Below are 114,038 nucleotides of genomic sequence, written 5' to 3'. Positions count from 1 at the left end.
TCCGGCACGCGTGCCGCCTGCAGGATCGCCACGGGCGCGGGCTTCAGATGCCAGTTGAGCGCCTCGGACAGACGGAACGGGTCCCAATCGCGGTCCAGATCCGCATGGGCCACCTGTCCGGTGGCGTGGACGCCCGCATCGGTGCGCCCTGCGGCGGCGATGCGGCGGGTGGCAAAGCCGGGATCCAGCCGCGACAGTGCGGTCTCTATCGCGCCCTGGACGCTTGGCTGATCGGCCTGCGCCTGCCAGCCGGCAAAAGGCGCGCCGTCATATTCAATCTGCAGGGCAAAGCGGGGCATCAGTCGCGCGGAACCTTTTGCCCGTGATCCGGCATGCGCAGCAGGTCGTCCAGCGTCTGCGCCTCGGCGCTTTGCAGGGCGGGGCGTTCGGCGGGATCGACACGGGTCGCGGCACCGGTCAGACCCTCTCGGGCCAGACGGTCGCGCAGGACGGACATCTCAATGTCCAGCGCATCGCGGTCGCCGTCCAGCAGCCGGTCGGCACGCGCCACGAAATCCTTTTCCAGATCGTCCAGAAACACCTCATAGTCACGCCGCGCCTTCTGGTCCTGCGTCAGCGCATACAGGTCCGCAAAGCGCATCGTCGCATCGCGCGCGCCCATCAGATAGACGCCCAAATAGCGCCGCGCCGAGGCCAGCCCGGCGGGATTGTCGCGCACCCGGTCGAACAGGTGCCGCACGGATGCGTCGAACATCGCGACCCGCGCGACCAGCCGCCTGTCGCCGCTGCGGGCGATGGCGTCGCGCATCTGGTCCAGATGGCCCTCGGCCTCGTCGATCATGCGCTGTGCGCGATCCTGCTGGAAACTGTCGACGCCAGCGGCGGTCTTGTCGCGCCACGGGTCAAGGCCAAAGGACAGCTGGTGCAGGGCCAGACCGGCCATGCCGATCAGCCCGGCCTCGGCCCAGACCCCCGGTTCGGCGGCCCCCAGACCCAGACCGATCCCGGCCAGCACACCGCCGAACAGCTTGCGCGGAATGGCGGGACGCTTGGCCACGCGGCGTGCGGCAAAGGTCGCCTGGGCGACCAGCCCCTCGCGCGTCAGGACCATGCCGCTGGCAACAAGTCCGAATGCCGCAAGGTCGGTGACCATTCCCGTGGCCCCCTGAAAGAACGCACCCAGCAGAAAGGGCGTCGCCGCCAGGGTGATCCATTTCGGCCGCCCTTCGTGCGGGTGGCGAGGGGTGGGGGGCAGGACGGCGCCCGGACGTGTTCCCGGCTGCGTGTCGGGCGAAAAGCGCCCGCCGAAACGTTGCGACATGATGCCCCCTCAGCCCGCGCCGGCCATGGCCGCGTACAGCGTCAGCAGCAGCAGCAGGTAGAAACTCAACCGGCTCTTGGCAGTGGGCGACATGGTGATCCTTTCGGGCATCGTTCGCCCTTATATCGGCATCGCAGGCGCGATTTCAAACAGCCGGTCCAGCGCGGCGGTCAGCGGCGCGTCGTCGGACAGGGCCAGCCGCACGGGCAGCGCCATCACCTTGGGGCGGAAATGACGGGGCAGGCGGGCCGCGTCCTTTTCGGTGGTGACCAGCTGGGCGCCGACCATGCGGGCCTCTGTCTCCAGCCGGGTCAGCAGGGCGGGAGTAAAGGGCTGATGGTCGTCCAGCCCCTCGGCCCGGACGATGTCCGCACCAAGGCCCGCCAGGGTGGCGAAGAATTTCTCGGGGTGACCGATGCCCGCGAATGCCAGCACACGGTGGCCGCGCCAGTCGAACCCCATCTGCAACGGTGCCAACCGCCCGCGCAGATGCACGGGCGCGCCGGGCGGTGCGGCAAAGCCCGCCTGCGCCGCGTCCGTCCCGATGGACACCAGCAGGTCGGCCCGGGCCAGCCCGGTCGTCACCGGCTCGCGCAGCGGACCGGCCGGGATGCACAGCCCATTGCCGAACCCCTTGGCCGCGTCCACCACGACGATGCCCAGGTCATGGGCCAGCGCCGGATCCTGAAACCCGTCGTCCAGAATGATCGCCTGCGCGCCGTCGGCCACCGCCGCGCGCGCGCCCGCCTTGCGGTCGCCCGCCACCCAGACCGGGCCGAAGGCGGCCATCAACAGCGGCTCGTCCCCGGTCAGGGCGGCATCGTGATGCCGTTCGTCCACGCGCAGCGGCCCGGTGGCCGACCCGCCATACCCACGGGAGACGACATGCGCCGCCACCCCGCGCGCGGCCAGCGCCATCTGCAGGTGGATCACCGTGGGCGTCTTGCCGGTGCCGCCCGCGTTCAGGTTGCCCACGCAGATCACCGGCACGCCGACCCGCGCGCGTGCGCCTTGGGCCAGACGGCGGGCGGTGGCGCGGGCATAGGCCGCCCCCAGGGGCATCAGCAGACGGGCCGTCGCCGTGGGCGGAGTGCGGAACCAAAAGGCAGGGGCGCGGGTCATGGGGCGGGACTTTCGGCAGGGTCCAGAGCGGCGATCACCCGGTCGGCGATGCGGATCGCGACATCGGCGCCGCCGGTGCTGACCATCCAGGCATTGCTGGCCAGCGTGGCGATGGTTTCGGGTTGGGTCAGTTCGGTCACGGCCTGGGCCAGATCGTCGTCGGTCCGAACCAGACGCGCGGCATGCGCACCGGCCAGCTGTTGCCATTCGGTCGCGTGGGGCCCCGCCTGCGGCCCGTGCACGATGGCCGATCCCAGGGCCGCGGGTTCGAACGGATGGCGCATGGCGCCTGCCTCTCCGGACAGGGTGCCGCCCATGAAGCTGACGGGGGCCAGCCGGTACCACAGCCCCATCTCGGTCGGGCCGTCGGTCAACAGGACCTGGATCTCGTCGCCGAAATCCTCGTCCTCGCTGCGGCGGGCGACGGTCAGGCCGCAGGATTCGATGTCGCGGGCCAGCCCGTCGATGCGCGCCGGATCATTCGGCGCGATGATCAGCAGAGCGCGGTGGGACCGGCGCAACGCGGCCTGATGCGCCGACAGGATCGCCTGTTCCTCTGCCTGGGGCAGGCTGGCAGCGAACCAGGCATGGCGCCCGTTCATCTGTTGGGCCATCGACGCGCGTTCGGTTTCCGAACAGCGCAGTGGCTCGCGGATTTCCGATACCGGGCCGGTCATCGACAGGTCGCCCGGACGCAGGCCCATGCGCCGTGCCAGATCAAGGCTGGTCGCGTCGCTGACCATGACCGCCCCGATCTGTGACAGCAGCTGGCGGCGCATGCGCGTCCGCAGGCCCCAGCCAAGGTCTGCCCCTTCCAAACGGAATTCGGCCAGAATCACCGGGATGTGGCGCGCTGAGGCGGCGGCGATCAGCGCCGGTGGCAGGTCGGTGCCCAACACCAGAATCGCGCGGGGCCGCCCCCGGTCCAGCACCTGCGACACCAGAACCGGGTCGTCGCCCGGATCATCGGACCCCTGCGCCGACAGCCGGATCAGGCGCAGGCCGGGGCGGGCGCGCGACAGGCTGGCCAGGATCTGGGGCTCGGCGCGCGACGCGCTCTCACTGGTGTGGATCACCAGCGCGGGACCCGGACCGGCGGGGATGGCGGGCAGGGCGGGACCGTCACCGCGGCGGCCGCGCAGATGCAGCCACAGCCCCAGTTGGCCCAGCCCGGACCCCGCCGTCGACATCAGTCGCCCAGTTCCTCGGTCGCGCTGACGGCGCGTTCCTCATCGCGCAGGCGATGCAGGTGGGCGATGAAATAGCGGGTATGCGCGCTGTCCACGGTCCGCTGCGCCTCTGATTTCCAGGCGGCAAAGGCGCTGTCGTAATCGGGAAAGATGCCGACCATGTGGATCTGCGAGGGGTCGCGGAACTTGGTGCTGGACGGGTCGACCAGCTCTCCTCCAAAGACAAGGTGCAGACGTTGGGACATGGTACCTCCAAGGGAATGTGCGGGGGATCGGAACGGCCCCGACCCTAGCGCGCGACCGCCCCGGATTGAAGCGTAAACGCGTAAAACTGGACGCGTTCGGCATGTGTCACCCGCCCCGCGACGTCTTTCAGGATCCCCCTGAGGGCAGAGGCCCGGAACCATGCGGGGACGGTGTTTGCCCGCGACGGGGCCGCGGCCCGGTGCCTTGGCAGGCCGGTCGCGGGCCGCAACCGTCAGCCCTGATCGCCCGATAGTTCCAGGATCACCGCCCATTCCGCGTCGCTGACCGGCTGGACCGACAGGCGCGAATTGTTGACCAGCACCATGTCGCGCAGGCGGGGTTCGGCCTTGGCCTCGTCCAGGCTGATCGCGCGGGGCAGCTTGCGCACTGCGCGGATGTCCACGCATTCCCATTTCGGGTCGGGCGCGGTGGTGTCGGGATGGGCCAGGGCGATCACCTCGACGATGCCCACGGCCTCCTTGCCGATGTTGGAATGGTAGAACAGGCCCTGTTCGCCCACCTGCATGGCGCGCATGTTGTTGCGTGCCTGATAATTGCGCACCCCGTCCCATTGTTCGCCCGCATCGCCCTTGGCGACAAGGTTGTCCCAGCCAAACACATCGGGTTCGGATTTGAACAGCCAATGCGCCATCAGCCGATGACCTTGTTCCAGGCGATCACCTCGACGGATGCGAACAGCCCCGCCGCCTTGTAGGGATCGGCCGCAGCCCAGGCCTGTGCGGCGGCCAGGTCGTCTGTGTCCAGCACGATCAGCGATCCGCACATCTGGCCGTCCTCGATCAGCGGGCCGGCCATGGCCACGATGCCGCTGTCGCGCAGGTGGGTCAGATGGGCGTCGCGGGTGTCCAGGCGGACTTGCAGCGCGCCGGGCTTGTCCCGGCAGATTACGGCGAACAGGGGCATCATTCCTCCTTCAGGGGTCGGCTCAGCAGATGGTCCATGGCCTTTTCCACCGAAACGCCGCCTTCGGCAAGCCGGGCGACCATCGCGGCGATGGGCAGGTCCAGCCCGTCGCGTGCCGCCATGCGGGCCAGCGCGCGGGCGGTGGCGGCGCCTTCGACGGTGGTGGCGCTGTCCCAGACCGACCCCGATCCGATCGCGCAGCCAAAGCGGAAATTGCGCGACCCGGCGGATGTGCAGGTCAACGTCAGGTCTCCCAGACCCGACAGCCCGGTCAGCGTTTCCGGACGCGCGCCCAGATGGATCGCCAGCCGCGTCATCTCGGCAAAGCCGCGGGTGATGATTGCGGCGCGCGCACTGTCGCCCAGACCCGCGCCGATCACCGTGCCCGCGGCAATGGCGATCACGTTCTTCAGCGCGCCGCCCAGTTCTGCGCCGGTCACGTCGGTGGTGCGGTACAGCCGCAGGACCGGCGTCGACAGTCGGTCCTGCAGCGCCTGCGCGGCCGCCCCGTCCGCACAGGCCAGCGTCAGCGCCGTGGGCAGCCCGCGCGCGATGTCGGCGGCGAATGACGGACCCGTCAGCACCGCGACCACCGCATCGGGCGCGGCCTGCGCGATCAGTGCCGAGGGTCCGGTCAGATGCTGCAGGTCGATGCCCTTGGCGGTGCTGACCAATGCCTTGCCCGCCAGACGTGCGCCGTGATCGGCCAGAAACCCGCCCAGGGCCTGCGCGGGCAGCGCCAGCAGGATCGTGTCACAGGCCAGTGCGGCCTCCAGATCCTGCGTCACGGTTACCGCATCGTGAATGGCAACGCCGGGCAGGCGCGGGTTTTCGCCGCGCCAGTCGATGTGACGGCCCCACAGGGTCACTGGCCCGTTGGCGGTCAGCGCCACCGCCAGGGCGGTGCCGAATGCGCCCGCGCCCAGAATGCCGATCATGCCTTGGCCCCCCGCTTGCCGCTGCCCAGCATCGGCGCAGCGCCCTGATCCAACGGCCAGCGCGGGCGCGCCGACAGCGTCATGTCATCGCGATGGCCCATGCGGAACCGTTCGATCCCGGCCCACGCGATCATCGCGCCGTTGTCGGTGCACAGACGCAGGGGCGGTGCCAGGAACCGTGCGCCCGCCCGCGCCGCAACCTGTTCCAGCGCCGCGCGGATCGGGCCGTTGGCGGCCACGCCCCCCGCCACTGCCAGCACCGGCACCGGCGACAGCGCCAGCGCGCGGCGTGATTTCTCTGCCAATACGTCGGCCACGGCCGCCTGAAACGCCGCGCACAGGTCGCGCCGGTCCGCGGCGCGCAGGCCGCCCTGATCCGCGATCAGCGTGTCGCGCGCGCGCAGCACCGCGGTCTTGAGCCCCGAAAAGCTCATGTCACAGCCGGGGCGGTCCAGCAGCGGGCGTGGCAGCGGAATGCGATGGGCATCGCCGTCCGCCGCCTGCAATTCGACATGCGGGCCGCCGGGCTGGGGCAGGGCCAGCAGCTTGGCGACCTTGTCGAAGGCCTCTCCGGGCGCGTCATCAATGGTGCCGCCAAGGCGGGTAAAGGCGTCTGGCCCGTCCACGCGCAGGAACTGGCAATGCCCGCCTGACACCAGCAGCATCAGATAGGGATAGTCGATCCCGTCGGTCAGCCGCGGCGTCAGCGCGTGCCCCGCCAGGTGGTTCACCCCCACCAGCGGCAGGCCGGTGCCCGCGGCGATACCCTTGGCGCACATGACGCCCGCCATGACGCCGCCGATCAGCCCCGGCCCGGCGGTGACCGCGATGCCCGTCAGCGCATCAAGGCCCAGACCCGCCTCGCGCAGCGCCTGTTCGACGACCAGATCCAGCCGCTCGGCATGGGCGCGGGCGGCGATTTCCGGCACGACGCCGCCGAAATCTGCATGCAGGTCGGCCTGCGCGCTGACCACGCTGGACAGGATGCGCCGGTCGCCGGTGACCACGGCGGCGGCGGTGTCGTCGCAGCTGCTCTCGATGCCCAGAAAGATCGTCTCGGTCATGGCTCTTGCCCGGATGAGGGGGGACGCGTACCCAAAGGGGCGTAACACCCGCCCGACAGGATGCCAATGCCGCCCGCACCCCGCCCGATCCTGCTGATGACCCGCCCGGGCGACGATTCGGAACGCACCGCCGCGCGGATCGGGGCGGATGTGATCGTCGCGCCGATCCTGCGGATCGTGCCGGTGGACCATGACGGCGCGGCGCTGGCGCGCGCGCCGGGGCTGGTTTTCACATCTGCCCATGCGGTGGCGGCGGCGGGGCCGGGGCAGGGGCGTCCCGCCATCTGCGTCGGCGGCCGTACCGCCCAGGTGGCGCGCGACGCTGGATTCGCAGTGACGCAGGGGGCGGGCACGGCCGACAGCCTGTCGCCCCTGATCGCGTCCAGCCCGGTGCCGCTGGTCCATCCGCACGGGCGGCACCTGGCGCAGCGGCTGGCCGTGCCGGGGGTCGTGGTCTATGACCAGCGCCCCCAGCCCCTGACGGCGCGCGCGCGTGCGGCGCTGATGGGTGCGCGGCCGGTCGTGGTGCCGGTCTATTCGCCGCGATCCGCCCGACTGCTGGCGGGCATGGCGGCAGGCGCGCGTGCGCCCTTGTGGCTGGTGGCGATCAGCGATGCTGCGGCAGAGGCGTGGACCGCGCCCGCCGCGCGCCGGGCGGTCGCGGACCAGCCCTCGGGGCGGGCGATGGATGCGGCAATCCGCGCGATGCTTGCGGCGGAACAAAGCTGAGATGGGCGGGTTGAGCGTTCAGCCCGTGATGATTAGGCTGCCATCGGCGCATGTGTCGCGCGACGGGCACACACAAGGGCACAAGACGGGGACAGGGACGTGAAGACACCGAAAGACAGCACCAGCGGGGACAAATCCACCGCCAGCAAAACCGGACCCGAGATTCGCAAGATCCCCGCGCATGTGGGTGTGGTCGACCACACCGCTGTCGGTGCAGGCAAACCCGCGCAGGCAGGGCAGCCCGGAGAGGTTCGTCCTGCATCATCAGTCCTTGTCGGTGATGGCAGCGATCCCATGCCTGCGGCGGACAAAAAGCCCAAACCCGGCGACCGTGCCAAGGCGGCGCCAAACGAAAGCCCCTTTGGCCAGAAGCCCGATCAGACCGTGACCGAAAGCGCGACGCCGCGACCGGCACCCGCAAAGGCCGCAGCACCCGTGCGCAAGACGGGATTCTGGCCCGTCGTCCTTGGCGGCGTGGTTGCAGCGGGGCTGGGCGCTGGCGCGACGATCTATGCGCTGCCGCATCTGCCCGCAGGGTGGTTGCCCGCCGGGCCGGTGGCGCAGCAAGGCGACGATCAGGCGATGATCGACGCCGCATCACAGGCCGGACGCGAGGCCGCCGAACAGGCGATTGCGGACGCCCCTGCCGCTGTCGGGATGCCTGACGATCTGGTGCCCCGGATAGAGGCGCTTGAGGACCGCATCGCCTCTTTTGAACAGCCCGCGGATGCCGAAACAGATGTCCCGCAGGCTGATGCCCCTGCCGAACCCCCCGTCATTGGCGCAGATGAGATCACGGCGCTGCGCGATCGCCTGAACGAGCAGCAGGCCCGGCTGGACGAACTGGCAGCCCGCCCGACATTTGACCCAGAAGCTGCGATCGCCCTGCAGCAGCAGATCGAGACGACCGCTGCCGAGGCAAGGTCCAGCCTGGACGAAGCCCGCGCCCAAGCCGAAGAGTTGCAGACCGCCGCATCCGAAGGCACCCGCCGCGCCGAGGCGGTGGCTGCCATTGCCGCGCTGCAGACCGCGCTGGATGCCGGTGTGACGCCTGATCAGGCACGCGAGGCTTTGGAGGGCGCGGGTCTGGAGACTCCTGCGGCCCTGCAGGCCGAGGTTCCCAGCCTGTCCCAGTTGCAGACCGATTTCCCCGAGGCCGCCCGTGCGGCGCTTCGTGCCAGCCTGCGCGATACCAGCGCCAGCGGCGAGGGGAACCTGGTGACCAATTTTCTGCGTGCCCAGACCGGCGCCCGGTCGGTGGAACCGCGCGATGGCGACGACCCCGATGCGGTCCTGTCGCGCGCCGATGCCGATGTTCAGGCGGGTCGGATCGACGACGCGCTGACGCAGATGCAGACCCTGCCGGAACCCGCCACGGCAGCTCCCGCCATGGCCGACTGGCTGTCCCGCGCAACCGTCTATTCCCAGGCACGGGCGGCATTGTCCGACCTGTCCTCGGGCACGAACTGAGGGCCGCCCGATGCTGTTGTCTCTGCTGAAAATCCTGTTCTTTTTCGCCGTCGTGCTGGCTCTGGCCCTGGGGGCGGTTCAGCTGTCCGAAACCGGGCAGGTGCTGCGTGTGGAATATGGCGGCATGGAATATGCCCTGTCGCCGCTCAAGGCGCTGATGGCGTTGTTCGTGCTGATGATCGCGGCCTGGCTGATCTTCAAGCTGTTGGGTCTTGCGCTGGCCGTTCTGCGGTTTCTGGTCGGCGACGAGACCGCCATCAATCGCCACTTTGCGCGCTCGCGCGAGCGCAAGGGGTATGCCGCCTTTGGCGAGGGCATGCTGGCCGTCGCGTCCGGAGAGGGCAAGCTTGCGCAGGACAAAGCCGCAAAGGCCGCGAAATATCTTAATCAGCCGCACCTGACCAACCTGCTGGCCGCACAAGCGGCAGAGACGTCGGGCGACACAGGCCGTGCCATTGGCATATACCGGACGCTGCTGGACGATGACCGTACCCGGTTCGTCGGCATCCGCGGCCTGATGCGGCAGAAGTTGGCCGAGGGCGACACCGGCAAGGCGTTGTTGTTGGCGCAAAAGGCCTATGCCCTCAAGCCGCGTCACAAGGAGGTTCAGGACACGTTGCTGGATCTGCAAACGCGCGAACGTGATTGGAAGGGCGCCCGTCAGACGCTCAAGGACAAGCGGACGCAGGGCGACCTGCCCAAGGACGTCGCGCTGCGCCGCGACGCCGTTCTGGCCCTGCAGGAGGCCAGCGACGTTCTGGCCCACGGCAGCTCTATCAGCGCGCGCGAGGCGGCGATATCGGCTGCCAAGGCGTCGCCTGACCTGGTCCCTGCTGCGGTGCTGGCTGCGCGCAGTTATGTCGCGCAAAAGGATTACCGGAACGCCTCGCGCATTCTGGAGAAAACCTGGTCGGTGCGCCCGCACCCCGACATCGCCGCGGCCTATGCCGAGATCGTTCCGGACGAAACGCCGGCGGCGCGTCTGCGCCGGTTCGATGCGCTGATCAAGAAGAACGTCGATCACGAGGAAACCCGCCTGCTCAAGGCCGAACTGCTGCTGGCTGCCGAGGACTTTCCAAATGCGCGCCGCGCCTTGGGCGATCTGGCGGAAAAGCATCCGACGGTGCGGACGCTGTCCATCATGGCTGCCGTCGAACGCGGCGAGGGCGCAGATGACAGCGTCGTGCGCGGTTGGTTGACGCGTGCTCTGTCGGCATCGCGGGGGCCGCAGTGGTGTTGCGACAAATGTCACAACGTCATGCAAGCCTGGTCGCCGGTCTGCGACAGTTGCGGTGGTTTCGACACTCTGACGTGGAGAGAGCCGGAAACCCGGCATAGGACCACATCCGCCACTGGCGCCGAAATGCTGCCGTTGCTGGTCGGTGCGCCAAAGCCCGCTGACGACGTCCCCGACCTGAGCGAGCCGGTCCAGCCCCATCCGCCCGGACCTGCAGAGCCCGAGGGCAACCCCACCCTGCGCAGGATCGAACAGCCCACAGTGACCCCCGGAATGGTCCCACGGGAAAGCGATTATCGCGTTGTGGATGCGCCGTCCTCGACGGTGACCACGCCCGAGCCGGCTGTGGTTCAGGGCCCCGACATGCCGCCCCAGGACCCCACGGCCCAGCCCGTGTCCGAACCAGAGCAGCCACAGCCGACAGCCACGGTGGCAGAGCCGATCATGGTACGGCCCGATGTCGAACCAACGGATGATGCCGGTTGGACAAAGCCCGGTACGGGGCGATAAGCGGATGATCCGCATTTTTCGCAGCTGACCCCTTTTCGTCATGGCGCGAAGGTGCTATCCGCGCGCCATGACCAGACGCCGCAGTAGCTCAGCTGGTAGAGCACATCATTCGTAATGATGGGGTCGGGGGTTCGAGTCCCTTCTGCGGCACCATGGTCCTATACACAAAGGCCGCCCCCCGGGGCGGCCTTTGTCGTTCTACAGGGGCAATGGCGGGGTGCGTCCGCTGTCCTCCAGGTCCCAGACAGCCTGCCACGCACCCCTGCGCCGTTCCAGCACCAGAAAATTGCGCTGCGCGACATAGCGGTGTCGCTGGCCGGGCAAAGGCCGGATGCGGATCGGGTGTTCCGGTAACGGATCCTCTCCTAGCCAGGCCAGCGCGCCGAGGAACCTGGCCCACCCCTTTGGCGGTGCACGATGCGCGATGCCCGATGCGACCAGCTGATGCAGGTGCAGGCCGCCGCCCAGGTCCATTTCGGCACGCGTGGCCAGATGGATTTCGCCCGACAGGGCGGTCAGATCATGTCCGTCGCGGCGCGCCATGTCGCGTACCAGTCGCAGGATGCGGCGCCATTCCTCACGATGGGTGCGGCTTTGCCACTGGTCGCGCAGGTCATCCTCGTATTTCTGCATGCGCGGAATGGCCACCATCAGCGATTCGAGAATCGACATGCGTGGCCCCAGCAAAGGCACGCTGGACATCAGCATGGTGTGACCCTGCGCGTGGCGGCGGCCTTCGGCATCCATCATGGTCCAGCCGCCCGGCCCGATGATGTCATGGCGGGTCCGTTCGGACCGCATGTCGGGGGCCAGGATCCGCAGGCCGGGGACGGTGATGACCCAGCCCAGGTGCATGCCCTGCGGATCGGCAAATCGCGCGGGCAGGTCGCCCGCCACGGTGCCATGCTGGAACAGCAGAAAGCTGTCGCGGGCCGTGGCGAACAGTGCCTGCCCCACCGCCGATTCCGTGCGCGATCGGGGCAGTGACCCCCAGCCGTCGCAGATGTCGTGGTCGTCCCATTGCATCAGCGACGGCACCCGCGCCGCCAGCCAGGCCAGTTCAGGCGCGCCGTACAGCGCCGCATAGCGGTCAAAGAACCGCTGGCGCAGATGCGCGCGCAGGCTCTCCAGAGCGTCGGGGCGAGGGTTGTCTGGAACGCGGTCGGGCCAATCGTCGCTGAGGGGATGGCCCCGCGTCACTTCGTCCGCATAAACCTGATCGCCGCCATGCAGCATCACCGCAAACGGGGCACGGCGGTGGTCGTCGCGCAGGCGCGCCCACATGGCGTTGCGTTCGGACCCCTCACGGTCCATGTCACCAACCTCTTCGCCGTTGCACGACACATAGGCCAGCCGCAGATCCCCTGTCAGGTCGCCCGCGACCTGGTATTGCTGGCCGTTCCACGCATAGTGCGAAGCCCTGTCCGCAGGCAGCGCAAACCGCGCCCGCCAGACGGTCGCCCCGTCGAACAGGGCCAGTGCCACGGGGACCACCGTGCCTGTTGGCGCAATGATCGGGGGCGGCTGTTGACCGCCCGGCATGATGAACAGCGCCGACAGTGACATCTGCCCCATGGCGACATCGTCAAGCAGCAGGATCGGGCCGATGGGATGGGTGATGTGGATGGACATTCCGATCTGCTAAGGCCGAACCTTGGCCCTTGCAATTCGCGATCGTGCCGCAGGCGTTCACATCAGGCGGCGTCCTGACGGGGTGCGGCGCGACACAGCATGCCGAACAGGTCGCGCGGATCGTCTGGGTCGGCGATCATGTCCAGGTTCCGGAACAGCCCGGTGCCCTGCAGACGCTTGTGGATGTGGCGCAGGGCGCTGAAATCCTCGATGGCGAACCCGACGCTGTCGAACAGCGTGACCTGGTCGGCGCTTGTCCGGCCGGGGGCATTGCCTGCGATGACCTGCCACAGTTCGGTCACCGGGTGGTCGGGGTCCAGTTGCTGGATCTCTCCCTCGACGCGGGTCTGGGGTGGGTATTCCACAAAAATGCCCGCCCGCATCAGGATGTCGCGGTGCAGTTCGGTCTTGCCCGGGCCGTCGCCGCCGACCGCGTTCAGGTGCACGCCCGCGCCCACCATATTGTCCGACAGGATGGTGGCGTACTGCTTGTCCGCGGTACAGGTCGTCACGATTTGCGCGCCCAGTATTGCCTCTTCGGCGCTGGCACAGCTGACCACGTGCAGGCCGCGCCCGGTCAGGTTCGCCACGCATTTCGCAGTGGCGGCAGGGTCGATGTCGTACAGCCGCACCTCGGTGATGCCGCAGATCGCCTTGAAGGCCAAGGCCTGGAATTCTGCCTGGGCGCCGTTGCCGATCATCGCCATGACGCGCGAACCGCGTGGGGCCAGCCATCGCGCGGCCATGGCGCTGGTTGCCGCCGTGCGCAGCGCGGTCAGGATGGTCATTTCGGACAGCAGCAGCGGATATCCGGTAGCGACGCCGGCCAGCACGCCAAAGGCCGTGACCGTCTGCAGGCCCTGACGCATGTTGCCGGGATGTCCGTTCACGTATTTGAACCCGTAATGCTGCCCGTCGGATGTCGGCATCAGTTCGATCACGCCGATGTCGGAATGGCTGGCAACGCGCGGGGTCTTGTCGAAATCAGGCCAGCGGCGGAAATCGGCCTCGATCGCGTCGGCCAATTCGATCAGCAGCGGTTCCAGGCCGATGTGATGGACCAGCTGCATCATGTGATCGACGCTGACAAAAGGAACAAGCGCCTGGCGCGAGGGCGGGGTCATCGGTCTTCTCCTGAAGGGTTGCCTCCATGATGCTGCGCGATATGGGACGGTTGCAACTGGACAGGCGGCGCGAATGGACGGATCATTGCCCAAATTGGCGGGCAAGGGTGCCACAATGGACGATCTGGATCAGGCGCTGATCGCACAGCTGCGCCGCGACGGGCGGGCATCGGTGCTGCATCTGGCGGACAGGCTGGGCGTCAGCCGCGCCACGGTCCGCCTGCGTCTGGCACGCCTATTGGAGCGACAGGAGATCCTGGGCTTTACCGCCATCACCCGCGCAGACGCGCAGGACGCGCCGGTGCGCGGCCTGATGATGATCGGGATCGAAGGGCGGGGCACCGACCGCATCATGGCCCGCCTGACCGCGATGGCGCAGGTGACTGCGGTGCATTCGACGAACGGGCGGTGGGATGTGATCGTTGATCTGGCGGCGGGTTCGCTGTCGGAACTGGACGATGTGCTGCGCCGCATCCGTGACCTGGACGGCGTCATGACATCCGAGACGAACCTGATCCTGTCCACCCGTCGCGCCGGCACCCGCTAGGGGCCGACCAATCCGCGATACAGGTCCAGCATTCGAGACAGTGCCGCATCGAACCCGTCCGCATCGGGGGCGCCCGCATCCCAGATGCGCGACAGCACGCACCCCGCCTGATAACCCTGCGGCAAGGCAGCATCCGACCCCAAGGTGATGGGCCCCGTGTCAAAGCCATGTCCCGGCAGGCCGTCCCGCGTGGCCGCCGCCCTGTCGCGCAGATGGCGCAGACCCGCATCATGGCCCCATTCGCGCAGCGCATCCGCTGCGCCATGCTGCAGCGACAGGACGATGCGTTCGTCGGGCGCGTTCACGAAACAGGCGACATAGACGCCGTGGCGCATGCTGCGCGTCACATGCGGTGCGAACCACGCGACCCAAGGCACCGCCGCCCAGCCCGGCGCACCGGTGCTGGCCCGCACCAGCAGGCGTTCGGGTCGCCCTGCCACCGCAGCGCGGGCCAGCGCCGCAACGTCACGGCGAAAAAACCCCGCCAACGGATGCCCGGCCACCGGTTCGACCCGCGCAAACGTATACCGCCGCGCCGTCAGGGACAGCGCGGCGGCAAGCCGGTCGGGAACATCCGGGGTGGGCAGGGGGGCGGTCAGACCAGCCGCCCTTCCTCCATCGCCGCGCGGACAAAACCTGCGAACAGCGGTGCGGGTTCAAAGGGTTTGGACTTCAGCTCAGGGTGCGCCTGCACGCCGATGAACCACGGGTGGTCGGCGTATTCGACGACCTCGGGCAGCTTGCCGTCGGGCGACATGCCCGAAAAGCGCAGGCCCGCCTGCTCCAGCTGCGCCCGATAGGTCGCGTCGACCTCATAGCGGTGGCGGTGGCGGTCCTCGATCTGGGTCGCGCCGCCATAGATGCCGGAAATCCGCGATCCTTCGTCAAGCACGGCGGTATAGGAGCCCAGGCGCATCGTGCCGCCCTTGTCGTCACCGACCTTGCGGCTGACGGTATAGTTGCCCTGCACCCATTCCTTGAGGTGATACACGACCGGGGTGAACCGGGTCTGACCAGCCTCATGGTCGAATTCCTCGGATCCGGCGTTGGGCATGTCGGCCAGGTTGCGGGCAGCCTCGATCACGGCCATCTGCATGCCAAGGCAAATACCCAGATAGGGCACCTTTTTCTCACGCGCATAGCGTGCAGCGGCGACCATGCCCTCGGTCCCGCGTTCGCCAAAGCCGCCGGGCACGATGATGCCATGATACCCGTCCAGCAGATGCGCGCCTTCGCCTTCCAGCTTTTCGCTGTCGACCCAGTCTGCCTTGACGCGGACGCGGTTGGCCATGCCGCCATGTGTCAGTGCCTCGGAGATGGATTTGTAGGCGTCTTCCAGCTGGGTGTATTTGCCGACGATGGCGATGTTCACCTGACCTTCGGCATGTTCCAGACGGTCCATCACGTCTTCCCACCGCGACAGGTCGGGGCGGGGCGCGGGGCTGATCTGGAAGGCGTCCAGAACGGCCCGGTCCAATCCCGCACGGTGATAGGCCAGCGGTGCCTGATAGATCGTTTTCAGGTCATAGGCCGGGATCACGCTGTCAGGGCGCACGTTGCAGAACAACGCGATTTTGGCGCGTTCTTTTTCGGGGATCGGATGTTCCGAGCGGCAGACCAGCACGTCCGGGGCAAGGCCGATGGATTGCAGTTCCTTGACGCTGTGCTGGGTCGGCTTGGTCTTCAACTCACGGCTGGCGGCCAGATAGGGCAGCAGCGTCAGGTGCATCAGGATGCATTCGCCGCGCGGACGCTCGTGGATGAACTGACGGATGGCTTCGAAGAAGGGCAGGCCTTCGATGTCGCCGACAGTGCCGCCGATCTCGCACAGCATGAAGTCGACCTCGTCGTCGCCGATCGACAGGAAGTCCTTGATCTCGTTGGTGACGTGCGGAATCACCTGAATGGTCTTGCCCAGGTATTCGCCGCGACGTTCCTTTTCCAGGACGTTGGAATAGACCCGCCCGCTGCTGATGCTGTCGGTGCGGCGGGCGGCCACCCCGGTAAAGCGTTCGTAATGGCCCAGGTCCAGGTCGGTCTCGGCGCCGTCATCGGTGACAAAGACCTCGCCATGTTCGAACGGGCTCATCGTGCCGGGATCGACGTTCAGGTATGGGTCCAGCTTGCGCAGGCGGACCGTGAACCCCCGCGCCTGCAGCAGCGCCCCCAACGCCGCCGAGGCCAGTCCCTTGCCAAGCGAGGATACGACGCCGCCGGTGATGAAGATGTATCGCGCCATGAGGCCCCCATGATGTGCAGTTCGGTCTGAGCGGGCCGTCAGAATGACGACGATCACGGGGCCCACGAAATAACCGATTCGGCCCGTGGCCGCAACGGACCGCAAGTGAATGGGGGCGACTGTCGCCCCCTTGCAGTGGTGTCTGTTGTCAGTTCGCCGGTGCGGGCGCGGTCTCAGGCGCGGTTTCCGGCGTGGCGGTGGGTGCGGTTTCCACAGGTGCCTCGGCCTCGGGCGGCGTCAGCGTATCGGCCGGGGTTTCAGCCGCCGGGGCCGGGGGCACCGGGACGTCCGCCGCAGGTGCCGGGGTCGCCGTGGCGTCGGCGCCCGCATCGGGGCTGGGCGGGGTCAGCGGGTTGCCTGCCGTCGACGGCGGCGGGGTATAGGCCGGAAGACCCGGAAGACCGGTTGCCGGAGCCTCGGCCGGGGTCTGACCGCCGAACTGATCCATGATAGAGCTGTTGTTGGCCTGACGCGCCGCCAGAATCGTCAGCGCGATCGAGGTCGCAAAGATCGCCACGCCCAGGATCCACGTCATCCGGGTCAGCACGTTGGCCGCCTGGCGGCCCGACATGACGCCGCCGCCGGCACCACCACCGCCGCCCATGCCCAGCCCGCCCCCTTCGGAACGCTGCAGCAGGACGACCCCGGCCAGCATCACTGCCAGGATCAGATGGACGGTCAGAATGACGTTTTCCACGGCTTTCGGCCTTTCATTTGCGGACGCGCCTATCTAGTCACCTGTCAGGGTGATGGCAAGCAAGAGTGTCCGATGGTTGCGGTGATGATCCAGGGCACTGGCTCCAATGTCGGCAAGTCGATGTTGGTGGCGGGCCTGTGCCGTGCCGCGACGCGGCGTGGCCTGTCGGTCGCGCCCTTCAAGCCGCAGAACATGTCCAACAACGCCGCCGTCACCGCCGACGGCGGAGAGATCGGCCGCGCCCAGGCCCTGCAGGCCCGCGCCTGTGGTCTGGACCCGCATACCGACATGAACCCCGTCCTGCTGAAGCCGGAAACCGATCGCGGCGCGCAGGTGATCCTGCAGGGCCGCGCCATCGGTCGGGCCGAGGCGCGCGATTATCAGGGCCTCAAGCCCCGCCTGCTGGGCGGCGTGCTGGAGAGCTTCGCCCGCCTGTCGGCCGCCCATGACCTGATCATCGTCGAGGGTGCGGGCAGCCCGGCCGAGGTCAACCTGCGCCCCCGCGACATCGCAAACATGGGCTTTGCCCGCGCTGCCGGCGTCCCCGTCGTGCTGGCGGGCGACATCGACCGCGGCGGGGTGATCGCCCAGATCGTCGGCACCCAGGCGGTGATCGACGCGGATGACGCCGCGATGGTCCGCGGGTTCCTGATCAACAAATTCCGCGGCGACCCACGCCTGTTCGACGACGGATACCGGATGATCGAGGCGCGCACCGGCTGGCGCGGCTTTGGCGTCGTGCCGTGGTTCGCGGATGCGCACCGCCTGCCGGCGGAGGACGCGGTCGATCTGCGCGCCAGCCGCGGGGCGGGGCTGCATGTCGTCTGCCTGACGTTGTCGCGCATTGCCAACTTTGACGATCTGGACCCGCTGGCGGCGGAACCCGGCGTGCGCCTGACCATGCTGGCGCCGGGGCAGGCGATCCCCGGCGACGCGGGATTGGTGATCGTGCCGGGCACGAAATCGACCCTGGGCGATCTGGCCTTTCTGCGGGCGCAGGGCTGGGACATCGATCTGGCCGCGCATCACCGGCGCGGCGGGCATGTGCTGGGCATCTGCGGTGGCTATCAGATGCTGGGCCGGGTGATCGACGATCCGTCGGGCGCGGACGGTGTGGCGGGGCAGGTGGCCGGGCTGGGCCTTTTGGACGTGACCACCGTCATGGCCCCCGACAAACGCCTTACCCGCGTGACCGGCATCGCCCTGGGCCGGTCCGTATCAGGATACGAGATCCACATGGGCCGCACCACCGGTCCCGATTGCGCGCGCCCCTTTGCCCATGTCCCCGACCCCGACGGCGCCATCAGCCCGGATGGCCGCGTGACGGGCAGCTATCTGCACGGGCTGTTTTCCGACGATGCGTTCCGGGCCGCGTTCCTGGCCCGGTTGGGCGCGGCCTCGCAGCCGGGGTTCGAGGCGGGCGTGGACGCCGCGCTGGACGATCTGGCCGATCATCTGGAGGCGCATCTGGACGTGGCAGCCCTGTTGGCAGTCGCGCGCTGATCGTCGTTGCGTTCGGCGTGCTGTCCGACAGATGTGACCGCGTGGCGCTGGACGAAACCGGGTCGGCACGCTACCTGAGGGGTATGGAACAGATCAAAGCCCCCCTGACCCTGTATCTGGCCGCCCCGCGCGGTTTCTGCGCAGGCGTCGACCGCGCCATCAAGATCGTGGAACTCGCGTTGGAGAAATGGGGGGCGCCCGTTTTTGTCCGCCACGAGATCGTGCACAACAAGTACGTCGTGGACACCCTGCGCGACAAGGGCGCCGTCTTTGTCGAGGAACTGGACGAATGCCCGGCCGACCGTCCGGTGATCTTTTCCGCGCATGGCGTCCCCAAGGCCGTCCCGGCCGAGGCGCAGCGCCGCGAGATGGTCTATGTCGACGCGACCTGCCCGCTGGTCAGCAAGGTCCATATCGAGGCCGAACGCCATCACGCCGCGGGCCTGCAGATGGTCATGATCGGCCATCGGGGCCACCCCGAGGTGCTGGGCACGATGGGCCAGCTGCCAGAGGGAGAGGTGATCCTGGTCGAGGACGTGGCCGACGTTGCCACGATCGCCGTGCGCGACCCCGCGCGGCTGGCCTTCATCACCCAGACGACCCTGTCGGTCGACGATACCGCCGCCGTGGTCGCCGCCCTGCACGACCGGTTCCCCGCGATCATTGGCCCGGCCAAGGAAGACATCTGTTATGCCACCACCAACCGCCAGGCGGCGGTCAAGGCGGTGGCGCCGCATGTCGATGCGCTGCTGGTGATCGGGGCCGAGAACTCCAGCAACTCCAAGCGGCTGGTCGAGGTCGGTCGCGCGGCCGGATGCGGCTATGCCCAGCTGGTGATGCGGGCTGCGGAAATCGACTGGCGTGCGCTGGACGGCATTCGCAGCATCGGCGTGACCGCCGGCGCCAGCGCCCCCGAGGTGCTGATCAACGAGGTCGTCGACGCGTTCCACGCCCGCTATGACGTGACCATCGAGATCGTCGAGACCGCGGTCGAGCGGGTCGAGTTCAAGGTTCCCCGCGTCCTGCGCGAAACGGCCTGATCCAACCAGTCTCTTGCCGGATCGCCCGCCCTGGTCCTATCCTTTGGCCACAGGTTGGAGGACCCCACATGACTGTTTATCTGATTGCCGAAGTCACCGTCACCGACGACGCCTGGATCGCCCCCTATGCGGCGGCGGTCCACGACATTGCCGCCCGCCATCAGGGTCGATATCTGTCCCGGTCCGGCCAGATCGAGACGCTGGAGGGCGAGGCCCGCGACGTCACCCTGATCGCCCTGATCGAGTTTCCGACCCGCGATGATGCGATGGGGTTCGTGAACGATCCCGACTATGCGCCCCATGCCACGGCCCGCAAGGGCGGTTCGGTCAGTCATTTCCGGCTGATCGACGACAGCGATGTGGCTGGCAGCATCCCCTATCTGCCCGCGCCTGCCTGAGGCCCGCTGGCCTGCCGCGCGGATCGCGGCTATAGCGGCGCGGACATGGCAGAAAGGCACAGCATGCGGCTCTATTCGATGCCCTCATCGGGCAACAGCTACAAGGTCAGGTTGCTGGCGGCGCTGACCGGCCAGTCGGTGGACCGCGTCGATTGCGAATACGGATCGGCCGCCCTGCAGCAGGCCAAGGATCTGGGCGCGTTGCCCTTTGGCAAGCTGCCGGCGCTGCGGCTGGATGACGGGACAACGCTGGCGGAATCGAACGCGATCCTGTGCTATCTGGGCGAGGGCACGGCCTATTGGCCCGCCAACCGGACACTGCGCGCGCAGATGCTGGCTTGGATGTTCTGGGAACAGTACAACCACGAACCGGTCATCGCGGTGCGCCAGGCGCTGGTCAGCTATCCCCATCGCGCGGCGGATGCGACACCCGACCGGCTGGCCGACCTGCTGGATCGTGGCCATGCATTGCTGTCCGTGATGGAGGATCACCTGGCAACGCAGGCATGGCTGGTAGGCGATGCGGCCAGCCTGGCCGACATCTGCCTCTATGCCTATACCCACAGCGCGGGTGCGCGCGGCGGGTTCGACATGGACCGCTTTCCGGCGCTGCGCGGGTGGCTGGCGCGCATGGCGGCCCTGCCGGGGCATGTGACCATCGATGGCTAAGCTGTTCGCCTGGACCGACGGCGCCTGCAGCGGCAATCCCGGCCCGGGGGGATGGGGCGTGTTGATGCGCGCGCTGGACGGCGACAGCGTCGTCAAGGAACGCGAGTTGCAGGGCGGAGAGGCCGCCACCACCAACAACCGGATGGAACTGATGGCCGCCATCAGCGCGCTGGAGACGCTGACCCGGCCCAGTACCATCGTGATCGTGACCGACAGCAATTACGTCAAGAACGGCGTGACCCAGTGGATTCACGGCTGGAAGCGTAACGGCTGGAAGACCGCCGACCGCAAGCCGGTCAAGAATGTCGAACTGTGGCAGCGGCTTGATGAGGCGCAGGCCAAGCACAGCGTCGAATGGCGCTGGATCAAGGGTCATGCCGGCCATGCCGAAAACGAACGCGCGGACGAACTGGCCCGCGCGGGCATGGCGCCGTTCAAGCCGTGACGGGACAGGTAATCGCGGGCCTGCCCACGCTGGTCTGGGTGCTGGACTATGCCTCGGTGCTGGTCTTTGCGCTGACCGGGGCGCTGGTGGCCAGCCGGGCACAGCTGGACCCGGTGGGGTTCGTCTTCATGGCCGCGATGACGGCGGTGGGCGGCGGCACGCTGCGCGACCTGATCCTGGGTCGGGACGTCGTGTTCTGGGTCGCCCGGCCATCGCTGGTCGTGGTGGCGGCGGTGGCGGCGATGGTCGTGTTCTGGACCGCGCACCGGTTCGAAAGCCGTTATCGCCTGCTGCTGTGGCTGGACGCCTTTGCCCTGTCGGTGGCGGTCCCCGCAGGCGTCGCCGTGGCGCTGGCGGGCGGGTTCAGCCCGGTCATCGTGGTGATCATGGGCGTGGTCACCGGCACCTTCGGCGGGCTGATGCGCGACGTGGTCGGCAACGAGGTGCCGCTGGTCCTGAAACAGGGCGAACTGTACCTGACGGCGGCGTTTGGCGGGGCGTTGGCGGCAGTGCTGCTGGTCGGGATCGGACTGGGGCGGGTCGAGGCGCTGATCGCCTGCGGCGTGGTCACGTTCGTTCTGCGCGCGGGTAGTATGGTGCGGGGATGGAAGCTGCCTGTCTATCGCCCCCGCCCGCCGCGCACGCGCGGCTAGGGCAGGACGGGCGGCTAGCGCAGGACCGGGGGACCGGCGCGGCCCGCGTCGATGTTCTGCACCCCGGCGCGCAGGCCCTGGCCGATGCGATGCGCCATCTGCGACCAGGCACGGGCCGACCACGGTGGCAGGGTGCGGCGCAGCGCCTCGTCGAACAGGGACAGCCAGATCTCGAAATGCTCGGGGCGGAGGTTGCCCGCGGACAGGTGCGCGCGCATCGGGCTGCCGTTATAGCCCGCCTTGTGCAGGATCGCGCCCTTCCAGAAGGCCGCGATGCGATCCTCGTGCGCGGACCAGTCGCCGACATGTTCAGCAAAGATCGGGGCCAGCACTTCGTGCCGCCGCACAGCGCCGTAAAAGACGGCGACGGTGCGGGCGATCTCGTCTTCGGTGATGTCGAAACGCGGGTCCATCCGCCGCATCTGGGGCAGGGGCTGCGCGGTTGCAAGGGGTCGCGTGCCGCCGTAAGGGAGGCCACCCGGTCGCAGCCCACCCGGACAAAACAGGAGCGAGCCATGAGCCACTATACCGACGCGCTGACCCAATTGGGCAGCGCCACCCCCCTGCCACAGCATCCCGACCAGGCCGTGCTGGAGCGTGTGCCCAACCCCCAGCCCGGCCAGACCTATGCCGTGCGGTTCACCCAGCCCGAATTCACCAGCCTGTGCCCGCTGACCGGCCAGCCCGATTTCGCGCATCTGGTGATCGATTACGTGCCTGGCGACTGGCTGGTGGAATCGAAATCGCTCAAGCTGTTTCTGGGCAGTTTCCGCAATCACTGCGCGTTCCACGAGGATTGCACCGTCGGCATCGGGCGACGCATCGCCGACCTGCTGGACCCGGCCTGGCTGCGCATCGGCGGCTATTGGTATCCGCGCGGTGGCATGCCGATCGACGTGTTCTGGCAGACGAGCGCGCCGCCCGCGGGCCTGTGGCTGCCCGATCAGGGTGTGCCGACCTATCGCGGTCGCGGCTAGGCGCGAACCCTCAGCCGCGCCATGATCGCAGCGCGATCAACGCGGTGTCGATCACGTCGCCCAGACGCGCCAACAGATGTTCGGGTTCGGGCGCGGTGTCGTCGGTGTCCGCATCCAGCTGCGCCATCAGCCGTGACAGGCGGCGCCGGTGGATGCCGGTCCACAGCTGGACCGGGTCCGCGATCAGCCCCGCGAAGGTGGTGACCAGCGACCCGGCCACGGCCAGCGCCACCCCCGTGGCGATGACCGTCAGGGGCGAAATATCCACCGGAAACGCCCAGTACCAGGCCCGGCCCAACGTGTCGCCCAAGGCGAAATCGCGCACCGCCGCGCCATGCGCGCGCATCTGTGCCATCGGCCCGGCGAGGGAAATCATACCCGGCGTGGCGCGGTGAAACAGCACGATGCCCACGGTCAGCACGATCAGCGATGTGGTGATCTCGGCCACGGCATTGCGGGTGTCGGCATGGCTGCGGATGGCGCGGGCGATGCGGTCGGGGGATGCGTCCGGGCCCAGACCCTGTTGACGCAGATCGGCGATCAGCGCCGTCAGGTCGCGCTGGATCACCGTCGAGACGTCGGACCCCAGAAACACCCGCCGCGTGCGCAGCCAGCCGCCCGCCCGCGTGGCCCCCACCCGCGTCAGCACCCAGCCCACGCCCAGCAACAGCAGGGCCACGGGGGCCAGCATCACGTTCAGGGGCGCGCGCAGCAGGTCCGCGCCGACCGCGTGCCGGTGCAGCGCCAGCGTGCCGCGCGGCCCGTATCGCGCCATGGCAAAGCGGCGCAGCGCGGCGTCGCGTCGGGTCAGGCGGCTGCGCAGGGGGGCAGGGTGCATCGGAACCTCAGAGCCGCGGTGGCTGCAGTCTAGCCGGGGTGGGGGCCGCGCGCTAGGTTCGGCGCTTGCAGCGCCAAGCGGTGCTTTCTATAGAGGGCGGATGAAATTTCCGGCGTTCGGATCTCGAATTAGCAGCCCGGTGGCGTGAGGTTTCACGCCGCCGGGTCAGTCTTGTCCGAACATCTCTCAAAGGAACGCCCCGATGGCCGACGCCACGCAGCCCGATTACCGCGATACCGTCTTTCTGCCCCAGACTGACTTTCCGATGCGTGCGGGCCTGCCCGCCCGCGAACCCGAATGGCTGGAGCGTTGGGCCCGCATCGGCGTCTATGACCGCCTGCGGTCCACGGCGGCGGGGCGCAAGCCGTTCGTGCTGCATGACGGCCCGCCCTATGCGAACGGGCATCTGCATATCGGCCACGCGCTGAACAAGACCATCAAGGACATCGTTGTGCGCAGCCACCAGATGATGGGGTTCGATGCGCGCTATGTGCCGGGCTGGGACTGTCACGGCCTGCCGATCGAATGGAAGATCGAGGAAAAGTACCGCAAGGAGGGCCGCGACAAGGACGCGGTCGACATGGTCGAGTTCCGTCAGGAATGCCGCCGCTTTGCCGACGAATGGGTGGACATCCAGCGCGACGAGTTCAAGCGTCTGGGCATCACCGGGGCATGGGACCGGCCCTATCTGACGATGGATTTCCATGCCGAGGCCGTCATCGCGGCCGAGTTCATGAAGCTGGTGATGAACGGGTCGCTGTATCAGGGGTCCAAGCCCGTGATGTGGTCGCCCGTGGAAAAGACCGCCCTGGCCGAGGCCGAGGTCGAATATCACGACCACACCAGCCACACGATCTGGGTGCGGTTCGGCGTCGTCAGCGGATCGGGTCTTTTTGCGCGTGAGACGGAGGCCAAGGTGGTCATCTGGACCACGACGCCCTGGACCATCCCCCAGAACCGCGCCGTCGCGTTCAACCCCGCGATCGCCTATGGCCTGTATCAGGTCCAAGCAGTGGGCGAAGGGGCGACGGCAGTGGCTGGAGAGCGTCTGGTCCTAGCAGATGCGCTGGCGCAGGGCGTCATGACGCAGGCCAAGGTGACCGGGTTCGACCGGGTGGCCGACGTGACCGCCGCCGATCTGGACGGGCTGATCCTGTCCCACCCCCTGCGCGGGGTCGAGGGCGGTGCGGCCGAGTGGGACTATGATGTGCCCATGCTGCCCGGCGATCACGTCACCGACGAGGCGGGCACGGGGTTCGTGCATACCGCGCCCAGCCATGGCGACGACGACTATCAGCTGGGCCTGCGGTTCAAGCTGCCGATGACCTACAATGTCGAACCCGACGGCAGCTATCGCAAGGATCTGCCGATCTTTGGGGGAGAGGCGATCGTGGCGCCCGACGGCAAGGACGGCCCCGCCAATGTCAGCGTGATCAAGCAGTTGGCCTGGGCCGGCGGGCTGCTGGCCAAGGGCAAGATCAAGCACAGCTATCCGCACAGCTGGCGGTCCAAGGCGCCGCTGATCTATCGCAACACGCCGCAATGGTTCGCGGCCATCGACAAGCCGCTGGACGACGGCATGGGCACGCATGGCGACACGATCCGGGCGCGGGCGCTGACCTCGATCGACCAGCTGGTCAAGTGGTGGCCCAAGACCGGGCGCAACCGCATCCATTCGATGGTCGAGAACCGCCCCGACTGGGTCCTGTCGCGCCAGCGGGCCTGGGGCGTGCCGCTGACCTGTTTCGTGCGGCGCGGGGCCAAGCCCACGGATGACGACTTTCTGCTGCGCGATTCGCGGCTGAACGACCGCATCGTCGCGGCATTCGAGGTGGATGGCGCGGATGTCTGGTATAGTGCGGGGTTCAAGGCCCGGATGCTGGACGGAATCGCGGACCCTGAGGCCTATGATCAGGTCATGGATGTGCTGGACGTGTGGTTCGATTCGGGCTCGACCCACAGCTTTGTTCTGCGCGACCGCGAGGACGGCGCACCGGACGGCATCGCCGACGTCTATCTGGAGGGCACCGACCAGCATCGCGGGTGGTTCCAGTCGTCGCTGCTGCAGGCATCGGCGACCAAGGGCCGTGCGCCTTATCGTAACGTGGTCACGCATGGTTTCACGCTGGACGAAAAGGGCATGAAGATGTCCAAGTCGCTTGGCAACACGATCGTGCCCGCCAAGGTGATCGAACAGTACGGCGCCGACATCCTGCGTCTTTGGGTGGCGCAGGCCGATTACACCGCCGACCAGCGGATTGGCCCCGAGATCCTGAAGGGGACCGCCGACAGCTATCGTCGGCTGCGCAACACGCTGCGGTTCCTGCTGGGAGCGTTGGCGGGGTTCGATGAGGCCGAACGTGTCCAGCCCGCGCAGATGCCCGAGCTGGAACAGTGGATGCTGCACCGGCTGGCGCAGCTGGATCACCAGGTCCGCCAAGGCTATGCGAATTTCGATTTCCAGGGCGTGTTCCAGACGCTGTTCCAGTTCTGCACGGTCGACCTGTCGGCGTTCTATTTCGACGTCAGGAAGGATGCGCTGTATTGCGACGCGGCGGACAGCGACCGCAGACGCGCGTCGCGGACGGTGCTGGACCTGCTGTTCCATCGGCTGGTGACCTGGCTGGCGCCGATCCTGCCCTTCACGATGGAGGATGTCTGGCTGTCGCGGTTCCCGTCCGACGACGACAGCGTGCACCTGCACGATTTCGCGGCGACGCCGGCCGACTGGCTGAACGAGCCGTTGGCGGCACGGTGGGACCATGTCCGTCGTGCCCGCCGCGTGGTCACCGCGGCGCTGGAGGTCAAGCGGACCGACAAGACCATCGGGGCCAGCCTGGAGGCCGCGCCCGTGGTCCATGTCGAGGATGCCCAGATGCTGGATGCGCTGAAATCGGTGGCATTCGCCGACATGTGCATCACGTCGGACCTGTCGCTGACCGCCGATCCGGCCCCGACCGAGGCGTTCCGCATGACTGAGACCCCCGGCATCGGCGTCGTGTTCGAAACTGCGGACGGCGAGAAATGCCAACGTTGCTGGAAGATCCTGCCCGACGTGGGCACGCACGCCCATCCCGGCGTCTGTGCGCGCTGCGACGCGGTTCTGGGATGACTGACGACGACCTGCGCGGGGCCATCCTTGCGCAGGTCGCCCGGCTGCGTCCGGGCACGACCTGCTGTCCCAGCAGAATCGCCCGCGATCTGACGACGGACTGGCGACCGCTGATGGACCCGCTGCGGCGGCTGGCGTTGCAGATGGCGGCGAACGGGGACATTGCCGTTCTGCAGAACGGGCACCCTGCGGGCCCCAACCCTCACGGCCCGATCCGGTTGGGGCGGCTGGGCTAGACCAGCCACCACCCCCGTGCCTTGAGCTGGTTGCGAATCATGCGTTCGGGGGCGGGGGTCGGCCTGTCGGCAAAGATCGGGCGTACCTTCTGGCGGCCCTTGTCCTGATAGATCAGCTTGCGCGCAGGTTCCCATTCGCGCAGCACACGCTTGACCTCTTTGGTGCCGACGGCATGTTCCAGTGCGACGATCGCGGCCTCGGGGTCGCGGGCGTACAGCAAAGGCAGCCTGCGGTAGTGACACGTCACATCGCCGTCCAGCCCGTCCAGTGCCGGTCCGGGGCGTCCGCCGCCAAGGCTGTGGATGACCAGCGGCAGCACCGCCTGATCCAGCCACGGGTCCATCACCTGACAGGCCAGTTCGTCATGCGGATCGTCGCGCAGCGCCAGCGCCCAGGTCAGGAACCGCTGTCCGAATTCCACCGGGTCCGCGCCAAAGAACCAGCCCGCGTTGAAATACAGATAGCGTTCCCAATGCTCGTCGGGTTGCGACAGGTCCAGCGTGGGCGCGAAACTCAGGCCAAACCGGTCGTACAGCGATTGCCAGATGGCGTGAAAGCCCGGCCCGTAAAGCGGCGGCTTGGGCCATGTCCCTTCGCGGCGCATCGACGCCGACGGGCGCGCGAAATCGAACCGGACCCGGTCCAGCGGTCCGGTGATCAGCGTGTCGGTGTCAAGGAACAGAAACGGTTTGCCCTTGGGCAGGACCGACAGCGCCTCGATCTTGTTGCCCTGCGGATAGGTCGCGCCGAAATGGCTGGCGGTGAACGGCACGATCGTCGCGCCGAAATCGGTCAGCATCTGGCGGCACGGGTCGGAGATCGCCGTGTCATGCCCGAGCCAGGCGCCGTCGGGTGTGGGTTCGGCGATGAACACCGTGCCGGTGAAGTCTGGCGCGTGCGCGCGCAGACTGGCCATGAAAATCACGGCCTCGAACTCCAGCCGACCGGATTGCGCGACGATCAGCAGATTGGGCTGCTTTTGTTTCTTGGCGGGCACCCTGAATCCTTTGCCAAAGCGTGATCGCGTTCAGCCTAGCGGTTGTAGGGGGACAGCAAAAGCCCTTTGCAGGAATGAACCTGCCACCACTTGATCATCCGGAATGTCGGGAAAGTGGTGGGCGACCCTGGAATCGAACCAGGCGTGGGTCTCCCCGGCGGAGTTACAGTCCGCTGCCGCACCTTGCAGCACGTCGCCCGCCGATCGCTTTCGGCGTGCGGGGTGATTAGCTGCCCCGTCGGGGGCCGTCAAGCGGATTTCCGGGGCTTGCGCGATGCGCGCCCTGCGCGCAGAGAAGGGTCCACAAGGAAAGGAGGCCGCGCATGTCCGACAAAAGCGGAAACGCCAAGAAGCCCACATGGGTCATCGACAAGGAACGCGCCCGCCGCGCCGCCGCCGCCGAGACGGTCTGGCTGTTCGGCCTGCACGCCGTGCGCGACGCGCTGGCCAACCCGGTACGCGAAAAGCTGCGTCTGGTGGTCACCCAGAACGCGGTCACCCGGCTGGGCGACCTGCACGGGATGGAGCCCGAGATCACCGATCCGCGGGTCTTTGACAAAACCGTGGGTCTGGCCGCCGAAAGCGTCCATCAGGGCGCCGCGCTGGAGGTCAAGCCGTTGAAATGGGGCAGCCTGTCCGAGGTCGCCCTGCGCGAGGCGCCGGGAGAGACGCGCCCGCTGTTGGTGGCGCTGGACCGGGTGACCGACCCGCACAATGTCGGCGCGATCCTGCGGTCGGCCGAGGTGTTCGGCGCGCGGGCGGTCATTGCCCCGTCCCGCCATTCCGCGCCAGAGACGGGGGCCTTGGCCAAGACCGCGTCGGGCGCGCTGGAACGCCAGCCCTATCTGCGGGTGCCGAACCTGGCCGAGGCGCTGACCCAGCTGAAGAACATGGGATTTATTCTGGTGGGCCTGGATGGCACCGGGACCGAATCGCTGCCCGACCTGATGTCGGATCTGTCGGGCCGTGCCGTTTGTCTGGTTCTGGGTGCCGAAGGGCCGGGCATGCGCGAGCTGACCATGAAGACCTGCGACCATGTCGCGCGCATCCCGTTCGCGGCCGATTTCGGATCGCTGAACGTCTCGAACGCCGCAGCCGTGGCGCTGTATTCCGCGGGGCGTGCCTGAATATCACATCCCTGCGACGTTTATGCCACGCGCGTTGAGATTTGGTCCGGCTGCTGTCAAAAAGACCGGACCGCAACAGTCGAGTCGTCATGAAAGCCCGTGTCCTGTCCCTGCTGATCAGCCTTGCGATCGCCCTTCCGGCGGCGGCGCAGGACTGGGCCGTGGGCGGGTTCGATCCCGTGGGATACGTTCAGGCGGGGCGGCCGATTCCCGGACGCAGCGATATCGCGACGATGTGGAAGGGCCAGCTGTGGCATTTCGCATCCGAAGAGAACCGTGCCCGGTTCGAGGCCAACCCGCGATCATTCGCCCCGGCACTGGGCGGAATGTGCCCGGTCTCGATCATCGACGGGCGTCCGCAGATGGGCGACCCGCGCCATTTCGCGGTGGTGGCCGGCCGGTTGTATCTGCTGGAATCGGGGGTCGCTGAACGCCGCCTGACCAGCGATCCGGCACGGATCGTGGACGAAGCGCGCGGAATGTTCCGCAAGCGCTGATGGTCTGATAATCACGAATGCGCGATTTGTCTGGAACTTTTCCGGCTGATGCCCATTTACATCTCATGGCATGACCCCGGAACGGTCGTGTCCAGATCACTGTCCCTCGTTCCGCGACTTGCGCCCGGCCACAACATGGACCGGGCGCTTTTTCTATGAGAGGCTGCAACCTGTGGGTGCGCCGCAAGGGAGAGACGATCATGGCCATTCTTGCAGACGAAGACCACGATATCGCGCGTATCGCCCGCCAGACCAAGGTCGTGGCGATGGTGGGCCTGTCGCCCAACGAAGCACGGCCCAGTTGGGGTGTCGCCAGATATCTTCAGTCCCAGGGCATCCGTGTCATTCCCGTCAATCCCGGACATGATGGCCAGACCATCCTGGGTGAGCGGGTTTACGCCTCTCTGGCGGATATTCCGGATGCGGAAGGGGTGCAGCTGGTCGACATCTTTCGCCGTTCCGACGCGGTGGGGCAGGTCGTCGACGACGCGCTGGCGCATCTGCCCGACCTGCGGGTGATCTGGACCCAACTGGGCGTGCGCGATGATGTGGCCGCAGAGCGGGCACGGGCGCGTGGCATTGCTGTCATTCAGGACCGCTGCCCGAAGATCGAGTTTCCGCGGTTTCTGTAGCTGCTGGTTATCTGCTTGACGGGCAGGCGGGCTGGCACTAATCAGACCCGACCTCAGGGGTATAGCTCAGTTGGTAGAGCATCGGTCTCCAAAACCGAGGGTCGTGGGTTCGAGTCCCCCTGCCCCTGCCAGGTCCTTTCGCCAGACCTGCGACCTGACCGCGATCAGGGTTGAATTGCCGGAACTGCCCGGCTAGACCCGCGAACGCATTTGCTCAAGGAGCCGCCCGTGGCCAATCCCGTCCAGTTCATCAACCAGGTCCGCGCCGAAGCTGCCAAGATCGCATGGCCGACGCGCCGTGAGGTGATCACGACGACCATCATGGTCCTGATCTTCGCATCCATCACCAGCCTGTTCTTTTTCTTGGTCGACCTGACGATCCGTACCGGTCTGACGCAGGGGCTGCGCCTGATCAGCGGCTGATCGGGGCTTGCAATTGCGGGCAGGGGGCGGTATTTGCCCCCGACTGTCCGGGACACGGCGTGCATCGAATGCGCATGCGCGCCGATTTACATATTTCCGGACATTATGGAATTCAAAGGGTTGGCGCGGTAGCCGCGTGATTCCCGAAAGATGAGCAGGGATCGGTCGAGACATGGCAAAACGGTGGTATTCGGTCAGCGTCCTGTCGAACTTCGAAAAGAAGGTCGCCGAGGCGATTCGACAGTCCGTCACCGAGAAGGGCCTGGACGACCAGATCGATGAGGTTCTGGTCCCCACCGAAGAGGTGATCGAGATCCGTCGCGGCAAGAAGGTGACGTCCGAGCGTCGCTTCATGCCCGGCTATGTGCTGGTGCACATGGAGATGTCGGACCGGACCTATCATCTGGTTAACTCGATCAACCGCGTCACGGGCTTTCTGGGCGCGCAGGGCAAGCCGATGCCGATGCGTGACGACGAAGTGAACATGATGCTGCACCGTTCGGACGACGGCGCACCTGTCGCGCCGCGCAACCTGATCCGTTTCGATGTGGGCGAGAAGGTCAGCGTGACCGATGGCCCGTTCGAAGGGTTCTCGGGGATGGTCGAGGAAATCGACGAGATTTCATCGCGCATCAAGGTGACGGTGTCGATCTTTGGCCGGCCCACGCCGGTCGAACTGGAATTCACGCAGGTTTCCAAATCTTCGTGATTGGCTGCGGGAGGCTGTGAGGCCGCACCGCTAAATCGGCCCCCTTTCGGGGCTTGATGACAAAGGAGAAGGCCACATGGCCAAGAAAGTTGTTGGCAGCCTGAAGCTGCAGATCAAGGCGGGCCAAGCGAACCCGTCGCCCCCCGTCGGCCCGGCTCTCGGTCAGCGCGGCATCAATATCATGGCGTTCTGCAAAGAGTTCAACGCCAAGACCCAGGAGATGGAGCCGGGCTCGCCCGTGCCCGTCGTCATCACCTATTACGCCGACAAGTCGTTCACGTTCGCGACCAAGACGGCACCGGCGTCGTTCCTGCTGAAAAAAGCCGCAGGGCTGAAGCCGGTTGGCAAGCGCAACCGCGCCAAGGGTTCGGACAAGCCGGGTCGCTCGACCGCAGGCACCGTCACGGTCAAGCAGATCCGCGAGATCGCCGAAGCCAAGATGGCCGATCTGTCCGCGAATGATGTGGACGCCGCGATGAAGATCATCGTGGGTTCGGCCCGTTCGATCGGTATCGAGGTGAGGGGCTGATCATGGCACATTCGAAGAAGAAAACCGCTGCGCGCGCCGCCTTTGAAGGCAAGATGAACCTGACCGTCGAAGACGCGGTCAAGCTGGTCAAGACGCAGGCTTCCGCCAAGTTCGACGAGACCGTCGAGATCGCGCTGAACCTGGGCGTCGACCCGCGTCACGCCGACCAGATGGTCCGTGGCGTTGTCACGCTGCCCGCAGGCACCGGCAAGGACGTCCGCGTCGCCGTGTTCGCCCGTGGCCCCAAGGCTGACGAAGCCAAGGCCGCCGGTGCGGATATCGTCGGCGCCGAGGACCTGATGGAAACCATCCAGTCCGGCAAGATCGAGTTCGACCGTTGCATCGCGACGCCGGACATGATGCCGCTGGTCGGTCGTCTGGGCAAGATCCTGGGCCCGCGCAACCTGATGCCGAACCCCAAGGTCGGCACCGTGACGATGGACGTGAAATCGGCCGTCGAAGCAGCCAAGGGTGGCGAAGTCCAGTTCAAGGCCGAGAAGGCCGGCGTGGTCCATGCCGGCATCGGCAAGGTTTCGTTCGACGAGGACAAGCTGGCTCAGAACCTGCGCGCCTTTGTGGACGCGGTCAGCCGTGCCAAGCCGACGGGTGCCAAGGGCACCTACATGAAAAAGGTCTCGATCAGCTCGACCATGGGTCCGGGCGTGTCGATCGACGTGGTTTCCGCAACCGCGAGCTGACCAAAGGAATTTCCCTGCCGGACAAGGGCAGGGAATGGCGGGGCCGCACGCGGCCCTGTCCTGTCCGAGACGGAGGGTGCGGGGGAAACCTTGCTTAATTGCCTTCCTGAGATGGGGAAGCGTTTTTCCGAAGGCACAGTCCTTCGGGTGATCTTGCCCTTACGGACCCGACCCGGTCCCGTTCGAGACCGGGAAAAGTGAGAGCGGGGGGAAACCCCCAACTTGGAGTGAAACCGTGGATAGAGCACAGAAAGAACAGCTGGTCGACGAACTCGGCCAGATCTTTGAAAGCTCTGGCGTCGTGGTGGTTGCCCACTACGAGGGGATGACGGTTGCACATATGCAGGATCTCCGCTCGCGCATGCGCGAAGTCGGTGGTTCGGTTCGCGTTGCCAAGAACAAGCTCGCCAAGATCGCCCTGGAAGGTAAGCCTTGCGCAAGCATCGCCGACTATCTGACGGGCATGACCGTGATCACCTATTCGGAGGATCCGACCGCTGCTGCGCGGATCGCCGACAAGTACGCCAAGGATAACGAACGTTTCGTGATCCTGGGTGGTGCGATGGGTGACTCGGCTCTGGATCCGGCCGGTGTGAAAGCCGTCGCCTCGATGCCGTCGCGTGATGAGCTGATTGCTCAGATCGCGTCGTGCCTTGGTGCGCCTGCTTCGAACATCGCCGGTGCCATTGGCGCGCCTGCTTCGAACATCGCGAGCATTCTTACGACCCTTGAGGAACGTGAGGCTGCGTAAGCAACCTATTCCCGACTGGTGGTTGAACACCCGACGTTGGAACATTAACTGGAAAGAACGGAAAAATGGCTGATCTGAAGAAACTTGCCGAAGAAATCGTGGGCCTGACGCTGCTGGAAGCACAGGAACTGAAGACCATCCTGAAGGATGAGTATGGCATCGAGCCCGCTGCTGGCGGCGCTGTGATGATGGCTGGCCCGGCTGCTGCTGGCGAAGCTGCGGAAGAGAAGACCGAATTCGACGTCGTCCTGGTCGAAGCCGGCGCCAACAAGATCAACGTGATCAAAGAAGTTCGCGGCATCACCGGTCTGGGCCTGAAAGAAGCCAAGGACCTGGTCGAAGCTGGCGGCAAGGTCAAAGAAGGCGCTTCCAAGGCTGACGCCGAAGAAGTGAAGAAAAAGCTGGAAGCAGCCGGCGCCAAAGTCGAGCTGAAGTAATCGATCCTTTGATCGGTTGAAGACAGGCAGGGTCCGGGGTTTCCCGGTCCCTGCCGAACCTGTCTTGAAGGGCGGTCCGGCTGGCGGACATTCCTTCAGGGCATGTTCGAGGTTCGGGAGCCGCGCGGTGGGACGCGTGGCACGAATGGAACCTCACCCCTGCATTCGTAGGTGCGTTCCGGGGGCCCCGACCCGGACGCGCGCGAAGACGAAAGGTGACAAGACCCCATGGCGCAAGCTTATGTCGGCCAAAAGCGGATCCGCCGCTATTATGGCAACATCCGTGAAGTTCTGGAGATGCCGAACCTGATCGAGGTTCAGAAATCCTCCTATGACCTGTTCCTGAACTCGGGCGAGGGCAGCGGTCATAACGATGGTGACGGTATCCAGGGCGTGTTCCAGTCGGTGTTCCCGATCAAGGACTTCAACGAGACGGCGACGCTGGAATTCGTGAAGTACGAGCTGGAAAAGCCGAAATACGACGTGGACGAGTGCCAGCAGCGCGACATGACCTATGCCGCGCCGCTGAAGGTCACCCTGCGTCTGATCGTGTTTGATGTCGACGAAAACACCGGGGCGAAATCCGTCAAGGACATCAAGGAACAGGACGTCTTCATGGGTGACATGCCCCTGATGACGACGAACGGCACGTTCATTGTGAACGGCACCGAGCGTGTGGTCGTGTCCCAGATGCACCGCAGCCCGGGCGTGTTCTTTGACCATGACCGCGGCAAGACGCACAGCTCGGGCAAGCTGCTGTTCGCCTGCCGCATCATTCCCTATCGCGGATCCTGGCTGGACTTTGAATTCGACGCCAAGGATCTGGTGTTCGCGCGCATCGACCGCCGCCGCAAACTGCCGGTGACGACGCTGCTCTATGCCCTGGGCATGGATCAGGAAGCGATCATGGATGCGTTCTATCAAACCGTGTCCTATACCCTGCGCCGCGAGGGCCGCGAGCAGGGCTGGGTCACCCGGTTCTTCCCGGAGCGGATGCGCGGCACGCGCCCGATCTTTGATCTGGTCAACGCCGATACGGGCGAGGTCATCGCCAAGGCTGGCGAGAAGGTCACGCCCCGTCTGGTCAAGAAGCTGCTGGAAGCCGAGGAACAGCTGAACCTGTTCGTCCCGTTCGAACGCATCGTCGGCCGCTTTGTCTCCAAGGACATCGTCAACGACCAGACCGGCTTCATCTATGCCGAAGCTGGCGACGAGATCACCGCGGAATACGACAAGCAGGGCGAGATGACCGGCGGCCTGCTCAAGGTGCTGCTGGACAACGACATTACCGATGTTCCGGTGCTGGATATCGACCACGTCAACGTCGGTCCGTATATCCGCAACACCATGGCTGCCGACAAGAACATGGGCCGCGAAGGCGCGCTGATGGACATCTATCGCGTCATGCGCCCGGGCGAGCCGCCCACCGTCGAGGCCGCATCGAACCTGTTCAACTCGCTGTTCTTTGACAGCGAGCGCTATGACCTGTCCGCAGTGGGCCGGGTCAAGATGAACATGCGTCTGAACCTGGATGCGCCTGACACCCAACGCACGCTGCGCCACGAGGATATCGTGCATTGCATCAGCGGCCTGGTCGAATTGCGCGACGGCAAGGGCGAGATCGACGACATCGACCACCTCGGCAACCGCCGGGTGCGTTCGGTCGGCGAGCTGATGGAGAACCAGTACCGCGTCGGCCTGCTGCGCATGGAGCGTGCCATCCGCGAGCGCATGTCCGGGGTCGAGATCGACACCGTCATGCCACAGGACCTGATCAACGCGAAACCCGCAGCGGCGGCGGTGCGTGAATTCTTTGGCTCCAGCCAGCTGTCGCAGTTCATGGACCAGACCAACCCGCTGTCCGAAGTGACGCACAAGCGTCGCCTGTCGGCCCTTGGGCCGGGCGGTCTGACGCGCGAACGCGCAGGCTTTGAGGTTCGCGACGTTCACCCGACCCACTATGGCCGGATGTGTCCCATCGAGACACCGGAAGGTCAGAACATCGGCCTGATCAACAGCCTTGCGACATTCGCACGGGTGAACAAGTACGGCTTTATCGAGACGCCTTATCGCAAGGTGGTCGACGGTCATGTGACCGACGACGTTGTCTACATGTCCGCGACCGAGGAAATGCGTCACACCGTGGCGCAGGCCAACGCGACCCTAGACGAGAACGGCGACTTTACCGACGAGCTGATCTCGACCCGCCAGTCGGGCGACTTCATGCTGAACCCGGTCGATGCCGTCGATCTGATCGACGTGTCGCCCAAGCAGCTGGTCTCGGTTGCTGCGGCGCTGATCCCGTTCCTTGAGAACGACGACGCCAACCGCGCGCTGATGGGCTCGAACATGCAGCGTCAGGCCGTGCCTTTGCTGCGTGCGGAGGCGCCGTTCGTCGGCACCGGCATGGAAGCCACAGTGGCCCGCGATTCGGGCGCCGCGATCATGGCGCGCCGCAGCGGCATCATCGACCAGGTCGATGCGCAGCGGATCGTGGTCCGGGCGACCGAGGACATGGGTGCGGGCGACGCGGGCGTGGACATCTATCGTCTGCGCAAGTTCAAGCGCTCGAACCAGTCCTCGACCATCAACCAGCGTCCGTTGGTGAAGGTGGGCGAGAAGGTCGTGGCCAACCAGGTCATCGCGGACGGTCCCTCGACCGACCAGGGCGAGCTGGCGATCGGTCGGAACGTGGTCGTCGCGTTCATGCCGTGGAACGGCTACAACTACGAGGACTCGATCCTGATCAGCGAGCGGATTCACCGCGACGACGTGTTCACCTCGATCCATATCGATGAATACGAGGTTGCGGCCCGCGACACCAAGCTGGGGCCGGAAGAGATCACCCGCGACATCCCGAACGTGGGCGAAGAAGCCCTGCGTAATCTGGACGAAGCCGGCATCGTCTATATCGGCGCCGAATGCGGACCGGGCGACATCCTGGTGGGCAAGATCACCCCCAAGGGCGAGAGCCCGATGACGCCGGAAGAAAAGCTGCTGCGCGCCATCTTTGGTGAAAAGGCGTCCGACGTCCGCGATACGTCGCTGCGTCTGCCGCCCGGCGCCTATGGCACGATCGTCGAGGTCCGGGTGTTCAACCGCCACGGCGTCGACAAGGACGAGCGTGCCCTGCAGATCGAGCGCGAGGAAGTCGAGCGTCTGGCGCGCGACCGTGACGACGAACAGGGCATTCTGGACCGCAACATCTATGCGCGCCTGAAGACCCTGATCATGGGCAAGACCGCCCTGAAGGGCCCGAAAGGCATCAGGTCGGGGACCGAGATCACCGATGAGCTGCTGGGCACCATGTCCCGCGGTCAGTGGTGGCAGCTGGCCATCGGCGAGGAGGACATCGCCAAGGATGTCGAGGCGCTGAACGGTCAGTACGACATCCAGAAGAAGCTGCTGGAAGCCCGCTTCGAGGACAAGGTCGAGAAAGTCCGTCAGGGCGACGACCTGCCGCCGGGCGTGATGAAGATGGTCAAGGTGTTCGTCGCCGTGAAGCGCAAGCTGCAGGCGGGGGACAAGATGGCCGGTCGTCACGGCAACAAGGGCGTCGTGTCCAAGGTCGTCCCGATGGAGGACATGCCGTTTCTGGCGGATGGTACCCCCGTCGACCTGGTTCTGAACCCCCTGGGCGTTCCGTCGCGCATGAACGTGGGTCAGATCCTGGAAACCCACATGGGTTGGGCCAGCCGTGCCCTGGGCCTCAAGATCGACGAGGCGCTGGAGGATTATCGCCGCAATGGCGACATGACCCCGGTCCGCGAGGCGATGCGCATCGGTTACGGTGACGATCTGTACGCCGACACGTTCGAGGGCATGGAGGACGAACAGCTGCGCGAGCACGCCGACACGGTGCGCACGGGTGTTCCGATCGCCACGCCGGTCTTTGACGGTGCCAAGGAAGCCGACGTCAACGACGCGCTGACCCGTGCAGGGTTCGACACTTCGGGCCAGTCGGTGGTGTTCGATGGCCGTTCGGGCGAACAGTTCGCTCGCAAGGTCACCGTGGGCATGAAGTACGTCCTGAAGCTGCACCACCTTGTCGATGACAAGATGCACGCGCGTTCGACGGGTCCGTACTCGTTGGTCACGCAGCAGCCGTTGGGCGGCAAGGCCCAGTTCGGTGGCCAGCGTCTTGGCGAGATGGAGGTCTGGGCCCTGGAGGCCTATGGCGCGGCATACACGTTGCAGGAAATGCTGACCGTCAAGTCGGACGACGTTGCAGGCCGCACCAAGGTCTATGAGTCCATCGTCAAGGGCGAGGACAACTTTGAGGCTGGTGTGCCGGAATCGTTCAACGTGCTGGTCAAGGAGGTCCGGGGTCTGGGCCTCAACATGGAACTCCTGGATGTGGACGAGGACGAGTGAGGGCTTTGGCCCTCACCACCCCTTCCTCCATGCCCTTCATTAGGAATTGAGAATGAACCAGGAACTTGCCACGAACCCCCTGAACCCGCTGGCCCCGCCGCGGCAGTTCAATGAAATCAAGATCTCGCTGGCCTCGCCTGAAGAAATTCTGGCCTGGTCCTTTGGCGAGGTAAAGAAGCCCGAAACCATCAACTACCGCACGTTCAAGCCGGAACGTGACGGCCTGTTCTGCGCGCGCATCTTTGGTCCGATCAAGGACTACGAATGCCTGTGCGGCAAGTACAAGCGCATGAAGTATCGCGGTCTGGTCTGCGAGAAATGCGGCGTCGAGGTGACCCTGCAGAAGGTCCGCCGCGAGCGGATGGGCCATATCGAACTGGCCGCCCCCGTTGCGCACATCTGGTTCCTGAAGTCGCTGCCGAGCCGCATCGGCCTGATGCTGGACATGACGCTGCGCGATCTGGAACGCATCCTGTACTTTGAGAACTATGTCGTCATCGAGCCGGGTCTGACCGACCTGACCTATGGTCAGCTGCTGTCCGAGGAAGAATTCCTAGACGCGCAGGACAACTTTGGTGCCGACGCCTTCCAGGCGGATATCGGTGCCGAAGCGATCCGTGCGATGCTGGCCAATATCGATCTGGCGGCGACCGCCGACCAGCTGCGCGAGGACTTGAAGGCCGCCACCGGCGAGCTGAAGCCCAAGAAGATCATCAAGCGCCTGAAGATCGTCGAATCGTTCCTCGAATCGGGCAACCGTCCGGAATGGATGGTCCTGACCGTGATCCCGGTCATTCCGCCGGAACTGCGCCCGCTGGTCCCGCTGGACGGCGGCCGGTTCGCCACGTCGGACCTGAACGACCTGTATCGCCGGGTGATCAACCGGAACAACCGCCTCAAGCGGCTGATCGAACTGCGCGCGCCCGACATCATCGTGCGCAACGAGAAGCGCATGCTGCAGGAGTCGGTCGACGCGCTGTTCGACAACGGCCGTCGCGGTCGCGTCATCACGGGCAACAACCGTCGCCCGCTGAAGTCGCTGTCGGACATGCTGAAAGGCAAGCAGGGCCGCTTCCGCCAGAACCTTTTGGGCAAGCGCGTCGACTTTTCGGGTCGTTCGGTCATCGTGACCGGCCCGGAACTCAAACTGCACCAGTGCGGCCTGCCCAAGAAGATGGCGCTGGAGCTGTTCAAGCCGTTCATCTATTCGCGCCTTGAGGCGAAGGGTCTGTCCAGCACGGTCAAGCAGGCCAAGAAGCTGGTCGAAAAGGAACGCCCCGAGGTCTGGGACATCCTGGACGAGGTCATCCGCGAGCATCCGGTGCTGCTGAACCGTGCGCCGACGCTGCACCGTCTCGGCATTCAGGCGTTCGAGCCGATCCTGATCGAAGGCAAGGCGATCCAGCTGCACCCGCTGGTCTGTTCGGCGTTCAACGCCGACTTTGACGGCGATCAGATGGCCGTGCACGTGCCCTTGTCGCTGGAAGCGCAGCTGGAAGCGCGCGTACTGATGATGTCGACGAACAACGTGCTGTCGCCCGCCAACGGCGCGCCGATCATCGTGCCGTCGCAGGACATGATCCTGGGACTGTACTATGTCTCGATGAGCCGCGAGGGAATGAAGGGCGAGGGCATGGCCTTTGCCAACATCGACGAGGTCGAGCACGCCCTGGCCGCCGGCGAGGTGCATCTGCATGCCAAGATTCAGGCGCGCCTGAAGCAGATCGACCAGAACGGCAACGAGGTCTGGACCCGTTTCGACACCACCCCGGGCCGTCTGCGGCTTGGCGGTCTGCTGCCGCTGAACGCAAAGGCGCCGTTCGAACTGGTCAACCGGCTGCTGCGCAAGAAGGACGTGCAGGTCGTCATCGACACCGTCTACCGCTACTGCGGTCAGAAGGAATCGGTGATCTTCTGTGACCAGATCATGGGTCTGGGCTTCCGCGAGGCCTTCAAGGCCGGCATCAGCTTTGGCAAGGACGACATGGTCGTTCCCGACACCAAATGGACCATCGTCGGCGAAGTGCAGGAGCAGGTGAAGGAGTTCGAACAGCAGTATCTGGACGGCCTGATCACCCAGGGCGAAAAGTACAACAAGGTCGTGGACGCCTGGTCAAAGTGCAACGACCGTGTGACCGAGGCCATGATGTCGACCATCTCGGCCACCAAGAAGGACGAGAATGGCGCCGAAATGGAGCCGAACTCTGTTTATATGATGGCGCATTCCGGTGCGCGTGGCTCGGTCAACCAGATGAAGCAGCTGGGTGGCATGCGCGGCCTGATGGCCAAGCCCTCGGGCGAGATCATCGAGACGCCGATCATTTCGAACTTCAAGGAAGGTCTGACCGTTCTTGAATACTTCAACTCGACCCACGGCGCCCGGAAGGGTCTGTCGGACACCGCGTTGAAGACCGCGAACTCGGGCTATCTGACGCGTCGTCTGGTCGACGTCGCCCAGGACTGCATCATCCGCGAGCATGATTGCGGAACCGAGCGCGCGATCACGGCATCCGCTGCCGTGAACGACGGCGAGGTGATCAGCCCGCTGGCCGAACGGGTTCTGGGCCGCACAACGGCCGAGGACGTTCTGGTCCCGGGCAGCGACGAGATCATCGTGCGTGCCAACGACGTGATCGACGAGCGCAAGGCCGATGCGATCGAGGCGGCGGGCGTGCTGTCCGTGCGCATCCGTTCGGCGCTGACCTGCGAATCCGAGGACGGGATCTGTGCGCTATGCTATGGCCGCGATCTGGCCCGTGGCACGCTGGTCAACATCGGCGAGGCTGTCGGCATCATCGCCGCACAGTCGATCGGCGAACCGGGCACCCAGCTGACGATGCGGACGTTCCACATCGGCGGCATTGCACAGGGTGGCCAGCAGTCGTTCCAGGCCGCGTCCCACGAGGGCACGGTGTCGTACCGCAACGCCAACATCCTGGGCAACGCCAATGGTGACCAGGTGGTGATGTCGCGGAACATGCAGCTGCTGGTTCTGGACGATCAGGGGCAGGAGCGGGCCAGCCACAAGCTGTTCTACGGCTCCAAGCTGTTCGTCAAGGAAGGCGAGCGGGTTATCCGCGGCGCAAAACTGTTCGAATGGGACCCCTATACCCTGCCGATCATCGCGGAGAAGGGCGGCATCGCCAAGTTCGTCGACCTGATGTCGGGGATTTCGGTCCGCGACGAGACCGACGATGCGACGGGCATGACCCAGAAGATCGTGACCGACTGGCGGTCGGCGCCGAAAGGCAACGACCTCAAGCCCGAGATCATCATCATGGACGCCAACGGCGAACCGGTGCGCAACGACCAGGGCAACCCGGTCAGCTATCCGATGTCGGTGGATGCCGTGCTGTCGATCGAGGATGGCCAGGAGATCAAACCCGGCGACGTGGTGGCCCGCATTCCGCGCGAAGGTGCGCGGACCAAGGACATCACCGGTGGTCTGCCGCGCGTTGCGGAACTGTTCGAGGCTCGTCGTCCCAAGGATCACGCGATCATCGCCGAGATCGACGGCTATGTGCGGTTCGGCAAGGACTATAAGAATAAGCGTCGCATCACGCTGGAGCCGTCCGAGGAAGGCAACACCGCCGTCGAATACATGGTGCCCAAGGGTAAGCACATCCCGGTGCAGGAAGGCGACTTCGTGCAGAAGGGTGACTATATCATGGACGGCAATCCTGCGCCGCATGACATCCTGCGCATCATGGGGATCGAGGCCTTGGCCGACTATCTCATCGATGAGGTGCAGGACGTCTATCGACTGCAGGGCGTGAAGATCAACGACAAGCACATCGAGGTGATCGTTCGCCAGATGCTGCAGAAGATCGAGATCCTGGACGGCGGCGACACCACGCTGCTGAAGGGCGAGAACGTCGAGCGTGACGAGTTCGTCGAGGAGAACGCCAAGATCGAGGCACGCGGCGGACGTCCCGCCACGGGCGAGCCTGTCCTGCTGGGCATCACCAAGGCGTCGCTGCAGACCCGCAGCTTCATCTCGGCCGCGTCCTTCCAGGAAACGACCCGTGTGCTGACCGAGGCCGCTGTCCAAGGTAAGCGCGACAAGCTGGTCGGCCTCAAGGAGAACGTCATCGTGGGCCGCCTGATCCCGGCGGGCACCGGTGGTGCGACCACGCGCGTTCGCCGCATCGCGACGGAACGCGACGCCGAGGTCATCGAGGCCCGCCGCGCCGATGCCGAGGCTGCTGCAGCCCTGGCCGCGCCCGAGGCGTCCTTTGCCACCCCTGCGGCCGATCCGGTGGATCTGCCCAAGGATGGCAGCGACGACTGATCGCGACACCTGAACGATCCTGCAAAGGCCCGGCACCCAGTGCCGGGCCTTTGTCTTTTGTGTTGACCGGCCTTTTCGCCTTCCCATACTGCATGGGGCTTTCAAGGAACCGTCATGCGCATTCAAGTTCTTGGTCTTTGTCGATTTTCTCTGCTGGCGCAGGGTGACTTCCAGAGCACCGGCGACGATCTGGACCGCAACCGTGCCATCCTGTACGACCCTGCGCGCATGGAGCGCCGCATGCGCTGGTTCGAGGCGCTGTGCATTCCCCCGCTGATGGCGCAGACCGACCCGGATTTCACGCTGATCGTTGCCACCGGAGAGGATCTGCCGCAGCCGTGGTCGGACCGCCTGGAGGCGCTGGCCCGGACCATGCCCCAGATGCGGATCGAACGATTTGCCCCCGCGCGCCACGGCCCGCTGTGCCGCGAGGCACTGGCCCGGCACATCGATCCCGACGCCGACGTGATGGCGCAGTTCAGGATGGATGACGACGATGCGGTGGCGCGCGATTACGTTTCCCGGATCCGCGCCGACTATCGGCTGGCCGCACGGCTGGTGGGCAAGCATCACCCGGTCATCATCAACTATACCAGCGGTATGGTGGCCGAACTGAAGGACGGTCGGTTCAATCTGCACGCAGAGATGGCGCAGAACTGGGGTCTGGCACAGAGCTTCTATTTCCCGGGCGGCGAGGTCCGGTCCCTGATGAACTATCGCCACGACAAGGTCTGGACCAAGGCGCCGACCATTGCCATTCCGGGCCGTGCGATGTGGATCAGGGGCCATCATGACGTCAATGACAGCAGAGGCCACCTGATCGGCCGCAACCGCGTCGCCACCGATGATGCCGAACTGGCAGAGATGCTGGGCCGCAGGTTCGGCCTGGACATGGCACAGCTGCGCCTTGCGTTGACCCGGCCACTGCGTCATCCGGGACAGGATGCCGAACGCGGCGACCCCGTCATCGGCTGAACGTCCTCCGCCCTCTGTCATCGCATACCGAAAGGCCGCCATGTCCACGCCGCTGATGTCCCCACTGCGCCGCACGCGGCCCGCCTCGATCAGGCCAGAGCCTGTGCAGCCGGGCGACAACCTGCGCGGGGCGGGGCTGATGACGCTGTCGATGATGGGGTTCACCTGCAACGATGCGATCATCAAGTTCGTGGTCCAGGACATTCCGCTGTATCAGGCGATCACGCTGCGGGGCGCGTTCGTCATGCTGGCGCTGATGATCCTGGCACAGCGCGCCGGCGGGCTGCGCCTGCGCATTCCGGCCGCCGCCCGCGCACCCATGGCGCTGCGTCTGGTCGGAGAGATCGGGTCGACCCTGCTGTTCCTGAACGCGCTGCAGCGCATGGCGATCGGCGATCTGACGGCGGTGATGCAGTCGCTGCCGCTGGTGGTCATGCTGGGGGCGGCGGTGTTCTTCAACGAGACGTTGGGCTGGCGGCGCATCATGGCCGTGGCGGTGGGCATGCTGGGTGTGCTGATCATCCTGCGCCCGGGCAGCGGGACGTTCGGCATCTGGTCGCTGGTGGCGCTTGGGGCGATGCTGATGGTTGCGCTGCGCGATCTGTCGACGCGACGGTTCGGGCGGGATGTCAGTTCGAACACCATCGCGTTCTATGGCGCGGTGCTGGTCACCCTGACCGGGTTCGTCCTCAGCCTGGGGCAGGGGTGGGTGATGCCTCAGATATGGCAGCTGGCCCTGCTGGCTCTGGGCAGCGCATTCCTGACGGTCGGCTATCTGTGCGCTGTTGCCGCCATGCGCGTCGGAGAGATCGCGGCCGTGTCGCCGTTTCGCTATACTTCGCTGCTGATGGCGATCCTGCTGGGGCTGGTGATCTTTGGCGACTGGCCGGACAAATGGACCTGGGTCGGATCGGCCCTTGTGGTGGGGGCAGGCATCTATACGATCTGGCGCGAGGCTCAACTGGGACGGCGGCGCTGATGCGGGTGCAGATGCTGGGACTGTGCCGCTTTTCCTACCTGGGATTGCGCGGCTATCAGGTCGAACATGACAGCATCGCGGCGCGGCGTGCCTATCTGTACGATCCCGATCGCCTGGCACGCCGCTGGTTGTGGTTCCAGACAGTCGCGCTGCCGGGATGGCTCGCGCAGACCGATCCCGACTTCACGCTGGTGATCATGACCGGGCCGGACCTGCCAGAGCCGTGGCTGGGCCAGTTGCGCGACCTGTGCGACCGGGTGCCACAGCTGCGTCTGTCGCTGGTGCCGCCGATGGATTATCATCTGGAGGCCTGCCAGGCGGCGGTGGCGCATCATATTGACGGCACAGCGCAGGTGATCGGCCATTTTCGCCATGACGACGACGATGCCGTGGCGGTCGATTACATTGCCCGGACGCGCGCGGATTTCGCCCGTGTCGGCCCGCTGTGGCAGGCCGAGGGCAAGCTGTCACTGGATTACGGGCGCGGCCTGATGATCGCAGCACGCGAGGGCCAGTTGAAGATCACGCCGCGGATCTGTCACAACATGGGCGTGGCGCTGACCATTTTCCTGCCGCCCGACGTGCCGCGGACGGCCCTGCATTTCAACCATACCAAACTGGCGCAGTGGATGCCGGGGGTACAGGTGACGCGGCCGCTGATGTTCATCCGGTCGATCCACGCGGACAGCGATTCCGGCGACATGGGTCCGGGCCTGCCCTGGCAACCCGAAGACGGCACGATGAACAAGCTGTTGCGGACACGGTTCGGGTTGCGTCGGGCCGATCTGGCCGCCCTTGCGCGCGAGCTGGGATAGGCCGCGCGGCCAAGGTGGGCTTGTTGACAGGGACGGGGATTCCCCCTATGACCACGCGACCCGGCGGGAAACCGCATCGGGTGCCAGAACCTGTGAGGTCAGGGTCCGGGCAGAACAGCCTCGATCCTCTGGAATTATGCCCGTCAGCCCTTTATGGGCGGGACGGGCTTGGCATTTTGCGATTCGCGCAAGGTGCCGTCGAGAAGCGGCGCAACCGATCGGTTGCGAGTATTGACAGAGCAAGACGGGGAACCGAATGCCGACGATCCAACAGCTGATCCGCAAGCCGCGGCAGCCGAGAGTGCAGCGGTCTAAATCCATGCACCTTCAGGGCTGCCCGCAGAAACGCGGTGTCTGCACGCGCGTCTACACCACGACGCCGAAGAAGCCGAACTCCGCTATGCGTAAGGTGGCCAAGGTCCGCCTGACGAATGGCTTTGAGGTCATCTCCTACATTCCGGGCGAAAAGCACAACCTGCAGGAACACAGCGTTGTGCTGATCCGCGGCGGCCGCGTCAAAGACCTTCCGGGTGTCCGTTACCACATCCTGCGCGGTGTGCTGGATACCCAGGGCGTCAAGGACCGTCGTCAGCGTCGTTCGAAATACGGCGCGAAGCGTCCGAAGTAAGGAGAGGCATCCATGTCACGTCGTCACGCCGCTGAAAAGCGCGATGTCCTGCCCGACGCCAAGTATGGCGATCGCGTACTGACCAAATTCATGAACAACCTGATGGTTGACGGCAAGAAGTCGATTGCCGAGCGGATCGTCTATAACGCGCTGGAGCGCGTCGAGACCCGCCTCAAGCGCGAGCCCATCGAGGTTTTCCACGAGGCGCTGGAAAACGTGAAGCCGTCCGTCGAAGTGCGTTCGCGCCGCGTCGGTGGTGCCACGTATCAGGTTCCGGTCGAAGTTCGTCCGATCCGCCGCGAGGCGCTGGCCATCCGCTGGCTGATCACGGCCGCGGCCAAGCGCAACGAGAACACGATGGAAGAGCGCCTTGCAGGCGAGCTGTCCGATGCCGTCAACGGCCGCGGAACCGCCGTCAAGAAGCGCGAAGACACGCACAAGATGGCCGACGCCAACAAGGCGTTCAGCCACTACCGCTGGTAAGGCGAAAGGATCCACTTCATGGCACGCGAATATCAGCTTCCGCGTTATCGCAACTTCGGCATCATGGCCCACATCGATGCCGGCAAGACGACGACGACCGAGCGTATCCTTTACTACACCGGCAAGTCGCACAAGATCGGCGAAGTGCATGACGGCGCCGCGACCATGGACTGGATGGAGCAAGAGCAGGAGCGCGGCATCACGATCACGTCTGCCGCGACCACCACGTTCTGGCAGCGTCAGGAAGACCCCACCACCGAGGGGACTTCGGACACTAAATACCGCTTCAACATCATCGACACCCCCGGCCACGTGGACTTCACCATCGAAGTCGAGCGTTCGCTGGCGGTTCTGGATGGTGCGATCTGTCTGCTGGATGCCAACGCCGGCGTCGAGCCCCAGACCGAGACCGTCTGGCGTCAGGCCGACCGCTACAAGGTTCCGCGGATCGTGTTCGTCAACAAGATGGACAAGATTGGTGCCGACTTCTTCAACTGCGTGAAGATGATCAAGGAACGCACCGGCGGCATTCCGTGCCCGATCGCCCTGCCGATCGGCGCCGAGGACAAGCTGGAAGGCATCATCGACCTGATCAAGATGGAAGAATGGGTTTGGGAAGGCGAAGATCTGGGCGCGTCCTGGTTCCGCCGTCCGATCCGTGACGACCTGAAGGCCATGGCCGACGAATGGCGTTCGAACATGATAGAGCTGGCCGTCGACATGGACGATGCCGCGATGGAAGCCTATCTGGAGGGCAATGAGCCCGACGAGGCGACCCTGCGCGCACTGATCCGCAAAGGCACGCTGTCGCTGTCGTTCTTCCCGGTCACCGCCGGGTCGGCGTTCAAGAACAAGGGCGTGCAGCCCCTGCTGAACGCGGTCATCGACTTCCTGCCGAACCCGCTGGACGTGCCGGCTTACATGGGCTTCACCCCTGGCGATGACAGCGAGACGCGCAACATCGAACGCCGTGCGGACGATGCGATGCCCTTCTCGGGTCTGGCGTTCAAGATCATGAACGACCCGTTCGTCGGTTCGCTGACCTTCACGCGCATTTATTCGGGCACGATGAAGAAGGGCGATCAGCTGCTGAACGCCACCAAAGGCAAGCGCGAGCGCGTCGGCCGCATGATGATGATGCACTCGATCAACCGCGAGGAGATCGAAGAGGCATTTGCGGGCGACATCATTGCGCTGGCAGGTCTGAAGGACACCACCACGGGGGATACCCTGTGCGATCCGGCCAAGCCGGTCGTGCTGGAAACCATGACCTTCCCCGAGCCGGTGATCGAGATCGCCGTCGAGCCCAAGTCCAAGGCAGACCAGGAAAAGATGGGCCTTGCCCTTCAGCGCCTGTCGGCCGAAGACCCGTCCTTCCGTGTGGAGACCGATCTCGAGTCGGGCCAGACGATCATGAAGGGCATGGGCGAACTTCACCTCGACATCCTGGTCGACCGTATGAAGCGCGAGTTCAAGGTCGAGGCGAACATCGGTGCGCCCCAGGTTGCCTATCGTGAGACGATCAGCCAACAGGCCGATATCGACTATACCCACAAGAAGCAGACCGGCGGTACGGGCCAGTTCGCGCGTATCAAACTGACCATCACTCCGACGGAGCCGGGCGAAGGTTATTCGTTCGAATCCAAGATCGTGGGCGGTGCGGTGCCGAAGGAATACATCCCCGGCGTCGAAAAGGGCATCAAGTCGGTCATGGACTCCGGTCCGCTGGCAGGTTTCCCGGTCATCGACTTCAAGGTCGCGCTGACGGACGGTGCGTTCCACGACGTCGACTCCTCGGTCCTGGCATTCGAGATCGCGGCGCGCGCTGCGATGCGCGAAGGTCTGCGCAAGGCCGGCGCCAAGCTGCTGGAGCCGATCATGAAGGTCGAGGTCGTCACGCCGGAAGAGTATACCGGTTCGATCATCGGTGACCTGACCAGCCGTCGTGGCATGGTCCGGGGGCAGGACAGCCGCGGAAACGCCAATGTCATCGACTGCTTTGTGCCGCTGGCCAACATGTTCGGTTACATCAACAACCTGCGCTCGATGTCGTCGGGTCGTGCGGTGTTCTCGATGCAGTTCGACCACTACGAGGCCGTTCCGCAGAACCTGTCGGACGAGATCCAGAAGAAATACGCCTGATCTTGCGGCGGGGCGCCATGCCCCGCCACTTTACAAGCATTGAAGAACAAGGAGCCATTCCATGGGCAAGGCAAAGTTTGAACGGAACAAACCGCACGTCAACATCGGCACGATCGGCCACGTTGACCACGGCAAGACGACGCTGACGGCAGCTATCACCAAGTACTTCGGCGAATTCCGCGCCTATGACCAGATCGACGGCGCGCCCGAAGAGAAGGCCCGCGGGATCACGATCTCGACCGCCTGCACGGGCGTCGAGATGTTCCGCAAGCTGCTGGACCGCGGTGAGGCCGGCGACAACGTGGGCGTGCTGCTGCGCGGCATCGACCGTGACGGCGTCGAGCGTGGCCAGGTGCTGTGCAAGCCGAAATCGGTGAACCCGCACACCCAGTTCGAGGCCGAGGCCTATATCCTGACCAAGGAAGAGGGCGGCCGCCACACGCCGTTCTTTGCGAACTATCGCCCGCAGTTCTACTTCCGGACCACGGACGTCACCGGCACCGTCAAGCTGCCCGAGGGCACCGAGATGGTGATGCCCGGCGACAACCTGAAGTTCGAAGTCGAACTGATCGCGCCGATCGCCATGGAAGAAAAGCTGCGCTTCGCCATCCGCGAAGGCGGCCGCACCGTCGGCGCAGGCGTCGTCGCCAAGATCATCAAGTGATCCGACGCCCAAGCGGGCAAAGGACTGCTGATGCTGTCGGATGATCCTTTCGGGGATATCACGGCAGACAGGGCCACCCTTCGGGGTGGCCCTTTTCGTTCCTGACCGGATACGACCAAAAGTCGCGTTGACCCCTCGGGCGATGCACGCCACATTGACGGACAGGAACAGGACAAGATCACGCTGATGTGCCAGATCTTTGCCGGGCAGCACCCGGACCGCTATGAAACCGTGACCCGCCGCTTGCGTCTGAACGGTCAATCGACCTCGATCCGGCTCGAGCGCGCGTTCTGGCGCATCTTGGACGGTATCGCCGCGCGTGAGGGTATCACGACGCCCGCATTCATCTCAAAACTGCATGCAGAGGTTCTTGAGCTGCACGGAGAGGCGCGAAATTTCACGTCGCTGTTGCGATGCGCCTGCACCATTCATCTGGGCGAAGATGATGTGACCCCGGCCATCGCCGCCGAATGAACCCGATATTTGCGCTGTAGTATTCCGATACTACCCGGTCGCTAGCCAGACCCCTAGCCTTGGTCCGACAAGACACGTGCAGGGAGGGCCTGATGGCCAAGTACATCCACTCGATGATCCGCGTTCTGGACGGGGACGCATCGGTCGATTTCTATGACCGCTGCTTTGGATTGAAGGTGGCAGAGCGGCTGGATTTCGAGAAATTCACTCTGATCTATCTGTCCAACAGCGAGAGCGAAACCGAGCTGGAACTGACCGTCAACAAAGGTCGCACCGAACCCTATGACATGGGCGACGGCTATGGGCACGTGGCGTTTTCCGTCGATGATGTCGACGCAACCCACGCCCGGCTGGAGGCGGAGGGGTTTTCACCACGCAAGCTGGTCGATTTTGCCCCGGGTGGTGCGCTGATCGCCCGGTTCTTTTTCATCAAGGACCCCGACGGATACGAGATCGAGGTCCTGCAGCGCGGCGGCCGCTATCGCTGACCGGACTGCCGCGCCCTTGGGAGGGGGCGCGGACTAACATCAAGGGAGGAGGAACCCATGTCTGAACCAATGACCAAGGAGCTGACCCGCCGGGCATTGCTGTCGCGGGCCGTTGCAGTCGGCGCGCTGACCGTCACCGGCGTCGGCTTTATCGCGGCACCCGATGCGGCCTGGGCTGTCGAGGTGACCGCGATCAGCGAACACCAGATGGCGACGCTGCTGCAGATGGCGCGCGATATCTATCCGCACGACCGCGTCGGCGATCGGTTCTATGCGGTCGCCGTCAAGGGATACGACACCGCAGAGAACCAGACCATGGTCGCCGAGGGGATCGCCGCGCTGGATGCCGCCGCGCAGATGGCAGGCCATGATGATTATGTGTCCATCGGCTGGGAACAGGACCGCGTCGCGATCCTGCGCGGTATCGAGGACAGCGCGTTCTTTCAGACCGTCCGCGGCGGGCTGGTGACGGGTCTCTACAACCAAAAAGAGGTCTGGCCGATCTTTGGCTATGAGGGAGAGAGCTTTTCGCAAGGCGGCTATCTCTATCGCGGTTTTGACGACATCGACTGGTTGTAAGGAGGCGGATCATGGCAACGGCAGCAAAATTCGAACTGACCGACGACAGCGTGGTCGTCATTATCGGCACGGGCGCGGGCGGTGGTGTCCTGGCCAACGAACTGGCGCAGAAGGGCGTCAAGGTCGTCGCCTTGGAGGCTGGCGGGCGCTATCTGCCCGAGGATTACATCAATGACGAATGGGACAGTTTCGGCCAGCTGGCGTGGACCGACCCACGCACGACAAGTGGCGATTGGCGTGTGGCCAAGGATTTCAGCGGCCTGCCTGCGTGGATCGTCAAGGCGGTTGGCGGCACCACGACCCATTGGGCCGGCGCATCCCTGCGGTTCCAGGACCATGAGTGGAAAGCGTTGTCCACCTATGGCGAGGTCGAGGGGGCGAACCTGCTGGACTGGCCCATCGACGGGGCCGAGATGGCCCCCTGGTACGATCTGGCCGAAACCAAGTTGGGCGTCACGCGGACGGGCGGGCGCGAGGGGCTGCCCGGCAGCAACAACTATAAGGTGTTCGAAGCGGGCGCAAAGGCGATTGGCTATACCAAGGTCAACACGGGTCGCATGGCGATCAACAGCGGCGATTACGACGATCGCCCGGCCTGTCAGCAGACGGGGTTCTGTTTTCAGGGGTGCAAGTGGGGGGCGAAATGGTCGTCGGCCTATACCGACATTCCTAAAGGCGAGGCGACCGGCAACCTTGAGGTGCGCGATCACGCCCACGCGGCCCGCATCCTGCACAATGACCAAGGGCGTGTCACCGGTGTTGAGTATTTCGACAAGGACGGCGCCCTGCAGGTTCAGGCCGCGCGCATCGTGGCCGTGGCGGGCAACAGTTTTGAAAGCCCGCGTCTGTTGCTGAATTCCGCCAGTGAGATGTTCCCGGATGGCCTGGCCAACAGCAGTGGACAGGTGGGGCGCAACTATATGCGGCACACGACCGGGTCGATCTATGGCATCTTTGAAAAGCCGGTGCGGATGTGGCGCGGCACGACCATGGCCGGCATCATGCAGGATGAGGCCCACCATGATCCGTCGCGCGGGTTTGTCGGCGGATACGAGTTGGAGACCCTGGCCCTGGGCCTGCCGTTCATGGCGGCGTTCATGGACCCTGGCCGGTGGGGGCGCGAGTTCACCACGGCGTTGGACCAGTACGAATACATGGCCGGCATGTGGATCGTCGGAGAGGACATGCCGCAAGAGACGAACCGCGTGACACTGTCGGACACGGTCGATCAGTTCGGGCTGAAGGTCGCCAACGTGAATTTCAGCGACCATCCGAACGATGTGGCGATGCGCAACCATGCCTATGAACAGGGTCAGGCGATGTACCGGGCCATGGGCGCCACGCGGACCTTGCCGACGCCGCCCTATCCATCAACGCATAATCTGGGCACGAACCGCATGTCGGAACGCCCAGAGGATGGTGTGGTGAACAAATGGGGGCAAACCCACGACGTGGCGAACCTGTTCGTGTCCGATGGCAGCCAGTTCACATCGGGGGCGACCGAAAACCCGACCTTGACCATCGTCGCATTGGCGATCCGTCAGGCGGATCATATCGCCAGCGAAATGGCCGCGGGTACGATCTGAAAATACGACCGCCCGGGGAGGTGCCCCGGGCGGTCGTGCGGTTCAGCCGTTGACGGCTTTCTGGTTCACTTCGCCTTCGGCGATGCGGGTCATGTGCAGGTCGCCGTCGCGGGTGCTGTCCAGACACTCCTGCAGCACGCTGCCATCGCCATCCAGATCCAGTCGGTTGGCGAATGTGCGCACACAGCCGTAACCGGCGATCGCGTAATGGGTCAGCCGCTGGTATTGGGTGATGATCGCCGCGTCGCGCACGTCGTCATCGCCGAAATCGGCCTGCAACGCGTGCTTGCGTGCCTCGGTCACCAGACCTTCCATGCCTTTGCAATGCTCTCCGGTGGGGTCGATGCCATGCTGGCTGCACAGGGTTGCCAGATGGTCCATGCCGCGGGCGATGCCTTCGTTGCCGGCGATCAGCGCCTCGGCCAGTTCGCGCGATTTGGCGACGCGACCCATCTCGGTCACGACGGGCATGGATTGCTTGCAGGCGGAATACAGGTCCTGCAGTTGGTCCAGATACAGGTCCTTGAGGGAATTCATGGTCATGTTATGGCCTTTCTGATGGTGCTGCATGCCCAACGATCCTCGGCCCCGCGCGTTCCATCGGCCGGACAAAGATCGCGCCCGTACGCTTGACTTTGTCGGCGGTCCGGGTCAGCACTTCGGCCCGTTCCGTCAGTGGAAGACATCCCATGTTCGCCTGGTTCGAACGACGCATCGACCCCTATCCCGACCAGACCCCCACCATGCCCCCGTCGGGCCTGTGGCGGTTCGTGCTGCATTACAGCCGGGGCACGCTGCCTTGGCTGATCCTGCTGGCCGTGGGCTCCGGCCTGATCGCGCTGATCGAGGTCGCGCTGTTCGGCTGGCTGGGCCAGCTGATCGACCAGCTGGCCGATACCCCGCGAGAGCTGTTCTGGGACCGGCACCGCGGCAGCATCGCGCTTATGGCGCTGGTGCTGCTGGTGGTGATGCCGGCGCTGAACGTGGTGACGTCGCTGGTGCTGCATCAGTCGCTGATGGGCAATTTTCCGCAACGCATCCGCTGGCAGGCGCATCGCTGGCTGCTGCGCCAGTCGGTCGGCTATTTTCAGGACGAATTCGCGGGCCGCATCGCGCAGCGGCTGATGCAGACCGCCCTGGCCGTCCGCGAGGTGTCCATGAAGATCATGGATGTAGGCAGCTATGTGCTGATCTATTTCCTGGGCGCGATGGTCCTGGCGGCCAGCCAGGATTGGCGGCTGGCGATGCCGTTTCTGGTCTGGGCCACGGCTTACGGTTTGCTGCTGTGGTATGTCGTGCCGCGCCTTGGCCGGGTCGCGCAGGAACAGGCCGATGCGCGCAGCGCGATGACCGGGCGCATCGTCGACAGCTATACCAACATCGCGACGGTCAAGCTGTTCTCTCATTCCGACCGCGAAGAGGCGTGGATGCATCAGGGCATGGACCGCTTTCTGGGCACCGTCCATGCGCAGATGCGCCTGTCCAGCCTGCAGGATATGGTGCTGAACCTGCTGAATGTCTGGCTGGTCGCGTCCGTGGCCGGGCTGGGCCTGTGGCTGTGGACCCAAGGCCAGATCGCGGTCGGCGCGGTGGCCATCGCGGTGCCGCTGGCCCTGCGGCTGAACAACATGTCGCATTGGATCATGTGGGAATTCGCCGCCCTGTTCGAAAACATCGGCACCGTGCGCGATGGCATCACCAGCCTTTCCCTGCCGCGAGAGGTGCGCGACGCCCCGGACGCGCAGGCGCTGCTGCCCGGTCCTGCGGCGTTGCGGTTCGACAATGTCACGTTCCGCTATGGCGGCACGGCGGGGGCACAGCCGATGGCGGTGCTGGACGACCTGACGCTGCACCTGCGGCCCGGCGAACGGGTCGGGCTGGTGGGACGGTCGGGTGCCGGCAAATCGACGCTGATCAATCTGCTGCTGCGGTTTCATGACATCGACGCGGGGCGCATCACCATCGACGGCCAGGACATTGCCCAGGTGACCCAGGACAGCCTGCGCGCGGCCATTGGGGTCGTGACGCAGGACAGCTCTCTGCTGCACCGGTCCGTGCGCGACAACATCGCCTATGGCCGTCCTAACGCCACCGCGGATCAGATAGACCATGCGTTGCGCATGGCCGAGGCGGACGGGTTCGTGCCGTTACTGTCGGACATTCAGGGCCGCCGGGGCCTGGACGCGCATGTGGGCGAACGCGGGGTCAAGCTGTCGGGCGGCCAGCGTCAGCGCATCGCCATTGCGCGGGTCGCGCTGAAGAACGCGCCGATCCTGATTCTGGACGAGGCCACCAGCGCGCTGGACAGCGAGGTCGAGGCCGCGATCCAGTCCCGGCTGGAGGCGCTGATGCAGGGCAAGACAGTCATCGCCATCGCGCATCGCCTGTCGACCATCGCGGCGATGGACAGGCTGGTGGTCATGGACCAAGGGCGCATCGTCGAACAGGGCAGCCATGCCGAGCTGTTGGCGCGCGACGGTCTTTATGCGCGCCTGTGGCACCGCCAGTCCGGTGGGTTTCTGGCCGCGGATTAAGTGGGCCGGACATGAAAAAGGCCCCGGCGCGATGCCGGGGCCTTTTTTGTTGATGGCGTTTTTACTGGGCCAGCAGGTCGGTGATCCGGCGGACCGAGGCGCGACGGTTGTCGCGGATGTCGCCTTCGGACCGGATGCGCAGAAACTGTTCGCCATAGCCTTGGGTCACCAGGTTCTCCGGCGGCACGTCGAAATATTCGGTCAGGGCAAGCGCCACCGATTCCGCACGGCGGTCCGACAGCGCAAGGTTGGCAGGGTCCGATCCGACCGTGTCGGTATGACCCTCGATCATAAAGATCTCGCGCGGGTTCTGGGTGATCTGGTCTTGGATCGCGCGACCCAGACCCTGCAGTTGCTGTGCCTGATCCGACCGGATCGCTGCCGATCCGGTGTCAAAGGTGATCGCGTCGATGTTGACCGGGGCCACCAGCGCACGCACCTCGGGGATGTTGCGGATCTGGGACAGGGTGAACCGGCGGTCGACATTTGCCTCACGCTGCAGCGCCTCGCGCAGCTGGTCTTCGTTCAGCGGCGTGTTGCCGGTCTGGACGGTGGCTGGGGCCGGCAGGGCGCTGATGTCGACGGGCTGCACGTCCATGGTGTCGTCGATCAGCTGCGTGGTCGTGCCATCGGCACTGACCAGCGTGCGGCGCAGAACCTGCAGGTTCGCGTCGCGGATGGTCACGACACGGCTGCCGTCCTGACGCGTCACGATGGTCCGCGAAGACCCGTCGTCAAAGTTTTCGGTCTGCACGGTCGAGCCGGGCTGACGCAGCAGCGCGACCTCGTCCTTGATCACCTCCTGGCTGCCATCGGCGCGGGTGACCACGACGCGATCGGGGGCGGACAGGGCAACCTGCCGGTTGTTGTTCAGGTACGATCCGACGGCAACAGCGCCCAGACCCAGCAACAGCGCGTTGCGCAAGCGGTTGTCGTCATCCTCTTCCTCGGCCTGCGGTGCGGTTTCGCCGGTTGCCCCTGCCAGCGCATCGCGCAGGCTGGTGGTGAAATCTTCGGACGACGACCGGGTGCTGTCCTCGGTCACCTGCTGCTCGGTGATTTCTCCCGAACCGTCCGCCGCATCCAGCGCTGCCGCGGTCGACGGCTGGGCAGCCTGCGCGGCCTCGCGTGATGCCTCGGTCTCGACCGTGTCTTCCTCGGCGGCGCGACGGACCATCTCGCCGTTCTGGCCGACGCGGTACATCTGCGCCTCGGTCGGGGCCAGACGCAACTCTCCGGCCTCGTTGGTTTCGACCACGACACCGTTCGGTGTCATCGCGCGGCCACCATCGGCGCAGGGGAAACTACCACCGTTCAGACAGGTCAGGGACGCAGTGTCCAGACCGCCGTCAACTTCTTGTCTCAGAACGCCAGCCAATCCGGGCAGCGCGGTGGCGCGTTCGGTCTGAACGCCCCCTGTCGCCAAGCTCAGGCCATTTCGCGCAGCGGGTGCATCCACGGCAGGCGCCGGGTCGGCATCAGGTTGCCCTGCCGGGTCCTGCGCGCGCAACGCCTCAGCCAGCGCATCGGCATCGGTCGGGACGTCGGTGGGCTGCTGATCATTCTGTGCTGCAGGACGCGCGTTCGGGCGGGGTTCGACTGGCGCATCCTCAGCCGGTTGTGTCTCGCGCTGCGGGTTGGCACGGGGTGCCGCCTCGCCAGCCGCCGGGGCAGGTTCGGCCGTGCGGCCCGGGTTCGGGGCGGGCGCGGCCTCGGGTTCGGCAGCGGGACGGGGCTCAGGCGCCTGGGTCTGCATTGCCTCGGGTTCCGGTGGCGGCGGCGTGCTGTCGGGCGCAGGCTGAGGATCGGCTTCCGCTGCGGGCGCGGCTGCCTCTGGTGCGGGCGCAGGCTGGGCGGCAGGCTCATTGGGCGCGGCTTCCGGCGCAGCCTGAGGTGCCGGGGTCTCGACGGGCTGCTGCTCCGGAGCATCCATCGGGGCCGGTTCCGGCTGCTCTGCCGGCGCGTCCGCTGGTGCGGGCGGGGCCTCGGCTGGCGCCTCTTGTGCGGGCTGCTCTGCGGGTGCGGGCTCTTCCATGGGGGCCGGTTCGGGTTGGCCCATGTCCGCGCCGCTCTGCGGTTCCGCGTCTGCGGGTGCGGGTGCGGCATCCGCTGGTGGTGGAACCTGTCCATCCGGCGCGGGCTCTGCCTGTGCCAGAATCAGGTTCTGCGGAGCGACAGCCTGATCCGGCCCGGGGAGGGCGGTCTGAGCCATGGCCAGATGCGGTGCCATCAGCGACAAACAGGCCGCGATGGCAGTGGTGTTGTGAATGATCCGGCGCATGGGACGCTCCTTGTGAAAACGTGACTGACTGTCTTTGATGGTTTAACAGGCACTTGCCTCAGGGGTTCCCAAACTTGCCGTGACCTTTGCGTGATGCGGGCCGGGGCGCCATGAAAAAGGCCGCGCCGGTGTGGCGCGGCCCTTGGGGCGGTCCGGGAAAACGGTGTCAGACACCGTCGCCGACAAAGGCCTTTTCGACCACGAATTCGCGCGGTTCCGAGTTCGCGCCTTCGTGCAGGCCGAACCCCTCCAGGACGGCCTTGACGTCGACGTTGAACGCCAGGCTGCCACAGATCATTGCGCGATCCTGGGCCGGATCAATGGGTGGCAGGCCCAGATCGGACAGCACCTTGCCCGAGGTCAGGTTGTCGGTGATGCGGCCCATGAAGGGCGACGGTTCGCGCGTCGTCGTGGGATAGTATTTCAACCGCTGCGCAAAGTCGTCGCCATAGATCTCGGTCAGCAGCGGGTCGTGGCGCAGGTTGTTCACCAGCTCCGCGCCATAGACCAGCTCTTCCCCGGTGCGGCAGGTGTGCATCATGATGACCTGTTCGAACCGCTCATAGGTCTCGGGGTCGCGCATCAGGGACGCGAACGGTGCGAATCCCGTGCCGGTGGCCAGGAACCACAGCCGTTTTCCGGGCAGCAGCGCGTCGAGGACCAGCGTGCCCACCGGTTTCGGGCGCAGGATGATCTGGTCGCCCGCCTTGATATGCTGCAGCCGCGAGGTCAGCGGTCCGTCGGGCACGATGATGGAATAGAATTCCAGCTCGTCGTCCCAGTTGGGCGAGGCGATGGAATAGGCGCGCAACAGCGGCTTGCCGTTGTCTCCCGGCAGGCCGATCATCACAAATTCGCCCGACCGGAAACGCAGCGATGCGGGCCGCGTAACCCGGAACGAGAACAGGCTGTCCGTCCATTTCGTGACCGATGTCACGGTTTGGGCGTCGGGAACGGTTATCTTGGCGGCCTCGGTCACGGGCAGATCCAGCGTCATTGTTGCAATCCTTGTCGTCTATTCGATGGGGCGCGCGGGCGAAAGGGTCACCCGGCCAGCTGCGCCCGATGGTCCCATGCCTTCCAGTCGGCGCGGGCAAGCCACTGGTCCTGCGGCTGGCGGGCGGCGATGTCGGCGGCGACCTCGACCTCGTCAAAGCCTACGCGCCGTGCCATGGCGTATTGATCGGCGATCAGCCGCCCCGTCGCGCGCAGACGCCCGGTGTATCCCAGCTCGCGCAGGCGCCGCGCCAAGGTGAAACCGCGCCCGTCGCCAAAGGACGGAAAGGCGATCCCGATCAGCGTCTGGGTCAGATGATCGGCCAGCGTGTCGGGCGCTGTATCGGGGGCCAGCACCACGGCGGGCTGTTCGGTGATCGGGTGAAAACCGTCGTCACGGGCCAGGACGGGTTCGCTGTTCAACTGCTCGCTCATGCCGAGACCTTTCTGCGGACCATGCGTCCGCCGATGAAATGGATGCCGCATTCGGATTTCGCCTGTCCGCGCCAGCGGCCGGACCGCGGGTCTTCGCCCGGTGCGACGGGCGAGGTGCAGGGCGCACAGCCGATGGACGGATAGCCCTGCGCCACCAGCGGATGCCGGGGCAGGCGGTTTTCGATCATGTAATCCTGCACGTCTTCGGGGCGCCAATGCGCCAACGGGTTCACGCGCAGGCGGGTCGGCGGTTCTGGCTCAAAGAACTCCAACGCGGCGCGCTGACCGTTCTGGAACCGCTTGCGCCCCGTGATCCACGCGTCGTAGCCGGACAGAACACGTTCCAGCGGCACCGTCTTGCGGAAATCGCAGCAGGCATCGGGGTTGACCTTGTGCAGCGTGCCGTCCGGGTCATGCACCGCGATTTCCGCACCGCTGGCGGTGATGATCTGGACGTTGGTCAGGGACAGACGCTCGGCGACCTCACGCTGATAGGTCAGCGTTTCCGGGAACAGCATCTGCGTGTCGATGAACAGCACCGGCAGGCCCGGTGCCACGCGGCTGACCATATGCAGCAGCACGACCGATTCAGCGCCAAACGACGACACCAGCGCCACCTGTCCCAGATCGGGGTCGGTCACCGCGCGGCGCAGCACCTCGATGGCGGCATGGTGGCGATAGCGGTCGTTCAGCCGCCCCGCGCGCGTGTCCAGGTTGCCATCAAGCATCGGCTGCGACGGGATACAACGCGGCCTTGAACGGGGCCTGACCCAAGCGGCGATAGGCGTCGATGAACCGTTCGGAGGCGTCCTCGCGGACCTCCAGATAGGCACGCAGCAGGCGGTCGATGGCCGGGACCACCTGTTCCGCCGGGAAGCCCGCGCCCGCGCGTTCGCCGATGGCCGGGATGTCATAGGCGTCGCCGCCAAGCGTGATCTGGTAGTTTTCCACCCCTGCACGATCCAGCCCCAGGATGCCGATATGGCCAAGGTGGTGATGCCCGCAGGCGTTGATGCAGCCCGAGATGCGGATGTTCAGGTTCCCGATCTCCTGCTCCAATCCCAGGGCGCGGAAATGGTCGGCGATCTCTTCGGCGATGGGGATCGACCGTGCGGTGGCCAGCGCACAGTAATCCATGCCGGGGCAGGCGATGATGTCGCTGGTCAGGCCGGCATTCGCGGTGGCCAGACCCGCCTCGCGCAGCGCGGCATACAGCGCCGGCAGATCGGATTTGTGCACATGCGGCAGCGCCACGTTCTGGTCGTGCATCACGCGCAGGTCGTGGTGGCCGAACCGTTCGGCCAAATCGGCCAACAGCCGCATCTGTTCCGCGCTGGCATCGCCCGGCGTCTGTCCGGGGGCCTTGAAGGTCACCACGACGCTGGAATAGCCGTCCACGCGGTGCTGGTGCAGGTTCGTGTCCGACCAGCTGCGAAAGGCAGGGTTCGCCTGACGCTCGGCCTCATAGCCGTCCACGGGCGCATTGCGGAAGGACGGCGCGCGGAAGCGGTCCTTGAACACCGCCAGCGCGTCGCGGTCGGCGCCGTGGAAATCGCGGCGGCGGGCCAGGAACTCTTGCTCGATCTCAGCGCGCATGACGTCCAGGCCGCGTTCCAGCACGGTGATCTTGATGCGGGCCTTGTACTTGTTGTCGCGGCGTCCGGCCAGATTATAGGTCGCGATGATCGCCTCGACATAGGGCAAAAGGTCCTCCTCAGGCAGAAAGTCGCGGACGACCTGACCCAACAGGGGCGTGCGGCCCAGACCACCACCGATCCATACCTCGAAACCGGTCTGGCCGATCCGTTCGGTCAGGCGCAGGCCGATGTCATGGGCTGCGATGACGGCACGGTCTTTCTTCCCTCCGGAAATGGCGATCTTGAACTTGCGCGGCAGGAACTGGAATTCGGCGTGGTCGGTCGACCAGCTGCGCAGCAATTCGGCATAGGGGCGCGGGTCGGCGGCCTCGTCGAACGCGGCCCCGGCAAAGGCATCGGTGGTCACGTTGCGGATCGTGTTGCCGCTGGTCTGGATGGCGTGCATGCCGACATCGGCCAACGCGTCCAGCATGTCCGGGATGTCGACCAGCTTGGGCCAGTTGAACTGGATGTTCTGGCGCGTGGTCCAGTGGCCATAGCCCTTGTCCCATTTCTCGGCCAGTACGGCCAGCGTGCGCATCTGGTCGGGGCTGATCGTGCCATAGGGAATGGCCACGCGCAGCATATAGGCGTGCAACTGCAGATAGACGCCGTTCATCAGGCGCAGCGGCTTGAATTCGTCCTCGGTCAGGCTGCCGTCCAGACGACGGGCGACCTGAGCACGGAATTCGGCGGCGCGGTGGCGGACATAGTCGGTCTCGACGGGGCGGATATCAAACATGGCTGGCCTCGGCTTGCTGATCGGCCTGGATGCCGTGGAAATAGTTCGACGGCCCACGCTGGCGGAACGCCTCGCGGAAATGGACCGGTTCGGGGCCATTGGGGCCGCGCTTGGCCTCGACCAGATAGGGGCCGACGACGACCTCGGACTGGGCGACGGCCTCCAGCAGGGCCAGATCGGCGATGGCCTCGTCATCATAGACGGTGGCCTGACGCGGGTCGGGGGTCCAGCCGTCGGCGCACATCCACAGATTGTGACCTTCGCGAAGGTCGTTCGCGGTGATGACGCCGGGGCGTGCGACCGACAGGGGGAAAGACTTGCTCATGACTGGACCTCGCGGTTTTGCTGTTCTCTATATAGAATTTTGTTCTGGATTCTGCACAGTGGTCGCGGCAAATAAGGACGATCGACCAAGGAGCGCGTAATGCCGGAACTGATTTCCACTGATGCGGGCGCAGGCCAAACGCCTGTCCGCCTGGACGAGGTGGACCGCAAGATCCTGTCCCTGCTGCAGCAGGACGCCAGCCTGTCGCTGGACCAGATCGCGGACCGGGTGGGCGCGTCCAAGACCCCGGTCTGGAACCGGATCCGCAAGCTGCGAGAGGCCGGGGTGATCCGCCGTCAGGTCGCCATTCTGGACCCGGAGGCGCTGGGGCTGGAGGCGTGTTTCTTTGTGCTGATCCGCACCAGCGAACATGACCGCGACTGGGCGGCACGGTTCCTGCGCGCCCTGCGCGAGCGGCCCGAGGTGGTCGAGGCGCACCGGCTGGCGGGCGATATCGACTATATCCTCAAGGTGCAGGTCCGCAACGCGCGGGCCTATGACCGATTCTACCAATCGCTGATCGGCGAGGTAAAGATCCACAACGTCACCGCCCTGCTGTCGATGGAGGAGATCAAGGCCACCAGCGCACTGCCCATTCCGGATGGGGGGCGCTGAGATGGTCTGGGTGATCTGGCACAAGCCCACCTGTTCCACATCCCGATGGGTGCTGGCCGCACTGCGTGATGCCGGGATTGAGCCCGAGGTCCGCGACTATATCGCCGCGCCTCCGACCATGGCGGAATTGCGCGATGCGCTGGCGGTCCTGGGGATCGACGCGCGGGGGCTGATCCGGCGCAAGGGGACGCCCTTTGCGGAACTGGGGCTGGGCGCGCCGGACCTGTCTGACGACGCGCTGATCGCGGCAATGGCCGCGCATCCGATCCTGATCGAACGGCCGGTGGTCTTTGCGCCCCACGGCGCGGTGCTGTGCCGGCCAAAGGAGCGTGTCCACGACCTGATCGCAGGCGGCGCAACAGATCGTCCGTAATAGGCCGTCGCGGAACACGGCCAGAAACGCGTCGCGTCAGGGATCGATGGGATCGAAGGCCCCGACGGAAATGCCCAGCAGCAGCCAGCGCCGCCCCTCCAGCCCCAGAACCAGATCGAAACTGACATGGCGCGGTTCCAGCGGGACATAGCCGGTCAGGCGCAGTTCCTGTCCGCTGTCGGACAGGGCGCTGTCCAGGATGATCGGGTCGGTAACCATCACCTGCAGCAGGTCCAGCCGTTCTTCGCGCAGTGGCGTGAACAGGCCGGCCAGACGCGTCGGATCATTGGCCAGCGCGAATTCAGGCGCGGCGATGTCGCGCAGCACGGTATAGTTGCCCGTCCAGTTGCCGTGGTTCACCGCCGCCAGCACATCGCGGATCAGCGCGGTGGCATAGCTTGGCTCTACCAAAGGGGCCATGCCCTGGGGTTCGGGCGGAATGGGGGCGTCCTGTGCATGGGCACTGGTGCCGACCAGCGCCAGCGCCATTGCGATGGCCAGGGACAGCGCATGCGCCGTCCCCGTCCGTTTTGCGGCGTGGCTTACCACGCGTAGGTCACGCCGATGCGGCCACCGACCTGGTTGCGGTCAAAGCCATAGGTGATGCCCGCATCGAACTGTGTGTTCGTGTCGAAACGATAGCCCATCGATGCCGCCAGCGCCTGCGACCCCTCAAAGCTGCCGATGCTGGTGGACACGGCATAGGTCTTGTCCTCGGGGACATAGGGGGTGTTCAGGGCCATCGCCATGGCGATGCCTTCCTTGTTGTCCTCGACCTGCGACCCAAGCGAGCGCACGCGGCTGTTCAGCGACGACATGCTTTCGCCGATCGACCGGTCGACCGCCAGATTGCCCTGTGCGTCCGACGTCACCACGCCGATGGGGGTGCCCTGCGCCGCGGTGCTGGCGTCGGACGCGATGCCGGCTGCGCGATAGGTATTGGCGCTGTTGCCCAGCACGAATTCGTTCGTGCGGGTCGCGGTTGCACCGTCACCGATGGCGACCGAATTGTCGGCCGCGGCGACCGCCTGGTTGCCCAACGCGATCGAGCCCGAACCCATGGCCATGGCAGCCTCGCCGATGGCGGTGGAGCGCACGCCGCTGGCCGCGGCCAGATGGCCAAAGGCATGGGCGCGTTCGGCGGTCGCCTGAGCCTGCCAACCGAAGGCGGTGGCAGCCGTGCCGTTTGCGACCGATTCACCGCCGACCGCGGTGGTCGAGGTGCCGTTCGCCACAGAGGTATCGCCGATGGCCAGCGCATCCGTGCCGTTGGCGATGGATTCGTTGCCGATTGCGGTCGAGAAGTCGGACTGGGCGTCGGCATTCTCTCCTATGGCCAGGGACCGTTCGCCCTGTGCGGTGGCCAAGTGGCCAAAGGCCTGCGCGCGTTCCGCGGTCGCCATGGACTGCCAGCCGATGGCGCTGGCACCGGCACCCGTGGCGACTGACTCGCCGCCGATGGCCGTGGTCGAGTTGCCGTTCGCTGCTGCCGTGTCACCCACTGCCAGTGCGTCGACGCCATTGGCGATGGATTCATTGCCGATGGCGGTCGACAGGTCCGACTGCGCATCGGCATTCTCGCCGATGGCCATGGAGCGGACGCCCTGTGCGGTCGCCAGGTGGCCAAAGGCCTGCGCGCGTTCGGCCGTGGCCTGCGCCTGCCAGCCGATGGCGCTGGCGCCCGGGCCGGTCGCGACCGATTCGCCGCCCACCGCGCTGGTCGAGGGGCCGGTCGCGGTCGCCACGGCGCCGATGGCCAGACCGTCCACCGCCGTCGCATCCGTCGAGGCGCCATCACCGATCGCCACCGAAAAATCCCCGTCCGCAGTCGTGTTCACACCGCATTCGGTCGAGTTGGTCCCGGCGCCCGTGTTGCAGGGTGCGGTGGCATCGGCCATCGCGAAACCGGTCGTGGCCATCAGCGCCGCAAAAGCCGCGCCAGAATACAGGGTGGTGCGTGTCATGGGATTTTCCTCATCCGTTGGACAGGGCCTTTTGTGGGCCTCTGACCGGAGGACGCGGAAACGTGATGGCCGGATGCAGCGTTTGTGAAATAAATTCGCGCCTGCCGTTGTTCAGCGATCAGTCATCCACGACGTTGAGGATCTTGGGCAGCGCGGGGCACGGCAGCAACTGGTTCTTGGCGATGTCAGCCAGCGTGTGATTGTGCAGGAAAACATAGACATGCGCGGACAGGCTTTCCCACAAACGGTTCGACAGCGTCTGCGCCCGCGACCCCGAAATGCCCCCCGACGCGCCCGCGCCGATATGCATGGCGCTGACGGTCTCGTCGACGGCCTCGAGGATCTCGGCCACGCGGATGGTCTCGGGGGTGCGCGCCAGCCGGTATCCGCCGCCCGGACCGCGTACCGATGCGACCAGCCCCGCCCGGCGCAGGCGCACGAACAGCTGTTCCAGATAGGGCAGCGAGATGTCCTGACGCCTGGAGATTTCCGCAAGCGAGGTCAGGTCGCCCCCCTTGGCGATGGCCAGATCGGTCAGCGCGATGATCGCGTAGCGTCCCTTGGTGGACAGTTTCATGGCGCCTCTTCCCCCGATGGTCGTTGCCGGGCCTGCCTTTGCATTGACGCGCGCCGTTGTCGCGCGCTATGCCCGGCCCAGCATGTTTCTTGCCAAACCTGTGCCGGCTGCCCAGATATCCCGTCTAGAAGCCATGTGCGCACGCGTCAAGAAACCCGACAGGACCTGTGAAGGACAACCATGCCCGAGCTGATTTTTCCCGGCCCCGAAGGCCGTCTTGAAGGCCGTTACCACCCTCAGCCCGGCAAGCCCGACGCCCCCATCGCCATCGTGCTGCATCCGCATCCGCAATATGGCGGGACGATGAACAACCGGGTCGTCTATAACCTGCACTATGCGTTCCACCGCATGGGGTTCACGGTGATGCGGTTCAATTTCCGTGGCGTGGGCCGCAGCCAGGGCGAATTCGACCAAGGCATCGGAGAGCTGTCCGACGCCGCATCCGCGCTGGATTACCTGCAGGCGATGAACCCCAACAGCAAGCATTGCTGGGTCGCGGGTTTCAGCTTTGGTGCCTGGATTGGGATGCAGCTGCTGATGCGCCGCCCCGAGATCACCGGCTTTATCAGCGTGGCCCCGCCCGCAAACATGTACGATTTCAGCTTTCTGGCGCCATGCCCGTCGTCGGGTCTGATCGTGAACGGCACCGCCGACCGCGTGGCTCCGCCCAAGGACACCGCCACCCTGGTCGGCAAGCTGCGCGAGCAAAAGGGCATCACCGTCACCCATGAGGAGATCGAGGGCGCGGACCATTTCTTCCGCGACGACGAGACCCACATGAAGCCGATGATCGATCTTGTGCAGGGTTACGTCAGAAAGCGTCTGACCGAGACGTCGCGCTGACGCCATGCTGGACGATGCGTTCGCGTTCCTGTGCGAGGCGGACCGGCTGAAGTCGGTCCACCGCGCCAGCGTCCTGATGGACCTGTCGCGCCCGGAAAACAGCGCCGAACACAGCTGGCACGTCGCCCTGTGGGCGATGGTGATGGGTGCCAGCGACCGTGCCATCGCGATGATCCTGATCCACGATCTGGTCGAGATCGACACGGGTGACCAGCCGATCCATCTGGACCACGACGCCGCGGGCTTGGCCATCGCCGAGGCTGCGGCGGCTGATCGCATCTTTGGTCTGGCGCCGGACGGGGCACGCCTGTCGGCCCTGTGGCGCGATTTCGAAGCCCGCTCCGGCGATTGCGCGGCGGCCGCCAAGCGGATGGACCACGCACAGCCGATCTTTCAGGTGCTGCAGGCGCGCGATCCGTTTCCCGACCATGTCCAGATCGTTCGCGACAACCTGTTCGACGGCCGCGCGGCCCGGTTCGAACATGAATGGCCGCAGGGATGGCAGGCTGCACATGCACTGCTGGCGGGGCAGGGGGTCGCGGATCGCGATCTGGCCCGCCGGCTGGCGTTTCTGGCCGAGGCCGATGCGCTGAAGGGCGTCCTGCGCGCCAGCCGCCTGCTGGACGGGTCGCGGCGCGAGAACAGCGCCGAACACAGCTGGCATCTGGCGCTGTATGCGCTGGTGCTGGGCGGTCTGGCGGGGCCGGGCGTCGATCCGGGTCGGGTCATCCGCATGGCTTTGATCCATGATCTGGTCGAGATCGACGTCGGCGACGTGCCCCTGCATTCCGCGGGCGGTCAGGCGCATGGGTCGACAGCGATCCAAGCCGCCGAAGAGGCCGCCGCGCGGCGGTTGTTCGGCCTGCTGCCGGACGCGCAGGGTTGCGAGATGCTGGCCCTGTGGCAGGAGTTCGAGGCCGCAGCCAGCCCCGATGCGATGTTTGCCAAGGCGCTGGACCGGTGCCAGCCTGCCGTGCAGAACCTGCGGTCGGGTGGCGCGGGGTGGGTCGAATACGACGTGACGCTGGCGCAGGTGGAAAGCCGAGTGGGCCCATGGGTCGAACGCGGCTGTGCGCCGCTGTGGCACTGGCTGCATGACGGCCTGCGCGCCCATTTCGCGGGCAGTTGATCACCGCGCGGGCGTTTAGCATACCATCGCATACCGTCTTTCATTTGCAGGCGTTTTCGGTTAGAAGCACGGCAGCCGTATCCACCGCACAAGGGGCAGTTCATGTCGAAGATCAAGGTCGCCAATCCCGTCGTCGAACTGGACGGGGACGAGATGACGCGGATCATCTGGGACTTCATCAAGCAAAAGCTGATCCTGCCCTATCTGGACATCGATCTGAAGTATTACGATCTGGGCATCGAGGAGCGTGACCGCACCGACGACCAGATCACCATCGACGCCGCCGAGGCGATCAAGCGCCATGGCGTTGGCGTCAAATGCGCAACCATCACCCCCGATGAGGGCCGGGTTCAGGAATTCGGCCTCAAGAAGATGTGGCGCAGCCCCAACGGCACCATCCGCAACATTCTGGGGGGCGTGATCTTTCGCGAACCGATCATCTGCAAGAACGTGCCCCGTCTGGTTCCGGGCTGGACGCAGCCGATCATCGTCGGCCGCCATGCGTTCGGCGATCAGTACAAAGCCACTGATTTCCGCTTTCCGGGCAAGGGCAAGCTGACCATCAAGTTCGTCGGCGAGGACGGCCAGACGATCGAGCACGAGGTCTATGACGCCCCCGGCGCAGGCGTCGCGGTGGCCATGTACAACCAGGACGATTCGATCCGCGACTTTGCCCGCGCATCGCTGAACTATGGCCTGTCGCGCGGCTATCCGGTGTACCTGTCCACAAAGAACACGATCCTCAAGGCCTATGACGGCCGCTTCAAGGATCTGTTCCAGGAGATCTATGAGGCCGAGTTCCAGGACCAGTTCAAAAAGGCGGGCATCCATTACGAACACCGCCTGATCGACGACATGGTCGCATCCGCGATGAAATGGTCGGGTGGCTATGTCTGGGCCTGCAAGAACTATGATGGCGACGTTCAGTCCGACACCGTGGCCCAGGGCTTTGGCAGCCTGGGTCTGATGACATCGATCCTGATGACACCGGATGGAAAGGTCGTCGAATCCGAGGCCGCGCATGGCACGGTCACCCGCCACTATCGTGAGCACCAGAAAGGGAACGCCACCTCGACCAATTCGATCGCGTCGATCTTTGCCTGGACGGGTGGTCTGAAGCATCGTGCGAAACTGGACGACAACGCTGCCCTGCTGACATTCGCGCAGACGCTGGAGAAGGTCACCGTGCAGGCGGTCGAGGACGGCCACATGACCAAGGACCTGGCGCTGTTGGTCGGGCCCGACCAGAAATGGCTGACCACGATGGGATATCTGGAAAAGGTCGATCAGTACCTGAACAAGGCGCTGCACTGATTCAGAAAGGCCGGGCATAGGTCCGGCCTTTTGCCTCTGGTGCGGGCATCGGAGCAAGGACGATAGATTTGTTGTTTGCCCAAATACCCCCGGTTGGGCGCCGAAGGGCAACGGGGCGCCGGCCCCCCTTTCTTTGGGTGCCGCCCTGCGTTAAGGGCAGGGCGTCCCAAGCAGGAGTCCCGCGATGAAAGCCGCCGTCGTCACCTTTCCCGGATCGAATTGCGACCGCGACCTTGCCGTCGCACTGGAACAGGCGGGCGCCGACGTGGTGCGTGTCTGGCACAAGGACAGCGTCCTGCCCGACGGCATCGATCTGGTCGGCGTGCCGGGCGGATTTTCCTATGGCGACTATCTGCGCTGCGGGGCGATTGCCGCGCATTCGCCCATTGCCGATGCGCTGCGTGCCCATGCCGCGCGGGGCGGTTATGTGCTGGGGATCTGCAACGGGTTTCAGGTGCTGACCGAACTGGGCCTGCTGCCCGGCGCGCTGATGCGCAACACCGGCCTGACGTTTCTGTGCAAGCCGTCCGTGCTGACCGTGACAACCGCGGACAGCGCCTTTACCGCGGGCTATGATCAGGGACAGCAGATCAGCATCCCGGTGGCGCATCACGACGGCAACTATCAGATCGGCACCGAGGGTCTGGCGCAGCTGCGCGATCAGGATCGCATCGCCTTTACCTATGCCCCGGCAATCAACGGCTCGGTCGGCGACGTCGCTGGCGTGCTGTCGGAAAACCGCCGCGTTCTGGGAATGATGCCGCATCCGGAACGCGCCGCTGATCCGGTGACGGGCGGAACCGACGGAATGGCGCTTTTTGCAGGGCTTTCCGCGGCCTTGATGCACGCCTGACTTGAGCCGGACCGCGCTTCGCAATAGATTGCGTCAGTCGATCTTGTGGGACGGGTCCGTGCGTGGTCACTGAAGATCATATCGAAGACAGCGCCGAACGCCGGCGCGGCAGGGTTGGCCAACCGGTCAGCCCGTGGTGGTTGCGTGCGACCATCGCGCTGATCTGCATGGCGGCGCTGGGTACGATCTGGGTCACCAACGCCTGGCTGACGGACCGTTTTTCCGAAAATACGCGGGTTCGGTCCGAACTGCGGCTGGCGCTGTATTCGGGCAACCTGATGTCCGAGCTGCAGCGCAATTCGGTGGTGCCCCTGCTGCTGGCGCGCGACCCGGCGCTGATCGGGGCGCTGAACGGCAATGACTTTTCGACGACCTCGGCCCGGCTGATGACCGCGCAAAAGGAGATCGGCGCGGCGTCGATCCGTCTGCTGGATGCATCGGGGCGGGTCGTGGGCGCGACCGACCGCTATCAGATCGGGACGAACAGCGTGGCCGCCCCGCATTATGTCGAGGCGCTGCGGTCGCGCGATACGGTGTTCACCGTGTCGGAGCTGGCATCGGGCGCCCATGAATTCGCGTACTCCCGCGCTGTCGTGTCCGAGGGTCGGACATTGGGCGTCATCGTCGTGGGGGCCGATCTGACCCGGCTGGAGCGGTCCTGGGCGGGCATTTCCGACGCCGTGGCCGTCACCAACAGCGAAGGCGTGATCATCCTGTCGACAGAGCCGCGTTGGCGCGGTCTGACGGTCGCCGAGGCGCAGGCTGTGCGCGATGCGCCGTCTGCGATCCGCCGTGCGTTTCAGGTGACGGCGGACTGGACCTCCAGCCCCGCCGACGCCTATGTGCAGGGCCGCGCGGTGATGCAGTCCGAGGCGCGGGTGCCGTTCCGCGGCTGGCGGATGATCAGTTTTACCGCCTATTCATCGGTGCGCGAGCGTGTCAACGCGATCCTGGCGCTGCAGATCATGGGGTTCGCGATCCTGCTGGCGGGGGCGTTCTGGATACTGTCGCGGCGCGCGCGCATCCAGAGCCAGGCCTATATGCGCGAATCGGCCGATCTGCGGGCACTGAACGCCCGCCTGACGCGCGAGATCGCGGAACGCGAGCGTGTGCAAAAGGAACTGCGCGTGGCCGAACAGACCATGCAGCAGTCGTCCAAGCTGGCCGCACTGGGCGAAATGTCGGCCGGCGTCAGCCACGAACTGAACCAGCCCCTGGCGGCGATGAAGACCTATCTGGCGGGGGCGCGGCTGTTGCTGCAACGCGGTCGCCCCGAAGAAGCGTTGTCCAGTTTCCAGCGCATCGACGACCTGATCGACCGGATGGGCGCGATCACCCGACAGCTGAAATCCTATGCCAGAAAGGGCGGCGAGGCGGTCGAACCCGTGGACCTGCGCGCCGCCGTCAGCAGCGCCCTGACCATGATGGAGCCGCAATTGCGCACCCGCCCCATCCGCATCATCCGCATCGTCCCGCGCGAACGGGTGATGGTCATGGCCGACCGCATCCGGCTGGAGCAGGTTCTGATCAACCTGCTGCGCAATGCGGTCGACGCTGTCAAGGGTCACCCCGACGCCGCGATCGAGATCACAGTCGAGGCCGCGGCTCACGCCTATGTGTCCGTTCGGGACAACGGTCCGGGTGTCTCGGACCTGGAAAAGCTGTTTGAACCCTTCTGGACGACCAAGAAGCCCGGTGAGGGAACCGGGCTGGGGCTGGCGATCTCGTCCACGATCGTCGCCGATTTCGGGGGTCGCCTGACCGCCCATAATGAAAACACCGGCGGCGCGGTGTTCCGGGTGGAGCTGCCGCTGCACCGCCCCGGACAGCCCCGTCAGGCCCTGGCGGCCGAATGACGCAACACGAGAGGATGACAAGAATGTCCCGCAAGCTGAAGATCGCCATCGTGGATGACGAGCCCGACATGCGCGAGTCGATCAGCCAGTGGCTGGTTCTGTCCGGTTTCGAGACCGAGACCTTTGCCAGCGCGGAAGACGCGCTGAAGGTCATCGGGGCCGACTGGCCGGGCATCGTGGTCAGCGACATCCGCATGCCGGGCATGGACGGCATGGCCTTTCTGAAACGCCTGATGGGGCTGGATTCGAACCTGCCCGTCATCATGATCACCGGCCATGGCGATGTGCCGATGGCGGTCGAGGCGATGCGCCTTGGCGCGATGGATTTCATGGAAAAGCCGTTCAACCCCGACCGCATGACGCAATTGGCCAAGAAGGCCACGCAGGCGCGGCGCATGACGCTGGACAACCGCGCTCTGCGCCGTGATCTGTCCGAGGGCCAGCAGGTCATGTCCAAGCTGATCGGTGCCAGCCCGGTGATGGAACGCCTGCGCGAGGATATTCTGGACCTGGGCCAGGCCGACGGGCATGTGCTGATCGACGGCGAAACCGGTACCGGCAAGACGCTGGTGGCGCATGCACTGCACGCCGTGGGGCCGCGCGCCTCCAAGAAGTTCGTGCCGGTCAGCTGTGCGGCCTATAACGACGAGGCGCTGGCGTCGCGCCTGTTCGGACCCATCGAAGACGGGCTGCCCGCGGTCGAAGAGGCCCGCGCCGGCACGCTGTGCCTGGAGGACATCGAGGCCCTGTCCGAGGCGCTGCAGGCTCGCCTGCTGGCGTTCATCAGTGAACAGGGCACGCCCGCGGAAACCCGCATCATCGCGATCAGCAACGCCCGTGGAGAAGGTCGCAAGGCCGAGGATTCGCTGCGCCCCGACCTGTTCTATCGTCTGTCGGCGCTGAAGATCACCCTGCCGCCGCTGCGCGCGCGGGGCGAAGATATCCTGGCGCTGTTCACCCGCATGACAGAGCAGTTCAGCGAGGAATACGGCTGCGAGCCCCCGCAGGTCAGCGCGCAGGAGGCCGCCCAGCTGTTGCAGGCACCGTGGCCCGGCAACATCCGACAGCTGATTAACGTGGCGGAACGTGCCGTTCTGCAGAACCGTCGCGGGTCAGGGTCGATCGCGTCGCTGCTGATGGCAGATGGCGATGACAACCAGCAGGCCACCACCACCGAGGGCAAGCCGCTGAAGGAATATGTCGAAAGCTTTGAAAAGATGCTGATCGACAACACCATGCGTCGCCACAAGGGCAGCATATCGGGCGTGATGGACGAACTGTGCCTGCCACGTCGAACGCTGAACGAGAAGATGGCCAAATATGCCCTGCAGCGCGGGGACTATCTGTAAAATCCATTGGGGGCGGCGCGACGTGCCGCCCCCAACTGTCCGAGTCCCACTGTCCGGATAAACACGAGATGGTCACAGAAGAAAAACTGGACCGCGGGAACCCTCTTATGGATACAGGTAAAACAACCCCGCCGCTGCGGGCCACTGGTGAACGCGGGGCGTACCCCGGACCGGTTATGGATGAACATCATCAAACCGTGGTTCAACCATAGCTTGCGAGATCGGGATTTCCAACTGTCCATTTGGACAGAATTCTCCTTATAGCCTTGTAATGTAAACTGTAATTTGCAGTCGATGCAAATTGTCGGCTGGGCGACATTTCGGCGCGCGCATGTCGCGGGACTTGCGGAAGTGGCGGCTGCGGATTACCCCGCAGGAGACCACGGAAAGGCAGCCCGCATGAGCGTTTCGTCCGACGACAAGTTCCATCCCCGCACCCCGCACCCCCGGACCCAGGCCGTCCATCACGGCACCCGCCGCAGCCAGTACGGCGAGATGGCCGAGGCGATCTTTCTGACGCAGGGCTTTGTCTATCCCGACGCCGCCTCGGCAGAGGCACGGTTCCAGGGCACTGGCCCGGACGAGTTCATCTATGCTCGCTATGGCAACCCGACCAGCCGCATGTTCGAGGACCGGATCGCCGCCCTTGAGGGCACCGAGGACGCGTTCGCCACCGCCAGCGGCATGGCCGCCGTCAACGGCGCGATGTTCGCGATGTGCAAGCCCGGCGATCATGTCGTCGCGGCGCGGGCGCTGTTCGGGTCGTGTCTGTACGTTCTGGACCTGTTGGTGCGGTTCGGGGTCAAGGTCAGCTATGTCGACGGCACGGACCTGGACCAGTGGGCCGCGGCGATCACGCCGGGCACGCGGGCGGTGTTTTTTGAAAGCGTGTCGAACCCCACGCTGGAGGTGATCGACCTGCGCGCCGTGGCGGACCTGGCCCATGCGGCCGGTGCCACGGTGGTGGTCGACAACGTCTTTGCCACCCCGGTCTTTTCCCGGGCGGTCGAGCAGGGGGCCGATGTCGTGATCTATTCCGCGACCAAGCATATCGATGGCGGCGGGCGCGCGTTGGCCGGGGTGATCTGCGGCACCCGCCAGTTCGTGCGCGAGGTGGCGGAGCCGTACCTGAAGCATACCGGTGGCGCGATCAGCCCGTTCCATTCCTGGATCATGCTGAACGGGCTGCAGACGATGGACCTGCGCGTGCGTGCGCAGGCCGAGGCTGCCGCCGGCATCGCGGCCGCCCTGCACGGCCACCCAAGCCTGAGCCGCGTGATCTATCCGGGTCTGGCCGATCATCCGCAGCACGCGTTGGCGATGCGCCAGATGGGGTCTGGCGGAACGATGATCGCGCTGGAGGTGGCGGGCGGCAAGGATGCGGCATTCGCCGTTCTGGACCGGCTGCGGATCATCGCGATCTCGAACAACCTGGGCGACGCGAAATCGATCGTGACGCATCCGGCCACCACCACCCATTCGCGCCTGACCGACGAGGACAAGGTGCGTCTGGGCATCACGCCGGGCCTGTTGCGCCTGTCGGTGGGGCTGGAGGATGCACGCGACCTGACGGCCGACCTGATGGCCGCGCTGGAGGGCTGAGCCGGGCTGCGTCATGCTGGCATGGTTCAGCCGTCGGCGCGGGCTGACATTTGTTGCTTTGCCCCCTATATCTATGGCGATCATGCCGGAGGCCCCATGACCGAGATCCGCCCCCTGACCCCCGCCTATCCCGCGTTGGCACGCAGCTATGACGCCGATTTTCGCGTCGACCCCGCCTATAAGGACAGCCTGCCGGACCTGCAGAACGGTCCGGCCAGCCTGATCGTGGGCGCACGCACCGCGATCCAGCACGTGGGCATCTCCAACTTTCGTCTGCCGATCCGCTATCAGGTCCGCGATGACGATGCCGGCATGGGCCGGGAGATCACGTTGGAGACCAGCGTGACCGGGACCGTCAGCCTGGAGGCCGACCGCAAGGGCATCAACATGTCCCGGATCATGCGGTCGTTCTATGGCCATGCCGACCACGCGTTCAGCCTGTCGGTGCTGGAGGCGGCGCTGGATGATTACAAGACCGACCTGGACGCGCTGGACGCACGCATCCAGATGCGGTTTTCGTATCCGGTGCGTGTGGACAGCCTGCGGTCGGGCCTGTCGGGCTGGCAGTATTACGACATCGCGCTGGAGGTGATCGAACAGGGGGGCGCGCGTCTGCGGGTGATGCATGTCGATTACGTCTATTCGTCGACCTGCCCCTGTTCGCTGGAACTGTCGGAACATGCGCGTCAGACGCGCGGGCGGTTGGCCACCCCGCATTCGCAGCGGTCGGTTGCGCGGATATCGCTGGTGATGGACGGACCGGAGCGGATCTGGTTCGAGGACGTGATCGCGCTGTGTCGCGCCGCTGTGCCGACCGAGACGCAGGTCATGGTCAAGCGCGAGGACGAGCAGGCGTTCGCCGAGCTGAACGCGGCCAATCCGATATTTGTCGAGGATGCGGTGAGGGCCTTTGCCGGTCAGCTGATCGCGGACCCGCGCGTGGGCGATTTCCGTGTGATCGCCAGCCATCAGGAATCACTGCATTCCCATGATGCGGTCAGCCTGCTGACCAGCGGGCCGACATTTGCCCAAGCATCGCTGGACCCGGCGACATTCGCAGGGCTGCGCGCCTGAGATGCGTCCCGCGGTGGCCGGGGGTGCTGCGCGCCCCCCGGGCCCCCGGCTGATGGCCGTGCACTATTGCCACGGTGGTAAGAACGGATGGCGAACGTCGGGCTTTCCTTGGGCGGCGCGGGTGCCTATGCTGTCGGGATGGAGCATTTCGACGATTCCGAAGATCTGGCGGCGGTGCCGCTGTCGCGCCGGGCAATGGCCGCGCGGCCCACGCCCTATCTGGAGGGGCTGAACGCCGCGCAACGCGCCGCGGTCGAGGCGCTGGACGGGCCGGTCCTGATGCTGGCCGGCGCCGGCACGGGCAAGACCCGTGCGCTGACCACGCGGATCGCGCATCTGCTGACCCAGGGCAAGGCGCGGCCTGGGCAGTTGTTGGCGGTGACATTCACCAACAAGGCTGCGCGCGAGATGAAGGACCGGATCGGTCGCCTGCTGGGCGATGCGGTCGAGGGGATGCCCTGGCTGGGCACGTTCCATTCGATCAGCGTCAAGATCCTCCGCCGGCATGCCGAGCTGATCGGGCACGGCAACCTGCACCTGAAGCCCAGTTTCACCATTCTGGACACGGACGACCAGATCCGGCTGCTGAAGCAGTTGATCGCAGCCGAGAACATCGACGAAAAGCGTTGGCCAGCCCGCCAGCTGGCCCATCTGATCGACGGCTGGAAGAACCGCTGCATCACGCCGGGCAACCTGCCGCGGGGCGAGGGCGAGGCCTTCGACGGGCATGGCGGCAAGCTGTACGCGGCCTATCAGGACCGGCTGCTGACGCTGAACGCGGTCGATTTCGGTGACCTGCTGATGCATTGCGTGATCCTGTTCCAGGCGCATCCCGACGTGCTGCGGCAGTGGCAGGACCGGTTCCGGTACATTCTGGTGGACGAGTATCAGGACACCAACGTCGCGCAGTACATGTGGCTGCGTCTGCTGGCGCAGGCGCATCGCAACATCTGCTGTGTGGGCGACGACGACCAGTCGATCTATGGGTGGCGCGGGGCCGAGGTGGGCAACATCTTGCGGTTCGAGCAGGATTTCCCGGGCGCCGAGGTGATCCGTCTTGAGCAGAATTACCGTTCCACCCCGCAGATTCTGGGGGCGGCGTCGGGGCTGATTGCGGCGAACCAGGGGCGTTTGGGCAAGACGCTGTGGACCGACGCCGAACCCGGAGAGCCGGTGCGCCTGATCGGGCATTGGGACAGCGAGGCCGAGGCGCGTTGGATCGGTGAGGAGATCGAGGCGTTCCAGGGCGGGCATCGACAGGCGTTGGGGCGCGTCAGCCTGAACAACATCGCGATCCTGGTACGCGCGTCGCACCAGATGCGGGCGTTCGAGGACCGGTTCATGACCATCGGATTGCCCTATCGGGTGATCGGAGGGCCACGGTTCTATGAGCGGCAGGAAATCCGCGACGCGATGGCCTATTTCCGGCTGGTGGTATCCCCCGACGACGACCTGGCGTTCGAGCGGATCGTGAATACGCCCAAGCGCGGCCTTGGCGACAAGGCGCTGCAGACGGTCCAGCATGCGGCGCGTCAGAATGGCGTGAACCTACTGGAGGGTGCGCGCATCGTGGTCGAGGACAAGCAGCTGGGCGGCAAGGGGCTGGCCAACCTGCGCGATTTCGTGGCGCTGATCGGACGGTCGCACATGGCGGTGCGCGACGGGGTGAACCACGTGGAACTGGCCGAGCGGGTGCTGGACGAGTCGGGCTATACCGCGATGTGGCAGAACGACAAGTCGCCCGACGCACCGGGGCGGTTGGACAACCTGAAGGAACTGGTCAAGGCGCTGGAGGAGTTCGAAAACCTACAGGGGTTCCTCGAGCACGTGTCGCTGGTCATGGACCGTGACAATGCCGACGATGACGAACAGGTCAGCATCATGACCCTGCACGGCGCCAAGGGGCTGGAGTTTCCGGTCGTGTTTCTGCCGGGGTGGGAGGACGGCCTGTTCCCGAACCAGCGTGCGATGGACGAACAGGGCACCAAGGGTCTGGAGGAGGAGCGGCGGCTGGCCTATGTCGGGATCACCCGCGCCGAGCGGCTGGCCACGATCACCTTTGCGGGCAACCGGCGGCTGTACGGCCAATGGCAAAGTGCCTTGCCGTCGCGGTTCATCGACGAGTTGCCCGAAGAGCATGTCGAGGTGCTGACCCCGCCGGGCCTGTATGGCGGCGGCTATGGTGCGGCCATGGCGATGGCGGGCAGCACGCGGATGGACGAACGGGTGGCCAAGGCCGATGTCTATGCCTCTCCGGGGTGGCGGCGGATGCAGGCGCGGGCCGCGGATCGCGGACAGCCGGTCCACCGGGTGCCGGTGACGATCAACGCGGCGCCCGCGTCGCGGTTCACTGTGGGCGACCGCGTGACCCACGCCAAGTTCGGCGAAGGTCAGGTCATGGGCATCGCGGAGGACACGCTGACCGTCCAGTTCGACGCGGGTTTCAAGAACATCAAGGCGGCCTATGTTCAGCCGGCGGACGGGGGGGACGACGTCCCCTTTTGACGGCGGGTCAGGCGGGGCTGTCCGGCGCGGGTCAGCGCCTGCGCATAGGCCGCGTCGATATCGGTGCCCGGATGGTCCTGCGCCAGCCGCAACAGGCGGAAATGGATGTCGGCCACCCGTTCGTAATAGTCCAGAAAGGCATAGTTTATCGCCGCCCCGGTTGCTGCACCCAGCACCGGAACCGCCTGTGCGCCCAGCTTGGTCGTCAGACGGGTCGCGAACTGACCGGCAAAGCGGGTGATCAACGCCGAAACGGTCTGGCCGTTGGTCAGCAGGCGGTTCGCCAGGAACGATTGCGCGGCCGCGTCGCCATCCTGTCCGGGTTCGCCGTACTGGAACACCGCCAGGCATTCCAGCCGCACCTGCGGGTCGGTCGTGTCGAAGCCGTGCTGTCGCGCGACCTTCTGGATGGAATTGAAGATGACCGTGGTCGAGGCGATCAGGTCCGGCACGATCCCGGCCAGACCGAACCAGCCACCCGTTGCCCCCGACATCACCGCAGCCGCCCGGTTGGCGACCAAGGGCGCGTCGCGCACCACGCTGATGCCGTCACCGCGCGCGGAAAGGTTGTACAGCTGGCGGAATGCGCTTTCCATGACCTTTTCCAGCGCCACGGGCGACAAGCCCAGAACAGTCGTGGCCGCGCCTTCGGTCAGGCGGCCCACGGCCTCGACCCCGCGCATCAGCAGGCCGCGCCCGGCCAGTTGGCGGGTGGCCAGACGGTCCAGTTCGGCCTGCAGGTCGGCGGTCGGATCGGTCAGCGCGGTCGAGGTCATGGTCATGCTCCTGATCAGTCGACCCATTCGGGGTCGGTGGTAAACGCATTGGGCAGCCAGCGGTTCGCACCGGCATGATATTGCGTTCCCCCGTCGGGCGGCAGGCTGGCCATGCAAGACGATCAGATATGACGCGATCTGGCGACCCCGTCCGGCGCGAGCCGCGCGGTCAGCCTGTGCCAGCATGGCGGGCGGCGCATTGGGCACGATATCGGCCAACGCCTGCGCGATTGTGGCGACCGGCCGTGCACGCGAAACCACGCTGATCCGCGCCAGCACCCGGGCGTCGGCGCAGGGGGGGGCGGCGCGGTCGCCAGGTTCGGCCAGCCAAAGACGAATGCCGCACGCAGCGGGACCGTCTGCGATGCCGCGATGGTCAGTTCTGCACGGGCAGCGCGGCACAGTCCGACCGGATCGCGCGGGTGGCGCGGCGGTTGCCGGTCGCCACGCCGATGACCGCGATCAGCACCACCGTCGCATACAGGATCGCCCGTCCGAACTGCAGCGGATGGCCGCCGGTCGGTACACTGCGGGCCGGCGTCACTGGCACATTGGTAGCGGCCGCCGCGTTCAGGCGCCGGGTGCATCTGCGCCACGTGCATATCGCGAACCTCCAGACCAGCCGAGCCTGACGGCGTTCCGAAGGGCACCGGGCGATCAGCGATGATGCCCGCAGGTGCGACCGTGGTCGCGACCGCCTTTGCCAGCAAACAGATACCGCTACATGCGACCTTTCCCGACCCCATGCCGAAACCGATACCCGCCGACACCCCGACAATTGTCATGACGATCAACAGGGGCGGCGCGGCTGGTTCAGGCACCGGGTGGGTGATGGGCCATCACACCGGCGGGCGAACGCGGCGTGCAATCAACGGGTTGCCCGACGGCTGGCCGTGACGCGACGCGACATCTGGCCCCTGACGCGCGGGGCGTGCTAACGTGGACGCCAATGATGACGGGGGCTTTGCTGTGGCGGCTGTAGGGTGGCGGTGATCCGGCTGTGGCTGTTCGTTCTGGCGGCACAGATGGTGTTCTATGTGCTGCTGCGGATGCATATCCGGTCCGGACAGGTTGAACGGCTGGAGAACCGTTGGGATGCCCGCCATCCCGACCATGCGGGAAACACCGCCGCACGGCGGGCGTTCATCGCCAAGGCGATGGTCGGGTTCAACCGGACCCTGCGGGCGCGGCTGGCGGGGCTGGTTTTTGTGCTGCCCACGCTGGCCATCGTGGTCATCGTCATTCTGGTCAATTGGCAATAGGAGCTGCCATGTATTATGTGCGCGTCGTCGCAGGCGTCCTGTTCGGCATCCTGGTCTTTGCCCTGCTGGATTACACGCTGCCATCCAAGAACACGTTGCGGATCAGTGAGACGTATAATCGTCAAACGATGATCCCGCCCTCGGCCAGCCTGTTCTGGGCGTCCGACAGCACCGGCACGGTAGAGAATGCCCAAGGTCTGCGCGACGTGCGCTTTATCAACACGGTCCGCCCCGGCGGCGATGTCTTTGTCTATCGCAACGAGGATACAGGTTGGGTCTGGCCGCCCTATTTCAAGTATGACAGCTCGAACCTGCAGGCCGAGGCGAACAATCTGCAATCGGGACAGGCCGATCCGATCTGGGTCAGCGTGACCGCCTATGGTTGGCGGGTGCCGTGGATGTCGATCTATCCGAACGCGATTTCGATCAACACCGTATCGAGCCCCGACGACCGCCCGACGAACTGGGCCGCGCTGATCATCTGCGGCGTGTTGCTGGCCCTGCTGACGTTGGTCTGGCGGATGTGGGCGCAGTTCCGTCAACGCAGCGCCAGGAGGCCGGCATGACCAACCCAGGGAGCGATCTGCACCCCGACTGGTTCGAGGGGCTTCGCATCAACACGCCCGCGGTCGAACGCCGTGCGGCGACGCTGCCCGCGCGGCGCAGCCTGAAAAAGGACCATCAGGCGGCGTGGCTGTTGAACGCGGTGCGCTGCATCGACCTGACCACGCTGGCGGGCGATGATACGCCCGACCGCGTGGCGCGCCTGTGCGCCAAGGCGCGCCAGCCCATCGCCGCCGATCTGCTGGAGGCCGTGGGCGTCACCGGGCTGACCACCGGCGCGGTCTGCGTCTATCCAACGATGGTGGCCCCGGCCAAGCGCGCCCTGGGCAACAGCGGCATCCCGGTGGCCAGCGTGGCGACGGGGTTCCCCGCCGGGCTGATGCCCCTGGACCTGCGCCTGGCCGAGATTCGCTATGCGGTCGATCAAGGCGCCGACGAGATCGACATCGTCATCAGCCGCGCCCATGTCCTGCAGGGCAACTGGACGGCGCTTTACGACGAGTTACGCGCGATGCGCGAGGCCTGCGGTGCAGCCCGGATGAAGGCGATCCTGGCCACCGGCGATCTGAAATCGTTGGAAATTGTCGCCAAGGCCAGCCATGTGGCGATGCAGGCCGGATCGGACTGGATCAAGACATCGACGGGCAAGGAGGGCGTGAACGCCACCCTGCCGGTCAGCCTGGTGATGGTGCGCACGATCCGCGATTTCCACGCCCGCACCGGCATCAAGGTGGGCTTCAAGCCCGCAGGCGGGTTGCGCACCGCCAAGGACGCAATCAGCTGGCAGATTCTGATGAACGAGGAGTTGGGCCGCGACTGGCTGGCCCCGGACCTGTTCCGCATCGGTGCCTCCAGCCTGCTTGGCGACATCGAGCGCCAGATCAGCCACCACGTGACAGGCCGCTATGCGGCTGCCCACCGCCAAGCGATTGCCTGAGGATCCGATGACCAGAGTGAGCGAGATCATGCAGACGATGGAATACGGCCCCTCGACCGAGGATGCGTCGGCGGCCCGCGAGTGGCTGGCCCGTCGCGGGACGTTCGGCCATTACATCAACGGCAGCTTTACCAAGCCGGGCGACGTGTTCGAAACCCGCGACCCTGCCAGCGGCGACGTATTGGCCCGCGTGACGCAAGGGGCCGAGGCCGACATCGCTGCGGCGGTCAAGGCCGCGCGCAAGGCGCAGCGGGGCTGGGCCGCGCTGTCCGGTACGGACCGGGCGCGGTACCTGTACGCGATCGCGCGGCATGTGCAGAAACGCGAACGCTTTCTGTCGGTGCTGGAGACGCTGGACAACGGCAAGCCGATCCGCGAGGCGCGCGACATCGACGTGCCGCTGGTCGCGCGGCATTTCTATCACCACGCGGGCTGGGCCGAACTGCGCGACACCCAGTTCCCCGACCATACGCCGTTGGGCGTCTGCGGTCAGATTATCCCGTGGAATTTCCCGCTGCTGATGCTGGCGTGGAAGATCGCACCGGCGCTGGCCGCCGGGAACACGGTCGTTCTGAAGCCCGCCGAATACACCCCCCTGACCGCACTGGCATTCGCCGAGATCTGCCAGGAGGTCGGCCTGCCCGCGGGTGTCGTGAACATCGTGACCGGCGACGGCGCGACCGGGGCGGCGCTGGTTGCGTCCGATGTGGACAAGATCGCCTTTACCGGATCGACCGAGGTCGGGCGCGGCATCGCGACCGCGCTGGCGGGCACGGGGCGCAGGCTGACGCTGGAACTGGGCGGCAAGTCGCCCTTTATCGTGATGGACGACGCCGATCTGGACGCCGCCGTGGAGGGCGTCGTGGACAGCATCTGGTTCAACCAGGGCCAGGTCTGTTGTGCCGGGTCGCGCATCTTGGTCGCCGAATCCGTGGCCGAGCGGTTCGAGGCGCTGCTGTCCGCCCGGATGGGCCGATTGCGCGTCGGCGCGCCGCTGGACAAGTCCACCGATATCGGCGCCATCGTTGATCCGGTGCAAAAGGACCGCATCCTGTCGATCTGCCGCGCCGCGACCGATGCGGGCGCGGAACTGGTCGGCGGGCAGGCGCAGGATGGGTGCTTTGTCGCGCCGGGATATTTGCGCAACATCGCCCCCGCCAATCCGGGGATGGAGCAGGAGATATTCGGACCCATCGCGACGCTGTCAACATTCCGCACCGCCGATGAGGCGGTCGAACTGGCCAACAACACCCGTTACGGTCTGGCCGGATCGGTGTGGTCTGAAAGCGCGACGGTCGCCACCGACATTGCCGCGCGGATCAAGGCCGGGGTGATCTGGATCAACTGCGCCAACATGTTCGACGCCGCCGCGCCCTTTGGCGGTTATCGCGAAAGCGGTTATGGCCGCGAGGGTGGGGCCGCGGGCATGCTGGACTATCTGGCGGAGCCCGTGGTGAAATCAGCGCGCGAGGCCGCGCCCAAGGCCGTCGTCGCGGTGACCGACACCGTGGCCGCCAAGGGGCAGGGCATCGACCGCACCGCCAAGCTGTATTACGGCGGCGCGCAGAAGCGGCCCGATGGCGGGGCGATGTACGCGGTGCCGGGCGGTCTGGCCCCTCTGGGCAGCCGCAAAGATATCCGCAACGCGGTCGAGGCTGCCACCAAGGCCGGTAAATGGGCCGCGGCGGGCGGCCATGCCCGCGCGCAGGTCCTGTACTATATCGCCGAGAACCTGTCGGCGCGCGCGTCTGAATTCGCGACCCGGACCAGCCGGGCCGAGGTCGATGCCGCCATCGCCCGCGCGTTCCACTATGCGGCCTGGGCCGACAAGTTCGACGGTGCGAACGTACAGGCCAAGCCGGGCCATCTGGTCAATGTGATCCCCGAACCGATGGGCGTCATCGGGATCGCCTGTCCGAATGCGCAGCCGCTGGCGGGGTTCCTGTCGCTGGTGCTGCCCGCCATCGCAATGGGCAACGCGGTTGTGGCCATCCCCGCGCAGGACGATCCGCTGGCGGTGACGGACCTGTATCAGGTGTTCGACACGTCGGACCTGCCGGGGGGCTTGGTCAACATCGTGACCGGGGTGCGCGCCGATCTGGCCGTGACGCTGGCCGCGCATGACGAGGTCGCGGGTTTCTGGCACGCGGGCCCGGCCGAGGAACTGGCGGCGGTGGATCGTGCGGCTGCGGGGAACCTGAAGCCCGTCTGGGCCGTGCCCGCGCGCGACTGGACCGGTCGTCAGGCGCAGGGGACCACGTTCCTGCATCATGCGACGCGGTCGAAAACGATCTGGCTGCCTTATGGCGCCCTGCCTGCGGGCAGCGGCAGCGCGGCGTACTGAAACGCAAAAGGGGGGCCGCTTGGCCCCCCTTTTCGGTCAGCGACCCCGGATCCGGGGGTCCATGGCGTCGCGCAACCCGTCGCCGATATAGTTCACGCACAGCACCGTCAGCGAGATCAGCACGCCGGGAAAGATCACCCGCCACGGATACAGCACCATCTGGTCCACCGCGTCGAACAGCAGCCGTCCCCAGGTCGGAAAGTCGGGCGGAAAGCCCAGACCCAGAAACGACAGCGCGCTTTCGGTGATGATCGCGGTGGCGATGCCCAGGGTCGCGGCCACCATGATCGGCGACAGCACGTTGGGCAGGATGTGACGCGTGATCATCCGGTGCGACGGCGTGCCGATGGAACGCGCGGCCAAGATGAACTCACGCTCCTTGAGGCCCAGGACCTCTCCGCGGACGATGCGGGCGGCCTGCATCCAGCTGGTCGCGCCGATGGCGGTCACGATCAGGAAGAAGATGCCCAGTGCGGGCCCGAACGTCTGCGACAGCGGCTCGCGGAACAGCGTCACCATCAGCAGCAGCAACGGCAGCAGCGGCAACGCCAGGAACAATTCCGTCAGCCGCATCAACGGTGCGTCCATGCGGCGGAAATAGCCCGATATCACGCCGACCATGCTGCCCAGAAAGATCGCGATGACCATGGCGGTCAGGCCGACCGCGATCGACACCTGTCCGCCCGCCATCAGCCGCGCCAGCAGATCGCGGCCCAACTGGTCGGTGCCCAGGGGATGGGCCATAGAAAAGCCCGAATTGCGGGCGCGGATGTCCACATAGGTCGCATCGATCGTCCAGATCAGCGGTCCGACGGATACGAACAGGATGATCGACACGAACAGCACCAGCGCCACCATCGCACCGCGGTGGCTGCGGAACTGGCGCCAGACGTCGGACCACTGACTGCGGGTCTCCGACGCGCCCTGAGGGGGCACGACGGGGGGGCTGGCGGCGGCGGGGACGGCGGCATTGCCCGCGGCGGCGCGCAGATCGTCGGGGGATTTGGGGTCAGTCATAGCGGATCCTCGGGTCCAGCACCCCATAGAGGATGTCTGCGATCAGGGTGAATACGACGATCAGGATGGCAAAGATGAAGGTCAGCGTCAGGACCATCGGGATGTCGTTGCCGTGGATCGAGGTGATCAGCAGCTGTCCCAGCCCGTTCACCTTGAACACCTGTTCGGTGATGATGGCGCCGCCGAACACCGCCGGCAGGCCAAGCGCGATCACGGTCACGACCGGGATCAGGCTGTTGCGCAACACGTGTTTCAGCACGACGACGCGTTCGGACAGGCCCTTGGCGCGGGCGGTGCGGACATAGTCCTGGCTCAGGTTGTCCAGCATGGACGACCGCATGAAGCGGCTGATCTGGGCCGCGTTGTACAGCGCCAGCACCGTGACCGGCATGACCATCTGGCGGGCCTGCTGTTTGAAGCTGGCCCAGTCGGTGACGTTCAGCGTGGTGTCATAGACCGACGGAAACCATTGCAGGTTCACGGCAAAGATGATGATCAGCACGACGCCCGTAAAGAACGTCGGCATCGAAAAACCGATCATCGAGATGAACGTGCCGATCTGGTCGAACCAGCTGTATTGTTTGTAGGCAGAGATGATCCCGATGGGGATCGCGATCAGGATGCCCACCAGATAGGACATGCCCACCACGGTCAGGGTCTGCGGGACGCGCTGCGCGATCACGTCAAACACGGGGCTGCGCGATTGAAAGCTGATGATGCGTTGTGCGCCCTGGCTGAAATCGGTGCCGAACCAATGGTCGGTCCAGTATAGCGGCTCGACCCAGAAGAACTGTTTCAGCCACAGCAGATAGCGGACGGGCCAGGGTTCGCCCAGGCCCAGGGCCGCGCGCATGCGTTCGCGGACCTCGGGCGGCACGGTCAGGGGTACGTCACCCAAAGGGTCGCCGGGCGACGCTTCCAGCAGCAGGAAGATCACCAGCGAGATGAACAGCAATGTCGGAATGGCCAGCAGCAGCCGGCGGATGGTGAAACTCAGCATGGTGCCTCGATCCGGTGGTTTCTGGGCATCTTGGTCCCCCCGTCACGGTCCCGCGTGCCCGCGGGCCCCTGAGAGAGGGGCGCCCCCCCGGCGCATGGCCGGGGCGGCAGGATGCATTACTGTTCGACGCGGGTCCAGTCCGCGACGTTCCAGATCTCGCTGTCCCAGGCATTCAGCTGCACGCCGCCAAGCGTGTTCGAATGCGCGGACGCGGTGCCGCGATAGACCAGCGGGATGATCGCGTTGCTGTCCTTGGTCAGCATTTCGTTCATGGTGCGGCCCATCGCTGCGCGTTCGTCGGCGTCGACGATGCCCTCGATCTCGGTGACCATGCGGTCATATTCGGGATCGCAGAAGCGGCTGATGTTCTCACCCTGCCACTGGTTCGCGGGCGAGGGTGCCTTGTTGCAGGTCCACTTGGACAGGTAGGGTGCCGGGTTGTTGCCGTCAAAGTTGTCGGCATACATCTCGACATCGGCATAGAACTTTTGCAGCGTGTCGGGCGAGCCCGCGTCCGAGCCGAAGAACACCGACGCATCGACCGTCTTGAGTTCGGTCTGCACGCCGATTTCCGACCACCACTGCTTGATCAGCGCCTGGAAGTCCTGGCGCACCGCGTTGACCGAGGTCTGGAAGACCATGTTCAGCTGCACGCCGTCCTTTTCACGCACGCCGTTGCCGCCCATCGTCCAGCCGGCCTCGTCCAGCATGGCGTTGGCACCGGCGATGTCCTGGGTCAGGCATTCGGTGTTGTCGGACGCCCAGGCCTCGGGGGCGGGGACATAGTTGCAGGTCGGCTGGCCCGAGGTGCCATAGCCGATCTCGACCAGCAGTTCGCGGTCGATGGCCATCGACAGCGCCTTGCGCACGGCCGGGTCCGACAGGAACGGGTGCGGATGGGCATCGGTCGAACGCTCTCCCTCGGGCAGGGACGACGACGGGTCGGTCAGGTTGACGTGGATGCGTTCCACCAGCGTGCCGAACGCGGCCGAGACCTTGCCACGACCCGCGGCCTCCATCCCGGCGATGACGTCGGGGGCCAGCTGGGTGTTCCAGGCATAGTCGAACTCGCCCGTCTCCATGACCGAACGCGCGGCGCCGGCAGCGTCGCCGCCACCCTTGACCAGCACGGTCGCGAATGCGGGCTTGGCCGCGTCACGGTATTCGGGGTTCGCCTCCAGGCTGATCGTGTCGTTGGTCAGGAACTGGGTCACGCGGAACGGGCCGGTGCCGATCGGGCCAAAGTTCTGGTCCGTGCAGGTCGGTGCGTTCACACCCTTGCAGGCCTCGAACTGGGCCTTTTGCAGGATCGGCGACTGCGATCCGACAAAGGCCGAGAACGGGTCGGCGCGGGGCGAATCGAACGTGACCTTGACGGTCTGCGGATCGACCGCCTCGACCGAGGTGATGCCCTCGAACTTGGCCAGCTGCGCACAGCCGCCCTCGGGGTCCATGCAGTATTCGGCGGTGAAGACCACGTCATCGGCGGTCAGCGGCGTGCCGTCGGACCACATGACGTCGTCGCGCAGCGTCCACGTGACCGAGGTCAGGTCCTCGGCAACGCCGCCGTTCTCCAGCGACGGGATCTCTGTCACCAGGCGGGGATAGATAGCGCCTTCGGCGTCATAGCCCGCCAGCGGTTCCAGGACCAGGCTGCCGGCAATGACCTCTTTGGTGCCGCCCGACAGATAGGGGTGCATCAGGGTCGGGGCCTGCCACATGATGATGTTCAGTTGGCCGTCGCTGCCGCGTTCTGCAAAGGCGGCAGGGGCCATCGCCAGCGTTGCGGCGGCGCCCATCAGACCGGTGATCAGTTTCATTACATTCTCCTGTTGGGTATTGCGGCCCGCGGGGGGTTCCACGCCACCTTCAGCCATTCGGGGGCTGATCGTCTTGTCGCGTCCCCGATTGTCCGGGTGGTTGTTCGTGTTGTCATTCGTCCCTGCGGAATGCCCGCATCATCGAACAAAGCCCGCGCGAAAGGCAAGAGCCATCGAACATGCGTTTCGGCTTTGACTTTCCCGGGGCAATGGCTAGCCTGCTGGCTTGATCTTTCCCGGAGGCCCCTGATGCTTGACGATAAACCTCTTGTTTCCATTGAGAAACTGCGGGTCGAATTCGAAACCAACGATGGGGTCGTCGTCGGCGTCAAGGATGTCAGCTTCAACATCAAACCGGGCGAATGCGTCTGTGTGGTCGGCGAATCCGGGTCGGGTAAATCGGTCAGTTCGCTGTCGCTGATGCGGCTGGTGGAATTCGGCGGCGGTACCATCGCGGGCGGCCAGCTGATGTTCGAACAGGACGACGGCAAGGTGGTCGACCTTGCCAAACAGGGCGGCGCCGCGATGCGCGACATCCGCGGCAACCAGATCGGCATGATCTTTCAGGAACCCATGACCGCGCTGAACCCGGTCTTTACCGTGGGCGACCAGCTGGTCGAGGGGCTGATCACCCATCGTGGCCTGAAAAAGGCGCAGGCCCGCGCCCGCGCGCTGGAGATCCTGCGCCAGGTCCGCATCCCCGAACCCGAACGCCGTCTGGACCAGTATCCGCACGAACTGTCGGGCGGCATGCGCCAGCGTGTGGTGATTGCCATCGCCATGGCGTGCGAACCGCGCCTGCTGATCTGCGACGAACCCACGACCGCATTGGACGTTACCATCCAGGCGGAAATCCTGGCGCTGATCGACCGATTGAAGCGGGAAAAGCAGATTGCCGTTCTTTTCATCACACATGATATGGCCGTGGTCGCCCAGATGGCCGATCGCGTCGTCGTCATGTACCGCGGCGAGAAGGTCGAGGAGGGCCCGGTCGAACAGATCTTTGAGAATCCGCAGATGGATTACACCAAGATGTTGTTGGCCGCCGTCCCTCGTCTGGGAGAGATGACCGGCAAGGCCGCCCCCGAACGCCTGCGCCTGATGAGCGATGGGACAACCGGCGCGCCCGAACCCATTATCGTCGCCAACCCCACGCCGCTGCTGACGGTCAAGAACCTGACGACCCGGTTCAAGGTCAAGGGCGGGCTGCTGCGCCGCACGGTCGCGCGCGTGCACGCGGTCGAGGATGTCAGCTTTACCATCAATTCCGGGGAGACGCTGTCGCTGGTTGGCGAATCCGGTTGTGGCAAGTCCACCTGCGGGCGGTCGATCCTGCGGCTGGTCGAACCCGAATCGGGGACGGTCGATCTTGGCGGCACCGACATCATCGGCCTGTCACCGGGCGCGCTGCGCAAGTCGCGCCGCGACATGCAGATGATCTTTCAGGACCCGTTCGCCAGCCTTGATCCGCACATGAAGCTGTACGACCAGGTGGCCGAGCCGATGGAGAATTACGGCATCGGTTCGAAATCGGAACGACAGGATCGCATCGCCGCCCTGTTCGACCGCGTGGAACTGCCACGCAGCTTCATGCGGCGTTACCCGCACGAGATGTCGGGCGGTCAGCGCCAGCGCATCGCCATCGCGCGCGCGCTGGCCCTGAACCCGAAACTGATCATCGCCGATGAGGCCGTGTCCGCGCTGGACGTGTCGGTCCAGGCGCAGGTGCTGAACCTGTTGATGGAGCTGCAGCAGGATCTGGGCATTTCCATGCTGTTCATCAGCCATGACATGGCGGTCGTCGAACGCGTCAGCCATCATGTCGGCGTGATGTATCTGGGCCGCATCGTTGAACTGGGCACCCGACAGCAGGTGTTCGAGAACCCCCAGCACAGCTATACCCGGCAACTGATGCTGGCCGTGCCCGTGGCCGACCCGCGACAAAAGAAGATCAGCGAGGATCTGAGCTTCAAGCCGATCCCGTCGCCGATGCACCCGGTCGATTATGTGGCCAAGCCGTCCGTGTACCGCGAGGTCGCGCCGGGGCACCGCGTGCTGGTCGATCCGGTGACGCACGGCTGATCGTTTTTCGGGCAGGGGGCCGCGGTGTGCCCCCGGCCCCACTTGCAGATCGTGCAGGAAATCGCCACCCTGCGCCCGAAGGAGACAACCATGCCCGTCAAGAACCGCTTTGCCGAACTGCTGCCCGAAATCACCGCCTGGCGCCGCGATTTCCACGAACATCCCGAACTGCTGTATGATGTCCACCGCACGGCGGGCCGCGTGGCCGACCTGTTGCGCGAGTTCGGCTGTGACGAGGTCACCGAGGGCGTGGGCCGCACCGGCGTCGTCGGCGTCATCAAGGGTCGCAGCGACAGCAACGGTCGCGTCGTGGGCCTGCGCGCCGACATGGACGCGTTGCCGATCATCGAGCAGACGGGCGTGGAATACGCGTCCAAGACGCCGGGCAAGATGCATGCCTGCGGCCATGACGGCCATACCGCCATGCTGTTGGGCGCGGCCAAGTACCTGGCCGAGACGCGCAATTTCGACGGCACCGCCATCGTGATCTTTCAGCCCGCGGAAGAGGGCGGTGCCGGGGGCGAGGCGATGGTTCTGGACGGTCTGGTGGACCGCTGGAAGATCGACGAGTTCTATGGAATGCACAACATGCCGGGCATGCCGGTGGGCCAGTTCTCGATCCGGCCCGGCGCGATGATGGCGGCGGCCGATCAGTTCGACATCACCGTGACCGGCAAGGGCGGCCACGCCGCCAAGCCGCATGAATGCATCGACACCACGCTGACCGCCGCGCAGATCGTCGTGGCGTTGCAGTCGGTCGTCGCGCGTAACATCGACCCGCTGAAGAACGCGGTGATTTCCGTCTGCGTGGTCAGCACGGATTCGACGGCGCATAACGTGATCCCGCAGGTCGTCCACCTGAAGGGCACCGCCCGCAGCCTGGCCCCCGAGGTCCGCGACCAGCTGGAGGAGGGGATCAAGCGCGTCGCCACCAATATCGCCGCCGCGATGGGCGCGCGCGCCGATGTCGATTACCAGCGCGGCTATCCGGTCACGATGAACGACCCGCAGGCGACCGACTGGGCCGCCGACGTGGCGCGCGGCATCGCGGGCGACATCAACATGGACATGCAGCCGATGATGGGCGGCGAGGATTTCAGCTATATGCTGAACGAACGCCCCGGCGCCTATATCTGGGTCGGCAATGGCGACACGGCGATGGTTCACCACCCCGCCTACAACTTCAACGACGAGGCGATCCCGGCGGGCTCCAGCTGGTATGCCGGCATGGTCGAGGCGCGGCTGCCGGCTGCGTGATGTCGCGGGCGGCCCCGCGCCGTCGCAAACGCGATTGCCGTTCCCCGGCAATCGGTTGAAATGCCGGTGGCGTTCGCGCCATCGGCATAACGGGGACCCCAAGACATGAAGACCTTTACCCTGCGCGTGACCTGCGCCTCGACCCGCGGTATCGTCGCGGCTATATCGGGCGCGCTGGCGGATGCGGATTGCAACATCACCGACAGCGCCCAGTTCGACGATGTCGAGACGGGGCGGTTCTTCATGCGGGTCAGCTTTCGATCAGAGGGGGCCGCGACGCTGGACAGCCTGCGCGCCATGCTGGCACCCATCGCCACCCGGTTCGGGATGGAGGTCGAGGTCAGCGACGATGCAGAGAAAAAGAAGGTGCTGATCATGGTCAGCCGGTTCGGGCATTGCCTGAACGACCTGCTGTACCGCTGGCGCATTGGCGCCCTGCCGATCGAGATCGTGGGTGTCATCTCGAACCACCACGAATACCAGAAGGTCGTCGTCAACCACGACATCCCGTTCCACATGATCCGCGTGACTCCCGAGAACAAGGCCGAGGCCGAGGCCCGCCAGATGGAGATCATCGACCAGACCGGCGCCGAACTGGTCGTGCTGGCGCGTTACATGCAGGTGCTGTCTGACCGGATGTGCCAGCAGATGTCGGGGCGGATCATCAACATCCACCATTCGTTCCTGCCCAGCTTCAAGGGCGCGAACCCGTACAAGCAGGCCTATGTCCGCGGGGTCAAGCTGATCGGTGCGACCAGTCATTACGTCACCGCCGATCTGGACGAGGGCCCGATCATCGAGCAGGACACCGTTCGCGTGACCCATGCGCAAAGCCCCGGCGATTACGTGTCGCTGGGTCGCGATGTCGAGGCGCAGGTGCTGGCCCGCGCGGTGCACGCCCATATCCACGGGCGCGTCTTCATGAACGCGGCCAAGACGGTGGTTTTCCCGCCGTCGCCCGGCAGCTATGCCAGCGAGCGCATGGGCTGACCATCAGTCCTGAGCAAGCAGGTCCAGACCGGCCAGCAGCCGCGCCGTGGTCGCGTCCGCCAGCGGTGCGATGCGATCATGGACGGGCGTGCGGGCACAGATCGCCCACCATGCGCGGTAATACGGGAAATAGACCGGGCTGATCATCTGGTTGCGGTGAATGGGCATCTTATAGAGCCCGCGCTGCGCCATCACGTCCGTGATTCTGGCTTCTTCCTGAGGAGTCAGCCGCAGGTGGAACGGTTTCGGAATGTTGCCCGCAAAATGCACGACAGCCGCCCGCAACCGCTGGGGACGCCGCGCCGTATTGAAGAACCGAAAATTCCATCGGTCATGGGCCTGCGTGTAATGGCTGCCATGGGTCAGCGAGAACAGGCCCTGATCGCCAAAGGTCATGCCAAGCCCCTGTGCCCATTCCCCCACCGCGATATAGTCGTCGATACCGATACCGTCGCGCCGGAACTTGTCCAGGTTCAGGACGATGGCGCCGCTGTTCATCACGCCTTTGGACACGCGCAGGATCGTGCGTTGGCGCCGACCGCGCGCATGGGCTCGCTGGGCAGGACCGATCATAAGCGGCGGGACGGACGGCACCTCGCGACAGGCGACGATATATTTTCCAAAGAACGGGTGGTGCAGGAACGGCACCAAATCATCGGCAACGATGATGTCCAGCGGGTCCAGAAAAATCACGCGCGACAGATCCGCAGGCAGGTGTTCATGCGCGGCCAGCCACAGATAGCGGGCGCCGTAGGGTCGGGCGCCGATCTTGCTGAGATGGACGAAGGGCTGGGTGTCGGGCACCGCAACCAGATGCAGCGTCAGGTTCGGCAGGGTCTCGCAGAACTGGACAAGCCCGTCCAGAACCGGCCGCGGCAGGGGCAGATGCAGGAACCAGAACTCGATCCGGTCGCGGGGATGGCTTTCGGACAGCGACAAAAGCATCACCTGAACCACGTCCACATCCGGCCCCGCCACGGCCGTCATCACATCCAGCCGCGCAGGCGCCCTGTGCCTGCCGTGACGCCGCCGCAGCACCATGTCCAGACCTGCCGTCCAGCCGCGGGGAAGATGGTCGTAGATCCGCTTGGCAAGCGATTCGAGGCTGGGAAGGGGCATGGTGATCCGGAACGAAAGGGGGGTGGCCGCGGCAATCCGCGCAGCATGCAAAATGCCCGGACCGCTGGCAAGCGGACCGGGCCTGTCGGGCGCCCTTTCAGGCGATGCTACTGCGGGATCTGCGCAGTGATGCCCTCGACGTAGAAGTTCATCGACTGCAGGTCCGCGTCGCTGGCGACCTCTCCTTCGGCCAGCCAGGCGGTGCCGTCGGCCTTGTTCAGCGGGCCGGTGAAGGGGTGGTACTCGCCCGCGCCGATGGCGTCGCGCAGGGCCTCGGCCTCGGCCTTGACCTCGGCGGGGACGGCGTCGGTGATCTCTCCGATCACGACCTCTCCGTCACCGATGCCGGCCCAGCTGGCGCCGCTTTCCCAGGTGCCGTCCAGCATCGCGCCGACGCGCTTGATGTAATAGGGCGACCATTCGTCGATGATCGACGCCACGCGCGGGCTGGGGGCGAACGCCGCCATGTCGCTGGCCTGACCGAAACCGATGGCGCCGGCCTGCTGGGCCTGCGCCAGGGGAGCGGTCGAATCGGTGTGCTGCAGGATCACGTCGACGCCTTCGGCCAGCAGGGCCGATGCGGCCTCGGCCTCTTTCGCCGGATCGAACCAGCTATAGGCCCAGACGACGCGCATCTCGACATCGGGGTTCACCTTGCGGGCGTGGATGAAGCTGGAGTTGATGCCCTGGATCACCTCGGGGATCGGGAAGGACCCGATATAGCCGATCTTGTTCGATTCCGTCATGTGGCCCGCGATGGTGCCGATCACCGCCCGGCCCTCGTAGAAGCGCGCGTCATAGGTGGCGACGTTCTCGGCCTGCTTGTAGCCGGTGGCGTGTTCGAAACGCACGTCGGGAAACTTGGCCGCGACGTTCATCACCGGGTCCATGAAACCAAAGCTGGTCGCAAAGATCAGCTCGTTTCCGGCCAGCGCCAGCTGGGTCAGGGCGCGTTCGGCGTCGGCGCCTTCGGGGACGCTCTCGATGAAGGTGGTTTCCACGCGGTCGCCGTATTCAGCCTCGACTGCCTGACGGGCCAAGTCATGCTGATAGGTCCAGCCTCCGTCGCCCACCGGACCGACATAGATGAAGCCGACCTTCAGCGGCTCGTCCTGCGCCATGGCCGGGGCGGCCATCGCGGTCATCAGGGCGGCGGCCGTGGCCAGAAGATGTCTGCGGTTCATGGTATCCCTCTCTGAAGTGATCGGCCGCGGTTCTACCGCAGCGCGTGGAAATTGGTCCCAAGCGAGCCGGGGGCAGCCGCCCCCGCGCGCCGCGCGTATTTCTGGCGGGCGGAAATGGCCACCAGCACGATGATGGTCGCCAGATAGGGCGCCATCGACAACAGCTGTACCGGCACCTGCACGCCCGCCGCCTGCAGACGCAGCTGCAGCACGGTGACGCCGCCGAACAGCCACGCCCCCGCCAGCACCCCCGGCGCGGTCCAGTTGGAAAAGACGACGATGGCCAGCGCGATCCAGCCTGCGCCCGCGGTCATCCCCTCGGTCCATTGCAGGACCGTCGCGATCGAGATGAACGCCCCGCCGACGCCCGCCATCGCCCCGCCAAAGGCGATGGCCGCCAGCCGGGTCACGCGCACATCATAGCCCAGGGCATGGGCGGCCTCGTGGTTTTCGCCCACGCCGCGCAGGATCAGGCCGCGCCGGGTGCGGTTCAGGAACCACCAGACGACCGGCACCATCACCAGCCCCAGCCAGACGATCCAGTTGATGCGCAGCGGCCCGATGGGCATGGGCGGCGCCTTGACGCCTTCGAACGGCTTGCCGAACATCGCGGCCAGACCCAGCCCGAACAGTGTCAGCGCCAGCCCCGATGCAACCTGATTGGCCAGAAACAGCTGCGTCAGCGCCGCGAACAGCAGCGATATGGCAGCGCCTGCCAGGGCTGCGACCAAAAAGCCCAGAAACGGGTTGCCGCTGGCATAGGCGGCGGCGAACCCGGCCAGCGCGCCGGTGATCATCATCCCTTCGACCCCAAGGTTCAGGATGCCCGCGCGCTCGGCGACCAGTTCACCAAGGGCGGCGAACAGGATCGGGGTGGATGCCGAGATCAGCAGCAGGAAGACGGACAGGGGGTCGATCATGCGATGCGCCTTGTACGGATCTGATAGCGGGTCAGGACGTCGAACCCCAACAGGAAGAACAGCAGCATCCCCTGGAACACCTGAACGGTGGCGGCGGGCAGGGACATGGTCAGCTGTGCCAGTTCTCCGCCGATATAGGTCAGCGCCAGCAACAGCCCGGCCAGCAGGATGCCCACCGGGTGCAGCCGCCCCAGAAACGCCACGATGATCGCGGTGAATCCGTATCCGACGCCCAGCTTGTCGGTGACCTGACCGGCAGGGCCCGCGACCTCGAACAGGCCCGCGGCACCAGCCAGCGCGCCCGACAGGCCCAGGCAGAACGCCACCAGCGTCTGCGGGCGCACGCCCGCGAAACGCGCGGCGCGTGGCGCGGTGCCCGCGGCGCGGATGTGGAACCCGCGGATATGGCGGCTCATCAGGAACCATGTGGCAAGGACGGCGGCGGCGGCGGCCACGACGCCCCAATGCGCGCCGGTCCCCGCGATCAGTTCGGGGTTCGCGGCGGACGGGTATTGCTGCAGGTTGCGCGACCCGGGAAAGCCCATGCCCTGCGGGTTGCGCATCGGGCCGAACGCCATCCACGCGGCGATCCGTTGGGCGACATAGACCAGCATCAGCGACACCAGAATCTCTGACGCGCCGAACCAGTTGCGCAGCAGCGCGGGGATCATCCCCCAGGCCCAGCCCCCGGACAGACCGGCCGCGACCATCAGCGGGAACAGCCACCCCGCCTCCAGCGGGTACAGCGCCAGCGCCACGGCGGCGCCGGTGATGCCGCCCATGATGTACTGTCCCTCGGCCCCGATGTTCCAGATGCCGGCCCGAAACCCGATGGCCAGACCGGATGCGATCAGGATCAGCGGCGCGGCCTTGATCAGCAGTTGCGGGCGGGAATAGCTGGCGGCGGGGCCGAACAGCGGGTCCCAGAAGATCGTGCGGATCGCCGCAATCGGGTCATGCCCCAACAGCGCGAACAACAGCCCGCCGGTGACCATCGTCGCCAGCACGGCCATCACCGGCGTCGCGATCTGCCAGCCGGTCGAAGCGCTCTGGCGGGGGATCAGCGTGATCATGGGTGCGCCTCCTGCATGCCATGCGCGCCGCCCAGCATCAGGCCGATGCGGTCCAGCGTCAGCCCGTCCGTGGGGACGGGCGGCGACAGGCGGCCTTCGTTCAGGGCGCAGAAACGGTCGGACAGTTCCAAAAGCTCATCCAGATCCTGAGAGATGACGATGACGCCCGCGCCCGCACGGGCCAGGTCAAGCAGCGATTGGCGCACGCTGGCGGCCGCCCCCGCATCGACACCCCAGGTGGGCTGGTTCACCACCAGCACGCGCGGGTTCTGCATGACCTCGCGGCCGATGACGAATTTCTGCAGGTTGCCGCCCGACAGCGCGCGGGCCGCGACATGAGGGCCGGGGGTGCGGACGTCGAACCCTTCGATCACCGCCAACGCATAGTCGCGCGCGGCGGTGTGGTCGATCACCCCGCGGCGGACCAGCGACTTGCGACTGCCCGCGGTCAGCAGGGTGTTTTCGGTCAGGCTGAAATCGGGGACGGCCGCGTGGCCCAGACGGTCTTCGGGCGCGCTGAGCAGACCGGCGACGCGGCGCGGCTCGGGGCCGGTCGCCGACAGGTCCACACCCTCCAGCGTGACGCTGCCGGGCGCACTGCGGATCTCGCCCGACAGGGCGGCCAGCAGCTCCTCCTGGCCGTTGCCGGCGACGCCGCCGATGCCCAGGATCTCTCCGGCGCGGAGCGTCAGAGCGATGTCCTTCAGCGCCGTGCCTTCGGCATTCGGCGCGGGCTGGGACAGGGCGCGGACCTCCAGCAGGACGGCGCCGGGCTGGCGGCCCGACCGGTCGATCTGGCGCATCTGGCCGCCGACCATCATCGCGGCCAGATCGCGAGCTGAATGGGCGCGCGGGTCGCAACTGTCGACGACGCGACCGTGGCGCAGGATCGTGGCGCAGTCGCAATGGCTGCGGATTTCGTCCAGCTTGTGGCTGATATACAGGATCGCGGTGCCTGCTGCTGCCAGCTTGCGCAGGGTGGCGAACAGCAATTCGGCCTCTTGCGGGGTCAGGACGCTGGTCGGTTCGTCCATGATCAAGAGGCGCGGGTTCTGCAGCAGGCAGCGGATGATCTCGACCCGCTGGCGTTCGCCTGCGGACAGGGTGACGATGCGGCGGGCGGGGTTCAGCGGCAGGCCGAAATCGTGGCTGACCTTGGTGATGCGCGCCGACAGTTCGCGGCGTGGCGGCGGGTTCTCCATTCCCAGGGCGATGTTCTCGGCCACCGTCAGCGCGTCGAACAGGCTGAAATGCTGGAACACCATCGCCACGCCCGCGGCCCGCGCCGCGCGCGGATCGGATGGCGCATGCGCGGCCTCGCCCAGCCACATCTGCCCGTCATCAGGCCGCACCAGGCCATAGATCATCTTGACCAGCGTGGATTTTCCCGCGCCATTCTCGCCCAGCAGGGCGTGGATCTCTCCGGGCATGACCTGGAACGACACGTCGTCATTGGCGCGGACACCGGGATAGGACTTGCCCAGACCCTTGGCGCGGAACACAGGCATGTCGGTCAATTCTGTCCCCTTGGTCAAATCCTTGACCTGCTTAGACCGCATTTCGGCAGGCGCGCAATTGCGCTGTTTGGTCAGGCTGCGATACTGTCCCTACTATGGCCGCAAAATCCCCCCGATTCATCCACCTTCGCACACATTCCGAGCATTCTTTGCTGGAAGGTGCCATTCCCGTAGGCAAATTGCCAAGCCTTGCCCTTGATGCAGGCATGCCGGCAGTCGCGCTGACCGACACGAACAACATGTTCGCCGCGCTGGAATTCAGCGTGAAGGCCCGCGACAAGGGTATCCAGCCCCTTGTCGGCTGTCAGGTGACACTGATGGCGGATGCCACCGGCCCCGTGGTCCTGCTGGCGCAGAACCAGGCGGGCTGGATGAACCTGATGGCGCTATCGACCTGCCTGTATCTGCGCGACGGCGGTGCGCTGCCGCATGTGACGGTCGACGAGGTGTGCGACCGGGCCGAGGGGCTGATCTGCCTGACCGGCGGGGCGATGGGACCGGTGGGCCTGTTGATCGCGCAGGGACAGATGCCCAAGGCCGAAGCATTGGCCGACCGATTGTCGGGGGCCTTTGGCGACCGGCTGTATGTCGAATTGCAGCGCCACCCCGGAGAGAACGGCCAGCTGATGGCCGCCGAGGCCGCATCCGAGGCCGGGCTGATCGAGATGGCCTATGCACGCGACCTGCCGCTGGTAGCGACGAACGACGTCCATTTCCCCAAGACCACGATGTACGAGGCCCATGACGCGCTGATCTGCATCGCGGAAAAGGCCTATGTCGATCAATCGCAGCCCCGCCGCCGCCTGACGCCCCAGCACTATTTCAAATCGGCCGAGGAGATGGCCGTCCTGTTCGCCGACCTGCCCGAGGCGATCGAGAACACCGTGGAAATCGCCCGCCGCTGCGCCTTTGCGGTGGCCAAGCACGCGCCGATCCTGCCGAAATTCGCCGATGACGAGGTGACGGAACTGCGCCGTCAGGCCCATGCCGGTCTGGCCGAACGTCTGAAGGTGATCCCCCACGCGGTCACGCTGGAGGAGTACACCGCGCGTCTGGATTTCGAACTGGGCATCATCGAACAGATGGGGTTTCCCGGCTATTTCCTGATCGTGGCCGATTTCATCCATTGGGCCAAGGAACAGGGCATCCCTGTCGGACCCGGTCGCGGGTCGGGTGCCGGTTCGCTGGTCGCCTATGCGCTGACCATCACCGACCTTGACCCGCTGCGCTACAACCTGCTGTTCGAGCGGTTCCTGAACCCGGAACGCGTCAGCATGCCCGATTTCGACATCGACTTCTGCATGGACCGCCGCGAAGAGGTGATCCGTTACGTGCAGGGCAAGTACGGTGCCGACAAGGTGGGCCAGATCATTACGTTCGGCGCATTGCTGTCCAAGGCCGCCGTCCGCGACGTGGGCCGGGTGCTGCAGCTGCCCTTCGGTCAGGTGGACCGCCTGTCCAAGATGATCCCGGTCGAGGGGGTGAAACCCGTCAGCATCGCCAAGGCCCGCGCCGACGAACCGCGTCTGCGCGAGGCCGCGCGCGAAGAGGTCGTGGCCCGCCTGCTGGACTACGCCGAACAGCTGGAGGGGCTGTATCGCAACGCCTCCACCCACGCGGCGGGGGTGGTGATCGGGGACCGGCCGCTGGATCAGTTGGTGCCGCTGTACCGCGATCCGGCGTCCGATATGCCCGCGACCCAGTTCAACATGAAATGGGTCGAACAGGCCGGGTTGGTCAAGTTCGACTTTCTGGGCCTCAAGACGCTGACGGTGATCCAGAACGCGGTGGACCTGATCAACGGGCAGGGCCGCCCGCTGCACATCGCCGCCGAAGGGCGACAGCTGTACGACCCCACGCCGGGGACCGAAAACCAGATCAACCTGATCCCGCTGGACGACAAGGCCAGCTATGATCTGTTCGCCAGCGCCCGCACGGTCGCGGTGTTCCAGGTGGAATCCTCGGGCATGATGGACGCGCTGCGCCGCATGAAGCCCACCTGCATCGAGGACATCGTGGCGTTGGTGGCGCTGTACCGTCCCGGCCCGATGGAGAACATCCCGACCTATTGCGAGGTCAAGAACGGTTTGCGCGACCTGGAATCGATTCACCCGACCATCGACGACATTTTGGCCGAAACCCAGGGCATCATCGTCTATCAGGAACAGGTGATGCAGATCGCCCAGGTCATGGCGGGATACAGCCTTGGCGGCGCGGACCTGCTGCGCCGCGCGATGGGCAAGAAGATCGCCGCCGAAATGGCCAAGGAGCGACCCAAATTCGTCAAGGGTGCCGTCGCCAACGGCGTGCCCGACAAGAAGGCCGGAGAGGTCTTTGACCTGCTGGAAAAGTTCGCCAACTACGGCTTCAACAAGTCCCACGCGGCGGCCTATGCGGTGGTCAGCTATCAGACCGCGTGGCTCAAGGCGAACCACCCGGTCGAGTTCATGGCCGCGGTCATGAACTGTGATATCCATCTGACCGACAAGCTGGCCGTCTATAAGCGCGAATGCGACCGGATGGGGATCGAGATCGTGCCGCCCTGCGTCAACCGTTCGGCCCCCACCTTTACCGTGGGACCGGGGCGCATCCACTATGCCTTGGGCGCGCTGAAAGGTGTGGGGCTGGAGGCGATGCGCCTGATCCATGACGCGCGGGCGGACCAGCCGTTCGGCGACATCCGTGACCTGGCACGCCGCACCGACATGAAGCGCGTGGGCAAGCGCCCGCTGGAGATGCTGGCCCGGGCCGGTGCCTTTGACGGGCTGGACGACAACCGTGCGCGGGTGATGAAGTCATTGGACGGGCTGGTCGCCTGGTCGGCGGCGGTGCAAAGTCAGGCGGCCTCCAGCCAGACATCCCTGTTCGGGGGCGGTGAGGACCTGCCGCCGCCGCGCGCGCCCCTGTCGGGCATCTGGTTGCCCACCGAGAAGTTGGGAGAGGAGCACAAGGCCGTCGGGTTCTACCTGTCCGGGCATCCGCTGGACGATTATCTGCCGGCCCTGCGCCGCAAGAAGGTGATGACCCTGGCCGAGATCAGCCAGGACGCCCTGAACGGTCCGCTGGTGGCCCAGATCGCGGGCACGGTCGCCGCGCGGATGGAGCGCAAGTCGGCCAAGGGCACCGCCTATGCCTTTGTCAGCCTGTCGGACCCGACGGGCCTCTATGAGGTCACGGTGTTTTCGGACCTGCTGACCGCCAGCCGCGACAAGCTGGAACCGGGGGCCAGTGTCGTGCTGCAGGTCAAGGTCGAGCCGTCGGGCGATCAGGTCAAGATGCTGGCAAATTCGGTGACCGCGCTGGAGGATGCCGTGGCCGACGCGGGCGCAGGCTGCCTTGCGGTCGAGATGCAGGGCGCCGACACCATCCCCCGCCTGGTCGAGGTGTTGAACCGCATCCGCACCGACATCATCGTGCCGCCCCGGTCGCGCGGCCCGATCCGCCTGCGCATCCGCGAGGGCGACGAGATCATCGAGATCGAGGTCGCCAACGACGCCCCTCTGACCACCCCCGCCCGCCAGGCCCTGCGCGCGGTGCCGGGTGTGCTGGACGTAATCGAGGAATGAGCGCGGCGTCGTCTTTGTCCAGATACCCATGCCCGGTCTGGGCATGCCTCTGGCCAGATGTTCGCGCTTCGTGCTAACAATCGAAAAAAAGAGGGCAGCATGAAGGTCTTGGGCATCGATCCCGGTTTGCGGAACATGGGTTGGGGAGTGATCGAGGTGGACGGATCGCGCATTCGTCACATCGCCAACGGCACCATCCATTCGGACGGCGCACAGGATCTGGGCGCGCGCCTGTCGGTCCTGTTCCGCGGCCTTTGTGCGGTGATCGCCGCCCATGCCCCGGACGAGGCCGCGGTCGAGCAGACCTTTGTCAACAAGGACGCGACCGGCACGCTGAAGCTGGGACAGGCACGGGGCGTGGCTCTGTTGGCGCCCGCAGAGGCGGGGATATCGGTTGGGGAATACGCGCCCAACGCGGTCAAGAAGACCGTCGTGGGCGTGGGTCACGCGGCCAAAGAGCAGGTCCAGCACATGGTCCGCATCCAGCTGCCGGGGACTGTCTTTGACAGTGCGGACGCGGCCGATGCGCTGGCCATCGCCATCTGCCATGCGCGCCATCTGCAGGGGCGCACGCTGCGGGTCGCCACGCCAAAGCGGGGTGCGGCATGATCGGGCGGATCGCCGGCGTCATCCTGCACCGGGCACGCGATCATGTTCTGATCGACGTGCGGGGCGTGGGATACATCATTCATGTCAGCGAGAGGACTGCGGCGGGTCTGCCCCCGGTGGGGCAGGCGGCGGCGCTGTATACCGAACTGCTGGTGCGCGAGGACCTGCTGCAGCTGTTCGGGTTTCCAACCATGCTGGACAAGGAGTGGCACCGGCTGCTGACGTCTGTGCAGGGGGTGGGGGCCAAGGTGTCGCTGGCGATCCTGAGCACGCTTGGCCCTGAGGGCCTGGGACGGGCGATCGCGTTGGGTGATTGGGCGTCGGTGCGCAAGGCGAACGGGGTCGGGCCCAAGCTGGCGCAGCGGATCGTGCTGGAATTGAAGGACAAGGCGCCGTCGGTCATGGCCCTGGGCGGCGCGCTGACCATCGATGCGGGGGACGTTGCCGCGGGCGGTGATGCGGAAGAGCCGGGCATCGAGCCCGGCCCCTCCGCTGCATCCGCGCGTGGCCGCGCCGATGCCCCTGCCGCCGCGACCGGCGCGGATCAGGGTCAGGCGATGGCGGACGCGCTGTCGGCGCTGACCAATCTGGGCTATGGCCCGTCGGAGGCGGCATCCGCCGTGGCCGAGGCGCAGGCACGGGAACCGTCGGCCGCCATGCCGGCGTTGATCCGTGCCGCGCTGCGTCTGCTGGCGCCCAAGGACTGAACCGGAGGTCTGAACATGGCAGGAAACGTCAAGGTCTTTGTGCTGATGGCCGCGCTGACCGCGCTGGTCATGGCCTTGGGCTGGATGCTGGGCGGATCGGGCGGCGCGTTGATCGCGCTGGTGATTGCGGGGGGCATGAACTTTTTCAGCTACTGGAACAGCGACAAGATGGTCCTGCGCCAGCAGGGTGCAGTCGAACTGTCGCCCCAGCAGGGGGCCGAGCTGTACGCGATGACCGCGCGGCTGGCCGAACGCGCGCAGATGCCGATGCCCAAGCTGTACCTGCTGCCGACCCAGCAGCCCAACGCCTTTGCCACTGGGCGCAATCCCGAAAATTCGGCCGTGGCGGTGACGCAGGGGCTGCTGAACCACCTGTCCGCAGACGAGATCGAGGGCGTGATCGCCCATGAGCTGGCCCATATCAGGCATCGCGACACGCTGACCATGACCATCACGGCGACCATGGCCGGTGCCATTGCGATGATGGGCAACATGATGCTGTTCGCGGGCAGCCGCGAAGGGCGTGGGGGCATGTTCGGCGGCATCCTGGCGATGATCCTGGCCCCGATGGCCGCGATGATGGTGCAGATGGCAATCTCGCGTGCGCGCGAGTACGAGGCCGACGCCACCGGCGCGCAGATCAGCGGCAAGCCGCGGGCCTTGGCATTGGCGTTGCAGCGGATCGCGCAGGCGGCGGGGCGCAGCGTGAATCTGCCCGCCGAAAAGAACCCTGCGGCGGCGGCGATGTTCATCATCAACCCGCTGCACGCGATGCGGGCCGACCGCCTGTTCACCACCCATCCCCCGACCGAGGATCGCATCACCCGGCTGATGGCGATGGACGGCACCGCACCGCGTGCCCCCGTCGCCACGGCGCCGAGCCGCATTCCCCGCACGGGCGCCAAGCCCCGCACGCCCTGGGGTCGCGGATGAGCGGTCCGGACCCCGACCTGCGTCCCGAAAAGCTGGATAGCGATGTCGAGGATCGGGCCCTGCGCCCGCAGAACCTGTCCGAATTCGTGGGCCAGGCCGACGCGCGCGCCAACCTGAAGGTGTTCATCGAAAGCGCCAAGATGCGCGGCAAGGCGATGGACCACACGCTGTTCTTTGGCCCGCCGGGTCTGGGTAAAACGACGCTGGCGCAGATCATGTCGCGCGAACTGGGCGTGAACTTTCGCATGACGTCGGGGCCGGTCATTGCGCGGGCCGGCGATCTGGCTGCGATTCTGACCAACCTCGAGGCGCGCGACGTCCTGTTCATCGACGAGATCCACCGCATGAACCCCGCGGTCGAGGAGATCCTGTACCCCGCGATGGAGGATTTCGAGCTGGACCTGGTGATCGGCGAAGGCCCCGCGGCCCGTACCGTGCGGATCGAGCTGCAGCCCTTCACCTTGGTCGGCGCGACCACGCGGCTTGGCCTGCTGACCACGCCGTTGCGCGACCGTTTCGGCATTCCGACGCGTCTGCAATTCTATGAGATCGGTGAACTGGACCTGATCGTTCAGCGCGGCGCGCGGCTGATGGGGATCAGCGCCGATCCGGAAGGCACGATGGAGATCGCCCGCCGCGCCCGTGGCACCCCGCGCATCGCGGGGCGGCTGTTGCGCCGTGTGGTCGATTTCGCGCTGGTCGAGGGCAACGGCCGCCTGACGCGGGAAATCGCTGACATCGCGCTGAACCGGCTTGGGGTGGACGATCTGGGGTTGGACGGCGCCGACCGGCGTTACCTGATGCAGATGGCGCAGCATTACGCGGGCGGCCCGGTGGGGGTCGAGACGCTGTCCGCCGCCCTGTCCGAGAGCCGCGATGCCATCGAGGAAGTGATCGAGCCCTATTTGCTGCAGCAGGGGCTGGTCGCGCGGACCCCGCGCGGGCGGATGTTGACGCAGGGGGCCTGGCGGCATCTGGGTTTGGACATGCCCGTGCCCGCCGGTCAGGCCACGCTGTTCGACGTCTGATTGCAGACGGGCCCAAACCCGCGTATTTTGACGGGCATGAGCCATCACCTGACCTTGCGCGTTTATTACGAAGACACCGATCTGGCCGGGATCGTCTATTACGCGAACTATCTGAAGTATATCGAGCGGGGGCGGTCCGAATGGATGCGCGCCACCGGCATCGACCAGATGCGCATGAAGGAGACGTCGGGCCATGTCTTTGCCGTCCGCCATCTCGAGGCCGACTATCTGCGCCCGGCGCGGTTCGACGACCTGCTGACCGTGGTCACCGACCTGTCGCATGCGACGGCGGCGCGGATCGTGGTCAATCAACAGGTTCTGCGCGGCGACGAGGTTCTGTTTTCGGCCCGCGTGACGATCGTCAGCCTGGATGGACAGGGCCGCCCCATCCGCCTGCCCGCGGCATTGTCGCGGGCGTTGCCGGACACGTGAACCCGGGTGGGCCCGCCGCGTGGATGCGGCAACACGGACGCACCTTGTTAAAATTGACGCCATTGTGTTGCTGCGGGGGCTGAAACCTGTGGCAATTACAGGGTAACAGGCCGCAACGCCGGACTGCCAGGTGGCAGTTGCGGCCCCTGATGATGAGGCAGTAGACCATGGAACCCATTCAGGCCGCCGAGGCCATCGATTTTTCGGCCGTGGCTTTGTTCTGGCGATCCTCGCTGACGGTGCAGGTGGTCATGATCATGCTGATAGCAGCCTCGTTCTGGTCCTGGGCGATCATCGTGCAAAAGTTCCTGACCTTTGCGCAGGCCCGCAAGGAGGCCGCCCGGTTCGACCGCGCCTTTTGGTCGGGCGAACCGCTGGACGACCTGTACGACCGTCTTGGCGACCGGCCCAAGGGCGCGTCCGAGCGAATCTTTTCCGCCGGGATGACGGAATGGCGCCGCAGCCACCGCGATGACGGGCGGCTGATCGCGGGCGGTATCGGGCGCATCGACCGCGCCATGAACGTGGCCATCCAGCGCGAGGAACAGCGCCTGTTCCGTGGCCTGTCGTTTCTGGCGACCGTGGGATCGACCGCGCCGTTCATCGGCCTGTTCGGCACGGTCTGGGGCATCAAGTCCGCGTTCGAGGGCATCGCCCTGACCCAGGATACCAGCCTGGCCGTCGTGGCGCCCGGTATCGCCGAGGCCCTGCTGGCCACCGCCCTGGGCCTGGTCGCGGCCATTCCTGCCGTCGTCTTCTACAACAAGCTGTCGGGCGACGCGGAACGCATCACCGGTGGGTGGGAGGCGTTCTCGGACGAGTTCTCGACCCTGCTGTCGCGCCAGATGGACGAGGCCTGACATGGCATCCGGTGTCGTCAAGCGCGTGCGCAGCAAGGGGCGTCGGCGGAACATGCCGATGTCCGAAATCAACGTCACGCCCTTTGTGGACGTGATGCTGGTGCTGCTGATCATCTTCATGGTCGCGGCGCCGCTGATGACGGCGGGCGTGCCGCTGAACCTGCCCGAAACCGCGGCCAACGCCGTGCCGACCGAAGATGAGGAACCGCTGATGGTGTCGATCCCGGTCGAGGGGTCGCTGACGGTGATGGATCAGCCGGTGGCCGACGATCAGGTCGTGACGACGCTGCGCACGATTCTGGCGGAACGCCAGTCGGGCCGGGTCTTTCTGCGTGCCGACGGCACCATCCCCTATGCCCGCGTGGTCCAGATCATGGGCGCGCTGAACGCGGCGGGCATCACCGACATCGTGCTGGTCACCGAGACCGGCGGACCGCGGATGGACGGCTAGGCCATGGGCGAACGCGAAGGGCGCATCGGTTACTGGATCTCGGGGGTCGCGCACGGCTCTCTGATCCTGTGGGCGATTCTGGGCGGGGCGCTGTTCCGCCCGCAGCCCAGCCCGATGGTGCGCACCACCCAGGTCTCTACCATCAGCGGCGCCGAGTTCGAGGCGATCGCCGCAGCCGCCCGCGGGGCAGGGCCGGTGGGCGCCGATTCGACCGCGGTCGCCACGCTGCCCGACCCTGTCGACCCGACCGAGGATGGCGCCGCGCGGCCTGTCGATGCGGTTCCCCCGCAATCGGGGCAGGCGGCAGCGCTGGAACAGCCCGACACCGCCGAAGCGGTGCCCGATCTCAGCGATTTCGCGCCTGCGGCACCGGTAGACGTGGCAACCGATCTGCCCGCGCCCAGTGCGAACCAGACCGACACCCCCGAAGCCGCCGCCGTCCCGGTCGCGCCGCGATCGGTGTTGGCGCTTGATGCGTCGCGCAGGCCGCAGGACCGCCCGGCCGACCTGGTTGCCGCGTTCAATCGCCGTGTGGCCGAAGCGGCCGCCGCCGAGGCTGCGCGTCAGGCTGCTGCCGACGCGGCTGCCGCCGCCGCGCGCCAAGCCACCGCCGATGCTGCAGCCGAAGCGGCAGCCGAGGCGGAGCGTCAGGCCGCAGCATCCGCCGCCGCAGAGGCGGAACGGCAGGCAGCAGCGGACGCGGAACGCGACGCGGCCGATGCTGCAGCCGATGCCGCCCGTCAGGCGGCCGCTGATGCCGCAGCCCAGGCAGAACGGCAAGCGGCCGCTGATGCCGCGGAGCGCGAGCGTCAAGCCGCTGCGGACGCTGCTGCCGATGCCGAACGTCAAGCTGCGGCAGAGGCGGAACGTCAGGCGGCAGCAGAGGCCGACGAGGAACGTCGCGCCGCAGCCGAAGAACAGCGCCGCGCCGAGGCCGAACGCGAGGCTGCGGTCGCAGAGGCGGAACGCCAAGCCGCTGCGGAGGCAGAGCGTCAGGCCGCCGCGGAGGCCGAGGAACGACGCGCTGCTGCCGAGGCCGCAGCCGAGGAAGAGAGACGCGCCGAGGCCGCGCGCCAGGCCGCCGCGGCCGCCGCTGAAGCCGAGCGTCAGGCCGCTGCCGAACAGGCCGCGCGCGAGGCGGCTGACCGGCAGGCGTTGGAGGATGCGTTGCAGGAAGCGCAGGGCGGGGCCGGAGGACAGGACACCGCCTCGGGGTCCGATACCGCCGGCAGCCCGTCGCAGACGATCGAGGGCGGCAGCGGCGCCTCGGCGGGGCTGGACCCGCTGGCCGCTGCGCTGGCAGGTGCCATGGCCGGAACCGGGGCCCCGGCTGACCCGGCGAACGATCCTTCGGGGCCGCCTGCCGACATGATGCAGCTGACCCCCGGCCCGATCCGGTCGGCCCCGTTGCCGGATGCCGCGCAGGGACTGCCAATGGGTGATCCGCTGACGCTGTCTGAACGTGACGGGTTGCGCTTTGCGATCCAGAACTGCTGGAACATGGGCGCACTGTCGGTCGAGGCGTCGCAGATGACCGTGTCGGTCGGGTTCACGCTGTCCCCGACCGGGGTGCCCGATCAGAACAGCATGCGCCTGGCAGGTTACCAAGGCGGCAGCGAGGGCGCTGCCCAGCAGGGGTTCGAGGTCGCCCGCCGCGCCATCCTGATGTGCGGACGCGCGGGATTCGATCTGCCCGCATCGAAATACGGGCGCTGGCGCGACGTCGTGGTGGACTTCCGCCCCGACGGTGTCGCGTTCCAATGACTGACCGGCGGTGGGGCCACCTTTCGCTGTTCGCCGAAAAAAGGTAGTGATGACGCCATGTTCCGCAGATTGATCCTTGCCCCCGCCTTTCTGCTGGCCGCAGCCCTGCTGCCGGCCGGTCCCGTAGTGGCGCAGGACACCCCCCTGCGCATCGAGATCACCGATGGCGTGATAGAGCCGATGTCGATCGCCATCCCGGCCTTTCACGGCGATGCCGAGATTGCGGCCCGCATCCGTCAGGTCGTGGCGGACGACCTGACCGGCACTGGCCTGTTCAGCGAGATCCCCGCCGATGCGCATGTCACCCGTCCCGCCAGCTTTGCCGAGGCCGTCAGCTATGACGACTGGCGGGCGGTGAACGCGCAGGCGCTGGTTTCGGCCGAGGTGCGCCAGATGGGCGACAATATCAGCGTTGGGTTCCGGCTGTTCGACGTCGTGTCGGGCCAGCCGCAGGGTGACGGGATGCAGTTCGACGCCCGCGCCGGTGACTGGCGTCGCGCGGCGCACAAGATCGCCGACCAGATCTATGTCCGGCTGACCGGCGAAAAGCCCTATTTCGACAGCCGCGTGGCGTTCGTTCAGGAAACCGGCCCCAAAAGCGCGCGGATCAAGCGGATCGGCGTGATGGATTACGATGGCGCGAACATCCTGTGGATGACAGACAGCTCGTCCCTGGTGCTGGCGCCGAAATTCTCGCCCGACGGGCGCCGCCTGCTGTTCACCAGCTATGACAGCGGTTTTCCCCAGATCCAGCTGATGGACGTGGCGACCGTCAGCGCCCGGCCGCTGACCCGCGATGCCAGCACGATGGCTTTTGCGCCGACCTTCAGCCCGGACGGGCGGTGGGTCGCGTATTCGCGCGAACAGGGCGGCAATACCGACATCTGGCTGATGGACGTGGCAACCGGCGCCCAACGCGCGCTGACCAATTCGCCGGCCATCGACACCTCTCCCGGGTTCAGCCCGGACGGACAGCGCATCGTATTCGAAAGCGACAGGTCCGGCACGCCCCAGCTGTACATCATGGGGCTGGACGGCGCAGAACCGTCGCGCATCAGTTTCGGCGACGGGCGTTACGGCACGCCAACCTGGTCGCCAAAGGGGGATCTGGTCGCCTTTACCAAGCAGATCGGCGACCGCTTTCACATCGGCACCATGCGCACCGACGGGTCGTCCGAACGCATGTTGACCGAAAGCTTTCTGGACGAAGGCCCGACCTGGGCTCCGAACGGGCGCGTGTTGATGTTCACGCGCGCCACCCCCGGTGGAAACGGTCTGCCGCGCCTGCATTCGGTGGACATCACCGGGCGCAACATGCGACCGATGAGCCTTGACTTTGCTGCTTCGGACCCGTCTTGGGGTCCCCTGATGCCATGAGGATGACATGATGAACGCCGCGACCAAGCCTGTCCTGCTGGCCGCCCTTCTGGGGCTGGCGGCCTGTACGCAGCCTGCAGCGCCGGTGGCGCCGCCTGTGGTCGATCCCTACGCCAGCACGGGCGGTGGCGCAGTGTTTCAGGGTGATCTGGCCGGTGGCGTTCTGGGCGCCGAAGCCACGGCCCAGTATTTCCGCGGGACGGTTGGCGACACGGTCCTGTTCCCCGCCGACCAGACGACCCTGACCCCCGAGGCGCGCACCATTCTGGCGGGGCAGGCCGCATGGCTGACACGGCACACCGGCTTTACCGCCGTGGTCCAGGGTCACGCCGAGGAAACGGGCACCCGCGAATACAACCTTGCGCTTGGGGCAAGGCGGGCCAGTGCGGCGCAGGAATATCTTGTCGCGCAGGGCGTGGCACCGGGCCGCATCCGGACGCTGTCCTTTGGCAAGGAACGCCCCGCCGCAAGCTGTTCGGACGAGGGATGCTATGCCCAGAACCGCCGCGTCGTGACCGTCGTGACCGAGGCCGCACCGACCGTGGCAATGGCCCCTGTGGCAAGCGCCGCCCCTGTCGGGGGCGTCGTCGGGGCAGGCATGTGATGCGGCTGATCCCGGCGCTGTTCCTGGCCCTGACCGTTGGTGTGCCGGTTCATGCCGCGCCAGACGCCGCGACCTTGGCCGACATGCGCCAACAGGTGACTGACCTGCGCAGCCACCTGCAAGGGTTGCGGGCAGAACTGGTCGCGTCCGGTGCAGCCGGGTTCCAGGCGGCGGGCGGGGCCAGTGCCATCGACCGCATGAACGCCATGGAGGCGCAGTTGATGCGCCTGACCAATCAGGCCGAACAGCTGCAAAACCGGGTCAACCGCATTACGGGCGACAGCGAGCGCCGTCTGTCCGATCTGGAATTCCGCCTGTGTGAGGCTGAGCCCGGCTGTGATCTGTCGGCCTTGACCGTGCCTCAAGCGCAGGCAGGGCTCAGCCCGCAGTTGGCGCCGTCGGCCCCCGCAGACGGCGGGGCGGGACAGGCCGCGTCGACCGCGGCCGAGCAGACCGATTTCGACGCTGCCCGTGCCGCAATGGATGCGGGCGATCACGCCCGCGCCGCCCAGATGTTCGCGGACGTCGCCGAGACCCACGCCGGCGGCCCCCTGACGGCAGAGGCGCTGTTCCTGCGCGGGCAGGCGCTGGCTCTGGCCGGGCAACCGCGCGAGGCCGCCGCCGCGTGGCTGGAGGGCTTCGCCGCCGATCCTGATGGCGCGCGCGCAGGCGAAAGCCTGTTGGGTATCGCCCGTGTGATCGAGGGGCAGGGCGATGCCACCGCCGCATGCCTGTACCTTGCCGAGATCCCGGCCCGGTTTCCCGGCAGCGCGCAGGCTGTCGAGGCCGAAGGCCATGTGACGCGCCTTGGCTGCGGGATCAGCGATCTGGGCGTTCTGGATCCCTTGCTGGACCCGGCGCTGGACCCGGAGGCCGCGGCTGATCTGGCCGAGTACCCGTGAACCGCGACGCTGCTGCCCGCATCAGGTCCGCGCTGGACCGGCTGGCGGGGGATCTGCCCGCAGTTGGGCTGGCGGTGTCGGGTGGTGGTGATTCCGTGGCGATGATGCACGTTGTTGCCGATTGGGCGCAGGGACGCCGGGTCATGGTCGCCACCGTCGATCACGGCCTGCGCGACGACAGCGCGGCCGAGGCCGAGGATGTGGCCCGCGCCGCCCGTGCCCTGGGGCTGCCGCACGCTGTGCTTTTGTGGCGGCGCGACACGCAGATCGGCAATCTGATGGCACAGGCCCGTGACGCGCGACTGCGGTTGCTGTCGGGCTGGGCGCGGCGAAACGATCTGCCGGCGGTGGCGCTCGGCCATACGGCCGACGATCTGGCGGAAACGCTGCTCATGCGGCTGGCGCGCGGGTCTGGGGTTGACGGGCTGTCGGCGATGGCGGAATGGCGCGACGCCTTCGACATGCGCTGGCTGCGGCCCATGCTGGACGCCGGGCGTGCCGAACTGCGCGAATGGCTGACGACCCACAACATCGGCTGGGTCGATGATCCCACCAACGACAACTCTGATTTCGACCGTATCCGGGCGCGTCAGGCCATCGCGGCCCTTGGGCTGGACGTGTCCGGCCTGGCCCGGTCCGCCGCCCATATTGCCGATGCGCGCGATGCGCTGGCCGATTACGCCACCCTGCTCAGCGTGGATATCCAGGTCGATCGCGGCAGCCTGATCTTGCCGCGCGGTGCACTGCGTGATGCGCCGCCCGAAATTCGGCGCCGGATTCTGGTGGCTGCCTGCCGATGGGTGACGGGCGCCGATTATCCGCCGCGCCGCGCGACACTGGTCCATGCGCTGGACGCGATGCTGGCGCAGGGGCGGGTGACGCTGGACGGGGCGATGATCTCTCCGACCGGGGGGGGCTTGCGTATCACGCGCGAGGCCGCCGCCGCCCGACGCACCGGTCCCACGTCCGATCAGATCTGGGATCGCCGCTGGCGGGTGCGGGGGCTGGCTGTCGGCCAGCAGGTCGCGGCCTTAGGGACGGAGCCGCTGTCCCGCCTTCAGTGGCGTGATTCGGGTCTGCTGCGCGACGAGGCGGCGGCAAGCCCCGCCATCTGGCAGGACGGACAGCTGATCGCGGCGCCGCTGTTGCGCGACCAGCCCGGAATCGCCCTGATTCCGGTCCGGGCCGCGGCAGATTTCCGCAGGTTGGTAAAGGCGCATTGAACCTGTCGCGATAATCCCTATTTTCAGATCAAACCGCATTCCGTCGGAGGACCCGTATTGGGCAATGCTCGCAACTTCGCCTTCTGGGTGGTTCTGTTCCTGATGATCCTCGCGCTGTTCAATCTGTTCAGCGACGGATCGAATACCATGAACAGCCGCCAGATCAGCTATTCCGACTTCATCTCTCGGGTGCAGAACGATCAGGTCAGCGCCGTCACCATCGACGGCGAAGATGTGGCGATCACAGGCACCGGTGGCGAACAGTTCGCAACGGTCCGCCCGATGGGCGAGGATATCAGCGACCGGCTTATCCAGCAGGGCGTCGATGTTCGCGTGGTCAAACAGCAAAGCAGCGGCTTCATGTCGATGCTGGGTGTCTGGCTGCCGTTCATCCTGCTGATCGGGGTGTGGATCTTCTTCATGAATCGCATGCAGGGCGGCGGCAAGGGCGGCGCAATGGGCTTTGGCAAGTCCAAGGCCAAGCTGCTGACCGAAAAGCATGGCCGCGTGACCTTTGACGACGTCGCAGGCATCGACGAAGCCAAGGAAGAGCTGGAAGAGATCGTCGAATTTCTGCGCAACCCGCAGAAATTCAGCCGCTTGGGCGGCAAGATCCCCAAAGGCGCGCTGCTGGTCGGCCCTCCGGGCACCGGTAAGACGCTGCTGGCACGCGCGATCGCGGGCGAGGCCGGCGTGCCGTTCTTTACCATCTCGGGTTCCGACTTTGTCGAGATGTTCGTGGGTGTCGGCGCCAGCCGCGTACGCGACATGTTCGAACAGGCCAAGAAATCGGCACCATGCATCCTGTTCATCGACGAGATCGATGCCGTGGGCCGTGCCCGTGGCGTGGGCATCGGCGGGGGCAACGATGAGCGCGAACAGACGCTGAACCAGCTGCTGGTCGAGATGGACGGCTTTGAGGCGAACGAAGGCATCATCATTATCGCCGCCACCAACCGCAAGGACGTGCTGGACCCCGCGCTGCTGCGTCCGGGCCGCTTTGACCGCACGATCCACGTGCCGAACCCCGACATCAAGGGCCGCGAGCGGATCCTGTCCGTCCATGCCCGCAAGGTTCCGGTCGGCCCTGACGTCGACCTGCGCCTGATCGCGCGTGGGACGCCCGGCTTTTCGGGTGCCGATCTGATGAACCTTGTGAACGAGGCAGCCCTTGGCGCCGCCCGGATCGGTCGTCGTTTCGTCAGCATGGCCGATTTCGAGTACGCCAAGGACAAGGTCATGCTGGGCGTGGAACGCCGCAGTCTGGTCCTGACGCCTGAGCAGAAGGAAAAGACCGCGTATCACGAGGCGGGCCACGCCGTCGTCGGCCTGTCGCTGCCGAAATGCGACCCGGTATACAAGGCGACGATCATTCCGCGCGGCGGTGCTCTGGGCATGGTGGTCAGCCTTCCAGAGATGGACCGCCTGAACTTCCACAAGGACGAGGCCAAGCAGAAGATCACCATGACCATGGCCGGCAAGGCCGCCGAGATCATCAAGTACGGCGAGGAGGGCGTGTCGAACGGCCCCGCCGGCGACATCCAGCAGGCCAGCGCGCTGGCTCGGGCGATGGTGATGCGGTGGGGCATGTCCGACAAGGTCGGTGCGGTCGATTATGCCGAGGCGCACGAGGGTTACAACGGCAGCACAGGCGGGTTTTCGGTGTCCGCGGCGACCAAGGAACTGATCGAACAGGAGGTTCGTGACCTGATCGAAGAGGGTTATCAGGAAGCCCGCCGCATTCTGATCGAAAAAGAGGTCGAGTTCGAGCGCATGGCCAAGGGCCTGCTGGAATATGAGACCCTGACCGGAGAGGAGATCGCCCGTATTCTTCGTGGCGATGCGATCGGCGGGGACGACGACGACACCCCGGCCAGCGTGATCCCCTCGGTGACGGCGATCCCGCGGACGAAACCTGCGCCGAGTGGCGATCCCGCCCCGGCCTGACGCAGAAAAAACCCCGGTCCGATGGACCGGGGTTTTTTATTGGCTCATACCAAGGTCGGCGTGATGTTCAGGGTGCCGGCAGTGGCGTGCGAATAAGGACAGACCTTATGGCCTCCTTCGATCAGGTCCCGTGCGATCGCAGTGTCAAGACCGGGCAGGGATACAGCGATCTGGACATTCAGGCCGAAGCCCGGGTCGCTGCGTGGACCAATGCCAACGCTGACATTGACCGTCGCATCATCGGGCACCTTGACCTTTTTGGACGCTGCATAGTGGCGCATCGCCCCCATGAAACAAGCGGCATAGCCGAGCGCAAACAGCTTTTCCGGGTTCAACCCGTCGCCCCCGGGACCGCCAAGTTCCTTTGGAACGACCAGATCGATTGACGTGGTACCATCGTCCAGCGCGGTGGTACCATCACGGCCGCCCCCTGTTGCGGTGGCTGCGGTGTGATACAGAATTTTTTCGACCATCAGATTTCCTTTCCTCGATAATAGATAGCACGATATATAAAATGGATTTCGCAAATCACAACTGTTGCAGGCTATGCATCGTACAATTACACCATACTCATGAGCGATGATCCTGCCTTGCCCAATCCGTCGCCGTTCCACGATATGCTGTGTTTCGACGTCTATGCCGTCAATCTTGCCTTTGGGCGGATCTAC

The 114,038-nt window shown here is 65.9% G+C and carries 106 protein-coding genes, 3 tRNA genes and 1 pseudogene (2 of these 110 only partly in view); 71 read left to right on the top strand and 39 right to left on the bottom strand.

Features of this window, described 5'->3' with window-relative positions:
• From truA to tsaD, 9 genes are all read right to left on the bottom strand, one after another.
• A protein-coding gene (gene truA / locus ACJJVR_RS06130) for a tRNA pseudouridine(38-40) synthase TruA (RefSeq protein WP_405403038.1) crosses the window boundary here: on the bottom strand, nt 1–299 show its start. Its footprint begins 490 nt before the window's first position; 299 of the gene's 789 nt are visible here — the first part of the coding sequence; its start codon is at nt 297–299; its stop codon lies off the left edge, out of view.
• Nucleotides 299–1,282, bottom strand: a complete 984-nt coding sequence (locus ACJJVR_RS06125; protein ID WP_405403036.1) for a 5-bromo-4-chloroindolyl phosphate hydrolysis family protein — start codon at nt 1,280–1,282, stop codon at nt 299–301. Before ACJJVR_RS06125 ends, truA begins: the two co-directional genes overlap by 1 nt.
• A 120-nt stretch (nt 1,283–1,402) precedes the next feature.
• Entirely contained in the window at nt 1,403–2,404 is a 1,002-nt protein-coding gene (lpxK, locus tag ACJJVR_RS06120; RefSeq protein WP_405403034.1) for a tetraacyldisaccharide 4'-kinase, read from the bottom strand.
• Complete coding sequence (locus tag ACJJVR_RS06115; RefSeq protein ID WP_405403033.1) at nt 2,401–3,594, bottom strand: 3-deoxy-D-manno-octulosonic acid transferase; 1,194 nt, start codon at nt 3,592–3,594, stop codon at nt 2,401–2,403. Before ACJJVR_RS06115 ends, lpxK begins: the two co-directional genes overlap by 4 nt.
• Nucleotides 3,594–3,839, bottom strand: a complete 246-nt coding sequence (locus tag ACJJVR_RS06110) for a DUF4170 domain-containing protein (protein WP_045983303.1) — start codon at nt 3,837–3,839, stop codon at nt 3,594–3,596. The genes ACJJVR_RS06115 and ACJJVR_RS06110 overlap by 1 nt, the downstream gene beginning before the upstream one ends.
• 233 nt (nt 3,840–4,072) lie before the next feature.
• Nucleotides 4,073–4,492 carry an EVE domain-containing protein gene (locus tag ACJJVR_RS06105; protein WP_405403031.1) on the bottom strand — a complete coding sequence of 140 codons (420 nt, stop codon included), beginning with the start codon at nt 4,490–4,492 and terminating at the stop codon, nt 4,073–4,075.
• Entirely contained in the window at nt 4,492–4,764 is a 273-nt protein-coding gene (locus ACJJVR_RS06100; protein WP_405403554.1) for a YciI family protein, read from the bottom strand. Before ACJJVR_RS06100 ends, ACJJVR_RS06105 begins: the two co-directional genes overlap by 1 nt.
• On the bottom strand, nt 4,764–5,702 hold the full coding sequence (locus ACJJVR_RS06095) for an NAD(P)H-dependent glycerol-3-phosphate dehydrogenase (protein ID WP_405403029.1): 939 nt from the start codon (nt 5,700–5,702) through the stop codon (nt 4,764–4,766). The genes ACJJVR_RS06100 and ACJJVR_RS06095 overlap by 1 nt, the downstream gene beginning before the upstream one ends.
• Complete coding sequence (gene tsaD, locus ACJJVR_RS06090) at nt 5,699–6,766, bottom strand: tRNA (adenosine(37)-N6)-threonylcarbamoyltransferase complex transferase subunit TsaD (protein ID WP_405403027.1); 1,068 nt, start codon at nt 6,764–6,766, stop codon at nt 5,699–5,701. Before tsaD ends, ACJJVR_RS06095 begins: the two co-directional genes overlap by 4 nt.
• 66 nt (nt 6,767–6,832) lie before the next feature.
• Between tsaD and ACJJVR_RS06085 the strand changes: the two genes are divergently transcribed.
• From ACJJVR_RS06085 to ACJJVR_RS06070, 4 genes are all read left to right on the top strand, one after another.
• Nucleotides 6,833–7,495: a uroporphyrinogen-III synthase gene (locus ACJJVR_RS06085; protein ID WP_405403025.1), complete on the top strand. Its 663-nt coding sequence runs from the start codon at nt 6,833–6,835 to the stop codon at nt 7,493–7,495.
• A 99-nt stretch (nt 7,496–7,594) separates the two neighbouring features.
• Nucleotides 7,595–8,965 carry a hypothetical protein gene (locus ACJJVR_RS06080; protein ID WP_405403023.1) on the top strand — a complete coding sequence of 457 codons (1,371 nt, stop codon included), beginning with the start codon at nt 7,595–7,597 and terminating at the stop codon, nt 8,963–8,965.
• Nucleotides 8,966–8,975: 10 nt separating this feature from the next.
• Nucleotides 8,976–10,712, top strand: a complete 1,737-nt coding sequence (locus ACJJVR_RS06075; RefSeq protein ID WP_405403021.1) for a heme biosynthesis HemY N-terminal domain-containing protein — start codon at nt 8,976–8,978, stop codon at nt 10,710–10,712.
• 77 nt (nt 10,713–10,789) lie between these two features.
• A tRNA-Thr gene (locus tag ACJJVR_RS06070) sits at nt 10,790–10,865 on the top strand.
• 45 nt (nt 10,866–10,910) lie between these two features.
• Here the strand turns inward: ACJJVR_RS06070 and ACJJVR_RS06065 are convergent.
• Nucleotides 10,911–12,344, bottom strand: coding sequence for an alkaline phosphatase D family protein (locus ACJJVR_RS06065; RefSeq protein WP_405403019.1), 1,434 nt, complete (start codon nt 12,342–12,344; stop codon nt 10,911–10,913).
• 62 nt (nt 12,345–12,406) lie between these two features.
• Nucleotides 12,407–13,468, bottom strand: a complete 1,062-nt coding sequence (locus tag ACJJVR_RS06060; protein WP_405403017.1) for an ornithine cyclodeaminase — start codon at nt 13,466–13,468, stop codon at nt 12,407–12,409.
• A 115-nt stretch (nt 13,469–13,583) separates the two neighbouring features.
• Here ACJJVR_RS06060 and ACJJVR_RS06055 point away from each other — a divergent pair, with 115 nt between their 5' ends.
• A complete protein-coding gene (locus ACJJVR_RS06055; protein ID WP_405403015.1) occupies nt 13,584–14,015 on the top strand; it encodes an Lrp/AsnC family transcriptional regulator in 432 nt (143 codons plus the stop codon).
• On the opposite strand, the gene ACJJVR_RS06050 is transcribed toward ACJJVR_RS06055, so the two are convergent.
• From ACJJVR_RS06050 to secG, 3 genes are all read right to left on the bottom strand, one after another.
• On the bottom strand, nt 14,012–14,557 hold the full coding sequence (locus tag ACJJVR_RS06050) for an MrcB family domain-containing protein (RefSeq protein WP_405403553.1): 546 nt from the start codon (nt 14,555–14,557) through the stop codon (nt 14,012–14,014). The two genes, ACJJVR_RS06055 and ACJJVR_RS06050, sit on opposite strands and share 4 nt — an antisense overlap.
• A gap of 53 nt (nt 14,558–14,610) precedes the next feature.
• The gene (locus tag ACJJVR_RS06045) at nt 14,611–16,254 is read right to left on the bottom strand and encodes a CTP synthase (protein WP_405403013.1); all 1,644 of its coding nucleotides are present in this window, start codon (nt 16,252–16,254) and stop codon (nt 14,611–14,613) included.
• 148 nt (nt 16,255–16,402) lie between these two features.
• Entirely contained in the window at nt 16,403–16,951 is a 549-nt protein-coding gene (gene secG / locus ACJJVR_RS06040; protein ID WP_405403011.1) for a preprotein translocase subunit SecG, read from the bottom strand.
• 72 nt (nt 16,952–17,023) lie between these two features.
• Here secG and ACJJVR_RS06035 point away from each other — a divergent pair, with 72 nt between their 5' ends.
• From ACJJVR_RS06035 to ACJJVR_RS06010, 6 genes are all read left to right on the top strand, one after another.
• Nucleotides 17,024–18,454, top strand: coding sequence for a cobyric acid synthase (locus ACJJVR_RS06035; RefSeq protein ID WP_405403010.1), 1,431 nt, complete (start codon nt 17,024–17,026; stop codon nt 18,452–18,454).
• 83 nt (nt 18,455–18,537) lie between these two features.
• A complete protein-coding gene (gene ispH, locus ACJJVR_RS06030; RefSeq protein WP_405403008.1) occupies nt 18,538–19,494 on the top strand; it encodes a 4-hydroxy-3-methylbut-2-enyl diphosphate reductase in 957 nt (318 codons plus the stop codon).
• A 68-nt stretch (nt 19,495–19,562) separates the two neighbouring features.
• Nucleotides 19,563–19,892: a DUF1330 domain-containing protein gene (locus ACJJVR_RS06025; RefSeq protein ID WP_405403006.1), complete on the top strand. Its 330-nt coding sequence runs from the start codon at nt 19,563–19,565 to the stop codon at nt 19,890–19,892.
• Between the two features lie 63 nt (nt 19,893–19,955).
• Nucleotides 19,956–20,561 (top strand): glutathione S-transferase family protein, encoded by a 606-nt coding sequence (locus ACJJVR_RS06020; protein ID WP_405403004.1) that lies wholly within the window; start codon nt 19,956–19,958, stop codon nt 20,559–20,561.
• Nucleotides 20,554–21,006: a ribonuclease HI gene (gene rnhA / locus ACJJVR_RS06015; protein ID WP_405403002.1), complete on the top strand. Its 453-nt coding sequence runs from the start codon at nt 20,554–20,556 to the stop codon at nt 21,004–21,006. Before ACJJVR_RS06020 ends, rnhA begins: the two co-directional genes overlap by 8 nt.
• Entirely contained in the window at nt 21,003–21,659 is a 657-nt protein-coding gene (locus ACJJVR_RS06010) for a trimeric intracellular cation channel family protein (RefSeq protein WP_405403001.1), read from the top strand. The genes rnhA and ACJJVR_RS06010 overlap by 4 nt, the downstream gene beginning before the upstream one ends.
• 14 nt (nt 21,660–21,673) lie before the next feature.
• Here the strand turns inward: ACJJVR_RS06010 and ACJJVR_RS06005 are convergent, their stop codons facing one another.
• Nucleotides 21,674–22,072 (bottom strand): group III truncated hemoglobin, encoded by a 399-nt coding sequence (locus tag ACJJVR_RS06005; RefSeq protein WP_405402999.1) that lies wholly within the window; start codon nt 22,070–22,072, stop codon nt 21,674–21,676.
• A gap of 102 nt (nt 22,073–22,174) precedes the next feature.
• On the opposite strand from ACJJVR_RS06005, the gene queF reads away from it, so the two are divergent.
• Nucleotides 22,175–22,636, top strand: a complete 462-nt coding sequence (gene queF, locus ACJJVR_RS06000) for a preQ(1) synthase (protein WP_405402996.1) — start codon at nt 22,175–22,177, stop codon at nt 22,634–22,636.
• A 10-nt stretch (nt 22,637–22,646) separates the two neighbouring features.
• Here queF and ACJJVR_RS05995 read toward each other — a convergent pair whose 3' ends face one another.
• A complete protein-coding gene (locus tag ACJJVR_RS05995; RefSeq protein ID WP_405402995.1) occupies nt 22,647–23,474 on the bottom strand; it encodes a DUF6635 family protein in 828 nt (275 codons plus the stop codon).
• 202 nt (nt 23,475–23,676) lie between these two features.
• Between ACJJVR_RS05995 and ileS the strand changes: the two genes are divergently transcribed.
• Nucleotides 23,677–26,586, top strand: a complete 2,910-nt coding sequence (ileS, locus tag ACJJVR_RS05990; protein ID WP_405402994.1) for an isoleucine--tRNA ligase — start codon at nt 23,677–23,679, stop codon at nt 26,584–26,586.
• Nucleotides 26,583–26,822, top strand: coding sequence for a DUF3253 domain-containing protein (locus ACJJVR_RS05985; protein WP_405402992.1), 240 nt, complete (start codon nt 26,583–26,585; stop codon nt 26,820–26,822). Before ileS ends, ACJJVR_RS05985 begins: the two co-directional genes overlap by 4 nt.
• Here the strand turns inward: ACJJVR_RS05985 and ACJJVR_RS05980 are convergent.
• Nucleotides 26,819–27,820 carry a hypothetical protein gene (locus ACJJVR_RS05980; RefSeq protein WP_405402990.1) on the bottom strand — a complete coding sequence of 334 codons (1,002 nt, stop codon included), beginning with the start codon at nt 27,818–27,820 and terminating at the stop codon, nt 26,819–26,821. The genes ACJJVR_RS05985 and ACJJVR_RS05980 overlap by 4 nt on opposite strands.
• A 115-nt stretch (nt 27,821–27,935) precedes the next feature.
• Nucleotides 27,936–28,019 (bottom strand) — tRNA-Tyr (locus ACJJVR_RS05975).
• A 124-nt stretch (nt 28,020–28,143) separates the two neighbouring features.
• Here ACJJVR_RS05975 and rlmB point away from each other — a divergent pair.
• The 23 genes from rlmB (at nt 28,144) to ACJJVR_RS05860 (ending at nt 52,101) form a co-directional block, all read left to right on the top strand.
• Nucleotides 28,144–28,947, top strand: coding sequence for a 23S rRNA (guanosine(2251)-2'-O)-methyltransferase RlmB (gene rlmB, locus ACJJVR_RS05970; RefSeq protein WP_405402989.1), 804 nt, complete (start codon nt 28,144–28,146; stop codon nt 28,945–28,947).
• Nucleotides 28,948–29,036: 89 nt separating this feature from the next.
• Entirely contained in the window at nt 29,037–29,444 is a 408-nt protein-coding gene (locus tag ACJJVR_RS05965) for a YHS domain-containing (seleno)protein (RefSeq protein WP_405402988.1), read from the top strand.
• 200 nt (nt 29,445–29,644) lie between these two features.
• A complete protein-coding gene (locus ACJJVR_RS05960; RefSeq protein ID WP_405403551.1) occupies nt 29,645–30,076 on the top strand; it encodes a CoA-binding protein in 432 nt (143 codons plus the stop codon).
• Nucleotides 30,077–30,131: 55 nt separating this feature from the next.
• Nucleotides 30,132–30,207, top strand: a tRNA-Trp gene (locus ACJJVR_RS05955).
• A gap of 97 nt (nt 30,208–30,304) precedes the next feature.
• Complete coding sequence (gene secE, locus ACJJVR_RS05950) at nt 30,305–30,499, top strand: preprotein translocase subunit SecE (RefSeq protein WP_405402986.1); 195 nt, start codon at nt 30,305–30,307, stop codon at nt 30,497–30,499.
• A 172-nt stretch (nt 30,500–30,671) separates the two neighbouring features.
• Nucleotides 30,672–31,208 carry a transcription termination/antitermination protein NusG gene (gene nusG / locus ACJJVR_RS05945; RefSeq protein WP_405402985.1) on the top strand — a complete coding sequence of 179 codons (537 nt, stop codon included), beginning with the start codon at nt 30,672–30,674 and terminating at the stop codon, nt 31,206–31,208.
• Between the two features lie 76 nt (nt 31,209–31,284).
• Entirely contained in the window at nt 31,285–31,737 is a 453-nt protein-coding gene (gene rplK / locus ACJJVR_RS05940) for a 50S ribosomal protein L11 (RefSeq protein ID WP_042249108.1), read from the top strand.
• 2 nt (nt 31,738–31,739) lie between these two features.
• The gene (gene rplA, locus ACJJVR_RS05935) at nt 31,740–32,435 is read left to right on the top strand and encodes a 50S ribosomal protein L1 (protein ID WP_405402983.1); all 696 of its coding nucleotides are present in this window, start codon (nt 31,740–31,742) and stop codon (nt 32,433–32,435) included.
• Nucleotides 32,436–32,670: 235 nt separating this feature from the next.
• Nucleotides 32,671–33,186 (top strand): 50S ribosomal protein L10, encoded by a 516-nt coding sequence (gene rplJ / locus ACJJVR_RS05930; protein ID WP_405402981.1) that lies wholly within the window; start codon nt 32,671–32,673, stop codon nt 33,184–33,186.
• Nucleotides 33,187–33,251: 65 nt separating this feature from the next.
• Nucleotides 33,252–33,623 carry a 50S ribosomal protein L7/L12 gene (gene rplL / locus ACJJVR_RS05925; RefSeq protein WP_405402979.1) on the top strand — a complete coding sequence of 124 codons (372 nt, stop codon included), beginning with the start codon at nt 33,252–33,254 and terminating at the stop codon, nt 33,621–33,623.
• A gap of 228 nt (nt 33,624–33,851) precedes the next feature.
• Nucleotides 33,852–37,997 carry a DNA-directed RNA polymerase subunit beta gene (rpoB, locus tag ACJJVR_RS05920; RefSeq protein WP_405402978.1) on the top strand — a complete coding sequence of 1,382 codons (4,146 nt, stop codon included), beginning with the start codon at nt 33,852–33,854 and terminating at the stop codon, nt 37,995–37,997.
• 52 nt (nt 37,998–38,049) lie between these two features.
• Nucleotides 38,050–42,288, top strand: a complete 4,239-nt coding sequence (rpoC, locus tag ACJJVR_RS05915; protein WP_405402977.1) for a DNA-directed RNA polymerase subunit beta' — start codon at nt 38,050–38,052, stop codon at nt 42,286–42,288.
• Nucleotides 42,289–42,402: 114 nt separating this feature from the next.
• On the top strand, nt 42,403–43,263 hold the full coding sequence (locus ACJJVR_RS05910; protein WP_405402975.1) for a glycosyltransferase: 861 nt from the start codon (nt 42,403–42,405) through the stop codon (nt 43,261–43,263).
• 40 nt (nt 43,264–43,303) lie between these two features.
• Complete coding sequence (locus ACJJVR_RS05905) at nt 43,304–44,242, top strand: DMT family transporter (RefSeq protein WP_405402973.1); 939 nt, start codon at nt 43,304–43,306, stop codon at nt 44,240–44,242.
• Nucleotides 44,242–45,057, top strand: a complete 816-nt coding sequence (locus ACJJVR_RS05900; RefSeq protein WP_405402972.1) for a glycosyltransferase — start codon at nt 44,242–44,244, stop codon at nt 45,055–45,057. Before ACJJVR_RS05905 ends, ACJJVR_RS05900 begins: the two co-directional genes overlap by 1 nt.
• Nucleotides 45,058–45,313: 256 nt before the next feature.
• Nucleotides 45,314–45,685, top strand: coding sequence for a 30S ribosomal protein S12 (rpsL, locus tag ACJJVR_RS05895; RefSeq protein WP_042252808.1), 372 nt, complete (start codon nt 45,314–45,316; stop codon nt 45,683–45,685).
• 12 nt (nt 45,686–45,697) lie between these two features.
• Nucleotides 45,698–46,168 carry a 30S ribosomal protein S7 gene (rpsG, locus tag ACJJVR_RS05890; protein WP_042252807.1) on the top strand — a complete coding sequence of 157 codons (471 nt, stop codon included), beginning with the start codon at nt 45,698–45,700 and terminating at the stop codon, nt 46,166–46,168.
• An 18-nt stretch (nt 46,169–46,186) separates the two neighbouring features.
• The gene (gene fusA / locus ACJJVR_RS05885) at nt 46,187–48,310 is read left to right on the top strand and encodes an elongation factor G (protein ID WP_405402970.1); all 2,124 of its coding nucleotides are present in this window, start codon (nt 46,187–46,189) and stop codon (nt 48,308–48,310) included.
• Between the two features lie 61 nt (nt 48,311–48,371).
• Nucleotides 48,372–48,974: a GTP-binding protein gene (locus ACJJVR_RS05880; protein WP_405402969.1), complete on the top strand. Its 603-nt coding sequence runs from the start codon at nt 48,372–48,374 to the stop codon at nt 48,972–48,974.
• Between the two features lie 186 nt (nt 48,975–49,160).
• Nucleotides 49,161–49,448 carry a ribbon-helix-helix domain-containing protein gene (locus ACJJVR_RS05875; RefSeq protein WP_405402967.1) on the top strand — a complete coding sequence of 96 codons (288 nt, stop codon included), beginning with the start codon at nt 49,161–49,163 and terminating at the stop codon, nt 49,446–49,448.
• A gap of 92 nt (nt 49,449–49,540) precedes the next feature.
• Complete coding sequence (locus ACJJVR_RS05870) at nt 49,541–49,936, top strand: VOC family protein (protein WP_405402965.1); 396 nt, start codon at nt 49,541–49,543, stop codon at nt 49,934–49,936.
• A gap of 57 nt (nt 49,937–49,993) precedes the next feature.
• Nucleotides 49,994–50,515 (top strand): Twin-arginine translocation pathway signal, encoded by a 522-nt coding sequence (locus ACJJVR_RS05865; protein ID WP_405402963.1) that lies wholly within the window; start codon nt 49,994–49,996, stop codon nt 50,513–50,515.
• Between the two features lie 11 nt (nt 50,516–50,526).
• A complete protein-coding gene (locus ACJJVR_RS05860; protein ID WP_405402962.1) occupies nt 50,527–52,101 on the top strand; it encodes a GMC family oxidoreductase in 1,575 nt (524 codons plus the stop codon).
• Between the two features lie 42 nt (nt 52,102–52,143).
• Here ACJJVR_RS05860 and ACJJVR_RS05855 read toward each other — a convergent pair whose 3' ends face one another.
• Nucleotides 52,144–52,644, bottom strand: a complete 501-nt coding sequence (locus ACJJVR_RS05855; RefSeq protein ID WP_405402961.1) for a DUF892 family protein — start codon at nt 52,642–52,644, stop codon at nt 52,144–52,146.
• Nucleotides 52,645–52,790: 146 nt separating this feature from the next.
• Here ACJJVR_RS05855 and ACJJVR_RS05850 point away from each other — a divergent pair, with 146 nt between their 5' ends.
• Nucleotides 52,791–54,635, top strand: coding sequence for an ABC transporter ATP-binding protein (locus tag ACJJVR_RS05850; protein WP_405402960.1), 1,845 nt, complete (start codon nt 52,791–52,793; stop codon nt 54,633–54,635).
• Between the two features lie 61 nt (nt 54,636–54,696).
• Here the strand turns inward: ACJJVR_RS05850 and ACJJVR_RS05845 are convergent, their stop codons facing one another.
• From ACJJVR_RS05845 to ACJJVR_RS05820, 6 genes are all read right to left on the bottom strand, one after another.
• Nucleotides 54,697–56,916: an OmpA family protein gene (locus ACJJVR_RS05845; protein WP_405402958.1), complete on the bottom strand. Its 2,220-nt coding sequence runs from the start codon at nt 56,914–56,916 to the stop codon at nt 54,697–54,699.
• Between the two features lie 166 nt (nt 56,917–57,082).
• Nucleotides 57,083–57,913 (bottom strand): ferredoxin--NADP reductase, encoded by an 831-nt coding sequence (locus tag ACJJVR_RS05840; RefSeq protein ID WP_405402956.1) that lies wholly within the window; start codon nt 57,911–57,913, stop codon nt 57,083–57,085.
• A 47-nt stretch (nt 57,914–57,960) separates the two neighbouring features.
• Nucleotides 57,961–58,347, bottom strand: a complete 387-nt coding sequence (locus ACJJVR_RS05835) for a DUF934 domain-containing protein (RefSeq protein ID WP_405402955.1) — start codon at nt 58,345–58,347, stop codon at nt 57,961–57,963.
• Entirely contained in the window at nt 58,344–59,075 is a 732-nt protein-coding gene (locus ACJJVR_RS05830) for a phosphoadenylyl-sulfate reductase (RefSeq protein WP_405402953.1), read from the bottom strand. Before ACJJVR_RS05830 ends, ACJJVR_RS05835 begins: the two co-directional genes overlap by 4 nt.
• Nucleotides 59,068–60,726 (bottom strand): nitrite/sulfite reductase, encoded by a 1,659-nt coding sequence (locus ACJJVR_RS05825; protein WP_405402951.1) that lies wholly within the window; start codon nt 60,724–60,726, stop codon nt 59,068–59,070. The genes ACJJVR_RS05830 and ACJJVR_RS05825 overlap by 8 nt, the downstream gene beginning before the upstream one ends.
• Nucleotides 60,719–61,051 carry a DUF2849 domain-containing protein gene (locus ACJJVR_RS05820; RefSeq protein WP_405402950.1) on the bottom strand — a complete coding sequence of 111 codons (333 nt, stop codon included), beginning with the start codon at nt 61,049–61,051 and terminating at the stop codon, nt 60,719–60,721. Before ACJJVR_RS05820 ends, ACJJVR_RS05825 begins: the two co-directional genes overlap by 8 nt.
• Before the next feature lie 99 nt (nt 61,052–61,150).
• On the opposite strand from ACJJVR_RS05820, the gene ACJJVR_RS05815 reads away from it, so the two are divergent.
• Complete coding sequence (locus ACJJVR_RS05815; protein ID WP_405402949.1) at nt 61,151–61,666, top strand: Lrp/AsnC family transcriptional regulator; 516 nt, start codon at nt 61,151–61,153, stop codon at nt 61,664–61,666.
• Complete coding sequence (gene arsC, locus ACJJVR_RS05810; protein WP_405402948.1) at nt 61,653–62,039, top strand: arsenate reductase (glutaredoxin); 387 nt, start codon at nt 61,653–61,655, stop codon at nt 62,037–62,039. The genes ACJJVR_RS05815 and arsC overlap by 14 nt, the downstream gene beginning before the upstream one ends.
• Nucleotides 62,040–62,075: 36 nt before the next feature.
• On the opposite strand, the gene ACJJVR_RS05805 is transcribed toward arsC, so the two are convergent.
• From ACJJVR_RS05805 to ACJJVR_RS05795, 3 genes are all read right to left on the bottom strand, one after another.
• Nucleotides 62,076–62,588, bottom strand: a complete 513-nt coding sequence (locus ACJJVR_RS05805) for a hypothetical protein (RefSeq protein WP_405402946.1) — start codon at nt 62,586–62,588, stop codon at nt 62,076–62,078.
• A complete protein-coding gene (locus tag ACJJVR_RS05800) occupies nt 62,582–64,003 on the bottom strand; it encodes a YadA-like family protein (protein ID WP_405402944.1) in 1,422 nt (473 codons plus the stop codon). Before ACJJVR_RS05800 ends, ACJJVR_RS05805 begins: the two co-directional genes overlap by 7 nt.
• Before the next feature lie 118 nt (nt 64,004–64,121).
• A complete protein-coding gene (locus tag ACJJVR_RS05795; RefSeq protein WP_405402941.1) occupies nt 64,122–64,580 on the bottom strand; it encodes an Rrf2 family transcriptional regulator in 459 nt (152 codons plus the stop codon).
• Between the two features lie 180 nt (nt 64,581–64,760).
• On the opposite strand from ACJJVR_RS05795, the gene ACJJVR_RS05790 reads away from it, so the two are divergent.
• The 9 genes and pseudogenes from ACJJVR_RS05790 to ACJJVR_RS05750 all read left to right on the top strand — a co-directional run bounded on the left by ACJJVR_RS05790 (nt 64,761) and on the right by ACJJVR_RS05750 (nt 77,105).
• Nucleotides 64,761–65,423 (top strand): alpha/beta hydrolase, encoded by a 663-nt coding sequence (locus ACJJVR_RS05790; RefSeq protein ID WP_045981433.1) that lies wholly within the window; start codon nt 64,761–64,763, stop codon nt 65,421–65,423.
• A gap of 4 nt (nt 65,424–65,427) precedes the next feature.
• Nucleotides 65,428–66,552 (top strand): HD domain-containing protein, encoded by a 1,125-nt coding sequence (locus ACJJVR_RS05785; RefSeq protein WP_405402940.1) that lies wholly within the window; start codon nt 65,428–65,430, stop codon nt 66,550–66,552.
• Between the two features lie 102 nt (nt 66,553–66,654).
• The gene (locus ACJJVR_RS05780; RefSeq protein WP_405402938.1) at nt 66,655–67,866 is read left to right on the top strand and encodes an NADP-dependent isocitrate dehydrogenase; all 1,212 of its coding nucleotides are present in this window, start codon (nt 66,655–66,657) and stop codon (nt 67,864–67,866) included.
• Between the two features lie 184 nt (nt 67,867–68,050).
• Nucleotides 68,051–68,719, top strand: a complete 669-nt coding sequence (purQ, locus tag ACJJVR_RS05775) for a phosphoribosylformylglycinamidine synthase subunit PurQ (protein ID WP_405402936.1) — start codon at nt 68,051–68,053, stop codon at nt 68,717–68,719.
• 167 nt (nt 68,720–68,886) lie between these two features.
• Nucleotides 68,887–70,575: an ATP-binding protein gene (locus ACJJVR_RS05770; RefSeq protein WP_405403549.1), complete on the top strand. Its 1,689-nt coding sequence runs from the start codon at nt 68,887–68,889 to the stop codon at nt 70,573–70,575.
• Between the two features lie 23 nt (nt 70,576–70,598).
• Nucleotides 70,599–71,924 carry a sigma-54-dependent transcriptional regulator gene (locus ACJJVR_RS05765; protein ID WP_405402935.1) on the top strand — a complete coding sequence of 442 codons (1,326 nt, stop codon included), beginning with the start codon at nt 70,599–70,601 and terminating at the stop codon, nt 71,922–71,924.
• 399 nt (nt 71,925–72,323) lie between these two features.
• Nucleotides 72,324–73,526: an O-succinylhomoserine sulfhydrylase gene (gene metZ, locus ACJJVR_RS05760; RefSeq protein ID WP_405402934.1), complete on the top strand. Its 1,203-nt coding sequence runs from the start codon at nt 72,324–72,326 to the stop codon at nt 73,524–73,526.
• Nucleotides 73,527–73,619: 93 nt separating this feature from the next.
• Nucleotides 73,620–74,600 (top strand): annotated as a pseudogene (gene folE2 / locus ACJJVR_RS05755) (GTP cyclohydrolase FolE2); the annotation flags it as partial.
• Nucleotides 74,601–74,738: 138 nt separating this feature from the next.
• The gene (locus ACJJVR_RS05750; RefSeq protein ID WP_405403548.1) at nt 74,739–77,105 is read left to right on the top strand and encodes an ATP-dependent helicase; all 2,367 of its coding nucleotides are present in this window, start codon (nt 74,739–74,741) and stop codon (nt 77,103–77,105) included.
• Here the strand turns inward: ACJJVR_RS05750 and ACJJVR_RS05745 are convergent.
• On the bottom strand, nt 77,069–77,887 hold the full coding sequence (locus ACJJVR_RS05745; protein ID WP_405402932.1) for an EcsC family protein: 819 nt from the start codon (nt 77,885–77,887) through the stop codon (nt 77,069–77,071). The genes ACJJVR_RS05750 and ACJJVR_RS05745 overlap by 37 nt on opposite strands.
• Nucleotides 77,888–78,257: 370 nt before the next feature.
• Nucleotides 78,258–78,425: a hypothetical protein gene (locus ACJJVR_RS05740; protein WP_405402931.1), complete on the bottom strand. Its 168-nt coding sequence runs from the start codon at nt 78,423–78,425 to the stop codon at nt 78,258–78,260.
• Nucleotides 78,426–78,864: 439 nt separating this feature from the next.
• Between ACJJVR_RS05740 and ACJJVR_RS05735 the strand changes: the two genes are divergently transcribed.
• From ACJJVR_RS05735 to ACJJVR_RS05720, 4 genes are read left to right on the top strand one after another with little or no spacing between them, the layout of a single operon-like run.
• Nucleotides 78,865–79,143, top strand: coding sequence for a hypothetical protein (locus ACJJVR_RS05735; RefSeq protein WP_405402929.1), 279 nt, complete (start codon nt 78,865–78,867; stop codon nt 79,141–79,143).
• Between the two features lie 8 nt (nt 79,144–79,151).
• Nucleotides 79,152–79,709 carry a DUF1523 family protein gene (locus tag ACJJVR_RS05730; RefSeq protein WP_405402927.1) on the top strand — a complete coding sequence of 186 codons (558 nt, stop codon included), beginning with the start codon at nt 79,152–79,154 and terminating at the stop codon, nt 79,707–79,709.
• The gene (gene deoC / locus ACJJVR_RS05725; RefSeq protein ID WP_405402926.1) at nt 79,706–80,644 is read left to right on the top strand and encodes a deoxyribose-phosphate aldolase; all 939 of its coding nucleotides are present in this window, start codon (nt 79,706–79,708) and stop codon (nt 80,642–80,644) included. The genes ACJJVR_RS05730 and deoC overlap by 4 nt, the downstream gene beginning before the upstream one ends.
• Before the next feature lie 7 nt (nt 80,645–80,651).
• Complete coding sequence (locus tag ACJJVR_RS05720; protein ID WP_405402924.1) at nt 80,652–82,988, top strand: aldehyde dehydrogenase family protein; 2,337 nt, start codon at nt 80,652–80,654, stop codon at nt 82,986–82,988.
• 36 nt (nt 82,989–83,024) lie between these two features.
• Here the strand turns inward: ACJJVR_RS05720 and ACJJVR_RS05715 are convergent, their stop codons facing one another.
• The 3 genes from ACJJVR_RS05715 to ACJJVR_RS05705 all read right to left on the bottom strand — a co-directional run bounded on the left by ACJJVR_RS05715 (nt 83,025) and on the right by ACJJVR_RS05705 (nt 86,825).
• Nucleotides 83,025–84,005 carry an ABC transporter permease gene (locus ACJJVR_RS05715; RefSeq protein ID WP_405402923.1) on the bottom strand — a complete coding sequence of 327 codons (981 nt, stop codon included), beginning with the start codon at nt 84,003–84,005 and terminating at the stop codon, nt 83,025–83,027.
• Nucleotides 83,998–85,005: an ABC transporter permease gene (locus ACJJVR_RS05710; protein WP_405402921.1), complete on the bottom strand. Its 1,008-nt coding sequence runs from the start codon at nt 85,003–85,005 to the stop codon at nt 83,998–84,000. Before ACJJVR_RS05710 ends, ACJJVR_RS05715 begins: the two co-directional genes overlap by 8 nt.
• Before the next feature lie 116 nt (nt 85,006–85,121).
• Nucleotides 85,122–86,825: a peptide ABC transporter substrate-binding protein gene (locus ACJJVR_RS05705; RefSeq protein ID WP_405402920.1), complete on the bottom strand. Its 1,704-nt coding sequence runs from the start codon at nt 86,823–86,825 to the stop codon at nt 85,122–85,124.
• 249 nt (nt 86,826–87,074) lie between these two features.
• Between ACJJVR_RS05705 and ACJJVR_RS05700 the strand changes: the two genes are divergently transcribed.
• The 3 genes from ACJJVR_RS05700 to purU all read left to right on the top strand — a co-directional run bounded on the left by ACJJVR_RS05700 (nt 87,075) and on the right by purU (nt 91,154).
• Complete coding sequence (locus tag ACJJVR_RS05700; RefSeq protein WP_405402919.1) at nt 87,075–88,907, top strand: dipeptide ABC transporter ATP-binding protein; 1,833 nt, start codon at nt 87,075–87,077, stop codon at nt 88,905–88,907.
• Between the two features lie 90 nt (nt 88,908–88,997).
• Entirely contained in the window at nt 88,998–90,164 is a 1,167-nt protein-coding gene (locus ACJJVR_RS05695) for a M20 aminoacylase family protein (RefSeq protein ID WP_405402918.1), read from the top strand.
• Nucleotides 90,165–90,269: 105 nt separating this feature from the next.
• Nucleotides 90,270–91,154 carry a formyltetrahydrofolate deformylase gene (purU, locus tag ACJJVR_RS05690; protein ID WP_405402916.1) on the top strand — a complete coding sequence of 295 codons (885 nt, stop codon included), beginning with the start codon at nt 90,270–90,272 and terminating at the stop codon, nt 91,152–91,154.
• Between the two features lie 3 nt (nt 91,155–91,157).
• On the opposite strand, the gene ACJJVR_RS05685 is transcribed toward purU, so the two are convergent.
• From ACJJVR_RS05685 to ACJJVR_RS05665, 5 genes are all read right to left on the bottom strand, one after another.
• Nucleotides 91,158–92,273 (bottom strand): glycosyltransferase, encoded by a 1,116-nt coding sequence (locus tag ACJJVR_RS05685; RefSeq protein ID WP_405402914.1) that lies wholly within the window; start codon nt 92,271–92,273, stop codon nt 91,158–91,160.
• 107 nt (nt 92,274–92,380) lie between these two features.
• A complete protein-coding gene (locus ACJJVR_RS05680) occupies nt 92,381–93,457 on the bottom strand; it encodes a BMP family ABC transporter substrate-binding protein (protein ID WP_405402913.1) in 1,077 nt (358 codons plus the stop codon).
• 32 nt (nt 93,458–93,489) lie between these two features.
• Nucleotides 93,490–94,377: an ABC transporter permease gene (locus ACJJVR_RS05675; RefSeq protein ID WP_405402911.1), complete on the bottom strand. Its 888-nt coding sequence runs from the start codon at nt 94,375–94,377 to the stop codon at nt 93,490–93,492.
• Nucleotides 94,374–95,450, bottom strand: coding sequence for an ABC transporter permease (locus tag ACJJVR_RS05670; RefSeq protein WP_405402909.1), 1,077 nt, complete (start codon nt 95,448–95,450; stop codon nt 94,374–94,376). The genes ACJJVR_RS05675 and ACJJVR_RS05670 overlap by 4 nt, the downstream gene beginning before the upstream one ends.
• Nucleotides 95,447–96,958: an ABC transporter ATP-binding protein gene (locus ACJJVR_RS05665; RefSeq protein WP_405403547.1), complete on the bottom strand. Its 1,512-nt coding sequence runs from the start codon at nt 96,956–96,958 to the stop codon at nt 95,447–95,449. Before ACJJVR_RS05665 ends, ACJJVR_RS05670 begins: the two co-directional genes overlap by 4 nt.
• A 104-nt stretch (nt 96,959–97,062) precedes the next feature.
• Between ACJJVR_RS05665 and dnaE the strand changes: the two genes are divergently transcribed.
• From dnaE to ftsH, 14 genes are all read left to right on the top strand, one after another.
• Nucleotides 97,063–100,533, top strand: coding sequence for a DNA polymerase III subunit alpha (gene dnaE / locus ACJJVR_RS05660; RefSeq protein ID WP_405402907.1), 3,471 nt, complete (start codon nt 97,063–97,065; stop codon nt 100,531–100,533).
• A gap of 99 nt (nt 100,534–100,632) precedes the next feature.
• Nucleotides 100,633–101,142 (top strand): crossover junction endodeoxyribonuclease RuvC, encoded by a 510-nt coding sequence (ruvC, locus tag ACJJVR_RS05655; RefSeq protein WP_405402905.1) that lies wholly within the window; start codon nt 100,633–100,635, stop codon nt 101,140–101,142.
• On the top strand, nt 101,139–101,849 hold the full coding sequence (gene ruvA, locus ACJJVR_RS05650; RefSeq protein WP_405402904.1) for a Holliday junction branch migration protein RuvA: 711 nt from the start codon (nt 101,139–101,141) through the stop codon (nt 101,847–101,849). The genes ruvC and ruvA overlap by 4 nt, the downstream gene beginning before the upstream one ends.
• 15 nt (nt 101,850–101,864) lie before the next feature.
• Nucleotides 101,865–102,782 (top strand): zinc metalloprotease HtpX, encoded by a 918-nt coding sequence (htpX, locus tag ACJJVR_RS05645; RefSeq protein WP_405402902.1) that lies wholly within the window; start codon nt 101,865–101,867, stop codon nt 102,780–102,782.
• Nucleotides 102,779–103,810 (top strand): Holliday junction branch migration DNA helicase RuvB, encoded by a 1,032-nt coding sequence (gene ruvB / locus ACJJVR_RS05640; RefSeq protein WP_405402900.1) that lies wholly within the window; start codon nt 102,779–102,781, stop codon nt 103,808–103,810. Before htpX ends, ruvB begins: the two co-directional genes overlap by 4 nt.
• A gap of 36 nt (nt 103,811–103,846) precedes the next feature.
• Nucleotides 103,847–104,242 (top strand): tol-pal system-associated acyl-CoA thioesterase, encoded by a 396-nt coding sequence (gene ybgC / locus ACJJVR_RS05635; protein WP_405402898.1) that lies wholly within the window; start codon nt 103,847–103,849, stop codon nt 104,240–104,242.
• Between the two features lie 167 nt (nt 104,243–104,409).
• Nucleotides 104,410–105,102 (top strand): protein TolQ, encoded by a 693-nt coding sequence (gene tolQ, locus ACJJVR_RS05630; RefSeq protein WP_405402897.1) that lies wholly within the window; start codon nt 104,410–104,412, stop codon nt 105,100–105,102.
• Between the two features lies 1 nt (nt 105,103).
• Nucleotides 105,104–105,553: an ExbD/TolR family protein gene (locus ACJJVR_RS05625; protein WP_405402895.1), complete on the top strand. Its 450-nt coding sequence runs from the start codon at nt 105,104–105,106 to the stop codon at nt 105,551–105,553.
• 3 nt (nt 105,554–105,556) lie between these two features.
• Nucleotides 105,557–107,317: a protein TolA gene (locus tag ACJJVR_RS05620; RefSeq protein ID WP_405402893.1), complete on the top strand. Its 1,761-nt coding sequence runs from the start codon at nt 105,557–105,559 to the stop codon at nt 107,315–107,317.
• A 57-nt stretch (nt 107,318–107,374) separates the two neighbouring features.
• Nucleotides 107,375–108,694 (top strand): Tol-Pal system beta propeller repeat protein TolB, encoded by a 1,320-nt coding sequence (gene tolB / locus ACJJVR_RS05615; protein WP_405402892.1) that lies wholly within the window; start codon nt 107,375–107,377, stop codon nt 108,692–108,694.
• 7 nt (nt 108,695–108,701) lie between these two features.
• Nucleotides 108,702–109,298: a peptidoglycan-associated lipoprotein gene (locus ACJJVR_RS05610; RefSeq protein WP_405402890.1), complete on the top strand. Its 597-nt coding sequence runs from the start codon at nt 108,702–108,704 to the stop codon at nt 109,296–109,298.
• The gene (locus ACJJVR_RS05605; RefSeq protein WP_405402889.1) at nt 109,298–110,200 is read left to right on the top strand and encodes a tetratricopeptide repeat protein; all 903 of its coding nucleotides are present in this window, start codon (nt 109,298–109,300) and stop codon (nt 110,198–110,200) included. The genes ACJJVR_RS05610 and ACJJVR_RS05605 overlap by 1 nt, the downstream gene beginning before the upstream one ends.
• Nucleotides 110,197–111,423: a tRNA lysidine(34) synthetase TilS gene (gene tilS, locus ACJJVR_RS05600; RefSeq protein WP_405402887.1), complete on the top strand. Its 1,227-nt coding sequence runs from the start codon at nt 110,197–110,199 to the stop codon at nt 111,421–111,423. The genes ACJJVR_RS05605 and tilS overlap by 4 nt, the downstream gene beginning before the upstream one ends.
• Nucleotides 111,424–111,480: 57 nt before the next feature.
• A complete protein-coding gene (ftsH, locus tag ACJJVR_RS05595) occupies nt 111,481–113,370 on the top strand; it encodes an ATP-dependent zinc metalloprotease FtsH (protein ID WP_405402886.1) in 1,890 nt (629 codons plus the stop codon).
• A gap of 44 nt (nt 113,371–113,414) precedes the next feature.
• Here the strand turns inward: ftsH and ACJJVR_RS05590 are convergent, their stop codons facing one another.
• A complete protein-coding gene (locus ACJJVR_RS05590; protein WP_405402884.1) occupies nt 113,415–113,897 on the bottom strand; it encodes an organic hydroperoxide resistance protein in 483 nt (160 codons plus the stop codon).
• Between the two features lie 45 nt (nt 113,898–113,942).
• On the opposite strand from ACJJVR_RS05590, the gene ACJJVR_RS05585 reads away from it, so the two are divergent.
• A protein-coding gene (locus tag ACJJVR_RS05585; RefSeq protein WP_405402882.1) for a MarR family winged helix-turn-helix transcriptional regulator crosses the window boundary here: on the top strand, nt 113,943–114,038 show its start. Its footprint extends 363 nt past the window's final position; only the first 96 of its 459 coding nucleotides appear in the window; it begins with the start codon at nt 113,943–113,945; its stop codon lies beyond the right edge, outside the window.

Origin of the sequence: Paracoccus sp. Ld10, from assembly GCF_045064235.1 — a bacterium.
Classification (GTDB): domain Bacteria; phylum Pseudomonadota; class Alphaproteobacteria; order Rhodobacterales; family Rhodobacteraceae; genus Paracoccus.
This window is presented reverse-complemented; position numbering and strand designations above follow the sequence as displayed.

Coding starts and splice junctions, on each gene's coding strand:
- ACJJVR_RS06125 (WP_405403036.1), bottom strand. CDS start 1,282: ATGTCGCAACGTTTCGGCGGGCGCTTTTCGCCCGACACGCAGCCGGGA.
- lpxK (WP_405403034.1), bottom strand. CDS start 2,404: ATGACCCGCGCCCCTGCCTTTTGGTTCCGCACTCCGCCCACGGCGACG.
- ACJJVR_RS06115 (WP_405403033.1), bottom strand. CDS start 3,594: ATGTCGACGGCGGGGTCCGGGCTGGGCCAACTGGGGCTGTGGCTGCAT.
- ACJJVR_RS06110 (WP_045983303.1), bottom strand. CDS start 3,839: ATGTCCCAACGTCTGCACCTTGTCTTTGGAGGAGAGCTGGTCGACCCG.
- ACJJVR_RS06105 (WP_405403031.1), bottom strand. CDS start 4,492: ATGGCGCATTGGCTGTTCAAATCCGAACCCGATGTGTTTGGCTGGGAC.
- ACJJVR_RS06100 (WP_405403554.1), bottom strand. CDS start 4,764: ATGCCCCTGTTCGCCGTAATCTGCCGGGACAAGCCCGGCGCGCTGCAA.
- ACJJVR_RS06095 (WP_405403029.1), bottom strand. CDS start 5,702: ATGATCGGCATTCTGGGCGCGGGCGCATTCGGCACCGCCCTGGCGGTG.
- tsaD (WP_405403027.1), bottom strand. CDS start 6,766: ATGACCGAGACGATCTTTCTGGGCATCGAGAGCAGCTGCGACGACACC.
- ACJJVR_RS06085 (WP_405403025.1), top strand. CDS start 6,833: ATGCCGCCCGCACCCCGCCCGATCCTGCTGATGACCCGCCCGGGCGAC.
- ACJJVR_RS06075 (WP_405403021.1), top strand. CDS start 8,976: ATGCTGTTGTCTCTGCTGAAAATCCTGTTCTTTTTCGCCGTCGTGCTG.
- ACJJVR_RS06065 (WP_405403019.1), bottom strand. CDS start 12,344: ATGTCCATCCACATCACCCATCCCATCGGCCCGATCCTGCTGCTTGAC.
- ACJJVR_RS06060 (WP_405403017.1), bottom strand. CDS start 13,468: ATGACCCCGCCCTCGCGCCAGGCGCTTGTTCCTTTTGTCAGCGTCGAT.
- ACJJVR_RS06055 (WP_405403015.1), top strand. CDS start 13,584: ATGGACGATCTGGATCAGGCGCTGATCGCACAGCTGCGCCGCGACGGG.
- ACJJVR_RS06045 (WP_405403013.1), bottom strand. CDS start 16,254: ATGGCGCGATACATCTTCATCACCGGCGGCGTCGTATCCTCGCTTGGC.
- ACJJVR_RS06035 (WP_405403010.1), top strand. CDS start 17,024: ATGGTTGCGGTGATGATCCAGGGCACTGGCTCCAATGTCGGCAAGTCG.
- ispH (WP_405403008.1), top strand. CDS start 18,538: ATGGAACAGATCAAAGCCCCCCTGACCCTGTATCTGGCCGCCCCGCGC.
- ACJJVR_RS06025 (WP_405403006.1), top strand. CDS start 19,563: ATGACTGTTTATCTGATTGCCGAAGTCACCGTCACCGACGACGCCTGG.
- ACJJVR_RS06020 (WP_405403004.1), top strand. CDS start 19,956: ATGCGGCTCTATTCGATGCCCTCATCGGGCAACAGCTACAAGGTCAGG.
- rnhA (WP_405403002.1), top strand. CDS start 20,554: ATGGCTAAGCTGTTCGCCTGGACCGACGGCGCCTGCAGCGGCAATCCC.
- ACJJVR_RS06005 (WP_405402999.1), bottom strand. CDS start 22,072: ATGGACCCGCGTTTCGACATCACCGAAGACGAGATCGCCCGCACCGTC.
- queF (WP_405402996.1), top strand. CDS start 22,175: ATGAGCCACTATACCGACGCGCTGACCCAATTGGGCAGCGCCACCCCC.
- ACJJVR_RS05995 (WP_405402995.1), bottom strand. CDS start 23,474: ATGCACCCTGCCCCCCTGCGCAGCCGCCTGACCCGACGCGACGCCGCG.
- ileS (WP_405402994.1), top strand. CDS start 23,677: ATGGCCGACGCCACGCAGCCCGATTACCGCGATACCGTCTTTCTGCCC.
- ACJJVR_RS05985 (WP_405402992.1), top strand. CDS start 26,583: ATGACTGACGACGACCTGCGCGGGGCCATCCTTGCGCAGGTCGCCCGG.
- rlmB (WP_405402989.1), top strand. CDS start 28,144: ATGTCCGACAAAAGCGGAAACGCCAAGAAGCCCACATGGGTCATCGAC.
- ACJJVR_RS05965 (WP_405402988.1), top strand. CDS start 29,037: ATGAAAGCCCGTGTCCTGTCCCTGCTGATCAGCCTTGCGATCGCCCTT.
- ACJJVR_RS05960 (WP_405403551.1), top strand. CDS start 29,645: ATGGCCATTCTTGCAGACGAAGACCACGATATCGCGCGTATCGCCCGC.
- nusG (WP_405402985.1), top strand. CDS start 30,672: ATGGCAAAACGGTGGTATTCGGTCAGCGTCCTGTCGAACTTCGAAAAG.
- rplK (WP_042249108.1), top strand. CDS start 31,285: ATGGCCAAGAAAGTTGTTGGCAGCCTGAAGCTGCAGATCAAGGCGGGC.
- rplA (WP_405402983.1), top strand. CDS start 31,740: ATGGCACATTCGAAGAAGAAAACCGCTGCGCGCGCCGCCTTTGAAGGC.
- rplL (WP_405402979.1), top strand. CDS start 33,252: ATGGCTGATCTGAAGAAACTTGCCGAAGAAATCGTGGGCCTGACGCTG.
- rpoB (WP_405402978.1), top strand. CDS start 33,852: ATGGCGCAAGCTTATGTCGGCCAAAAGCGGATCCGCCGCTATTATGGC.
- rpoC (WP_405402977.1), top strand. CDS start 38,050: ATGAACCAGGAACTTGCCACGAACCCCCTGAACCCGCTGGCCCCGCCG.
- ACJJVR_RS05910 (WP_405402975.1), top strand. CDS start 42,403: ATGCGCATTCAAGTTCTTGGTCTTTGTCGATTTTCTCTGCTGGCGCAG.
- ACJJVR_RS05905 (WP_405402973.1), top strand. CDS start 43,304: ATGTCCACGCCGCTGATGTCCCCACTGCGCCGCACGCGGCCCGCCTCG.
- ACJJVR_RS05900 (WP_405402972.1), top strand. CDS start 44,242: ATGCGGGTGCAGATGCTGGGACTGTGCCGCTTTTCCTACCTGGGATTG.
- rpsL (WP_042252808.1), top strand. CDS start 45,314: ATGCCGACGATCCAACAGCTGATCCGCAAGCCGCGGCAGCCGAGAGTG.
- rpsG (WP_042252807.1), top strand. CDS start 45,698: ATGTCACGTCGTCACGCCGCTGAAAAGCGCGATGTCCTGCCCGACGCC.
- fusA (WP_405402970.1), top strand. CDS start 46,187: ATGGCACGCGAATATCAGCTTCCGCGTTATCGCAACTTCGGCATCATG.
- ACJJVR_RS05880 (WP_405402969.1), top strand. CDS start 48,372: ATGGGCAAGGCAAAGTTTGAACGGAACAAACCGCACGTCAACATCGGC.
- ACJJVR_RS05875 (WP_405402967.1), top strand. CDS start 49,161: ATGTGCCAGATCTTTGCCGGGCAGCACCCGGACCGCTATGAAACCGTG.
- ACJJVR_RS05870 (WP_405402965.1), top strand. CDS start 49,541: ATGGCCAAGTACATCCACTCGATGATCCGCGTTCTGGACGGGGACGCA.
- ACJJVR_RS05865 (WP_405402963.1), top strand. CDS start 49,994: ATGTCTGAACCAATGACCAAGGAGCTGACCCGCCGGGCATTGCTGTCG.
- ACJJVR_RS05860 (WP_405402962.1), top strand. CDS start 50,527: ATGGCAACGGCAGCAAAATTCGAACTGACCGACGACAGCGTGGTCGTC.
- ACJJVR_RS05855 (WP_405402961.1), bottom strand. CDS start 52,644: ATGACCATGAATTCCCTCAAGGACCTGTATCTGGACCAACTGCAGGAC.
- ACJJVR_RS05850 (WP_405402960.1), top strand. CDS start 52,791: ATGTTCGCCTGGTTCGAACGACGCATCGACCCCTATCCCGACCAGACC.
- ACJJVR_RS05845 (WP_405402958.1), bottom strand. CDS start 56,916: ATGCGCCGGATCATTCACAACACCACTGCCATCGCGGCCTGTTTGTCG.
- ACJJVR_RS05840 (WP_405402956.1), bottom strand. CDS start 57,913: ATGACGCTGGATCTGCCCGTGACCGAGGCCGCCAAGATAACCGTTCCC.
- ACJJVR_RS05835 (WP_405402955.1), bottom strand. CDS start 58,347: ATGAGCGAGCAGTTGAACAGCGAACCCGTCCTGGCCCGTGACGACGGT.
- ACJJVR_RS05830 (WP_405402953.1), bottom strand. CDS start 59,075: ATGCTTGATGGCAACCTGGACACGCGCGCGGGGCGGCTGAACGACCGC.
- ACJJVR_RS05825 (WP_405402951.1), bottom strand. CDS start 60,726: ATGTTTGATATCCGCCCCGTCGAGACCGACTATGTCCGCCACCGCGCC.
- ACJJVR_RS05820 (WP_405402950.1), bottom strand. CDS start 61,051: ATGAGCAAGTCTTTCCCCCTGTCGGTCGCACGCCCCGGCGTCATCACC.
- ACJJVR_RS05815 (WP_405402949.1), top strand. CDS start 61,151: ATGCCGGAACTGATTTCCACTGATGCGGGCGCAGGCCAAACGCCTGTC.
- arsC (WP_405402948.1), top strand. CDS start 61,653: ATGGGGGGCGCTGAGATGGTCTGGGTGATCTGGCACAAGCCCACCTGT.
- ACJJVR_RS05800 (WP_405402944.1), bottom strand. CDS start 64,003: ATGACACGCACCACCCTGTATTCTGGCGCGGCTTTTGCGGCGCTGATG.
- ACJJVR_RS05795 (WP_405402941.1), bottom strand. CDS start 64,580: ATGAAACTGTCCACCAAGGGACGCTACGCGATCATCGCGCTGACCGAT.
- ACJJVR_RS05790 (WP_045981433.1), top strand. CDS start 64,761: ATGCCCGAGCTGATTTTTCCCGGCCCCGAAGGCCGTCTTGAAGGCCGT.
- ACJJVR_RS05785 (WP_405402940.1), top strand. CDS start 65,428: ATGCTGGACGATGCGTTCGCGTTCCTGTGCGAGGCGGACCGGCTGAAG.
- ACJJVR_RS05780 (WP_405402938.1), top strand. CDS start 66,655: ATGTCGAAGATCAAGGTCGCCAATCCCGTCGTCGAACTGGACGGGGAC.
- purQ (WP_405402936.1), top strand. CDS start 68,051: ATGAAAGCCGCCGTCGTCACCTTTCCCGGATCGAATTGCGACCGCGAC.
- ACJJVR_RS05770 (WP_405403549.1), top strand. CDS start 68,887: ATGGCGGCGCTGGGTACGATCTGGGTCACCAACGCCTGGCTGACGGAC.
- ACJJVR_RS05765 (WP_405402935.1), top strand. CDS start 70,599: ATGTCCCGCAAGCTGAAGATCGCCATCGTGGATGACGAGCCCGACATG.
- metZ (WP_405402934.1), top strand. CDS start 72,324: ATGAGCGTTTCGTCCGACGACAAGTTCCATCCCCGCACCCCGCACCCC.
- ACJJVR_RS05750 (WP_405403548.1), top strand. CDS start 74,739: ATGGAGCATTTCGACGATTCCGAAGATCTGGCGGCGGTGCCGCTGTCG.
- ACJJVR_RS05745 (WP_405402932.1), bottom strand. CDS start 77,887: ATGACCATGACCTCGACCGCGCTGACCGATCCGACCGCCGACCTGCAG.
- ACJJVR_RS05730 (WP_405402927.1), top strand. CDS start 79,152: ATGTATTATGTGCGCGTCGTCGCAGGCGTCCTGTTCGGCATCCTGGTC.
- deoC (WP_405402926.1), top strand. CDS start 79,706: ATGACCAACCCAGGGAGCGATCTGCACCCCGACTGGTTCGAGGGGCTT.
- ACJJVR_RS05720 (WP_405402924.1), top strand. CDS start 80,652: ATGACCAGAGTGAGCGAGATCATGCAGACGATGGAATACGGCCCCTCG.
- ACJJVR_RS05715 (WP_405402923.1), bottom strand. CDS start 84,005: ATGACTGACCCCAAATCCCCCGACGATCTGCGCGCCGCCGCGGGCAAT.
- ACJJVR_RS05710 (WP_405402921.1), bottom strand. CDS start 85,005: ATGCTGAGTTTCACCATCCGCCGGCTGCTGCTGGCCATTCCGACATTG.
- ACJJVR_RS05705 (WP_405402920.1), bottom strand. CDS start 86,825: ATGAAACTGATCACCGGTCTGATGGGCGCCGCCGCAACGCTGGCGATG.
- ACJJVR_RS05700 (WP_405402919.1), top strand. CDS start 87,075: ATGCTTGACGATAAACCTCTTGTTTCCATTGAGAAACTGCGGGTCGAA.
- ACJJVR_RS05695 (WP_405402918.1), top strand. CDS start 88,998: ATGCCCGTCAAGAACCGCTTTGCCGAACTGCTGCCCGAAATCACCGCC.
- purU (WP_405402916.1), top strand. CDS start 90,270: ATGAAGACCTTTACCCTGCGCGTGACCTGCGCCTCGACCCGCGGTATC.
- ACJJVR_RS05685 (WP_405402914.1), bottom strand. CDS start 92,273: ATGCCCCTTCCCAGCCTCGAATCGCTTGCCAAGCGGATCTACGACCAT.
- ACJJVR_RS05680 (WP_405402913.1), bottom strand. CDS start 93,457: ATGAACCGCAGACATCTTCTGGCCACGGCCGCCGCCCTGATGACCGCG.
- ACJJVR_RS05675 (WP_405402911.1), bottom strand. CDS start 94,377: ATGATCGACCCCCTGTCCGTCTTCCTGCTGCTGATCTCGGCATCCACC.
- ACJJVR_RS05670 (WP_405402909.1), bottom strand. CDS start 95,450: ATGATCACGCTGATCCCCCGCCAGAGCGCTTCGACCGGCTGGCAGATC.
- ACJJVR_RS05665 (WP_405403547.1), bottom strand. CDS start 96,958: ATGCCTGTGTTCCGCGCCAAGGGTCTGGGCAAGTCCTATCCCGGTGTC.
- dnaE (WP_405402907.1), top strand. CDS start 97,063: ATGGCCGCAAAATCCCCCCGATTCATCCACCTTCGCACACATTCCGAG.
- ruvC (WP_405402905.1), top strand. CDS start 100,633: ATGAAGGTCTTGGGCATCGATCCCGGTTTGCGGAACATGGGTTGGGGA.
- ruvA (WP_405402904.1), top strand. CDS start 101,139: ATGATCGGGCGGATCGCCGGCGTCATCCTGCACCGGGCACGCGATCAT.
- htpX (WP_405402902.1), top strand. CDS start 101,865: ATGGCAGGAAACGTCAAGGTCTTTGTGCTGATGGCCGCGCTGACCGCG.
- ruvB (WP_405402900.1), top strand. CDS start 102,779: ATGAGCGGTCCGGACCCCGACCTGCGTCCCGAAAAGCTGGATAGCGAT.
- ybgC (WP_405402898.1), top strand. CDS start 103,847: ATGAGCCATCACCTGACCTTGCGCGTTTATTACGAAGACACCGATCTG.
- tolQ (WP_405402897.1), top strand. CDS start 104,410: ATGGAACCCATTCAGGCCGCCGAGGCCATCGATTTTTCGGCCGTGGCT.
- ACJJVR_RS05625 (WP_405402895.1), top strand. CDS start 105,104: ATGGCATCCGGTGTCGTCAAGCGCGTGCGCAGCAAGGGGCGTCGGCGG.
- ACJJVR_RS05620 (WP_405402893.1), top strand. CDS start 105,557: ATGGGCGAACGCGAAGGGCGCATCGGTTACTGGATCTCGGGGGTCGCG.
- tolB (WP_405402892.1), top strand. CDS start 107,375: ATGTTCCGCAGATTGATCCTTGCCCCCGCCTTTCTGCTGGCCGCAGCC.
- ACJJVR_RS05610 (WP_405402890.1), top strand. CDS start 108,702: ATGATGAACGCCGCGACCAAGCCTGTCCTGCTGGCCGCCCTTCTGGGG.
- ACJJVR_RS05605 (WP_405402889.1), top strand. CDS start 109,298: ATGCGGCTGATCCCGGCGCTGTTCCTGGCCCTGACCGTTGGTGTGCCG.